We start from the raw sequence: 115,343 nt of genomic DNA, 5'->3' as shown, positions 1-115,343 counted from the left end.
GCGCCACCAACGAGTCCTTCAGCTCCTTTTTCGAATACCTTTGAACCATCAAACTCACCAGTTATTACTTGATTAGCCATATCTCAATAGTGGAGCATATATAGGTTTTATCAGCTGAAGCGCCTAAAGCGACGTTAGCTACTATCACCAGGTTAAATAGTAATTAACAAACCATTATCTATATAATTAATCTATAAAATCAATAAATTATACACATTAAAAAGCCCCGTTCAATTAAGAACGGGGCTTTTTAAATAATGGTACCTGAGGTCGGACTCGAACCGACACGCCGCGAAGCAGGGGATTTTGAATCCCCCATGTATACCAATTTCATCACTCAGGCAAAGACTGTTAAGCTACATTTAGCTTTGCAAAGTTATCTGACTAATCCAAATCTCTTTGCAAAACTAATAACGCTATGACTCAATTTATATTGTCACAATTGAGTGTTGGCGATTATACCTTTGCATTTAATAATCGCAAGCCCTTTACCTATTCTTTTCTATAAAAAGCATTTAATTGCTCAAAAGTCATTCATAGTCGCTCATTGAGATGAATAGAGGATTTTTTGTGAGCTAATTAGCAATTTTACACAAAGATAACATTATGACGGCTGAAGATTGATCAAGATCAGTATTGTGGCGTAACTTTGACTTTATGATGATCATGATTTCATATTCCAGAGGATAAATATCATGGCATTTTGGTTGGATTTAATGTTTGGTAACGCGATAGGATTACTTTCTATGATGGTAATTTTTTGTACCTTTGGAATAATGTCTTATCTAATGTGGATGTTTATTGTGAAATCTGCGCCTACTAAGTAAGTCTTTTATTAGGTTAAGTTATTTTACTGCTTATTATTCATTATCAATATGGATACTTCCTTGCGAATAATACATTGGCGATAAAACACATGGAGTGTTTTTGTGCCAGACTGGGGGCTCTGTGGCCCCCATCTTTTTTTACTCACGCAGACCAACTTCAGCTAACAGTTCCTTATTACGCGGCATGTTTTCGCGATTGAACTAATCCATTAATAAAGTGTGGCCGCGTTTTTATCAAATAAGTCATCTCTTCTGCACTTGGCTCGCCTGCAGGTAAACGTAATACATCACGATTTAAATAATTACGAGCTTGCATCGAAATTTTATATTCAGCCGTTGGCCCCTGAATCGCATAGTGACGTTCATTTCCTAACATCTCTAGTATGCTAGTGTTAAGCAAGTTTTTCACCGCTAACTCGTTTTGTGGCAAGGTTAAAATAGTTTGTCCTTGTAAAAAGAATTCGCGTAGCAAAGCTCTTTCAGCCGGATCAAGTAGTTTTACTTTTGCATCAATGGTTTCTACAGTACGTTTTTGACGTAAAAATACGATGGACTCATCGACAATAAAGGCAAATATTTGACTTAAAAAATAAGCCACACCCATAATTAACCCTAAGCCAATAAACTGACTATATTGATTAACAAGATGGTCTAGCGATAAAAACGCCAATAAATCTTTAGGCGCAAACAGTAAACTAGTGCATGTTACGACAACCCATGACATAGCACTTACGAACAAACGCTTGCTATTAAACAACTTTATTGAACTTACTTTCATTTTCATCATAGCTTACTCGCAGTGTCAGATTTTCGATCCTACTAAGACTAAGCAAAATATATGCCAGTAAACATGCGGCTATGTGCATATTTATTTATGTTTATCTACAGTATATTAGGCCTTTCAAGCTATGCTTAAATAAAATACATAACATTACAATTAATACTATCGGAATACACTGTAAGTGCCTTATATTGCAGGTAAATCATTGCCCTTAATTAAATCACATTGAAGAAATTATGCTGATATCCATACGACAGTTGTTGCAAAGTCCGATAGCTCGAAAATTGACGCTTTCTATTGTGGTATTTAGCTCTTTAATTACAATTGTAACCACCGCTTATCAGCTAGTCAGCGATTACCAAAATGATGTAAGTAGAATTGATCGGGTTTTTTCTAGTATAGAAGCAGTCAATTTAGATGTGCTAGCAGCTAGCATATGGGTAATAGATGAACATTTAATCAACACCCAGCTCCATGGTTTAAGTCAGTTACCTGACATAAACTATATTTCTATCCGTGACGACAGTAATCAAGAGTGGCACTTTGGCGAATATAAAAAAAAGGCCGTTATCGAAAAGCAATTTCCGTTAATTTACACTAATAATGAAAGCATTCCTGTAGGCACGCTTATCGTACAAGCCGATCTAAATGTGATTTATGATCGTTTATACAATAAAGCAATCCTCATTTTATTGTCCAACGCGATCAAAACATTCTTCGTTGCAGGGTTTATCTTGTTTCTGGTGTGGTTCAATGTTACTAAGCATCTTCGCCAATTAAGCCAGTATTGCGATGGTATTAGCTTAGATAAAACCTATACGCCCTTAGACTTTAATCGTAAACCACAACGAGATGAATTCAGTTTAGTCGCAGAAGCCGTGAATACAATGCAACAACAAATTAGGGGATCTTATCAAGCATTACGCCAATCAAAAGTCGATCTATTACACGCTGTTGAAGATCGAGATCGCCTACTGCTATTAGAACGTAGCTATAAAGATGAGCTTGCTCGCCAAGTTAAAGAACAAACCAGAGAACTTGAGCAATCATTGCAGATGTTAAAGAGAACACAACAAGTTCTTATAGAAAAAGAAAAAATGGCGGCGTTAGGTGGATTAGTGTCTGGTGTTGCTCATGAAATTAATACCCCTATTGGTATTTGTTTAACGGCTGCCAGTTCACAGTTGTCTCATGTAGAAGATTTGATCAAACTTATCCATAGCGATCATGCCACATTAGAACAAATTAACGGGATTTTAGAACAATACCAACAAAGCAGTCAGCTAATTGTCAGCAACATTACTCGTGCCAGTTATTTGATCCAACAATTTAAGTCTATTGCGGCAGAGCAAAGCCAAGAGAAAAACACCCAGTTTAATCTACTTCATCAATTACGCGATATTACAGACTCAACAATAATGATATTTTCACCACAAAATGTCGAAATAAGCATAAGTATTGATGAGACATTAGAGATTTATAGTAATGCCAGTTTACTCACCCAAGTCATCAATAACGTGATATCAAATGCATTTTTACATGCTTTTAAAGATGTCCTACAAGCGAAGATCCACATTAATGTAGTGGTTGAACCAAATAGTATTTATATCGAAATTCAAAATAATGGTGCCGTTATTCCCAGTGACATAGCCGAACATATTTTTGAGCCATTCTTTACCACCGCTCGCCACAAAGGGGGCGTAGGCTTAGGTCTCGCCGCGGCATTTAACGCAGCAACTCAGCTCAAGGGAGCGATTCGTTATGTTGCTACTTCACCACTTGGCGGACCAATGTTCGTCATTAGCTTGCCGCAATAATGGACTATAGTAAGGCTTCACGATGTTAAGCCGACTTAGCGGCTAATTTAGTCAACACACGGCTCACTGCAACAAAGCCAAATGTTCCCGTTACCATAGTGATGGCACCAAAGCCTGAGGCGCAATCCATTCGCATACTGCCTTCTGCATTTGCCTTGGTATTACACACGGTACCGTCTGCTTGGGGATAAACTAAATGCTGGGTAGAAAACACCGCATCAACAGCAAAGCGACGTTGAAGGTTTTTACTGAAATTGTATTCTCGGCGCAATATATTGCGCACTTTAGCTAATAACGGATCTTGCACCGTTTTAGCTAAGTCGGCGACTTGAATTAATGTCGGATCTGTTTGCCCACCAGCACCGCCTATGGTCACCAATGGAATTTTATTACGTTTACACCAAGCGATTAATCCAGCCTTTTGTTTTACCGCATCAATACAGTCAATCACGTAGTCAATCGTTCCACCTTGTGAGGCTGGAACAAAGTATTGGTCTAAATTATCTAACGTTACAAAGTCTTCTACTTCGTTAATCACACACTCAGGATTTATCTCACTAATCCGCTTTGCCATTACTTCAACTTTTGACTGGCCAATAGTTGAAGTTAAAGCATGTATTTGGCGATTAGTATTAGTCACACAAATATCATCTAAATCAATAAGGCTAATTTGCCCTATACCACTTCTTGCTAATGCTTCTGCAACCCAAGTACCAACACCACCGATACCCACCACCACCACATGAGCTTTTGAAAAAGTCGTCAGAGCAGCTTGGCCATATAAACGGCCGATGCCCGCAAAACGATGAGTATAAGATTCTGACAACATTGATTACGTCCTAATTAACGACTATTTTTCGCGGCTAATTTTAAACGATTTATAGCCAAAGCTAAACGTTTGTCACGATTAGCTCGATATGAATCTTATTAAGGTTACTTTTTGGCTTAATAATCGACACCCGATGTTCACATTTTATAGTTATGATTAGTCTCAATTAACGATAACAGTTGGAAAAAACTGCTATAAATCAGCCTTTATTCTAGTTACTAATGCCTAACGCCTAATTACTCGTAATGTTAAAAACACCGCGGATTTTGAATCCATAGCCTACCTATTACTCGTTAATACTCATGCATAGTTGACCAACGCAGAATAATGACTCAGCGCTGGTTACCATAATCTGAGGTTAGCTAAACAGATGTGCATCAATAGCCGATAAAGCACTTATCACAAAAATGCTTTAAAAATGCTTAATTTATAACCTTCTTAGACTAAAGATATAAAATTTATCATCGAATATTCGTAATGATTAAATTAACATGGGCTAACATACATTTCTGCAACTTTTGTTGTTTAGCAGCTTCCTATTTATACTCAAATAGAAATACCCAAAAAGAGATATATCTAAGTGGCGTTGTGATTTAATTATACAAATGGTCGCAGTTATCACAGAATTATGCACAAAATTTCAAGTAGGGCCTGTTTATTTGATCTAGCCCACACTAAGTAGGTACTAAATCTGTAAAAATCTGCACCAGATTGTTACAGAATTGAATCTGCAGCAAACTTCACTAACTAAAACCATGAAAAATGGAATATAGAACATAACGTTCTAGGGAGCATGAAAGATGAAAAAAACCTTAATCTCTGCATCGGTAGCATCTGTACTTACATTAGTTTCTTTCGCTACACTTGCTGAAGGCCCTAGTTTCTATGGTCGTTTAGATTTAGCTGTGACTAATTCTGATAAAGGCGCAACAACTCAAAACCATAAAGAAGGCACAGTATTAGAAAATAACTTTTCTAATTTAGGCGTTAAAGGTAGCGAGAAATTTGCTAACGGTATTGAACTGTTATACCAAATGGAATTCCAAGTAGAAAATACAACTCAAACTGAAGGCAAGAATGGCAGTGACGAAGTAGTATTTAAAGCGCGTAACACATTCTTAGGTTTAAAAAGTGATGCTGGTACTGTGTTAGTCGGCCGTAACGATACCGTGTTTAAACAGTCTGAAGGTGGCATCGATTTATTCGGTAACTTCAACGCTGATATTGACCGTATGATTGGTGGTCAATTACGTAAAGCTGATGGTATTTGGTACTACTCTCCAATGATTGGTGGTTTAGTCACATTAAATGCAACGTATTTAATGGAAGACAACTACACTGATGATGCAGGCAAAGAGTCTTATGATGATCAATATGCATTAAGTGCAACTATTGGTGACAAAGGTCTTAAAGCACACCCTTACTACGTAGCTGCAGCTTATAACACTATTGGTGGTATTGATGCTTACCGTGGTGTGGCACAAGTTAAATTAGCTGATTTTAAAGTCGGTGGTTTATACCAAAACACTGAAAGCCAAACATCTGATCAAGAAGGTGACTCTTTCTTCGTAAACGTATCTTATGATCTAAACGGCGTAAACTTAAAAGCTGAATACGGTCAAGATGAAGCAGGCTTTGGTAGCTATTACAAAAATATTAAAGAAGCGACTGGTACTGACGTAAACATCACTCAAATTACGGTAGGTGCTGACTACCGTATATCTAAGTCAACGTTAGTTTATGGCCACTATGCTATGTATGAAGGCGATCATAAAGTGGGTACAGCCACTGTTGATTTAGAAGATGACAACATCTTCACTGTTGGTGCTCGTTACGACTTTTAATCATTCTTCTACAAGCTTCGGCTTACTACATTAATGATGTGAAAATGCCAGTCTCTATAGACTGGCATTTTTGTGTGCAACATTTAATATTTAAGCCATCTGATTTAAATTACCTTATTTAAATTACCTGATTTAAATTATCAGACTTAAATTTATGGCATCAGAACTTATAGTGTAGAAACTTATACTGCAGGAACTCGCCATTTTTAACATAACGTATTTGAAATAATGTGCTTGAAATTGCCGTATTTAATATATAGAAGCCATTAGGCGATGACTTGATTAAATACTTCAACATGATGTGACTCAACCAGTTCTGGCATCACATGATGAAAATAATGTTGAATAGCATCTTTAGCACAATGTTGATCAAAAGCCGCCCTATCAACAAACTTTTCTACAAAGGCAACTTTATTATCATCTTCAATACTGACATTTAATTCATAACGAATGCAACCAGACTCGCGTCGAGTATCGGGTACTAAACTCGCCAAAGCTGCCACTAAGGCATCACGCTTGCCCGCCTTTGCCACAAATTGGGCCACACAAACAATTTGCTGGGTATTAATTGTGTAATCTGACATTATTTTTCCTTAAATGGTCAACCTCAATACATATCAATAAGTAATCGACTCAGAGTATTAGATCTCCGCCGAATTAGGTCTTACCGATGTACATTAGTTATTATAAATTAATAACATATCAAGATGTTTAATGCTGTCTTCAAGGTACACATCTGAGTTGACAACAAAACCATGTTGTTGATAAAACTGACGTAAATAATCTTGAGCGCCGATTTGAATATTGTCATTAGGCCAATGTTGTTTTGCAATGGCAATAGCACTTTGCATCAATTGATTGGCAACACCCTTACCTCGTGCAGGTTTAGCCACGGCAACACGGCCGATACTTGCTTGAGGGTAACTAATACTCGGAGCTAACACGCGGCTGTAAGCCACGATATTGCCGAGGTCATCTTGCCCAAGTAAGTGTCTTGTTTGTGGGTGCTTATCTTTACCGTCTAACTCAGGGTATGGACAATTCTGTTCGACTACGAACACATCAACTCGTAATTGTAGTAATCCGTATAATTGATCAAGCGTCAACTCAGAAAAACCAACATCTAACCATCGTAATATCATCAAAAACCTTATCTATTTCTGCTCTACTCTCGTCATACTAGCACGCCATATTAGCACGACTAATGCACCTCACTAGGCTCATCTGACGGGCTTTTTTCTGGTGGTTTTCGAATAAACAATACTGCAATAACAGCGATAAAAAGAAAACATGCCATAATAAGAAATACGTCATTATAAGCTTTAATATACGCTTGTTGTGACATACTTTTAGCAAGTAAAGCATACGCTTGTGAATTAGCGCTCACAGCATCAGACCCAGCAGTTTGCAGTATCGAACTAGTGTGCGCTATATAGTTATAGCCTTGCGCGCTAACGGCGGGTAGCGTTTCTTTAATGTGCGCTAAATGAACCCGAGCTAGGTTATCGGTTAAGGTCGCTACCAATGCAATACCAAAAGCCCCACCTAAATTACGCATAACATTAAGTACCGTTGATGCTGAGGCATTTTCATGTGCTTGTAAATGCATCGTCGCCAAAATACCAATAGGTACTAAAATAAATGGTTGCCCCAAGGCGCGGACTATTTGCGCGGTAATCATCTGATCGCCTGCGTAATCCATGGTCATATGGCTATTCATATAATAACTGGTGGCAAATAACGCAAACCCAAGCGCGGCTAAATAACGCGGATCAAACTTCTGCATTAATTTAGGCACTAATGGCAGTACCAACAACTGTGGAAAGCCCATCCACATAATGACCTCACCTATTTCTAGCGGGGTATAATCATGGATCTGCGATAAATACAGGGGGATCATGTAAATAGCCCCAAATAATGCCATACCGAGTAAGAAGTACGCCACTGTAGATAAAGCAAAGTCTCGCTGCGCAAGCAGACGAATATTGACTAATGGTTGCGCTTTACGTAACTGGATCCAAATAAATAAACTAATATTAACCGCGGCAATAATGGCGAGGTTACGAATAAGGTCTGAGCCAAACCAGTCTTTACGATTACCCTCTTCTAACACGACTTCTAGGCAGCCCATGCCCAATGCCATCGTGACAATGCCCGAGTAATCCGCATTTTTGAGTTTTTCCCAAATAATCGGTTTACGCTCTAATCCATAAGCCAACATCGCCATCACTAATAATCCTGGCGGCACGTTGATATAGAATAAATAATGCCAACTAAATTGTTCTGTTAACCAACCGCCCAATGTCGGACCAATAGAGGGTGCAAATGTTGCTGTTACCCCAAATAAGGCCATACCCATAGCACGCTTATTATCAGGTAAAAACTCAAGAATAAGTCGAAATGCTAACGGAATTAATGCCCCACCAAAGAATCCCTGCAATGCCCTAAAAGCGATCATAGACTCGAGGTTCCAAGACAAAGAGCACAGTATCGACGCGACAATAAAGGCTGCTGTAGTCCACAGTAAATAACGACGGGTAGATAATCCGGTGCTCAACCAACCCGACAGTGGAATAGCGATCATCTCCGCTACTAAATAAGCAGTAGCAATCCAGCTGCCTTCTTCTAAAGTGGCCCCTAAACTACCTTGGATCTCTTTCATTGACGCATTAGTGATTTGAATATCCAAAATCGCCATAAATGCGCCAATGAGTCCACCAGCAACGGCCATCCATGATCGAAAGCTACCTCGCTGATAACCTGTCGGTTTGCTATCCACGTTATTAACAGGGCTGACTTCAGAAGTATTTACCTCAAAAGCTGATTGGCTCATATTAATGCCCTGCAGATACTGATATTACGCCGCCAGTAGACGATTTAGCCAGCGCGTGTGATTGGGCTGCAGATTTGGTGTCAACTTCAACTACGGCACTCAACCCAGGCAAAATACGCCCAATAGTGGATGAGGATTGGTCTGATTCAAGACGAATACGCACCGAAATACGCTGGACGATTTTAGTAAAATTACCCGTCGCATTTTCTGCCGGTAACAAGCTAAATTTTGAGCCCGATGCGGGTGCCAAACTGTCAATAAATCCTGTGAATACATCATCAGGATAGGCATCTAAACTCACCTTAACGGTTTGCCCTGCTTGCATATGTGCAATTTGAGTTTCTTTAAAATTAGCCGTTATCCACACTTGAGTATCTGGCACTAAGCTAAACAATGCTTGCCCTGGCTGAACATACTGGCCCACCATTGCACCACGCTTACCAATAACCCCTGAAAACGGCGCTGTAATACGTGTGTCTACCAATTGAATATTGGCTAGCTCTACACTAGCCATTGACTGTTCAACATCTGCCTGCATTTGCAATAACTGAGCATTAAATACCGATAATTCACGTTGCTTCGCCACTAATGCCGCTTGTGCTTCATCGACATGAGCCGACGCAGAGTCGAAACCAGCTTGTAACTGGTCAACATCATTTTGCGAGCTGTAATTACTAACTTTTAACTTCTGTGAACGTTTTAATTGTTGTTGAGCAATTAATTGATCTGACTGTGTGGCCACCACAGCAGCCCTAGCTTGATTAATGAGTGCTTGTTGCAAATCAACTTTCGCAGCTAAGGTTTGTAAGTTAGCTTGCGAGCTAGATAGCATCGCCTTACTTTGTGCTAGCTTAGCAACAAATTGGCTATCCTCAAGTTGGGCCAGTAGCTCACCTTTGCCGACATGCTGATTATCGACCACAGAAGACTGGACAATATAACCTGGTACTTTGACACTGATATTAGAAATATCAGCCTCAACATAGGCATTATCGGTTGACTCGATAAATCGAACTTGTAACCACCAATAAATGCCAGCGACAACTAAAACAAGGATAATACTTGGCACTAACACTAAGCGCTTATTGATAGACATGTTTGACTCCTAATTTATTCTGCTCTAGTTTACTACTGTTTCCTTTAGTTTATTAGATAGTAAAAATTCAACCCACTGTTCCACAGGTGTAACAATATGGATTTAAATCGTGTACTAATTTTTTCGCAGGTGGTTGAACAAGGCAGTTTTACCGGAGCAGCCAAAGCACTCGGGATCACTAAAGCGACTGTAAGCCGTAAGGTCGCAGAACTAGAAGTCGATGCCGGCGTACAGCTTCTATTTCGCACCACAAGATCATTGAAGCTCACCGAAGCAGGTTCCAGCTACTACCATCGCATTAGTAAAATTCTGCAAGACTTACAAAATGCCGAAGATCTTCTTAGCGCTAGCCAACAAGAAATTAAAGGTAATTTAAAAGTCATTTGCCCTATCGAGCTAGGACAATTATTTTTAGGTCGTATCCTTGCGCGGTTTCTAGCCACTTATCCCAGTATCACTATCGATGCCGAACTCACTAATCGTAAAGTGGATGTGATAGAGGAAGGTGTTGATTTCTTATTTCAAATTACCGAACAACACGATCCTAAACTGCAAAGTTACTCACTCGTAACTGCCAGTAGACTACTAATGGCAAGCCCGAATTACCTCAAGCGCCACGGCACCCCAAAAATACCGCAAGATTTAATGAATCACACGGCCATTAAATTACAGTCTGCCCATATTGATGGTGGCTGGCGTATTTTTGATGGTAAGCAATGGTTAGATCTCGATCCGCCAGCACAGCTAAAAGTCAATAATGTCACTTTTGCTCGAGAAGCTGCTATTGAAGGCTTAGGGATTACCGCAGTACCCGTTTTTATTGCCCAAGAAGCGATTGATAATCTGCAATTATTACCTATATTAGAAGATTTTCCGATGATGCAAACCAAGGTAACACTCAGTTTTCCAAAACGAATTTATCTGCCGCGCAAATATCGAGTGTTTATCGAATTTTTATATGATGCTTTGTTTGAACATTGGGGCGAGGGCGTACTGGAAATACCCGATTTTGTCCTGCAAAACGATCATAATTAAAGATGAGTTTTTAAGCACAAAATAATCTATAGAATAAATAGATATTTTTGACTAACTAGGTGCTAGTATCAACTTAATCAGGTGATTAATTACGATCATAGAGGTAGGTTTTTTCACACCGTTATTCGCAATATCAATGATAAGTTTGCTTCAGTAAATTGTTCAAAGGCTAAGTTAGGAACAGGAGACTAATTAACAGGTAACTGATTAATTGCCACACTGGATACTGACAACAGAAATTACCATTTAATTAGTCACGCATTAAGCGGACTAGGAGTCATAAAAATGAGCAAAGAACGTAATAATTCAAAAGAATCAAAGAAACAACCTGTTTTGTCATTAAAAGAGAAACGTGCTGTTAAGCAATCTAAAAATTCACCTGATAATTTTGCAAGTAAAATCAAATAACCTATTACTGGCTTTATCTGTAAATAGTTTGATTTAGACATTATAAGCAACATAAAAATACCGAGCTAAATGCTCGGTATTTTTGTTAGTAGCCTATGTCACCAATATTTGAACCGATACCTTATAACCGATTAATAAACACTTTTGGGTTACGCCAGTGGTGCAGTTACATCCCTTACCATCAATCATTCCAATTGACTAAGGCATTGACCTGCGAATAAAAAACCAGTGAAATTTATCACTGGCGGTGTATTTCCTGGCTCATGTACTTTTCAGTAAACTAGTTTTATTAACCTGGTTTTAGTCGAGCTGGTTTGATCAACTAATTTTAGCTAACTAACAGGGGCAAAATGACTATGAACAACAGCTTTTCTCTTTGTTACCTTTAGGGATCATATCCCATAATACTTTGGCCATTAACACCGCCAGTATAATTCCCGAAACAGCAACGACACCTTCAGGTAATAAAGCATGTTCTTCGCCAATTTGTGGCATCACTTCAAAACCAAAAGTATCGACCAGATAATTGACCAGCACACCAAATACCAACGCGACCCCAATTACGCCACCTAAATAACCAAATAAAGCGCGTTTACCTAGCTCCTTAGTCACCACACCCAAAGTAGCAATGTTGGTCGCTGGTCCTGCCATCATAAATACCAGTACCGCACCAGGTGACACGCCAGCTAATAGTAAACCGGCAGCAATAGGCGTTGAGGCCGTGGCGCAGATATACATAGGGATCGACACTAACACCATCACTAACATCGCTAAAACACCATCACCCCACTTAACTAAAAAGTCAGCGGGCACATAGGTCTGTACTAAGGCTGCAAAAAATAGCCCTACGAGTAACCATACAGTGGTGTCTTTGATCAAGTCAGTAGCCGCATAATGCAACCCCGTTAACACTCGGCTGAATACACTGTTGTGCTTCAACTCTGTTGCCATATCTTGAGTCGATGCGCAGCAACTGGCTTCATCACGACTGGCTACAGATTGTTGGCTTGTCGTTGCTGGAGCTGATTTTGATGCGCAACAACTGCTTGTTGCCACCGCTTCCACTTGCGGCTTAGCTTTGCTACTACAACAGCTGGATTTAACCGTTTCAACTTTATCTTCAGCGTTGATTTTAGTGCTATAACATCCCTCACCCTTAGGCTCAGCTTTAGCCTCAACAGCTTGAATGCCTACTGCTGCTTTACTACTACAACAACTGCTTTGCTTTGGCGCAGCATCGACAGCTAAAGGTCGTAAAGAAGCTATTGGGCTTAACACCGACTCAGGCTTAATCGCAGTCATTTTCACGCTCGCATTTTGCATGGTGCTAGCGCTTGGTGTGGATGTAACTGTAGCTTCAAAAGTAGATGTCACTTTAGCCGTCGATTTAGACCCACAACATGAAGCAACCACTTTGGTCTCTGCTGCTAAATCATTTGCCGTTTGTGCTTTAGTCGTTGCTGACGCAGGAATGCCGTCATCGTCATCACGCCCCACCAATAAACCCGCTACAATCGCACTGGTAATCGCCGCTATTGGGCGCACAATTGCCATAAAAGGCCCAAGTAATACATACGATACCGTAATAGAATCAACACCGGTTTCGGGTGTAGACACTAAAAATGATGTTGTTGCCGCCTTTGACGCGCCAGCTCGACGTAAACCAACTGCTGCGGGGATAACACCACACGAGCATAAAGGTAAAGGCGCGCCTAATAACGCTGCTTTCACTACGGTTTTCATGCCATGACCGCCCAGTTGTTTTTGCATCCATGCCATCGGCACAAAGACTTTTAACAACCCAGCCAATACTAAACCCAATAATAACCATGGGGCAGATTCTAAAAATAAGTGCATAAAATTGGTCAATAACATAGTTAGTCCTTGTGACCCGAATGAGCAAAATGATGATGTTCTTTTTTAGCAATAATATGTTTATCAGACGACTCTAACGCTTCAAGTATCGAACAATGCTCTGCGCTATCGGGTCCGCCACAACACGTGTTAGATAAACTTTTTAACGAGGTAACAAAATGTTGTAACTCAGCTAATTTGGCCTCTACTTGCTCAAGCTTGGTATCCACTAAGCCTTTAACTTCAGCACATGCCCGGTTTGACTTATCAACTTCAATAGACAATAAATCGGCAATGTCGTTAAGTGAAAACCCCACAGCCTTAGCACGTAAAATAAATTTAAGTCGTTCAGAATCGCTGTGGTTATACAAACGATATCCAGCATCAGAACGGCTTGATGGCGACAGCAAGCCGTGTTTTTCGTAAAACCGCAGTGTGTCTGCCTTAATGTCGTACAAGGCAGAAAGTTCGCCTATTCGATACATATCGTCACCTCAGCTGAGGGTAATTTATGACCCCAACATGATCTTAATTTAAACTGAGTATAAACCTTAGAGTTAAATCTAAGGTCAAGGGTTTTTGATGATTATTTTATATATCTTTGTTCTTATTTCAATATTGTGAAATCACGCAGAAAAAACACCTTACAGAAGCGGTTTACGATAAAATACGTCCGCCGGAACACAACACAGTCATTCAAGAAGGCGTTTCAACATTTAAAGACACCTGAGGGACTTTGGTAAAGCAGACTTAAACTGACTCTGTTTTACGAAAGATCCTTAAAATCAAACTAGTGGACCCTGTACCTACATGAATAATGTCAGACCAATTCGTCGCGCGCTATTAAGCGTATCAGATAAAACTGGAATACTTGAGTTTGCACAAGCACTGCATGCACAAGGTGTTGAACTCTTATCTACGGGCGGTACTGCAAAGCTACTTGCAGACAATAATATCCCGGTAATGGAAGTTTCTGACTACACAGGTCACCCTGAAATTATGGATGGTCGCGTTAAAACGCTGCATCCAAAAATTCACGGCGGCATTTTAGCTCGTCGCGGTATTGACGAAATCGTCATGGAACAAAATGCCATTAAGCCTATCGACTTAGTTGCAGTTAACTTGTACCCATTTGCAGAAACCGTTGCTAAACCAGGTTGCACCTTAGCGGACGCTGTCGAGAACATCGACATTGGCGGCCCGACCATGGTTCGCTCCACCGCTAAAAACCACAAAGACACAACAATAGTCGTTAACGCTAAAGACTACGGTCGCGTAATAGCAGAAATGCAAGCCAACAACGGCAGCACTACTTTAGAAACGCGTTTTGACTTAGCCATTGCAGCGTTTGAACATACTGCAGCGTATGACGGCATGATAGCTAACTATTTTGGTACCATGGTTCCGGCGCACAGCACCGACGAATGCCATGACGATTCAGCATTTCCACGTACGTTCAACAGTCAGTTTGTCAAAAAACAAGACTTACGTTACGGTGAAAACAGCCATCAAAAAGCGGCATTTTATGTTGATCCCCAAATTGATGAAGCTTCTGTTGCCAGCGCGATTCAGTTACAAGGTAAAGCTCTGTCTTACAATAATATCGCCGACACAGACTCAGCCCTGGAATGCGTAAAAGAGTTTGAAGGCCCAGCCTGCGTTATCGTTAAGCATGCTAACCCTTGTGGTGTGGCATTAGGCGCTAACTTATTAGAAGCTTACGACCGTGCATTTAAAACCGACCCGACCTCAGCGTTTGGTGGCATCATTGCGTTTAACCAGGAGTTAGATGCACAAACGGCCCAGGCCATTGTTGACCGTCAGTTTGTTGAAGTGATTATTGCGCCTAAAGTGAGCCAAGCAGCACGCGATATTATTGCCGCTAAAGCTAACGTGCGTTTACTCGAATGTGGCGAGTGGAATACTAAAACCACCAACCTAGATTACAAACGCGTAAATGGCGGTTTATTAGTACAAGATCGCGATCAAGGCATGGTCGATTTAGCCGACGTTAAAGTGGTCTCTAAGCGTCAACCAACCCCTGAACAATTAAAAGACTTAATGTTCTGCTGGAAAGTGGCTAAGTTTGTTAAATCTAACGCCATTGTTTACGCCAAAGACGGCATGACCATTGGTGTCGGTGCAGGCCAAATGAGCCGCGTATATTCAGCTAAAATAGCGGGTATTAAAGCAGCCGACGAAGGCCTAGTGGTTGAAAACTCAGTAATGGCATCAGATGCCTTCTTCCCATTCCGTGATGGTATTGACGCCGCTGCAGCTGCAGGTATTAGTTGTATCATCCAACCCGGTGGCTCAATTCGCGATGAAGAAATCATCGCCGCAGCAGACGAGCACGGTATGGCCATGGTGTTTACTGGCATGCGTCACTTCCGCCACTAATAAACCTAATATCAAATATGAGTATCGCTTATCAATCAGGCTTTTAGCTAAATATTTTACCAAGAGCTTTTGCTAAATACTTTTGCAAAAATAGATAACAAGCGATACTTTTTAAATTTTGTTTAAACGAATTAGAGCATAGCTATTTTTTCTAGTTCAATGAAAGCACGCGGAGCTTATAAGTATAAGTGAGCATGCTTGAAGCAGAAATAGACAACATAGCGCAGCTATAAAAGGAATAAAGATGCAGGTACTTATCATTGGTGGTGGCGGTCGTGAACATGCTCTAGCTTGGAAAGCGGCTCAGTCTGCTCAAGTTAGCAAAGTGTTTGTCGCCCCCGGTAATGCTGGCACAGCCTTAGAACCCAAATTAGAAAACGTGGCCATAGATGTTGAGCAAATTGACGCTTTAGTCGCGTTTGCTAAAGACAATGCCATTGCGATTACGATTGTCGGCCCAGAAGTGCCATTATCACTAGGCGTAGTTGATGCCTTTAATGCAGCTGGTTTAGCCATTTTTGGTCCTACAAAAGGCGCAGCGCAGCTTGAGTCTTCAAAAGCTTTTACTAAAGATTTTTTAGCCCGTCACAATATTCCAACGGCTGATTACTCAAACTTCACTGAAATTGCACCGGCTAAAGCTTATGCGGCAACATTAACCGCTAAAACAGGTTTTCCAGTGGTGATTAAAGCCGACGGCTTAGCGGCGGGTAAAGGCGTGATTATTGCCGCAGACCAAGCAGAAGCGGATGCCGCGATTGACGATATGCTCGCTGGCAATAAGTTTGGTGATGCGGGTTCTCGCGTGGTGATTGAAGAATTTTTAAAAGGCGAAGAAGCCAGCTTTATCGTGATGGTAGACGGCAAAAATATCTTAGCAATGGCCACCAGCCAAGACCATAAAGCACGTGACAACGGCGATTACGGCCCTAACACTGGTGGAATGGGGGCATATTCACCTGCGCCAGTAGTGACTCAAGCAGTACATGACTGGACTATCGCTCATGTTATTCGCCCAACCGTTGATGGTATGGCCGCTGAAGGCAACGTCTACACAGGCTTTTTATACGCAGGCCTAATGATTTCACCTGATGGCAGCGCCAAAGTTCTTGAGTATAACTGCCGCTTTGGCGACCCAGAAACGCAGCCAATCATGATGCGCTTACAGTCTGATATTGTTGAGCTTTGCTTAGCTGCCACTCGTGGTGAGTTAGATAAAGTCACTGCAGAGTTTGATCCTCGTGCAGCGGTTGGCGTGGTAATGGCAGCCAGTGGTTATCCTGATGCGTATAACAAAGGCGATGTGATTGACGGCCTAACCCTTGGCGACACCAACGGTAAAGTGTTCCATGCTGGTACTCGTATAAAAGATGGCCATGCTGTCACTAACGGTGGCCGCGTATTATGTGCCACTGCTTTAGGCAACACAGTCACCCAAGCGCAGCAAGCAGCTTACGCATTAGTTAATACTATCCACTGGGATGATGTGTATTTTCGTACCGATATAGCTTATCGCGCCATTGCCCGTGAGCAAACTAAAGGATAATAGTGTTAATTCACTTTTAGTTCGTCAAAAATCCTTGTGATGTTGCCATCACAAGGATTTTTTAATTATTAGAATGTTGCTTCAAAGATTAATTACCGTTTAGATTATTAATAATCTGCCATTTATTGACTCAGATCACAAAAATAACTCATATCAAGGCGCAACCTAATAGATGGAAAGGAATTGGGTTATATTTTTAGTCTGTCGAATTCCTAATACTTTACCCTAATACTTTATATAACCTAATCGTAATGATTATTGGAGGATTAAATGAAATTTAATAGCAGCGACCTGATTTATCAGGGTGAAAAATCGGGAGTGCACAATTGGGATACTTTTTCAGGAACCTCTTTCTATTGGCATCCTGATTGGTTACATATTGCAGAAGATATGACAGGCCATAAAGCCCTAGATAAAATTAATATTGCTGAAGGTACAGCCACTAAAGCAGATGCAGAAAAGGCCATTATTGACCATTTAAATAAATAATCTGTATAACTGACTAACCAATGGCGATGTATTGTGCCCATCGGCCGACCAAACCTACACGTTTCTATGAGGATATTCCTGGTCACACCAGATATCCTCAGCGGCTATTTATTCATATCAATTGACATATCTAACATATATAACCACCCAAAGTAATTAACCAAGCATACTGCTCAAAAGCTATAGCGACATCCCTATCAAAAAATAATCCCCCAAGCCTAACAATGTTCGACTTAACAGGCATTTTTATGTCAGGATAAGCTTCTGTTACAGATAAGTTAACAACCTATTATGATAACACTTAGCCAACTCACACGAATGAGATATTGGTCAAAAATAATAACAACAAAGGAAGCAGTATGTCTCAATCGGCGCCAACAAATCAGTTTTCACCCGAGCACAAAAAACCCACTTTACTCGATGCACTTATCCCTGTTTTTGCGCTTATTATTATGCTCGCGGCAGCCGTTTATCTGTTTTCGTCAGACAGCTCATCTGGTGCCAACCAAATCGCATTAGTATTAGCGGCGTGTATAGCAATGATCATCGGTTATAAGAATGGTTATAGCTGGAATCAAATGGAGCGCGGCATTGTAAAAAGTATTGGCGTTGCCACTGGCGCATTGCTGATCTTATTCAGTGTAGGTTCACTCATCGGCACCTGGATTTTAGCCGGTACGGTTCCGACAATGATTTACTATGGTATGCAAATCCTTAATCCAGACTACTTCTATACTGCTTGTTGCTTATTATGTGCGGTTGTTGCGCTCAGTATCGGTAGCTCTTGGACTGTGGCTGGAACACTTGGTATTGCCTTAGTGGGTATTTCGTCTGCTATGGGATTAGATGTCAACATTACTGCCGGCGCTATTATTAGCGGCGCTTATTTTGGTGACAAAATGTCGCCAATGTCGGACACCACCAACCTTGCACCAGCTGTTGCCGGTACTGATATTTTTAGCCATATCCGCCACATGACCTGGACCACAGTCCCCAGCATTATTATCGCCCTTATCGGCTTTACCTTTTTAGGCCTTACCGCTGATGCTGTACCAATTGAAAACCAACTAACAGACACGCTAGCGTTACTGGATTCTACCTATAACCCAGGAATGCATTTATTAATTCCTTTATTGGTGGTGTTATATTTAGCGAATCGCAGAATGCCCGCATTTCCCACAGTAATATTAGGCACTTTGGCAGGTGCAATTTGCGCGGCATTATTTCAGTTTGATAACGTAATAGCCTTTGTGCACGACGACACCTTGTTACCCATTGTCGCCCTCGTCAAAGGTATCTGGATAGCCATGTTTGACGGCTATGTCGCCAACACAGGTGATGCCGTATTAGATAACCTATTAAGTCGTGGCGGCATGAGCAGTATGGTGACCACTGTGTGGCTTATTCTTTGCGCCATGGCGTTTGGCGGCGTAATGGAAGTGACAGGATTATTAAGCCGTATTTTAGAAAGTATTTTAACTGTAGTAACCGGTACTGCTAGTTTGATTATTACCACCCTAGGGGTATGTATTGGCGCGAACATCATTACCGCAGACCAATACATTGCCATTGTATTACCCGGCAGAATGTTAAAAGTAGAATACACACGTCGTAAGTTGGCTGCGGTTAATTTAAGTCGTGCCTTAGAAGATTCGGCTACGGTAACTAGCCCGTTAGTACCTTGGAACACCTGTGGTGCCTTTATGGCCAGCACATTAGGCGTAGCCACTATTGCATACCTGCCCTACGCATTCTTTAACTTAGTCTGTCCATTTATTAGTGCATCTTATGCTTATTTTAATTTTAAAATTGAGCCGTTAGACGAAACTAAAATAAGCACAGGCGAAGTTGTCGGTTAACTAATACATCGCCTTTTAATCTAGCAATAGGCGATTAACCAAAACGGTCTTTTAACCAGCCATAATGATAATAACCCCATTGCCCAAGGCGTCTTGCTTGGGTAAAGGGGAATTTAGGTAGTGGTTGTTGATATATAGGCAAGTTAGGTAAAATTTCACCCGCAATGCTTTGTGCTAATCGATATGCCGCCTGGCTACTAAACGACACACCCGCACCGCAATATCCTAAACTGTAACCCACGCCACCTTTGCTATACACATGGGGCATATCGTCCATCGCTGCGGCAATCCATCCGGTCCAATTATATGCAATCTCTTTACGGGTTAAGCTTGGAAAGCACTTATTTAACGCCATTTTTAAACGCTCGCCATAAACGGGATTAGCAGCATCTTTGCCCCACACCGCCCCGCGACCACCAAACAATAAACGGTTGTCGGGCAATAATCGGTAGTAGTATTTTAAAATACGAGTATCCATGGTCACTTGGTGGGTATGCAAACCCGCCTCAGCAAGCTCTTGTGCGGTAAGCTGCTCGGTGACAATTACATTGCTTAATATCGGCAAAAACTTATCGTCTATGCGCTGATTAAACCGTTTAGGCGTATAAGCGTTACCCGCCATAATGACCTTATTAGCAATCAACTCGCCCTGGTCGGTGATTAAACGATGCTTGCCATCCTCTTCAATCCAATCTAGCACACACGACTGTTCAGAAATGGTCACACCTTGAGCCTGCACCATCGACTTATAACCAAGCAGTAGCTTAAGCGGGTTTAAACCAAAACCGTCTTTTAAACGCAGCGCGCCATAAGCTTGATGATGATCTAAATAGTGCGCCCGAAAGTCTTGGCTTGAAATAAACTCAGCGTCTGAATCTTGGCTACCGGCCAAGTGTTGCTGAATATAATTAGCAGCGTTTTGCAATGACACTAGCGCCTTGGGATTATGAGCGACTTTTAAATACCCTGCTTCTTGCGGCTCACAGGCAATATTATGCTGTTTGATTAAGCCATCAACTCTGGCTACCGCTTGGGTAAATTCATCATAAATACCTTTGGTGGTGGCTAAATCCCAGCGCTGAGTCATGGCGGCATAGCCTAACCGGCCCGAACCTTTTAATACAAAACCGGCATTGCGAGCGCTAGCACCAAAACCGACCTGATTAGCCTCTAATACCTGGCAATCGATATTAAACTCGGTGGCTAAATAGTATGCGGTTAACAAGCCAGTGTAGCCGCCACCAATAATAGCCACATCGGTTTGTTGTCGACCCGATAGCGGCTTATTCGGCGCAGGTAATGCTTGGGTGCTGGCCCAGTAACTGGGAGCAAAGGTTTGCTTGTTAGGATAAGAGTTAACCAATGGATCGTACATATTGCGCTTCTTATTATATTAAAATGAGTAAATCCGACTAAAAAACCAATAGCATTTCACAGGCATCACAATGGCAATCTTCCCCGCATAACACGCAAATGTAATCTTCGCCCATATAGCGTTGGTGCCAGCGTTGCGGATGTTGCTTAATTAATTGACCGCCCGCTTTAGTAAAGTAACGCACAGCCGCATTATTAGGGCTTTGTTGCCATAAATGGCTCACCCCAGCTTTAGCGCCTTGAGCAATAACCGCTGCCTTAGATGCCGCTAATAATTCCCCGCCAAGCCCTTGGCCACGAGCTGATTCAGCAATGGTGTTTGATTTGAAATAACACACATCCTCAAATGCTACGCCCCACTGATCAACGGTGCACCACTGATCTTGCGGCCATTGCCCTGCGGCATACGTTAACCGAAAGCCAATAAGTTGTTCATTTTCTATGGCAACAAAATTGGCATTTATGCCATTTTTAATGCCTTTGTGATAAATCGCCGTCAGTTCAGCCAAATCCATATAGCCACTGCCGTGAACAATTTCACCTAAGTTGATCACTGCGTCAAAGTCAGCGTGAGTCAGTTGTCTAATCATAATCAATGTTTATTATTGTTGGTTTTAGCACACCATATCACACGTTATTATCGCTAAGTTAACGATGTTAAACTTTTGTGATAATTTGGCGATAACTAGGTGAGATCCCGTTGTCATAATGATTGCAATTAAACAAAAGGAGCTCGGTTATGAAACGTACATTAGTGACTGCAAGTCTTATGGCTGCTGGATTATTCAGCTTACCAACATTCGCGGCTAATATTGAAGTCAGCGTGACAAATTTAACTCACGGAAATCACTTTACCCCTATTTTGATCGCAGCGCACGATGCTGACAGTCATCTTTTTCAAGTGGGTACCGAAGCATCAGCAGCATTACAAAAAATGGCTGAGGGCGGTGACATCGCTGACTTAAACACAGCAGTAACGGGCAATGCAGGTGTAACATCGGCTAACCCAGCCATGGGCTTACTAGCTGCTGGCGCAAGTGTTAGCGATGTGATGTTAGATACGGGCGATAACACTCATTTGTCTGTTGTTGCGATGGTATTACCGACTAACGATGCCTTTATGGGATTAGACGGTTGGAAAATTCCTACTGAAGCAGGCACCTACACCCTATATGTGAATGCTTACGATGCCGGTACCGAAGCCAATGATGAAATCATTAATGGCGGCGGCATGTCTGGTGTACCGGGTATTCCTGCTGCACCCGGTGGCGACGGCGGCATGAATGCTGCTGGTGTGATGGATAACAGCGAAAACAGCAACATACATACTCACCCTGGTGTATTAGGTGATATGGACCCTGCTGGTGGAATGAGTGATTTAGACAGCCGCGTACATCGTTGGTTGAATCCTGTTGCCAAAGTTGTGGTAACAGTAAAATAAGGAGGTAGCCCATGAAACGCACTGACTTACGTTTTAAGCCCAGTTTACTTGCCATGTTGGCTGCTGCAACACTATTAACAGCTTGTAGTGATGACGATAACGACACTGTTGAAGTAACACCGCCAGCGCCAGTGATGCAAACCTTTACGGTTACCGTCACCAACCTGACAGCCAATCAACCTATGTCGCCAGTTATTTTGGCCTCTCATGCTAGCGATGCCATGTTATGGAATGCCGGTGAAATGGCCAGTGTCGCCATTGAAAAAATGGCCGAAGGCGGTGATACCGCAGATATTGCTGCATTAAGTGTTATTAACAGCAGTGTTAACGGAGCTGGTATGTTAATGCCCGGCGCAAGTGAAACCCTCACGTTAACCTTAGCTGAAGCCGACGTTGCAAGCATTAGCTTAGCGACCATGTTGGTTAACACTAACGATGCCTTTACCGGTATTAATAGTTACGCCATTGCAGATATGCAGGTTGATGCATCAAAAGCGATGAAATTTATGGCTTATGATGCTGGCACTGAAGCCAACAGCGAAGCAAAAGGCACTATGCCAGGACCTGCTGATGGCGGCGAAGGCTTTAATGCTAGCCGTGATGATGTCGACTTTGTTCATATTCATCCAGGGGTGATTTCAATGTACGACGGTCTAGATGACTCAGTACTGGGTGCATCACACCGCTTTGATAACCCTGTGTTAGCAGTAACAATTATGCGTACTCAATAATCACAATGTCATCATGTCGACTGAATCAATTTTAAACATATTGAAATTTATTCTCCTTAAAGCAGGTCTAAGTATTAATGCAACTACTGGATTTGCTTTAAGGAAGTCACCATGAATGGAACTACTAAACATAACGGCCATGTCAGCCCGCAACATATTTTGCTGGTAGAAGACGAACAAGACTTAGCTAAATTGATCATCCTTAACCTCAAAGCCCTCAACTATAGCGTCGATCACGCCACAACCTTGAAGCAAGCCATGCACATAATCGAACATAAAAAACTCGACCTCATTTTAATGGACCGAATGCTACCCGACGGCGACGGTATTATGCTGTGCGAGCAATTACGCCAAGCGGGTAAAGAAGTGCCGCTAATGCTATTAACCGCCAAAGATTCAGAAGCAGATGTGGTGTTAGGCTTAGAAGCAGGTGCCGACGATTACCTAGTAAAACCCTTTAGCGTATTAGAACTGCGTGCCCGAGTAAAAGCATTATTAAGACGCGGCAAAGCTCAAAATGAACAAATCCAACAAATTGAATTTAACGGCGTAACGATTAACTCCAGCACTCGGGAGGTCACTGCCTTTAATCAAGCATTAACCCTTACCGCCCGCGAGTTTGATTTACTGCTATTTTTAGCCAAACATCCGCTACAAGTCTTTAGCCGCATGCAACTGCTAGAAGCGGTATGGGGTTACAACTACGACGGTTACGAACACACAGTTAATAGCCACATTAATCGTTTACGCAACAAGCTATCATTGTGTTCACCAGAACATGACTTAGTTAAAACAGTCTGGGGCGTGGGCTATAAATTTTCACCACCAGAGGTGCAAACCCACTAATGAATCGCTTATTTAATCGGTTGTTTTTAGCATCCACAATCATCGTGTTATTACTGTTTGTGGCGCTATGGCAATGGCTACAACTTAACCATGAATTTAGCCGTAACCAAATTCAGCAATCACTGCACTTACAACTTGCTGAACACATGGCGCACATCAACCCTTTATTATCGCAAGGGATCACGTCAGACGCGGCGCTTAAAGAAGCCTTTCATGACTTTATGCTGCTAGGTCCAAGCTTTGAAATTTACACCTTAGATCCCGATGGCAAAGTCATCGCCTATGATGCCAAAGAAGAAAAAATTAAAACTCATCGTGTTGATACCGCTATTATTGGGCAGTTTTTAGCAGGCGAAAACCTGCCAGTACTTGGCACCGACCCACGCAGCGAAGATACCCACAAGATTTTTTCCGCCAGTAAACTTGTCACCAAAGATGGGCTTCACAGCGGCTATTTGTACGTGATTATTGGTGGCGAAGATTACGACAGCTGGCAAGCACTGATTAACGCTGAAAACCAGCCTAAAATATGGGGTGCCACTATCGGCTTTTGGATACTGTTTGCGCTCGTGTTGTTTGTCATATTACTGCGCTACTTTACCCGCCCAATTCAAAAGTTAGCGCAAGATTTAACTGACTTAAAAAATACCCCAATGTCAGACACCTTGATGCTACCGCAACGTTATCGTGGCAGTTTAGAAATAAGCCAACTCAGCCATCATATCAATCATTTGCTACAAGAAATCCAACTGCAGCAACAGCAAGTTAAACGTCAGCAACAAGCAAAACATGACTTTTTACTGCATTTGTCCCATGACTTAAAAACCCCACTTACGGCACTGTTAGGTTATATCGATACCTGGCTTATTTTGCCCGAAAATGAGCGCGACGAAGCACTGATCCAATATGCTGCAAACTCCGGCCAAACCTTACAACAGTTATTGGCACAGTTATTAGAATTAGCCGCCCTCGAAAATGGCCAAATAGACGCCCAACTTCAGCAAGTTAACTTAAGTGAATTGCTAAGCGATATTGAACAAACTTTTACCCCACGCGCCAAAAAACTCGGGGTTCAATTAGATTTTGACATCAATCATACAAGCCAAATTTATACCGACCCCACGTTAATGCGCCGCATACTCAATAACTTAGTCGACAACGCCCTGCGCTACACCCCTGCTGGCGGCAAGATACAAATCGTCAATGTACTCCACAATAACCAACAATGGTTAACCGTGCGCGACACAGGCGCAGGCATGCACAAGCATGAAGTTGACGCCTTGAAACAATTGTCGATGACCACTCTGTCATTTGAAGCGAATCAAAGTCTGCCACAACTCGGCGTCGGACTCGCCATCGTCAGGCAATTATTAGGTTTATTAAAATGCCGAATTGAAATTGACAGCCAACCAGGTGTAGGGAGTGAGTTTAAGATAGAGCTGGTGAGTAAAAGTTAATCTCATTTTTGAAGCGCAAATGTTCAGCGATTTGATTCGTGGCCTCAATGGTACTTATTCAGTTTTGTTTATCATTAAACTTCATGATAAACAAAATCAATTATATCTAAACAGAAGAATTAGAACTAAGTTCTTACAAAAATTTGAGCTACTGTAAGTTAACAATATGGCCTGCTGCCACTAACGTCGCAAGGTTCCACCCTGCACGGGCCAAAAGGGGATCAACAGCAATCCCCTCTTGGATCACCCCTGCCGTTCCGGCAACATTTTCGCTATTTAACCAAACAGCAGCAAAAAAATTGCGACGGAAATAGATCCAGCTTTTAACTTCGCTTTGGTGTTCTTCGGTCCATCTTATTAATAAAAAGTGAAAATGCTAACGCTTCCGATCGGTACATCCTGTACCTCGAAAGCTAAGCTCACATCTGATAGGCAGGATGCCTGAATGCCTTGGAGTATATGGATATACGTGAAAGGCCATGTGTGCTTCACGCTATTTTCTTCAACGGCCTCAAGTTCAGAGTTGAATTTATCCATTTTAACGTCAATATACCAACACGTTTTTGCCGCTTTCAATGTTAGGGCCGATTACCCACTCAGTTCAGTAGAACTTCATTTGGCTTACTTTTCCCCATATCATTAATGTGTTTCAATATCTGGTGTTGGGGGAAGAATAAACTGAAGAGGGCTCTATAATGCATCCAGAGTATGATGAACTGTCTTTATGGGATGATGCAATACGTCTGGTGAGTGAAAATAAATACGACCAAGCTATTTATCTATATAAAAGTATGGCTAAAAATGGAATTGATGAGGCGTTGGTTGAAATAGGGCGGCTGTATGAAATGCCATCAACAGCGACTATTGAACAAGACTTTTCAAAAGCGGCTACATTTTATAAAAAAGCGATTGATTTAAGTGATGACATGTATGCTTATACAGCTCTTGGAAGGCTTTACTTTTTCGGGGTAGGTGTGGATCAAGACTACATAAAATCAAAACAGTTGTATTTGAAAGCTGCGAATATGGACGGACTAGTAGCCACATTGATGTTAGCTCGTATTTATCGTTACGGGCATGGTGTTCAACCTAATTTAACTAAAGCAAAAGAGCTCTATCAGAAATCAATTAGGCTTGGAAGCTATGTAGCCCTAAAGGAGAGTGGTGGGTTGGATATTTCTTGTGGTGAGGTTGTAAAAGGAATAGCAAAAGTAATAAAGGGGAATTGGAATATTTTCTTAAGAGTGCGAAAAGACATATCTAATTATGGAGTTATTGTTAGTGAATGTGTAAAAAACCAATAGAGAAAACTTATCAGGACAGGTATGACCAATCGAATTTAGGTCGCGTTTAATGTTGTTAACTTATTCACTCCTAAATTAGGCCCAATCATTGGGGCTTTTTGTTGCGCTGAAGAAGGCAATTTAACCAGCAGAGTCTGCCGTGCTCACCAGTAGAAGGTATCAGTTGTGAACAATAGCCTGTGCAATTGTGAAGTGGAGCTGTGAATTTTACCACTTACTCAGAAGTTTTCAGTACAAAACCTTATCTGAAAAAATATAAATTGATTAATCGTTCTAACAAGGTTTTGTCCATAAATGAGTTAGATGCCTTGATTAAAAATGCCTAAATTCAACTCTGAACTTGAGGCCGTTGAAGAAAATAGCGTGAAGCACACATGGATGTGAGCTTAGCTTTCGCGGTACAGGATGTACCATCGAAAGCGTTAGCATTTTCGAATAAGGCCGAAGACGGTTAAAGATGAAGTCAAAAGCTGGATCAATCCCCATGGCGACTTTTCGCAGCTATTGTTTTGTAAATAGCGAAAATGTTGCGGGGCGGCTGGGAGTTCCAAGAGGGAGCAGCCGTTGGTTTCCTCTTGGTCTGGTGTGGGTGAAGCGCCACGACGTTAGTGGCCGCAGGTCATAAAACCTAAATCAAAATCATAAAAAACAGCTGGATTCCGGCTCACAAGCATTACCGGAAAGACGTAAAATAGAAAAATAGAACACTAACTGCTCACATTAAAAGTTAAAAAACAAAAAACGATCAACAAAAAAGCGAACCCGAAGGCTCGCTTTTGTTAGCCAATACCACTGAATTACTTGTGGTATTTACCTGACAACTCATGCACAGAATTGATAAATGCACCAGCATGCTCAGGATCAACATGTTGATGAATTCCATGACCTAAGTTAAATACATGGCCAGTACCTTCACCGTAACTCGCTAGAATTTGATCCACTTCTTGATGAATACGCTCTGGCGTAGCATACAACATTGATGGGTCCATGTTGCCTTGTAAGGCCACTTTATGGCCTACGCGACGACGAGCATCACCAATATCAACAGTCCAGTCTAAACCTAATGCATCACAACCCGTTTCAGCCATAGACTCTAGCCATAAACCACCACCTTTAGTGAACAAGGTAACCGGCACTTTACGGCCGTCGGCAAAACGAGTTAAGCCATCAACAATTTTTTGCATGTAACGTAATGAGAATTCACGATAAGCGTGATGGGATAACGCACCGCCCCACGAGTCGAATATCATTAACGATTGCGCGCCGTTAGCCACTTGAGCGTTTAGGTATAACACCACTGAGTCGGCTAACTTATCTAATAACATATGCAATGCAGCAGGTTCTGCATACGCCATACGCTTGATTTTTTCGAATGTTTTGCTTGAACCGCCTTCAACCATGTAAGTCGCTAACGTCCAAGGTGAACCAGAGAAACCGATTAATGGCACTGAACCATTTAACTCACGACGAATGGTGCTCACAGCACGCATTACATAGCCAAGTTCATCTTCTGGATCAGGAATACATAATTTTTTAATGGCATCGATAGTGTCTGTCGGACGTTGAAAACGTGGACCTTCGCCCTCTTCAAAATACAAACCTAGGCCCATTGCATCTGGCACCGTAAGGATATCTGAGAATAAAATCGCAGCATCTAAATCATAACGACGTAATGGCTGTAAAGTGACTTCACAAGCAAGTTCAGCATTACGGCATAAAGACATAAAGTCACCTGCTTGAGCACGAACTTCTTTATACTCAGGTAAATAACGTCCCGCTTGACGCATCATCCATACTGGAGTGACATCAACTGGTTGCTTTAATAACGCACGTAAATAACGATCATTCTTTAATTCTGCCATGTGGACTTTGTTCCTAGACTGTTATGATTTCTGCTGGGCGTTAGTTTAGCACTTACGCGATTAATGTAACCACTGATGCAGGATTTATGTGAGCTATTCCTAAATCTTATGCCAATTTTATTAACACAATTGCTCTGCTGCTCACAAAACACACAGCACTGATATTTAAATCGCAATTTAACGGATTAAAAGTTGCGTCAAGTTATGGGGTTTGGTATAAAAAGTGTGCGCTAGCAAGAACAATCAAGAAGCCCGACACATCGAGCCTTTGAAAACTTCGTTACCCCGTGATGGTCTCCATCACGGGGTTTTTTATGGTTTCAATTCAATAATAATCTACAGGTCGCTATGGCCTTAACGAATACTGATTATGCTTAAGTCAATCCACAACTCAGCATCTGGTTGGCATTTCAATTGAGTAGTCACTTATTCTATTGATTCACATAAAACTAAATAAAACAGTTGATCGTAATACACTTTGTCCAATACATTAGTTATCACAGAAAGGCTGCCAATTAGAGAAAACACATGCTAACAAAACTAGAAAAAGCAGAAAAGCGCTGGGGCGGTTCTCATAATTTAATCGATCAGTGGGTTAATCATCGTCGCAAGTTATTGATCCAATATTTTATCGTTGCAGGCTTAGCCCCTTATTCTCGCGGTGAAAAGTCACTTCCAAGCATGGCTCAAGTGAAACAATTTTGTGCTCAATTAGTTGATTATGTTTCTGAAGGTCACTTTGAGGTATACAACAGCGTTGTTAAAGCCTGTGAGAAGTTTGGTGAAGCGAGTATAGAAACCGCTAATGCTTTACTCCCCATGATCAGTGAAAGTACAGACACGGCATTAGATTTTAATGATAAATATACCGATGCTGTAGACGAGCAAGTACTGTATCAACTCGACAACGATTTATCGCATTTAGTACAAGCGATGGAATCTCGTTTCGAATTAGAAGATGAGCTTCTAGAACTCCTATACCAACGTCTTCCTTAGTTAAAACGGTCAATAAAAGTGCGTTTATTTACGCACTTTTAAATGCAGATTACTTTAATATATCTAACGTTATTGCCGTTTGCGCCAGTTTTCAGGCAGCTCAACTTGCGACCATAAATGTTGACATAAATCTTGCGGCTGATGCCAATCGCCCATTTTTAACCACTCCACCAATGCATCGCCGACTTGCGGATACGCTATAGGTTTAGGTGATGGGCTTTTTAACCAACGCTTAAGCACTCCAAAATCTAACGTTTGCATACTTTCTGCTGCGGCAAGTAGTTGTAACGCAGCAACATTAGCCGATTGTTCAAACTGCCCCAATAAGGGTTTCACTAATAGTTTTTTACCTAATGTCATCGCTTCACTGGCTAACTCAAAACCTGCATTACCAATAACCCCACCACAATGCGCCATATGCTGTTTAAAACCTTCACGATCAAAGCCATGCCAATGAATATGCCCTGCGAATCCTTGTAAGGGTTGAGTGCTATGGTAAACAAAAAAATGGTATTGATCGAACGGTGCTAAAAATGCTGCAATACTGTCGGCATCCTCAAACGGTAAATAAACTAAAATTTGATGACTATGATCCCCACCATTGGGCGACACCTCAACAAAAGGCGGTAAAATAGGAAAACCAAAGTGATGCCAATGACAACCTAAAGCAATATCAACCGGGGCAAAATGTTTGAGTAAAAACTCGTTAAACCAACTATGACCCTGTTTAGGCACAGGATATTGTAATGCAGCCTGATGACTAATAGCGATTGATGGTACACGCTGTTGTTTAGCTGCCCATGCACTAACGGGCTCAAAATCGTTCAAAACCAGGTCATAACCGCTTAAATCTAACTGCTTTATCTCAGATAATATTGGCGTTTGTAAATTATACCTGGCCGTTTTTACCGTATTAACGCGACCATTTTTGGTGACGAATGTCATGCCTGCACGGGTCTGATAATCGCCAAAACATTGCATATCAAAATAATATTGAGGTGTCCGACCTGAAAATAAAAAATCAACATCGATATTGTGCTGTTTAAGCGCTTTAGACATTAAGCGTGCACGGCTAATATGACCATTCCCTGTGCCTTGAACTCCGTACAAAATTTTCATATCGACTTACCTTCCTCCATGGCTGAATTATCAAGATTGAAACACGCAACACTTATCACTGTATGAGCGGTTACAATATGAGTTGTTCGACAAGTAATACCGATCCCATCCCCAGTAGAGTTCCAGCTATAATGTCTAAAGGATAGTGCACACCAAGGGCAATACGTGATGTGCCAACAAAACAAGCCCAAGCAAAGACAATTGGAGCCAAAACAGGAAATACCACATTGATCACGCTCGCAAACACAAATGCACCAGCAGTGTGTCCTGAAGGTAAGCTAAATTTATCCAACGGTTCAAAGCCTGAGTCAAACTCAGCTAAAGCATGACAAGGACGGTGACGGCGAATGCTATTTTTGAGCAACAAATACAACGGAAATTCAACCATAAAACTGCCGAGCACTAAATTAAAAAAATGCTGTCCATTTGGATGAAAAAACAATAATGCGACCGATAAATAAACATAATAATGCCCATCAGCGGTTGCAGATATTTGCTTTGCAGCCTTACTCAAGCAGTTATCTCGGCTAAATTGCACAATCCAATAAAACCAATATTTATCTAGCTGACTGATACTTGTCTTCATGCTTGACTCCATGCCAAACGTCGGCAATATTATTTTTGTAATATTCATCCGACTAAAGTTACGTATTTGTTAACAGTTTAGATAATAGACAGGGGTAATGAACACGAGGTGACAGTTAGCCTAAGGTTTTATGACAACAGAAATGAAGTAGTACTTATACTTAATTTTTGAACCATAAAAAGCAAGCAACCCCATTGAAATGATTGACAGATGAATAGAACCGTTATAAAAAAAATCCCCTCATACAAGTATGAAGGGACATTTAAATTCTGATTATCGTCAGGTAATTAAACTCACTTTAACAAACGTTATGCTGTTTGCGGCTGTTCGCTTTTATTACGATAAATCTTCACTAAGTGATAAATATTAATACAGGCGACAAAGGCATTCATGCCTGCCACTGGCCACGCTTCGATTGAATACCCGTAAGCAACAAAGAAAGAACAACCGAGAAAATTTAAACATCTTAATAAAACGATGTCTTTCATCATCAAAGAAATAGCGACCATAACTGATGCGGCATACCCTAAGACTTCAATAATATTGATATTTTCCATAAGAACCTCTGTTTCAGGCTCTCTGCCTTCCGTAAGCGTAACGAGGATTCCTTGCCCCTAAAGCTAGCATTATTTTGTAAACTAACATTAATTAATCTGCCAATATGCTAACAAAATGTTGAACAAAAATGTAATTAAAAAACGTATTAGGATGACCTAAATCAACATATATCGACTAATTGGTTCAATTTGAAAGAAAATTACTTCCAAATTTGATCCCTGTTCTCTATTTAGGCTAATCCGTTATTTAGGCATATGTAACACCATAAGTTGATTTATAACAATCGAGTGATTGATAAGGCTTTTATTTTCATAAAAAGCTCATATAATTCATTTAACTTTGCTTTACCCAGCAATTTACCTTTGCTGTCCAACAGGAGTGAAATATGGAATACAACACCTCAGAACTGTGCGACATGTATATAGATGTCGTCGATGTCGTCGAACCAATGTTCAGTAACTACGGTGGTTGCAGCTCCTTCGGTGGCTCAATCAGTACAATTAAGTGTTTTGAAGACAATGGTCTGATTGCTGAAGCCTTAGAAGAAGATGGTGAAGGTAAAGTATTGCTTGTTGATGGCGGTGGCTCATTAAGACGGGCTCTGCTTGATGCCAGAATTGCTGAACTTGCTGTTGCCAATAACTGGGAAGGCATTCTCATTTACGGTTCAGTGCGTGACGTTGATGCCCTTGAAGAACTTGATATTGGTATTCAAGCGCTGGCTTCGATCCCTGTTGGCGCTGAAAGTAACGGAATAGGCGAAATTGAAATTCCAGTAAATTTTGGTGGCGTGACCTTCTTACCGGGTGACCATATCTATGCCGATAACACTGGCGTAATTTTGTCTCCAGAACCACTAGATATTGAATAGTAACTCTATGGTAGGGTTAGCTTTTTAACAAACTGGCAAACTATTACTTTACAAACTAATTTAAAAACCAGCTATGCTGGTTTTTTTATAGCTTGGGTATAGCTATCTCAATAGGCTTAGTTCAGCGAGAATGGCTTAATTGTCAGGCAAGATGATCATTTGCATGCTTTAGTTATTCTACGCCTAAAATGGTTACCGGTGGTTGGCGTCTAAAAACCGCTTTTGAGAGTCCATCATCGGCCCATCTCGTCGTCTAAAATGTAAGCAATAACTAGCATTTTGGGGCGAGAACAAGACTAGAATTAGAACGCAAACCGATAATGACACTCTGCACCTTAGATTTTCAGGTTTTTTGCCTATGTGATTTGGAGAACCATCATGTTTAGCGCATTTACCCAGCAACACTGCGATACACTATTAACCGTCCGCCTTAATGAAACCAAAATAGGCCAACAGGTTTATCTGGCATCTGCTGAACTGTCATTAGCGCAAAATGCCCAACAGGCCAAATCTAGTGGCGCCCAGTTTGCCATTATTGCCATTGCAGAAGATGTGGGGCCACGGGCTAACCTCGGACGAGGCGGGGCTGATGATGCTTTTATCGCTAGCATGAAACAGTTGATCAATTTACAGTCCAATCGATTTCTTAATGGTAACGAATGTGCCATTTTAGGCCAAATTAGTCTCGATACATCGTTACCAACAACCGCTACCGTAGAACAATTGCGTCTCGCAACCGCGCAACTAGATGACATCGTCATTACTGCTATCAGTGAAATAATGCAAGCAGGGTTAGAACCTATCGTAATAGGCGGCGGCCACAACAATGCTTATGGCTTATTAATGGCGACGAAAGCCGTTACAGGCTTGCCAGTTGCTGCAGTTAACCTTGACCCACACAGTGATTTTAGGCTTCGAGAAGGTCGCCACAGTGGTAATGGCTTTAGTTATGCCGCTGCCAATGGCGCCCTCGACCATTATCATATTTTGGGATTGCATGAGCTAAAAAACAGTGAAGCTACCCTAGAACAATTGAGCCTATTTGGCGCTACATGGCACAGCTTGCAACAAATCTGGGTTCGTCGTGAACTACCACTTGAGGCTGCATTAAAACAAATTGCAACATCATTAAATCAAGCTCAACTGCCAGTAGCATTAGAACTTGATGTCGACTCGATTGCTAATATGCCCAGCAGCGCGGCTACATTTGCAGGTATTCCGCTACTTGATGCTTGTCATTATGTGCATTACATCGCTAAGCATTGTTCATGCCGTTACGTCCACTTTGCAGAAACAGCCCCAGCATGTCATCACGCAGGAGTAGAAGCGGGTTATCGCGATGCTGGCCAAGGTCTCAGTGAGTTAATTTATGCTTATCTTCAGGGACGATTAACCCGTCTGAATTAGAATCAGTAGCAGCTATTCATTAAACACTAATTTTATGCTCTAATGCAGGGCAAATTTTTAGCCTTAATCGCTGATATTTAGTAGGGCTAATTGACGCGAAGTTCATTGCTGTGTTCAAGTTGATGTGGAATGCAGATTAGGTGCAAGGTAAGACAACTAATTGATTGTTGTCACACTCTCGCATCGCAGCATTTCAGCAATCATTCGCAATGGCATACACTTGCTATTAATAATCGCACATTATAGGAATATACCAATGTCTGAAGGCGAACCAAAAAACACTCATTTTGGATATAAAACTGTCGAAGCCGATAAAAAAGCAGACTTAGTCGCTGACGTGTTTCATTCTGTGGCAGCAAAATACGACATTATGAATGATGTGATGTCTTTTGGCGTTCACCGTTTTTGGAAGCGCCACACTATTGAAGTAGCGGCTGCAAGACCTGGTATGAAAGTACTTGATTTAGCTGGCGGAACGGGTGATCTTACAGCTAAGTTTTCACACTTAGTCGGCGATCGTGGTCAAGTGGTACTTGCTGATATTAATGATTCGATGCTCAAAGTAGGTCGCACCAAATTACGAGATAAAGGCATCGTCAATAATGTCAGTTATGTACAAGCAAATGCTGAAGCACTGCCGTTTCCAGATAACCATTTTGATATCATCACTATCGCTTTTGGATTGCGTAATGTAACTGACAAAGATGCCGCATTGCGCTCAATGCTGCGGGTATTAAAACCAGGCGGAAAACTATTAGTACTTGAGTTCTCAACACCTAAACATGAATTAATGCGTAAAGTGTACGATATGTACAGCTTTAAAGTATTGCCAAAAATGGGTGCGCTCATTACCAAAGATGCTGACAGCTATGAATACCTAGCCGAATCAATTCGTATGCACCCAGATCAAGAAACACTTAAGCAGATGATGGTTGATGCTGGATTTGAGCAAGTTGACTACACCAATATGACTGATGGCGTTGTCGCATTGCATAGAGGTTATAAGTTCTAATGTTACCCAATCACTTTGCTTTGTTAACTTGTGCCGCAATTGAAACTGCTTTTAACAAGCTGCCAGCACAGGCTAAAAATGACTATGCACGGCAGAAATCATTGCACGGCAAAGTATTTTGTATTCAGCTGAGTCAATTAAACTGGCCTATTTATTTAGTGTTTGCTAAGCAACTTCAAGTGCTCAGCCATTATGAAGGTGACATTGCGGTAACCGTGCGGGCTGATGTGTCGACCTTATATCAGTTAACAGAAGGTGCCAATTTAACTGAGCTCATCAAACAAGATAAGCTCAGTTTACAAGGCGATATTCAATTATTACAATCGTTAAGCCACTATTTACAGCACATTCATGTTGATTTTGCCGAGCCATTATCACGTTACATAGGTGATGCTCCAACACATAAAATAGTCACTAGTGCCAAACAATTCAGCCTCGATATTAAGCAGGTTTTCCAGAAAACACGCGCGCACATCAGCCAGTTAACTACTGAAGAATATCGCCTAGCACCACATAAAGTTGAATGGCTGCATTTTCGTGATAATCTGGATGAACTGGTTAGCCAAACTGATCGTATCGAAGCCAAGATAGCCCAATTAAGAGATAAAATACCTCAATGACAACTGCAAGTATCAGGCGTGGTTACCATGTCATTAAAACCATTTTACATTTTGGTCTAGATGACTTAATTCCTCGACACAAAAAGCCTTGGTATTTCTCAATCCTGCGTAATAGTTTATTTTGGATCCGCAATAAACATAAAAATAAATCCGCTGCCGAACGCCTAAAACTGGCAATGCAAGATTTAGGACCGGTATACATCAAACTAGGGCAAATGTTGTCGACTCGTCGTGACTTACTTGACGACGAATGGGCTTACCAATTAGCGATGTTACAAGACCGAGTGCCACCGTTTGACTCCGCTTTAGCGCGTGAAGCCATTGAAGCTGAGCTTGGCGCTCCTATCACTACCTATTTTGATGATTTTAACGATATCCCATTAGCATCGGCTTCTATTTCACAAGTTCATACCGCCATTTTAAAATCTAACGGCAAAGAAGTTGTGCTTAAAGTATTGCGGCCTAATGTCGAACAGCAAATTTTAGCTGACTTACAGTTAATGACCCAAACAGCTAATATACTCGAAGCAATACTCGGTGAAGGTAATCGCTTACGTCCTGCAGAAGTGATTGAAGATTATCAAACGACTATTTTAGGCGAGCTAAATCTCAAACTTGAAGCGCTTAATGCCATAAAGCTGCGCAATAATTTTATCGACTCTAACTCACTGTATGTGCCTTTTGTTTACGAAGAACACAGTTACCAACGATTAATGGTTATGGAGCGGATTTACGGTATCCCCGTCTCTGATACTGAAGCGCTACGCGCCCAAGGCACCAACTTTAAACTGCTTGCTGAGCGCGGCGTAGAACTGTTTTTTACGCAAGTATTTCGTGATAATTTTTTCCATGCCGACATGCATCCTGGTAACATCTTTATCAGTCGTGAACATCCAGACGACCCATTCTATATAGGTCTAGACTGCGGCATTATGGGCACCTTAACCGAGGTGGATAAACGCTACCTTGCAGAAAACTTTTTAGCCTTTTTTAATCGTGATTATCACCGGATTGCTCAGCTGTATATTGAGTCTGGCTGGGTCTCGGAACACACCGATATTATTGCTTTTGAGCAAGCCGTAAAAGTGGTATGTGAACCCATGTTTAATAAACCACTGGATGAAATTTCATTTGGCCATGTACTGCTAGAACTGTTTAGAACCGCGCGTCACTTTGACATAGTGGTCCAACCCCAGTTGGTTCTACTGGAAAAAACCTTATTGTACATTGAAGGCCTAGGCCGCCAGTTATACCCACAATTAGATTTGTGGCAAACGGCAAAACCGTTCTTAGAAAACTGGATGTCTGAACAAGTTGGTCCTAAAGCTATGTTCAACAAGGTAAAATCAAATGCACCGTTTTGGGCAGATAAACTACCCGAGTTTCCTGAGCTGATTTATGACAACTTAAAATTAGGTCGTAAATTACTTGGCACTCAACAGCAAATGCTAGATAAGTATCTGAGATATCAACAGAAATCTCATAAGAGCAATTATCTACTGATCACTTCTGCAGTATTATTGATCTGTGGCACAATTTTATTTACTCAAATAGTTACACTATGGCCAGCGTATACCTGTATTGGTGTTGGCATAGTGATTTGGGCGGTAGGATGGCGATCTAGGCCAAAGAATCGTAAATTTTAGCTAGCACTAATTTATGAGACGTTCATAATACTTAAAGAATTGGGTGGTATTGTGGATTTTGAAATAACTTTTTTACAAAAACCATTTTTTATTTAAAGAGGATAATCTTCATGGGCGGCATCAGTATTTGGCAGCTTCTAATCGTAGCGTTAATTGTCATTCTATTATTTGGAACTAAAAAATTACGTTCTTTGGGCGGTGATTTAGGTGGAGCTGTAAAAGGCTTTAAAAACGCCATGACGCCAGAAGATGAAAGTAAAACATTAGAAGACAAAGATAAAGACCAGACAGCAGCGACTTCGCAACAGGCTGAAGAAAAGCAACCTGAATCTAAAGATAAACAGGCGTAATTTATTATGTTTGACGGTATCGGCTTTATGGAGCTGCTGCTGATCGGTATTTTGGGGCTAGTAGTTCTAGGCCCCGAAAGACTTCCGGTTGCAGTACGTTCAATAACAGGTTGGATCCGTGCGCTTAAGCGCATGGCTAACTCTGTCAAAGATGAACTTGAACAAGAGCTTAAGATTGATCAGCTACATGCTGATTTAAAAAAAGCTGAAAGCAAAGGTTTAGCTAACTTATCGCCAGAGCTACAAGAATCAATTGATCAATTGAAGAAAGCTGCTGAGTCTGTAAATCGACCTTATAAGGTTGAAGACACACCATCTGTCGCTCCAACAAAATCATCTGATACACCGGCCCCTGTCGCAGAAGTTAAGTCAACTGAAGTGACCAGCGAAAGCAGTTCAACCCCTAAATCAAACGGATAATCCATGTCGCAACAGCAACCGCTTATTAGCCATTTGCTTGAATTACGTAATAAATTGCTTAAAGCTATTGGCAGCGTGTTACTCGTATTCATTACTATTGTGTATTGGGCTAACGATATTTATCACTACATCGCCTTACCGTTAATGCGATCGCTGCCTGCAACAGGCAGCATGATTGCAACCGACGTTGCTGCGCCCTTTTTTGCACCGTTCAAATTAACACTGGTATTAGCCTTCTTCATTGCTATTCCCTACGTACTTTATCAAGTATGGTCGTTTGTTGCCCCAGGGTTATACAAACATGAAAAGCGCTTAGTAGTACCTTTATTAGCCAGCAGTACCCTGCTGTTTTACCTCGGAATTGCTTTTGCCTACTATATTGTTTTCCCAGTCGTATTTGGATTTTTTACCAGCGTAGTCCCTGAAGGTGTCCAAGTAGCTACCGATATCAGCAGTTATTTAAGTTTTATTTTAAAACTATTTTTTGCTTTTGGTTTAGCATTTGAAATTCCTGTGGCAGTGGTTTTGCTCTGCTGGGCTGGTGTAACCACACCTGATGAGTTACGCCAAAAACGTCCTTATATTGTTGTCGGTGCTTTTGTTGTTGGCATGGTGCTCACACCACCTGATATCATCTCGCAGACTATGCTAGCAATACCAATGCTGTTATTGTTTGAAGGTGGATTAATCGCCGCACGCTTTTATAGCAAAAAAGAAGATGAGCCAGAGAATGAACAAGCTGAAAATTAAGCGATAAAAGAAGTCTCTGCAGGTTAAAAATAAAATAATAAGGAAGAGCCAATGCGCTTAAGTTTAATTGCTGCTGGGATCATATTGATGTCAGCTAATGCATATGCCAATACTAATCTTGGCCAGCAACTGTCTATATGTGCCGCTAAAACGGACAAAACTGTGCGATTAACTTGTTATGACGCCTTAGCTGCTAATGCTAAACCTAGTGCGCATATTATGACAACTGCGAGCCCGACAAAGATTACTCCATCTGTAGCACCAAGACCTACTACGCCAGCAGCGCCATCGGCTGTGGTAGCAAGTCCTCAAGCACTAAGCGTTGAGGATTTTGGCTTACAGAGGAAAGTAATAGAGGATGAAGTTGATAAAATTTACTCTGAAGTTGTTAGCATAAAGAAAGATGCTCTTGGCGCATTTATTATCACACTCAATAATGGCCAAGTGTGGAAACAAAGCAGTTCAAAGTACTATAAAATTAAGAAGGGTCAGCGCATATTTATTAAAACGGGTGCACTAAACTCATTTTTATTAGGTAGCGATGAGCGTAATGCAACGACTCGAGTTAAACGATTAAAGTAGCCTCATTACTTTAATTACCATTATATGACTCAGTACATAGACATTGCAGTCAATCTGCTTAGTGAAAGGCTTAAGCACGACATTGACGCTATTATCAATGATGCGGCGAAACACCATGTTTCGCCGTTAATTGTTATTGGTAGCGATCTTGATGAAAGTGCCGAAGTTGTATCCACCAGCCAACAATACCCACAACAACTCTACTGCACCACCGGTGTTCACCCACATCATGCATCATCTTGGGATCAACACAGCAAAATTCGTTTAACACAACTTGCTCGGCAATCCTCTGTGGTTGCTATTGGTGAATGTGGGCTTGATTACAATCGCGATTTTTCACCACGCCCAGTGCAAAGAAAAGCATTTGCAGCACAATTGGAGCTGGCTTGTGAGCTCAATATGCCAGTGCTTATGCATTGTCGTGAAGCACATGATGACTTTATTGCGATTGTTAATGAATATCGACCTCAGCTTACCAATGCCTTACTCCACTGCTTTACAGGCAGTAAAGATGAGTTAATTGAATGTTTAGACGCTGATTTATATATAGGTATTACCGGCTGGATTTGTGATGAACGCCGAGGTCAAGCATTAGCACAGCTAGTCCCATTAATCCCCAATAACCGTATAATGGCTGAAACAGATAGCCCTTACTTATTACCACGCAGTATGCGACCTAAACCTAAATCGAGTAAAAACTTGCCTCAATATTTACCTTATATTGTTGAGTATATGGCAAATTTACGTCAGCAATCTCCAGAACTTTTAGCGCAACAATGTTATCAAAATAGTTGCGATTTTTTCCAATTACCAGCGCACCTCAATATGAGTAATGGCTCATGATGAATCGTTATTTACAACAGCTAAGCCAGTCTCATTTTAGCGTTATTATTGGACTTTTTTTATTGTTAATCAGTCAAAGTAGTTGGGCAGAGACACTCTCTCCAACACCGCTTAGACTCACATCAGACTCCATAACCAAAATTGAATTACAAGACTGGGTATATGCTAATCAAAATAACGATATTGAAACCCTAAGTGGATTGTTACAACAACCAGAAAACACCTGGAAAAAACTCAGTACAGATCAACCCTATCAAATAGGGATTAAAAACTATTGGGTGAGTTTTAGTATATTTACCCCCAAAGACTATCTATCCCGGATTATTGCCTTAGATAATCCTTTGCTCGACAGTGTAAAAATATACCACCTGATTAATGGGGAATTGGTCAGTACTGAAATAATGGGCGACACGTTACCGTTCAAGCAACGGCCATTACAAAGCAATATTTTTTTATACCCTGTCAATTTCGAGCCCGGTGACACACATACTTTTTATATCAAAATAGACAACAAAGGTAGTATCAGTTTACCGCTGGTACTGTGGTCATCTAACGACCTCACTCAACTCACCGAAACTAAGAACTTATTTAGTGGCATGCAAATAGGCTTGCTACTCGCTATTTGCTTATTCAGTTTATTTATTGCACTTGCTTCTGCATCTTATAGCTACAGTTATTACTGCGGCTATGTACTAGGACTAACCATACTCACAGCAACAATACATGGGGTATCATTTCGCTATTTGTGGCCTCAATGGCCCATTGTACAGCAATATATTTTCATTATTATTATCCCATTAACTCTGGGGTTTTCATTAATGTTTACAGAAAAAGTATTACAACTCAAATATCATAACCTGAAAATGTTGCGTATTTGTCGGATTATGGCTGTAATTAGTTTTGGGTTAACGATCATTATGCCATTTATGAACTACAGTTCTGCACTGTATATCCTAGCATTCGTGGTATTAACTATCAGTACAATCTTAATGGCTTTCTCATTAATCCAGGCTTTTAGCGGCCAACGTAATGCACCTTTATATGCCATTGGTCGTATGGGATTAATGATTGGCTGTATCATTACAGGACTCATTTATCTCGGTCTCATTACGGTCGATTTATCGCCACTGATACCAATAATGATAGGGCTCACATTTGAGGTTATCACCATGGCTGCAGTGCTCGCATTGCGTTATAACGATGAACGCAAAGCTAAGTTTGAGTTCCAAAAACAGACATTAGAACAAGCCCAAAAGCTACGCGAAACCCGCGAAGAAGCCCTACGTAATGAAGCAGAAAACAGTGAAAAGTTGGAACAGATGGTACAAGAGCGTACCCTTGAGTTAGAGATTACCTTACGCGAACTCAATGACGTTAATCAAAAACTCACAGAACAAAATACTATCGACAGTCTTACTGGCGTAAAGAACCGTAGCGCTTTTGATCGCCGCCTCATTGCCGAGGGGCGTATTAGTCGTCGCCAGCAAACACCGATGTCATTGTTAATGCTTGATATCGATAAATTTAAAAATATTAATGATCAGTATGGACATCTTAGTGGCGACCACACTATAAAAACGATTGCAAATACCCTATCGGAATATGTAAAGCGTCCAACGGATCTGGTATCACGTTTTGGTGGTGAAGAATTTGCTATTATTTTACCTTGCACAGATATAGAGGGAGCTCTGCTAGTTGCAGAGCAAATTCGCCAAGCTATTAGCGAACTCGTCATAGTTCATAATGAACACACGATCCCTGTCACAGTCAGTATCGGTATTAGTGAAACGATTATCGACAGTGATGAACATCCAATGTTATTACTAGAACAAGCAGATAAAGCCCTGTATCAAGCTAAACGCGGCGGCCGAAATAAAGTCTGCTATTACTCGCTCGAAACAGAACAGATCTAAACCAGGAGTCGAAATTGAATATTATTACCAGTGCCTTTCCACAGCGCAGAATGCGCCGCATGCGTAAACATGAATTTAGCCGTCGTTTAATGTCTGAAAATACCTTAACAGTCAACGACCTCATCTATCCGATGTTTGTATTAGAAGGTTTTCAACGCTCAGAAAAAATTGCTTCAATGCCAGGGATTGAGCGTTTCTCGGTTGACCTATTATTAAAAGAAGCCGCTGAACTTGTTGAACTTGGCATTCCGCTTATTGCATTATTTCCTGTTACTCCAGCAGATAAAAAAAGTTTACTTGCAGAAGAGTCTTACAATCCTGATGGATTAGTACAACGTGCAGTCCGTGAATTAAAGCAGGCATTTCCACAACTTGGTATCATGACTGATGTTGCATTAGATCCTTACACCACTCATGGCCAAGACGGTATTATCGATGATACTGGCTATATCATGAATGACATCACCACAGAGATTTTAGTTAAACAAGCGCTATCACATGCTGCAGCAGGGGCTGATATTGTCGCACCATCAGACATGATGGACGGTCGTATAGGCGCAATCCGCCAAGCCCTTGAAGAAAATGGCTTTGTAAATACTCAAATCATGGCTTACTCCGCTAAATATTCATCAAGTTATTACGGTCCTTTTCGCGATGCAGTCGGATCGGCTAGTAATTTAAAAGGCGGCAACAAACACAGCTACCAAATGGATCCCGCTAACAGCGACGAAGCACTACATGAATTGGCGTTAGATATCCAGGAAGGTGCCGACATGGTGATGGTTAAGCCCGGTATGCCTTATTTAGATATAGTGCACCGCGTTAAAACAGAACTAGCAGTACCAACATTTGCTTATCAAGTCAGTGGTGAGTACGCCATGCATATGGCTGCCATTCAAAATGGTTGGTTAGCAGAAAAGGCTATTGTAATGGAGTCACTACTTTGCTTTAAACGGGCTGGCGCAGACGGTATTCTAACGTACTTTGCTAAACGTGCTGCTCAGTGGTTAAAAGAGCAAAATAAGTAAGCATTGTAGGATAATAATTTATTCAGCCAATCCATTGTGGGTTGGCTTTTTTAATTTAACACTGCCTACTTTGCGTCGGTTTTAATTCGATTACCTCGTGGGACAAGTCACATACACCTCATTATCGTGATCAGCTCTACATCATAGCTCATAGTCTCTTAACAGCACTGTTTAAGCATGCTTGAATACACTCAAGTACAGTATTCTCTTCTTAAGCGAGACATTATCATGCACAATAACGTTAGAACATTATTGGCCACTACCGCGCTCTTTTTCAGTACCCAAATGCTACCGATGACCGTATCTGCAAACGCAGGCTGCGCATTTGAAAAAGATCAACAAGGCTTTATTGCTACATGCAGCGAGGAGAAACAAGAAGTGATTTTAACTGGTGTGATCCAATCACAAACATTGGCAACTGAATTACCAGGCTATGCTGAGGGATTTACTAACTATCAAGTAGATGCGCAAGCTATCGCTGTGTTAAAAGCCATTAAAGAGCCGACTAAAATAGTGGTAATTATTGGTACTTGGTGTCCAGATTGCCATCGCGAAACTCCGCATTTTATGCGGATTATCGAAGCGACAGCTAATCCTAATATTGAGGTAGAATACATTGGCGTCGACCGCAGTAAGCAAGATCCTGAAGGTTTGGCAGCAAAATATGCATTTAGCCGAATTCCCACCTTTATCGTTATGCAGCAAGGCAATGAACTAGGTCGTATTGTTGAACGTCCTCAGGCAACACTGGAAGCCGATTTAGTTAACATTGTAAAGTAGGCATATAATATTTGCTGAACAATAAAATAGGTCGCCATGGCGACCTATTTTTATTGATATTATGTCTACTATTACATTGATGTTTTTTGTGCGGCGACAGCTATTCTATCAGCTAGCAATTGCAATACGCCTTCGCGTAATGCGCCACCAGCAAGATGTAAACTGCTAATCGATAAACTCTCAAATAACGCAATTAATATCGCTACACCGGCAGCAAAAGTAGGTGCTTGTTCAGCATTTAAGCCTTTAATACCACTAAGTCTAGCATCGGCTTGCGATAATATTTCAAATCTAAAGGCATGCAAAATATTAACAGTAATCACTTCTGAACATTGTCGGTGTTGTAACACTGACACTACTGATTGAACAGCACCAGAAGCCCCCACTGCACTTTGCCAGCCTAAGTCCAACAATTGTGGACGATATTGCGCCAAAATAGTATTAACGTAGTCTATTGCTTGTTCAAAATCGATGCTTTGTAGCGGTGTTTGACTAAAAAATCGTTGATTAAATAGTATACAGCCCATTGGCAGACTGGTTTTAAACAGCACGTTACTGCCATCACCAATAATAAACTCAGTACTCGCGCCGCCAATATCAATGACCAAGCGGCGTCCCTCACCTTTAGTCGTGGCAACCATGCCTTGATAAATAAGCTCAGCTTCACGTAAGCCCGAAATCACCTCAATTTGATGCTGTAAAATAGGCATCGCGCGTTGATGAAATTCATCGGCATTACCAATAACACGCAAGGTTGCTGTAGCAAACACAGCAACATTCTCGCTAGCAATATGATGTTGCATTAGCATGTCAGCAAACATGGCTAAACATTCTAAACCACGCAGCATGACATTTTCAGACAACATACCATCATCACCTATACCTTCGGCAAGGCGAACTTTACGTTTATATTTAGCGATAACAATCGGTTTATTACCCACCGAATTAGCCACTAACATATTAAAACTGTTAGAACCTAACGTTATCGCTGCATAGGGTTGAGATACAGTTAGCAATGACATTTACTATGGTCTACGGGTCCTATGACGTGGCGGACGCGAAGTATTACCACCACTACGATGCGCACCTTTAGCTCCACCATCACGAGTACGAGATGTTGGAGGCTTACGATGGATACGTGCCGGAGGCGGAATATCATCTAATAGTGCATCACGGTCATAGTTAGAAACAGGAATTGAATGATTAATATAAGTTTCAATTTCAGGTAAATTCAGTGCATATTCTTCGCAAGCAAAGCTGACTGAAACACCTTTTTGTCCCACGCGACCAGTACGGCCAATACGATGAACATAATCTTCACAATCATCTGGTAAATCATAGTTATATACGTGTGATACATCAGAAATATGTAATCCACGCGCAGCCACATCTGTTGCCACTAAAATATCTATGTCACCTGAGGTAAATTGCTCAAGAATACGAATACGCTTCTTTTGTGGTACATCGCCGGTTAACAACCCCACTCGATGTCCGTCACCCTCTAAATAAGACCACAACTTTTCACAGCTGTGTTTGGTGTTCGAAAACACAATCGCTTTTTCTGGCCAATCTTCTTCGATTAAGCTCAGTAATAAACGCATCTTATCTTCCATCGACGGATAAAAAATTTCCTCTTTAATATTTTTAGAGGTTTTTTCTAACGGTTCGATTTCAACTTTTTCAGGGTCGTTCATATGATCATAAGCTAATTCCTGCACTTTCATTGAAAGCGTAGCAGAAAACAGCATGTTCAAGCGTGACTTGGCATCAGGCATTCTGCGGAATAAAAAGCGAATGTCTTTAATAAAACCAAGATCAAACATACGATCAGCTTCATCAAGCACTACGGCTTGAATATGGCTTAAACTAATGACACCTTGGCGGACGTAATCAATAATACGTCCGGTGGTACCAATTAAGATATCAACGCCTTGATCTAATACAGCACGTTGAGTTTCATAGCTTTCGCCGCCGTAAACAATACCGACTTTTAACCCTGTGTGTGCTGCTAATAATTTAGCATCTTTAGCAATTTGGATTGCTAACTCACGTGTTGGCGCCATAATAATAGCGCGAGGTTCAGTTGCTTTGCGACCCTCTGGTGCAGCAACGGTTAATAAGTGGTTAAACGTGGCCACTAAAAAGGCCATGGTTTTACCTGTACCGGTTTGGGCTTGTCCGGCAATATCTTTTGCATTAATTAAAATGGGTAATGATAACGCCTGTATTGGCGTGCAAAACTCAAAGCCGTTCTCGTTTAATGCCGCTAATACTTCGGGCTTTAACGGGAAGTCGGCGAATTTCTGGGTCGATAAATGTGTTTGGCTCATAGCACAAGCATACCTGTAGGGGTTGCAAAAAAAGATTCGATCGTTTGAAATAGCTACATTACTAAAACGGTCTCTTGAAAAGCTATTTAACTGACCCAATATACATGGTAAGCCATTAATAAACTAGCAATGGAACCAAATCTGGAGAACTACATGAGCGATAAAATTGTATACCTTAGCGATGACAGCTTTGAAAACGACGTATTAAAGTCTGAAACACCAGTATTAGTCGACTTTTGGGCTGAGTGGTGTGGGCCTTGTAAAATGATTGCCCCAATCCTAAACGATGTTGCTGAAGAGTATGCAGGCAAACTTACCGTAGCAAAACTAAACGTTGACCAAAATAACGTTTCACCTGCTAAATACGGCGTGCGTGGCATACCAACATTGTTAATGTTCAAAGGTGGCGAATTAGTGGCAACCAAAGTGGGCGCTCTTTCAAAGACGCAACTTAAAGAATTTATTGATGCTAAAATCTAAGCTGAAATAGCCTAGAAATGTTAATCGGCACAAGTTTTGAACAATTTGTGCCGTTTTTAGATTTTATTTACGCTAAATTTCTGGACGCCCACCGTATATAGTGCTAATTTATTCATCAGATTTTTTCAATTAACCTCTTCTCGCTTATTCAATCATAAAATATCTTTTCAACCTTACTGATTGATTGCGGTAAGCTTCGTCGCGCAAAACAAGACTCCCATACATGAATTTAACAGAATTAAAAGACACGCCAATTTCAGATCTAGTTTCTCTTGCTGAAAGCATGAATCTGGAAAATATGGCTCGTACCCGTAAACAAGATATCATCTTCTCTATTTTGAAAGCTCACGCAAAAAGCGGAGAAGACATCTTCGGTGGCGGTGTATTAGAAATCCTCCAAGATGGATTTGGATTTTTAAGAAGTTCAGATGGCTCATACCTTGCGGGTCCTGACGATATTTATGTTTCACCAAGCCAAATTCGTCGTTTTAACATGCGTACTGGTGACAGTATTTTTGGTAAAATCAGACCGCCAAAAGAAGGCGAAAGATACTTTGCTCTGTTGAAAGTCAGTGAAGTTAACTTTGATAAACCAGAAAGCTCTCGTAACAAAATCTTATTTGAAAACTTAACTCCACTTCATGCTGAAGAACGTCTTCGCATGGAACGTGGTAATGGTTCAACAGAAGATATTACCTCGCGTATTCTTGATCTTTGCTCTCCTATTGGTAAAGGTCAACGTGGTTTGATTGTTGCACCGCCAAAAGCCGGTAAAACATTATTACTTCAAAGCATTGCTCAAAGTATTACTTACAACAACCCAGATGTGGTGTTAATGGTATTACTGATTGACGAACGCCCAGAGGAAGTGACCGAAATGCAGCGCATGGTTAAAGGTGAAGTGATAGCTTCTACTTTTGATGAGCCAGCAAGCCGTCACGTTCAAGTTGCTGAAATGGTAATTGAAAAAGCCAAACGTTTAGTTGAACACAAAAAAGACGTAGTGATTTTATTAGATTCTATTACTCGTCTAGCCCGTGCATACAACACCGTTATTCCATCATCGGGTAAAGTTCTTACCGGTGGTGTTGATGCTAACGCACTACACCGTCCAAAGCGTTTCTTCGGTGCAGCACGTAACATCGAACACGGTGGCAGCTTAACCATTATCGCTACTGCACTTGTTGATACCGGTTCGAAAATGGATGAAGTGATTTACGAAGAGTTCAAAGGTACTGGTAACCAAGAGTTACACCTTTCTCGTAAAGCGGCAGAAAAACGTGTGTTCCCAGCGATTGACTTCAACCGTTCTGGTACACGTCGTGAAGAAAAGTTGACCACAGCTGAAGAACTTCAGAAAATGTGGATTTTGCGCAAAATCCTCCATCCAATGGATGAAGTTTCTGCAATGGAATTCTTAATCGATAAGTTGGCTATGACCAAAACTAACGAAGAATTCTTTACCGCAATGAAACGCGCTAAGTAGTTATTTACTTAATCGTAATCGTTGTAAAAATGCCGCTAATTTAGCGGCATTTTTTATATTAACATCACTCTTTTTGAAGTAGTAAACCAAGGCTTTAGCAAGGGGCTCACCAAGGAGATAAGCGAGCGACCTTCTCTGCTAGTACGTTACACTAATATAAAAACACCTATGTATCGAAATCTTTCGTTTTTACCATTAGCACAGCGGTCTATTTAACCTCTTGCTATCGCTTGTTATCACCCGCTTCTACAATGAAGCTATTTTCCAACATAAATAAGCAATCTTTTGTATCTGCAGTTAATCTTTTGAGCGAGTCTCTCGATAGTCTCATTTTAATCAAGTCATCTCATCACCACAGCGCCAATAACAACTTAATATATTTGTTTAGTCACATAAAGTTAAGGATAAAGTGGCCATCTTCTTCGAGCTAAAAACCAATAAACTGTCACCGACACGAGCATCTTAAAATAACTTGGGTATAATAAGCGCCAATTTGATATTACTTTTACCACAGTTAGGAAAACTCCATGGCTTGGATCCAATTACGAATTAACACTCATCGCGATAATGCCGAAATGCTTGGCGACTTATTAATGGATCAAGGCTCTCTTTGTATCACTTACGAAGATGGTAAAGACGAACCTATTTTTGAACCAAAGCTAGGAGAAACTCCGCTGTGGCAAGATACTGTAATGATTGCATTATTTGATGCAGGTACCGATTTAACGCCAACAATCGAATTTTTAGAATCTATGCCTTTTTTAGGTAAAGATTTTGAGCATAAAATTGAACAAGTAGAAGATAAAGACTGGATACGCGAATGGATGGACAGCTTCCACCCTATCCAATTTGGTGATCGCTTATGGATATGTCCTAGCTGGCGTAAAATCCCAGATCCTGAAGCCGTTAACGTCATTCTCGATCCTGGTTTAGCGTTTGGTACCGGCACCCACCCTACTACAGCGTTATGTCTAGAATGGTTAGACAGCCTTGATTTATCAAACCAAGAAGTTATCGACTTTGGTTGTGGTTCAGGTATTTTAGCCATTGCAGCCATTAAACTCGGAGCTAAGAAAGTCACTGGTGTTGATATTGATTATCAAGCGATTGACGCCTCAAAAGCCAACGCAGAACGTAATGACGTCGTCGACCAACTGGCGCTATATTTACCAGAAGATCAACCTGCCAACCTACAAGCAGATGTGTTAGTTGCCAATATACTTGCAGGCCCATTAAAAGAGCTGGCACCACTGATTGCTGAAAAAGTGCGTGTCGGTGGCAAACTAGCCTTATCGGGTTTATTACAAGAGCAAGCACAGGAAGTGTCAGACTTCTACAGCCAATGGTTCATTATGGATCCCGTATGTAATAAAGAAGACTGGAGCCGCTTAACAGGCATACGTAAGTAATCAATTCACACCCAAAAAACGCACTCAATTAGTTGATAATTAAGTGCGTCAATGCTTGTTTACAGGTCATTAACATCATTTATTGACACTTGCATACAGGAAAAAGTCTCTCTGCAACTCGCACCAGTGCTCAAAAACAACCAAAAAATGCCATTTATTAGTCAAAGATGTGACGGCTAATAAAAGTCAAGCAAAAAAGTTGCATTTAGGTCATTTATTGACCTTTTCACAGCCGTCAAAAAGGGCTACTATAGCGCCCCTTTGGAGAGCAAGGTGAAGTCCGTAATGCAAATTGGCCCGTATCAACTGTCTAATCAGCTGATTGTGGCACCAATGGCAGGTGTCACCGATCAGGCCTTCCGAAATCTCTGTTTACGCTATGGCGCAGCTTTAGCCGTATCAGAAATGCTTTCATCCAATCCCGATGTTTGGGACAGTGATAAAAGCCGCCAGCGCATGATGCATTCTGGTGAAGAAGGTATACGCTCCGTACAAATAGCAGGTGCAGATCCTGAGTTAATGGCTAATGCCGCTAAGTTCAACGTTGAACAAGGTGCGCACATCATTGATATCAATATGGGTTGTCCTGCAAAGAAAGTGAATAAAAAGTTTGCTGGCTCAGCGTTAATGCAAAGTCCCAGTTTAGTAAAAGAGATTTTACAAGCTGTGGTTGCTGCAGTAGATGTGCCGGTAACGTTAAAGATCCGTACAGGTTGGGAGCCTGAACATCGTAATGGTGTTGAAATAGCCCAAATTGCTGAAGATTGTGGTATTGCCTCGCTCGCCGTTCACGGCCGAACCAGACAATGTATGTACAAAGGCTTTGCCGAGTACGACACCATCAAAGCAATTAAACAAACTGTCTCAATTCCTGTTGTCGCCAACGGGGACATCGACACACCAGAGAAAGCCAAGTTTGTACTTGACTACACTGGCGTCGACGCCCTGATGATAGGAAGAGGTGCACAAGGAAGGCCCTGGATTTTTAAAGAAATCCTATATTACCTGGAAACAGGTAAAAAGTTAGCGCCAATTAAGGCAGAAGAGCAACGCACTGTGATGCTTGAACACCTTAATAAACTTTATGACTTATATGGCGAATATAAAGGTGTCCGATTTGCTAGAAAGCATGTCGGGTGGTACCTAAACCATGAGGAACAGCGCCAATTTCGTGCTGACTTCAATCGGCTTGAAACCGCTGCCCAGCAACATTCCCTCGTAGAATGTTATTTTGATGAATTAGTTTAGAATTTAATAAAGAGCAGAATAGAATGTTTGATCAGACAACTAACACAGAAGTTCACCAGCTTACCGTAGGCAAAATCGAAACAGCAAACGGCACTATCAAGCCGCAGTTATTACGTGACGCAGTTAAACGTGCCGTAACTAACTTCTTCTCTCAGTTAGACGGTCAGGAAGCTTCTGAAGTATATGAAATGGTATTGTGCGAAGTTGAAGCACCTTTACTAGACATCATCATGCAACACACTCGTGGCAACCAAACACGCGCGGCTAATATGTTAGGTATCAACCGTGGTACTTTACGTAAAAAGTTAAAGAAATACGGCATGAACTAAGACTTAACGTCTAAGTGATTGTAATGAAACGGGCTTATCAGCAATGATAAGCCCGTTTTGTTTTATCAGTTACACTCGTAACACCACTTATCAGCAAGTGTTAAATACAAGTAGGAAACGGTCATTCATGTCTATTGACTACGGCACCTGTTGTGGAGAGATTTTGGCTTTATCAATGGTATTGCTACAGCTAAGTACATTGTTACCCCGATAATTTTTGCAGCCCCAAAAAGCCCCTCTAGCACTTTCTCTTAGGCTCATATCACCGCCACAGACGTTACATATCGGCGCCATATGGCCACAACTGTCATTGAGGCAGACCTTGAAACCGATAAAACGTTTGCGTGTCATCGGACTGCCGCATTCGTCACAGCCTGCTTCTTTGTGATCGCATAATGGAAAGTGTGAGCAAGAAAAGAATGATGTGAACTTGCCCACTCGTGGTTTTAATATCCCAGTGGTACATTGGACACAGTTAATTTGTTCGAACAAGGATTGCACTAAAGACGTACTAAATTCTCGTTGTTCAACGGCATAATCTTGTTGGATCAGTTCCACAATAAATGGGCTCACATTGGTCATATCGGCGATAACGTAAACTCGGTGCCTTGCACGGGTTAGCGCGACATAGAATAAACGCCGTTCCTCTGCAAACTCAAAATTTTCAGCTTTAGGTAAAAACGCATCCAGTAAAGGTGGCGTTATTTTTTTCGACGGAAATCCATGTATACCTTGGGTCATCCCCATAATCACCACATAGTCGGCCTCTTTACCTTTTGAAGCATGAAACGATAAACACTCAATCACGAACATCGGGTATTTAGCCGTTAACTGACGCAACATGTCTTTATCTGGCAACTGAAACCAGAAACGTGCCAGTAAGAATACTGTCGGTTTAGCTTTAAGCTTATCAACAGCTTGAGTAACGCGGACGGACAGAGCATTTAAGGCTTGCTCTAATGCGTTGTTACTCGGCTCATCTTTAGTTGCGCCCTCATTGGTGCCACGACGAAGTATTGATACTGCAGGCTTGGCAACTTGTACCAATGAATGAATATCTTTGTTGAGTTGATGCGGATTTTTACTCACAAAAGCGCTAGCCACTTCACCGATACGGTTATTAAATCTAAAAGTAAGATCCAAATGCGTTTCGCTGGCATGACCAAAATAGCGTTTAAATTGAGTTGTTAAACGGACATCCGCACCACTAAAGCGATAAATAGCCTGCCAATCGTCGCCGACACAAAATAATGAAGTATCGCTGTTACCTTTTTTCTTGCGCGAATCTCGCAAGGCTCGCACTAAACGTGCTCTGGGTTCTGAAATATCTTGAAACTCATCGACCATGATATATCGCCATGGGCTGACATATTGACCATTTTGCAGGTATGCGAGCGCTTTGGCTATCATGTCCTCAAAGTCGATATCACCGTGAGCAGATAAATACTGTTGGTACTGCTGTAAAATGGGTTGGAGTAATTCAAATGCTTTACGCGTTTGGGCCGCATCAGCAGCATTGGAAAATACCCTTTCCAGCCTGGCCTCGTCAATACAAGCTGCTTTGTATAAGCCAATGAGCTGACTAAACAGTCTTGCCAGCTCAGTCACTCGCCCAAGCTCATAAAGAGTGGCCAATATCGCGTCATCGGGTAAAGGTGAGTAGTTAACTTTAAATACCGTTAAAGCTTGCTCAAGCTTATTAATTAACTGATTTTTCTTGTGCTGATAATAAAATAATTCGATGCAGTTGGTTTGGCGCTGATGATGTAACTGCCGTTTCCATTCCATTGATGCTAAATAGGCAACTTGATCGATATAAGGAGCCGTATTATTGGCTTCATCAATGCCATAATATTCAATATAAACCTCATATTCAGGTAGATAAAAATCAGCTTGGTACTGGCGAAAATCAACCGTGCTGACATCAAATTCATACTTAGCTTCATATTGATACTCTATGCCATTGGTAAACAGCCAATTGGCGATGTGCAACTCACCAAAACTTTTGACCCTTTCACCTTTCAATGAGCGAATGTCGTTATCATTTAAATATTCAAAATACTCACCTTGTGTTGAAAATTCGAATGGGCTTTTTTCAACGTAATAATAACGGCTAAAATAGTCGAAAAGTTGTTTACGATAAGCCTCATTTTCAATCAAAGCTTCTAATCTATCGTGCACCCATTTGTCTTTGGCGGGTTCATCATTTACCCACGCTGATAAGCTTGGTTTTACACCTTCAACATCGGCAATAATTTTCAGGCCTAAACTGTGAAAAGTACTGGCCTTAATATCATCACTGCCCAGTTTGTGTTTAATTCGCAGATCCATTTCTTTAGCGGCTTTTTTGCCATAAGCCAGTAATAGAATGTCATTAGCTTGAGCTTGGCCACTATTTAGTAAATAGCCTGCACGACCTACCATTACACTGGTTTTCCCCGTGCCAGCCCCCGCGAGCAGTAAATTATTATCATCATCGATAATACATGCTCGGCGCTGCTTATCGGTTAATGGCTGTGACTCCACATGGTCAAAAAAATCTGCAAATGCGAGTAACTGCGATTGAATATAACCTTCACGTAGGCGATCTATATCCACTTTATTCCAGTGGTAAAAACCGTATAGTTGAATTAATGCGGTACGTATATTGGCGGGTAACTCGACCCCTTCACTCCAAGGGAACCAGCGAAAGTACTCACGTTCAATTCTAGCGCGCATTTTGTCTACTAATGACTGGCGTAAATACCGGCTTGATATGGCTTTTTCAACTCGTAATATCAAATCGCACAGCGATTTTTGATGAGATAAAGCCCAGAGTATTTCGATCTGTTGCTTAAAATGAGATTTAGCCAAATAACTTAAAAATGGAATTTGATAATGAGCACCAGCAGCCCTAAAACTCAGTAAGTTACCGAGTAAACTGGCACTAAATAGTGGCGGATGATCTAATTTCAGCCATGATAATTGCCCAATAATAAGCTGTTTATTGGTATGCCGAAATCTTGCTAAAAATCGGCCTTGGCTAGGCATAAAAGTCATACCCTCTTGCGTCAATTTGATCGCATTTACGTCACGCTGATACAAATGCCCAAACCAACTATGAGGGATAAAGCTAACTGAATTTTCTGATGACAAAGTAAAACCTACGACTCAATGGTTTCAGGGGTAACCGGCTTATATTTAAGATAATTATATCGTAATTAAGCATTCATTACGGACAATGCTGGGTGTGCGAATGACTCAATGGGCTTTCGCGCTGACACCAATGATAATTGATTTACATTAACCATAAAAGTAAACATGTACACAGCATTTAACATACTGAGCATGACATTTGTCCGCGGCTCAATCGCTAGTTCTGCCGACGAACCCCAGCGGGCGACAAAACCACTATTTATTTTTAAGCAACAACGCTAAACGATGGTTATATTTCAGTAGAGATGTCTATCTAAACATCATTTAGTCTTTTTACATCAATAAAGATAAAAATAAAATAACAATATTAAACAATTACTTATTAATTTTACATTCACCTCGTAAGACAATAATGCCCATTAAGAAAAAATAAATGGAATAGAATCGACGGCCACCTCGTTATCACTGTGTCAATCACGACATTACGAGGGAATTAAAAATGAAAACATTACTTAAACCAACCATTATTGCTCTGGCTTGTTTCTCAACCATGGCAATAAGTGCCGAAATGTCAGCATCGACAACCGTATCAGCCCAAGCTGATGTTCAATTAAGCCAAACCCAACAGAATAGCCCAAATGCTAATGCTGAAACACAAAGCAATAATGAGCCAACAATTACCTCAAGCGAGCCGGCCAACACCGCCTCAGATCAAACGGCTTCAAATGAAGCTGAGTCAAGCGGCTTGAGTGACTCAACGCAAACTTCATCAACTGAAATGGCAGCCACAACTGACAACCAAGTTGCGATGACCATACCCACAACAGAAATACTCACTACGGTAACGTCAGCACTTGATACATCAATCACCAACGCTGACTCAGCGACAACAATTGCTAACAACCAATTAGGCAACACCACAACTGTTGGTGCTGACACAGCTAATAGCCTGATGAATAACGCCTCGACGGCTGCGAAATTGGTGTCCACTCAAGTAATAGCATCTGGTTCTGCCGGATTATCTGCAGTAACAGAGTCATCAGTCAATAAAGCCACTACATCACTTAACACCACCGCATCGACAGTAAATGCAGCACAACTTAGCGCAAACATCGCCGCTGATGAAATTCAATCTCGTGTGGACGCCAATACACTTATTGCTACCAGTTCAGCAATATCTGACTCAGTCAGTGCAGCCGTTACAGGGGCAACATCATCGGTTATTAATGCTGCAGCAACCAGCGCAGTGCAACAACAATTACAGACCAGTGCAACAGAGCTTATACAGCAAAAAACTCGCGAGCAAGTCACACAAGCCGTTAGCCAAACGGTAAGTGCAGAAGTGACTAACACCATTCAAAACACCATTCGCTTATCGAGCGGTTTATAGCCGAAATACTCCATATGCCGGCAATATTGCCGGCCTGTTTTATTTGTTTGGTTAGGAGTTCTTATGATGGCTTTACATTGTCGTGTTACCTGTACGTTATTACTATTGAGTTATGCTCACATGGGAATAGCGGCAGATACACTATCCGTTAACGGTAAGCTAAAAGCAGGCATGGAATATCAGTCTAACGTCAATATCAGTGAGCTTGAACAAGCCAGTGGTGAGTCGGATACGGCGACAGCTTTAGAGGGAGAAATCAACGCAGCTTGGCAAGTTAACGACCATTTCCGCCTAGACAGCAGCTATAGCATTAATGACAAGCGCTACAACAAAGCCAGCGCTTATGACAGCCGCTTACAGCTGGCTTTTATCGATGCGAGCTATGGCTTTAATAATCTGACATTAGGTAGCAGTGTTTATCTGGCTCAAGCTGATTTAGACGGCAGTGATTTTTTAACTCTCAACCAATTTAGCGTGTATGCCATGTATAATCTTAGCGACAGCTGGTTCATTCGTCCCAGCGTAGTTTATGCCGACAAAGATTTTGCTCAGTTTACGTTGCGTGATGCTAGCAATAAAAGCGCAAATCTTGATTCATTTTGGTTTTTTCAGCAAGGTCAGAAATTTATTTCATTAGGTGCAATCTATGAAGATGAAGATGCACTTGATAAAACCTTTAGCTATCGTGCTGCAGGCATCAACATCCGCGTTTCTAATCAATTTGATTTATGGCATATAGCACAAAAAGTTCAGCTAGGAATGAAGTTAACTCAACGAGATTATGCCTTGGCTATAGACAATAATGAACGCAATGATATCCATCAACACATTGATGCTAAGTGGGAGTTAAATATTAATGCCACTTTTGCGCTGCTGACATCCGTTGAATATGGTGACTATCAATCCATTTTAGCCAGTGCGGATTATGATGAAACACGTGCAGGGTTAATGTTGCAAGCCAGTTTTTAAGGACGTGATACCAGCCCATAACCAAATTGTGGGTCTTTACCCTGAGCGCCTAAATCAATCACCTGTTGCTGTAATTGGAGCAACACTTGATCCAATAGTAGCTCAGGTGTCGCTGCCAGCATACAGGCCACCTTGGCCGACACGACTGGTGTAGCCATTGAGGTGCCACTTTCAATACCCACACTGCCATCTGCTCGGGTAGTCAGCACCTTGACTCCTTGCGCCGCAAAATCAATGTAATCCCCCTGATTAGCCCAGCGATATAATCCCAGCTGTTTATCTACCGCAGTGACGGCAATAACGTCAGAATATGCCGCTGGATATAATGGCTTAGCAGCTGGTCCGCCGTTACCTGCTGCAGCCACTAAAATAGTCTGGGTCTTGCTTAAGCGAGATACCACTTCTTGCAGTATTGGATTATCGGGTCCAGTTAAACTCATGTTGATCACCCGTACCTGTTGACCCACGAGCCAATTTAACGCCTGCAAGATACTGTCGAGTGTCGCCCCTTGTTGGTAAGTATTTTGGGCATAAAAAGCCCCGGCACTGTATAACGTTAATGACGGTAATAACGGCTTAAGTTGATCATTGTTACCTGCTAATACGCCTGCCACTGCGGTTCCGTGACTGTATGATGATGGAATATCACTGGCTAGGAAATTTCGTTGGATCAGCGCTAAGCGCTTTTTGGCAATAGGCAGCGCCTTATGATCGGCAACAATCGCGGTATCTATCATGCCTAGTCTTATGGGGTTATCGCACATAGCTGCGGCCGTTTCACTTTTAACCACTTGCTGCACTGCCGTTATCTGATCCGTTGTCGCTCTGCCTGCTTGGGTAGCAGTTTCAGTACTCGCCTGCACATCCGTAACTGTGCTTGCTTGATTTGCCGCTTGCGGCTGGTATATATAATTTCGGCTTAAATAAGGTGCCAGTAGTGTAGATAAGGTCTTGCGCAATGCATCAACGCTATCAAGCTCGACTGGTACTTGTATTTTAACCAACTGTAAGCCTAACATTGCCAGTTCAGTGCGGCTTTGCACATATATTTCCAGCTCTGGAGTCGTCGTTAACAGCTGTTGCCATTGCGCTATAGATAGTAGCAATAACCATTCACGTTCAACTGCGCGTAAACCGTTTTCAACTTCAATATCGTTCCACACCAGCAGCCCCGCGCTATTTAGCACTGGCACTACGGCTGGTAACTGTAATAAAGGATCTAACAACGTCGCCTTTAGCGTCAATGTTTGCTGTAATTGTTGATTCAGTAAACGTTGTTGTTTAAGTGCTTGGAGACGTTCAGCGTTGCGGCTCACGCTTTGGTCAAGTTTATCTATCACGGCAGAAGGCAATGTAGGCACAGGCAGTAATTGTCCGAAAGACATCAACGGTACGAGGGTTAAACTCAGTAATGCAAGTGAATATGCTGTCACGGTTCTCATTGATTTATCTACCTGTGCAAATAGTGTGTAAGATAAAAACGTCTGACAACAACAAAAATTCCCTCCATGTTGGAATAACTTTGCCCATTGAACCGTTATCAGGGTAAAGAGGAGTATACCCTAAATATGAAACCAGAATTAACCCTGCTGTTACCAGCATTAAGACGCTTTGCCTACTCATTAACGGGCTCAATGCATGATGCCGATGACTTGGTGCAAAATACTTTATTGCGCATACTTAAATCGCCACCACCGGAAGATGTTCTGTTAGCTAAATGGGCCTTTAAAATATGTCGAAATCAATGGATTGATGACTATCGCTCACAAAAAGTACGTACCTTAGCCACCAGTAAACCAGAACTTCAGGCAGAGAATTATACCGACGGTGAAGCCGATATCATTAACGATATTACTTTAGGCGAGGTGAATATCGCGATGAATAGTTTATCTGATGATCAGCGTGAAGTATTATCGTTAATTGCTGTGCAAGGCATGAGCTACAGTGAAGCAGCTGAGATACTCGCTATTCCAACAGGAACGATAATGAGTCGTCTAGCCAGAGCTCGATCCAATATGGTCAGCTTTTTTAAACAACCTAATGGGAGCATGGCATGAACCTTAGCGATAAAACCTTATCAGCCTTTTTAGATGCCGAACTGTCAAAGCAAGAAATGGAGCTAGTTAGGCAAGCCATTATCGATAACGAAGCGATTGCCGAACGCTTAGCCGAGCTAGCAATGGTCGACACTATGGTACAAAACCATTATCAAGCGATTGATCAACAACCTATACCTGACACTACCACCGCACTACTTGAACAATCTCATTTAACTGACTCCAATGTGATGGCTTTTCCCTGGTGGAGAAAAGCACAACAACAAGTGCAACAATATGCAGCAGCAATAGCTGTTATTGCGCTAATAGCGGGTTATGGCGTATATAAAACAGACGCGCCAACGCAAAATAATACTACTATAGCAGGCCTAGATCCTAGTATTATTGAGCAACTAATGCACTTACCTAGTGGCGTATTGGCGACGCTTAATGATGATAGCCTGATGTCAATTCAACTCAGTTTTTACAATCAACAAGGGGATTTTTGTCGCCAATATGGTTTACAAGACCCAAGCTACTACAGCGACAATATTGCCTGTCAGCAGCAGGGGCAGTGGCAAAAAATTGCTAATATTGAATATACTATCAGCCAAGATAGCCAAGCTGAATACCAGACTGCTAGCGGCGGCTCGGCGCTTGATAGTGTGCTCGACAATTTAATGGCTGACGCGCCATTAACTCTGGCACAAGAGCAAAAAGTGCTGAATAACTTAGCTATAAGGCCATAAAGATGGGTAATGTTACAGTCAGTGTGATGATGCTACTTGTCATTATACTTTGTGGTTGCAACAGCACCAAAGCACAATATACTCAAGCAGATGGCTATCGCTACATTGATCGAAAAATCACTGACAATTATTTTATGCTGAGTATTTTCAGTAAAGATAAAGCCCATATAAATGCCTATGCATTAGCTCGCGCGGCAAGCCTAACCAACAAACAGGGCTACGATTGGTATATTATTGTTGAGCAAAAAAAACAACTAACGACCAAGCCGTCTTTTGAGAAAACCATAGAAATACGTATGGGAAAAGGCGTAAAACCTTAAATATATCCAAGCTAATATTGATATCACATGACGGTAACACAGGATTAATCCATGCTTCGTTTAATTAAAATTTTTTCTCAAGGTCTTTATCCTCCGGTACCAGTTACACCGTCGGCTCGAAAAATAGCCAATATGGTTGGAGCGCTTATCGTTGCATTTGCAGGTATAACTACTGTAACAGTACCCGCTTGTGCGGCCCCAACGGCAACAACTCACATAGCCTCGTTACCCCAAGCCGTGAGCAATAATGCAATAGCATTAGTGCAAAGCGGCCAGCAAGCCTATTTATTAAGTTTCATGGGCCTAGGTAAAGACAAAGATTATCAAGCTGTACATAACAATGCTTGGGCGCTGGCGTTAAACACCCCTAATAGCCAATGGCAAACCATTAAAGCGGTGCCGCATGTTGCGCCGTTAGCGGGACGATTAGCCTCAATAGCTGTGGGCATTAAAGACAGTGCTTATGTGTTTGGCGGCTACACTGTCGCTGAGAATCATGATGAAATTAGCACAGTTGATAATTATCGATACTCGATTAACACCAATCAATATAAACGAATTGCCGACATGCCTGTGGCAGTTGATGACACTGCCGCAGCGACTTATTTACAACGTTATATCTATTTATTTGGTGGCTGGCACAACGACGGTAATATTAATTTAGTTCAGGTTTATGACACTCAAACCGACACATGGGCCCAAGCAAGCCCAATGCCAGCACCTGCAGTATTTGGCCAAGCGGTTGGCATGGTCGATAATAAACTGGTGTTGTGCGACGGTGTAAAAGTACAAGCCAATATCAACGTTCGCCGCAGTTATCAAGCTTCTCCAGTGTGTTTGTTCGGTGAAGTGAATCCCAACAATCATTTGCGTATTGATTGGCAATTATTAGCGCATTATTCAGTCGCTAACCAAAGTGACACCAAACAACACCTAGCCACGGCACATTACCGTATGGCCGCGACTGGCATCCAAACGCCAAACGGGGGTCAAATTGTGTTTTTAGGCGGCAGCGATAATCCCTACAACTATTCTGGCATGGGTTATAACGGTAAACCAAGCGAGCCTAGCTTATACAAATATGGTTTTGATTTGGCAACTAAACAATGGTTACAACCGCTTGAGCTATCACAACCGAGTATGGACCACCGTGGTGTGGTGTGTTGGCAACATAATTTACTCCGAGTAGGCGGCATGCTTGAACAGCAGTTAGTAAGCCAACAAGTACTTGTAACCCCACTCGATGAGGGACAATCGTGTACCCCATAAGAGATAAATTAACCGATAATATGTGAGCTAGCTAACAGAACTTCTGCGAGCGAATTGAGCACAAACAGAGGTGCACATAATATACATGTAAATTATGTGCATCTTTGGAGTAACTATGTCAACAGCGCAAACAACTGAACAGCTATCACTATTATCACTGGTTGATTTAATCAATTACATTGAAACAAACCACCATGCGTATATTCGTAAAACTGCACCGCTATTAATTGAGTACACTGAAAAAATGGTTCGTGCTCACGGCGATGATCATGATGAAATCAAACCATTGGCACTGTGTGTTCGTGAGTTAATTGACGAGCTAATGCCCCACTTAATGAAGGAAGAACAAATTCTTTTTCCAGCAATTAAGTCACTCAGTCTAGGTCAACCTGCCAATGGTTGTTTTGGCCACATAGGCAATCCAATTAACATGATGTTGCACGAGCATGATAATGCCGACCAAATGCTACAAAGTATTAGGCGCCTAACCAATAACTACACCATCCCAGCCAGTGTTTGTCACACATGGCAAGCTTGTTACCGCACCTTGGCTGAATTTGATGTCGATTTACAAAATCATATTAACCTTGAAAATACCTTATTGTTCCCTAAAGCATTAGTACTGTAAGCAATACCACCCACTTACCGGTATATTTTTAGCCGTAAATCCGTTATCTGCCTTTACGTATTTACTTCCTTTTTTTAGCGAAACTTCATACAGTAACGATCTCTGTTTTACCTATTTAACCTCATATCGGCATATAAAGATGGGATAAATTAACCATAAATCAAAATATTTATCCTATTTCACATTACACTGGTGATGTGTTTTACTCACAAAGTGCAACATCTTATTACCTGCGAGGATAATAGCCCGTTAAGGTAATGCAGACAGCACTTCAAAGGACGGTTTGATAACTGCTGATCCCCAAACTGAGGTTATTGATTAAATACGACGATATGGAGCCTAAATGTCACCTCATCATTATCCAACATTTGCCCTAGACGACATTGCTAACTTGCATGAATCTGCTCAAGTTGAATTTAAATTAGCGGGTGGACGAGATGGCAACGGTACGTTGCCCGAAGGCATGTGGGAAAGCTACAGTGCTTTTGCCAATACTTTAGGCGGTGAAATTATTTTGGGCGTAAAAGAACAGCAAGGTGATTTTACCATTGAGGGGATTGTTAATCCGATGCCGATGCTCAGTGAAATTTGGGAAATTTTGCATAATCCTAAAAAAATCAGTCACAATATTTTAGCCCCAACCGACGTACAAATTATCGAAATAATGGCGAAAAAGCTTATTCGCATCCATGTGCCCTGTGTCGATGTAAAACTAAGACCAATCTATGTCGGTACCGATCCTTATAGCGGCACCTACTTTCGTGTAGGTGATGCCGATATGCATGCTAGCCGCGAGCAAGTACAAAAAATGAGCCTTAAAGCAGGCATAGATCTAAAAACGCTAACCTCGCGCTAAAGTAACTCAAGCAGAAGATCTAAATGATTTATTTCAACATGCGGCAATACCAGTTGAGCTGTTTTATGCCGTTGCTGCATACAGGGATTGAGCCAAACACTTTGGCAACCTGCCATTTTTGCTCCAGCAATATCCGATAGCGGATGATCGCCCACGTGCAATAATTCCGCGGGCTTAATATCCAGTTGGCGACAAGCGAGATTAAACATATCGGCGGCAGGTTTCATTTTTACCCCATGACCCGGATGCAACACAAATTGCATCACTTTATCTAGCCCAATACGCTGGGTGTCGACATTGCCATTGGTAATGCCGACAAGTCGATAGTGCTGGCTTAAACGCTCTAGTAGTCGCATTACATTATCATCAACTGTAAAGTTACTGCGGTAATGGGTAAAACACGCCATGCCATCTTGAGCCCCTTTACTGGCTTCCACTTCGCTATAACCAAAGTGTAAAAGACCTTGATGCAACATGGCATAACGGGCTGCGGTGGTATCATGCGCTAACTCTGGGTGTAGCGTAAACAGCATATGCTTTAGTTGCTGCCATTGAGCAAAGTCCCATGCTGTAGTCGCGGGATAGGCTTGATGAATTAACGAAAATAGCTGATCGCTGGCATGTATTACATAAGGAAGATTATTGTAGAGTGTGTCGTCTAAATCAAAACTAATCGCGCTAAAAGGTTGTAGACGTTGATACTGGATTATTGAAGGTTTCGGTAATTGTGATGTCATTATTTCCCCCTGTCTTTTTTCGCTCTTGGATGCGCGTTATCGTACACTTTGGCAAGGTGTTGAAAGTCTAAACTGGTGTAAATTTGTGTAGTCGATAAGTTAGCATGGCCGAGTAATTCTTGTACGGCACGTAAATCTTGGCTTGATTCAAGCATATGGGTTGCAAACGAATGACGCAACTTATGCGGATGAACTTTTACCGCCATGGCTTGTTCTTGCCCCCACTTAGCCATACGCGCTTGAATACTACGATGGGACAACCGTTTACCTTGGCTGCTAACAAATAATGCGTCACCCGCCTGAGTACAGGGTAACTGATTGCGACAACTCAGCCATGTGGCTAGTGCCTTTAAGGCCAGCTTTCCAATTGGCACAACACGCTGTTTACTGCCCTTACCCATCACTTTAACTTCACTTTGATCAAACTTAATGTCAACGCAATCTAAACTGGCTAATTCAGCTAAACGCAAACCACTGGAATAAAATAACTCCATAATGGCTTTATCTCGTAAGCTCAACGGATCATCAGCGTCTATAGACAACAAATGACTGACGGCATCGACATCCATGTTTTTAGGTAACGGTTTATTTTGCTTTGGGGCGCTTAAGCTATGTGCGGGGTTAACGGTTACGGCACCTTCACTCAATAAAAAATCAAAAAACTGTTTTAAGGCAGACAAACACAAAGATAACGAGCGTGGACTCAGGCCTTTACGGTGTAAGGTTGCCAATACAGCTTGTAGCTCGTCGCGCGTAACATCAATAAGCTGAGTTGATTCGATTAGTATGGTTTCAACCCGGCGTAGCTCAAACATGTAGTTACGTACGGTATAGCCTGAAAGCTGTCTTTCTGAGGTTAAATGTTGGCTAAATATCATTTGCCAGTCTGTTGGCTGCATCAAGATGCTCCCACTACAAAAACAATTGGAGTAGCCGTATGTCCTAAACAATACACTCGGTTGTAACAATTACAGTTACAGTTACGATTACGTTTATAGCTGCGGCAACATATGGTCTAACAAACGACGTAATTGGCTAAATAGTAATGAGTCCATATCGGGATGAAAATGGGTTGGGTCTTTGCTGGCAATGGCAAATATCACCTGACCATTGTCATCAGACAATTTAGTCAGTGCCACCGAGCCAACTTCGCTACCAAACAAACGTTTAGATTCTGACTGGGTTAACCGACCAAAATAATAACCACTTTGAACGCGGTGACGCCAAATTTTGGCTAATTCGCTATCGATATCGTGCACCGTAATCAACCTAACATGACTAAAGCCAAACTCGTTTTTTAAGCCCTCTGACAATACTTGGCGCAGTTCACCTAGGTCATTGCTTTCTAATAATGTAAACGATAACTCAGTATTAAATTTAAATATTCTCTCATTATGAGTCGCTATGTTCATCAGCGAAGTTATTTCTTCTTCGAGTTGGCTTACTCGTTGGCGCAATAACTCTTGCCGACGTTCAACTAATGATACCGCACCGCGTTCAGCATGTGGCACACGCATGGCCACGAGTAACTCAGGATAACGATTAAAAAAATCAGGATTATCCAATAAGTATTCGCGGATCAACATTTCATCAAAAGGGGCTTGCTGTAAATTAGCCATCATGTCGACAACAAGATCTTGGCCAATTGAGTTAATATCCTTAGCTTGTGCACTACTCACCGTGTTGTCTGCCGCTGTATTGATCAAGCTGACTTCTGGGGTCATATCACTCATAGTTGTATTTGTCCGTCATATACGTGTTCGGCAGGGCCTGTCATCCATAAAGATTTACCCTCACCTTCCCAATTGATCATTAAGCTGCCACCAGGTAAGTCAACTCTCACCTGCTTATCAAGCTTACCTTGTAACTGGCCAACCGCTGCAGCAGCGCAAGCTCCCGTGCCGCATGCTAAGGTTTCTGCTGCGCCGCGCTCATATACCCGCAACTTAATATGTCCAGGAGTAATGACCTGCATAAATCCGACATTCACGCCTTTAGGGAAGCGTTCGTGACGAGTTAACATACTGCCAATAACATCCACCTCAACAGTTTGTACATCTTCAACCTCAATGACGCAGTGTGGATTACCCATAGAGATAGCACCACATAGGTAAGTTTGCGTTGAGGTTTGCAATAAGTAAGTTTTTTCGCTTTTTTTGGCTTTAAACGGAATTTGGCTTGGCTCAATAACGGGGACCCCCATATTGACGGTCACGTCACCATCCCGCTCAACTCGTAAGGTTATTTTGCCTGAATTAGTACTCACACGAATTTTATTTTTTTGGGTTAAGCCTTTATTACGAACAAAACGAGCAAAACAGCGAGCACCATTGCCACACTGCTCAACTTCACTACCATCGGCATTAAAAATACGATAATGGAAATCTAAATCTGGATCATAGGGCGGCTCGACCAATAATAATTGATCAAACCCAATCCCAAAATTGCGATCGGCAAGACGGCGGATTTGCTCTGGCGAAAAAAACACATTCTGTGTTACGCCATCAACGACCATAAAGTCATTACCCAGTCCGTGCATCTTAGTGAAATGGATCACAAAATTTTCCTTATAAAACGTTATGCCGATTGCTTACTGCCTATGGCAATAAATGTTCGCCTTGCCAAAGTTGTTCTAGCGTTTCACGCTGACGAACAACAAAATCATCACTACCATCTACCATAATTTCAGCCACTCTTGGACGTGAATTATAATTTGATGCCATCGCAAAACCATAAGCGCCACTTGAACGAACGGCTAATAAGTCACCCGCAGTTACCGCTAACTGTCTGTCTTTACCAAGAAAGTCACCCGTTTCGCATACTGGGCCTACAATATCATAAGCAAAGGTTGGTGCATCATTTTGTTGTACTGGAATGATATTTTGCCACGCGCTGTAAAGCGCTGGGCGAATAAGGTCATTCATTGCACCATCGACAATCGCAAAACGCTTATCGCTGTTTTCTTTTAGGTAAAGCACTTGAGTAACAAAAATACCCGCATTTGCTGCTATAGCACGGCCAGGTTCAAAAATTAACTTCAATTTACGACCATTTAAGCGATCGAGTAATGCTGCGGCATATGCGTCTGGATGCGGTGGAGTTTCACTGTTATATGTTACCCCTAAGCCTCCACCCACATCAAAGTGTTCAATCTTAATACCTTGTTCGCCTAAACGGTCGATTAACCCAAGCATACGGTCCATCGCATCTAAAAAGGGTTTCATTTCGGTAAGCTGAGAACCAATATGGCAATCGACCCCTTTTACATATAAATGAGTTAATTCAGCTGCACGAGTAAAAACCGCATCAGCCTCTTCCATGGCGATACCAAATTTATTTTCTTTAAGACCAGTAGAAATATATGGATGAGTACCAGCATCAACATCGGGATTAATTCGCAGTGAAACCGGTGCCACTTTACCCAAGCGCCCAGCAACATCATTAAGCTGCTCAAGTTCAGCACTGGACTCAACATTAAAACAGTAAATACCAATATTTAGGGCTTGTTCCATTTCGGCAACGGTTTTACCCACTCCGGAAAAAACGACTTTGTTAGGATCGCCGCCAGCTTGCAGTACACGCGAAAGCTCACCACCAGAAACAATATCAAAGCCACTGCCTAAACGGGCCAATACATTTAATACCGCAAGGTTTGAATTTGCCTTCACCGCGTAGCAGATAAGATGAGGATGCTCAGCAACGGCATTATTAAAGGCATGCCAATGGCGCTCTAATGTGGCACGAGAATAAATATACAACGGAGTGCCGTGAGTTTTAGCCAGTTTTGCTACATCGCAGTCTTCTGCGAATAGTGAATCATTTTGATAAGAAAAGTAATCCAAAATGCGGTCCCTTATAAATGCTATTCTTGTTGTGAGATTGAAGGTTGAGAGTCGAGCTCCTCAGTTTGCTTTAGCACATCAGTGCTGGCAGGTTTTGGGGCAACTTTATTGGCCACAGGCTCGGGTGTTTTGTATAAAACCCCTTTTTGACCACATGCGGTTACCAATAGGCTAGCAAGCATAATAAATAAAAGCAGTCTCATTTTTCTCAACATCTGTGCATCTAGTGAATAATGGTCTTATAATCGCATTCATAACGCAGAAAGCAAAGGATAGAAATACATGGCTATTACAGATACTGAGTTTCATCGATTAGCTGATGAAATGTTTGGCGAAATAGAAAACGCGGTAGAAAAAGCAATTGACGAGCAAGATGCCGATGTAGATATCAATGCCAGCGGCAATGTTTTGCAGCTGGCTTTTGAAGATAATTCGCAAATCGTCATTAATAAACAAGAGCCACTTCAGGAGATTTGGCTGGCGACAAAATCGGGTGGCTATCACTTTAATTATAATGATGGCAAATGGTTAGATACTCGTAATGGCTTGGAATTTATGTCTTTTGTGATTGATGCAATCAATAAACAAAGTGGCGTCATTCTCAAAATAAACGCATAAACTAAGCTATAACTTAGTCACTACTTAGTTTTTGATCGTGATAGAGATAGGGCTTATGCTTAAAATGCTGAGCCCATCTCATCTTGCGTCAAACCAAAGGGCATTACGGTTAATCCCCCTTCCATGCGTACAAGTTGGAAAAACTGCGGCATATTAAAAACAGGCTGGCGTTGTTTTTGCTCATCAAATACGTATAAATGACTTTCTTGGGCGACAAAGTCGTTAATGCTAGTGTGTTGGTATTGTAAATGTTCAAGCTGATTAAGCTCATCGGCAATAAATACATCGAGGATTTGATTACGTTCACGTAAAAAATATTGCTTAGCACCTAACACTATAAATTTGTGAATTACTGATGGCGTACTCAAATTAGGATCATCGGCAATATCAGGCAGTGGTAATCCATGAGTTTTATCATTTTTTTTATGAGTCGCTAAATCACTTATACGGTACATCATCCCTAATGCATTAAAATACATAGTGTATTGTTGATCACCTATTGTGATTGGGTGCATCAATGTATTAGTCTGATTGACCTTCTTCATTAAACCATAACAACGTAACAGCAACGTTTTAAGCTGATTAAAAATCTGTTGTTTTAACTTAGCTGAGCAACTAATAATTGATAAATCAACTTGTTCATTTGACCGCTTTAACCCCAGAATAATAAATGAAATGGCCTCAAGCAATGCAGTATGACCATTAAAACGATGGCTTTGCCATTCGCCCCAGCTGTTTAGACATACTATTGCCACTGATGACAGCATATTCAATTTAGTTTGGCCTAGCGATAAAACGCTGGCGTGGGCATAATCAAGCATCGATTCTGGGCCATGCCATTGTGTAGTTGGATCACCGTCCATATTCGCAATCAACACAATTTTTTGGTAACACCATGGCTCACATAAATCACGTTTAGACACAGTCGGAACATGATGCATGATAGGAATTAATTTACGTGCTAGGTAGCCTAACTTATCAGATCGCTTATTACAGTCTCCCACTTGAGACCAATGAGTCTCTGCCGTAGCCAGTCCATTCATCACCGACCACGCAACTAAACTGCATACATTATCTGCATCGTGTATGGCATGATTATCAAAAGCGTTTTGTTGATGGCGCGTATCCGTTTTAAACTGATCCAACTCATCATAAGCTTGGCGGTATAAATAAAATCGTGAGGTCTGCTCACTATGGCGGATAGTTAACGACTTCTCTGCTGTCGATAAACTCCATAAGCGGTTCAAAGGCTGTAATAAATGGTCATCATTACTAAAGTAAGTGTGTAATTTACGCGCCAACAAACCCAGTTCTTCAACCCGCATACGTTCACTTAGTGTTTGTTTCGATGCAAATTTTAATAGATTCTTATAACTGACCAACAATAATTCGCTGAGCTGTTGATTGAACCATTTAAGCTGACCTGCATGCCAATAAGGACTATTATCCAATGTGGCTACCAACTCACGGCTCCATGCCCATTGCTTAACCAAGTTTTGAATTTTATCTACCCGCCAGTCTGTCGCACTATTAGGTGATAAACACGATAGCGTGACACCTGACTTTAAGTAAAAACACCGCCTAACTATCTCTAAACGATTATGATCACCCTGAGCAATCAAGTAGGCTTCAATGCGTTGATAAAGTAATAAATAAGCATCGTTATCAACACTAAAATCTTGATGTTCACAATATTGCCAAATTTGTTGAGTAATCAATGTTGTACTAGGATATTCCGAGGCGTAAGTTTCCAGCAACAACACTTTTAATAATGCTTTATGGGGTTTATTGAGCCCCTTATACAGCTGCCATAATGAGGCTCCGAAATACTCTGCTGCTGGCAAAGAATTGATATCGCCAAGATAAAGTAAACTGGCATCAAACTCGGTATTTTGACTATTGGCATCAGGCCACCATGCAACAACTTTACCTGCAAGCCGAATGTGAGAACGATAAAATTCTTCTAATAACAACCAGTGCTGGCTACTACCACTGTGCTCTAATCCTACTGGCTGACAATTATCAAATGCGCTGCATTCTCTAAATTGCATTGGATGCACCAGATAAAAGTTCACTTCAAAATCAAAACCGGCAAACCAATCACTGATGAGTTTATTCTTATATTCGATTAATTTAAGTTGCTTTTGGGTTAATTTGCTATTGTAAACTAACCAGATATCGACATCACTTTGTGGATTTTGTCCAAAACTAGCCGTGCTTCCCATGGCATACACACCCTCGAAAGCATCCGCTGTTGAATGAACCGTATCGGGCATAGATAAAGATAAGGCTTCACACGCTGAGTGCATCGCTTTTGATAAGGAAAACCCGTAAATACCACTCGGAGTACGAGGGTCAATTATCCCAGGCACATCTATTTGATTGTAATGAATTAAAAAAGGAATGATATGAAACAAATGTTGCTGTAAATCAGGTAGAACATTAAGCACTCTAGTCAATCTGGTGCTATTCAGTTTTTCAGCTAAATCCTTTTGATAATATGCCGTTTTATCGGTCAAGACCCACTTCCTTTGTTCTTTCGCTAAACAAATTACCTAATCGTAAATTAATATAGAAGACTAACCCTTAATGACTACTTTTACCAACTGAGATCACACTTTTGATAAAACAGTGATTAGCGTAGCATTTATTATTTATTTCACCAGTAGCTAACAAGCAATATAAATCAAAAATAAGCCCTACAGACTTCAAACAATTACCATCGATTTGTTACATCATCGCTTTAGCAATGATAGCATTACCTTAATAAGGCTCTCTAATGGATCGATTACCATGTCTGAAAATATAATTCGTATCGCAACACGTAAAAGTCCACTGGCAATGTGGCAAGCTGAATTTGTTAAAGCTGAACTTGAGCGTATTCACCCAGGACTGATCGTTGAGCTATTACCAATGAGTACTAAAGGTGATGTGATTTTAGATACTCCGTTGGCTAAAATCGGTGGCAAAGGACTATTTGTTAAAGAGTTAGAAGTCGCCATGCTTGAAAACAGGGCCGACATTGCCGTGCATTCAATGAAAGATTTGCCAATAGACTTTCCTGAAGGCTTGGGTTTACAGATTATTTGTGAGCGTGAAGATCCTCGCGACGCTTTTGTATCAAATAATTATAAATCTATCAGCGAATTGCCTCAGGGTGCAGTGGTTGGCACATCAAGTTTACGTCGTCAGTGCCAAATTAGAGCCGCTCGCCCAGATTTAGTCATTAAAGATTTACGCGGCAATGTTGGCACTCGTTTAGCCAAGCTAGACAGCGGTGATTATGATGCCATTATCTTAGCGGCTGCTGGATTAATTCGTTTAAAGCTTAAAGAACGTATTGCTAGCTTTATTTCTGCTGAAGAATCATTACCAGCCAATGGCCAAGGTGCTGTCGGCATTGAATGTCGTATCAATGATGAACGTGTTAAAGCATTATTAGCACCACTTGAGCATGTAGAAACCCGTTATCGAGTGCTTGCTGAACGAGCAATGAATACTCGTTTAGAAGGCGGATGCCAAGTTCCTATTGGTGCTTTTGCTGAAATTAACGGTGATAACTTAACCCTACGTGGTTTAGTGGGTAATCCAGACGGCAGTGAAATAATCAGTGGTATGGTATCGGGCTCGAAAGTTGATGCTATAGCACTTGGAGAGTCTCTTGCAGAGGATTTACTCAGTCGCGGTGCAAAAACGATTTTAGACGCTGTCTATGCCAGCTAATCTTCTGTCGTCAAGATAACAGACTATGAAAGTCTTGCTAACGCGCCCGCTAGGGCGCAATCAAGCAATGGAGGAGCAACTCTCACATCGAGATGTTGCTTATCTTGTTACTCCTCTTTTAGCGGTAATTGAAACAAGCGAATCAATGACACCGGCTGTTTTAGCCCAAACTGATAACTTACTCTTTATTAGTACTAATGCAGTCGATTTTGCCGCCAAAAAATTGCATGACACATTTCCCACCCACTGTCGTTATTTTGCTGTTGGCCAAGCAACTGCCGACAGCCTAGCTCAGTATAATATTCAAGCAACTAGTTCCCCAGAAGGCAGTCAAGATAGCGAAGGTTTATTGTCGCTAGACCAATTACAAGATGTCGATAAACAGTCATTTATTATTGTTCGAGGTTTGGGAGGACGAGAAACACTTGCAGAGCAATTACAGCTACGAGGTGCCAATGTGAACTATTGGCAAGTCTACCAACGAGCAATCCCAAACCTTAACGCTAAAGCGATAACTCAACAGTGGAAATCGTTTGGAATTGACACCATTGTCGTTACCAGCGGCGAAATATTATCCAACTTAGTTGACCTTGTGCCAAAAGAATTATTTGCATGGCTACGCTCATGTCATATCATAGTCCCTAGTTATCGCGTCGAATTACAAGCAAAAGCAATGGAATTAAACCATATTACCAATGCAAATGGAGCAAATACTCAAGCTATACTAACGAGTCTTGCGTTATAATTTGTTATTATATTGTTATATTGCATCGACGCGTATTTATTAATATTGCTTTTATTGGTTGTATTTTTGCTTTCAAGGACTGTTCATGGAAAACAATAAAAAAGATCCAAACCCGTCAGCACAAAAGGGTGAGAACGTTATTTCTCCTGCGCCAAGTCCAAAAGAAAAGCCGCCACTGGCCAAAAAAGGTAATGCTACCAGCCAACAATCTGCTGATAGCAAAACCAATAACCAATCAAATGCTTCTGTGAATAATGGTCGCCGTAAAGCTAAACCTAGCTCTTGGTGGATCCGTATTGGGTTATTGTTGAGCTTACTCGTGGCAATGATAGCTGTCGCGGCGAGTTATTGGCTCTACTTACAGCTTGATCAGCAAGCTAATAACCAAACTCAGTTAGGACAAAATATCACTGAGCAAGTAACACAAAATAAAGCGTTCAAATATGAATTACAACAAACGGCAATGGCAGCCAATAAGCGTATTGCTACGCTAGAACAACAACAGTCAAATAATATTAAAGCCTATTCAACGTTAGCCGAATTGCAGCAATCAAATAAACAATTACAAGAACGCGTCGCCGTTATTGCACAGCGAAGCCCAAACCATTGGATGGCATCAGAAGCTGAATACCTAGTGCGCATGGCCGGCAGAAAACTGTGGTTAGAAAACGATCCACAAACCGCAATCGGTTTATTGCAGTCTGCAGATGAACGTATTAGTGCGATGAAAGACCCTTCATTAACAATTCTTCGTAGAGCCTTAGCTGATGATATCTCCAAAGTTAACGCATTAAAGACCACAGACATAACCAATACCATCTTTGACTTAGATACCCTGATCAATGACATTACCCAATTACCATTAAATCGTGTTGATGAAAATTTTGCTAATCACAAAAATACTCAACCAGTAACCGACTCCATTGATGACTGGCAACAAAATCTTACTCGTACTTGGCATGAGTTAACCGATGGTTTTATCACGATCCGTAAACGGACTACTGATTTAGAGCCGCTATTGTCACCCGAACAGCAATGGTATTTGGTTGAAAATATTCGCAACAAATTATTGCAAGCACAACTAGCTCTTTACCGATTTGATCAAGTAAATTATCAACAGTCGATTTCGTTAGCAGACAAGTGGTTACAACAGTACTTTGACTTAAGAGATTTAAAGACCAAAGCAATGATTGAATCTTTAGATAAACTCGCCAAGATTAAAGTTGAAAAAATCACACTCAATAAATTTCAAGCATCGCCACTACTGCAGCAACTGGTTATCTATGGTGAAATTATGCCTACTGAGGAGCCTGCACAATGATTAAGACACTGGTTTATGTTGCTCTGATTTTAATTGGACTGTGTCTCAGCCCACTTATTATTGGACAAAGCGGTTACATTTACATCGCAATCGGTGACTATCAGATAGAAACCAGTTTAGTAACCGGTGTTGTTGGGTTAATTGTATTTTACTTTGCGCTGCAATTACTCGAATGGTTAATTCTCTTATTATTAAATATTGTATTAAGTAGCCGATATCTGCCAGAACAATGGCGCAGAAAAGCGGCTAAAAAGCATACGTTAATTGGCGCTTTAGCGCTGGCGGAAGAAGATTGGTCTGCGGCAGAAAAAGCCATGGCAAAAGGGGCTGAAAAAGGTGAAATTCCAGTATTAAACTTATTTGCAGCAGCAAGAGCTGCACACTATCAAGGTGATATTACTGCTCGAGATCATTATTTAGCTCAAGCTGAGAAAAATCCTATCGCAAAGACCGCGGTTTACACATCGCGTACCCGCTACTTAATGAAACAAGGTGAATTGGTTAAAGCTCGAGTGATACTTGATAAACTTAACCCAACCAGTAAAAGCAGTGCTCCAGTGCTAAAACTGGCACAAGAATTATATCAACAGCAACATGATTGGCAGGCATTGAAGTTGTTATTACCTATTTTGAAAAAACGCCAATTATTAACTGAAACTGATCTCAACCAATTAAGCACTAAAACCAACAGTACTTTAATGCTAAATGCAGCTAAAAACTCTGAAGTAGAGTTGAATAAATGTTGGCACTGGTTAAATAAATCAGAACGTAAACAAGATGAGTTAGTCTTAGCTTATGCTCACGGACTGGTTCAATATGGCCATAAAGATCAAGCGATAAAATTAATTAGTAAACAACTAAGTGCTTCGCCATCGACGGCTTTATTTGCTGCCATTCCTGATTTAATTAGTGCACAAGATCAAGATATACGTAAATTACTTAGCCGTTTAGAAACCACACATGAAAATGATGCAGACTATCAAATATGTCTAGCAAAACTTTCGGTTCAAAGTCGTGATGCTAAACAAGCCAAAATTCATTGGCAAAATGTATGTCGTATAGCACCGACACACCAATCATGGCTCGCTTTAGCACAAGCCCAAGAACAGTTAGGTGAAAATTCAACTGCAGCTCATAGTTATCGTAACGCAGCTAATGTTATGTAAATAATAAGTATTATTTTTGTACACCCTCAAAGCCTGCTATCTTGCAGGCTTTTTAGTTATTTTCTGTTCATTTTTTATTATCGTTGCCGATATAAAGGCAGTAAACTAAATCCACAATCAATCGATAACTATAAATTTTTTATGACATTAATACATATTAAATTTTTGGTTTTGTCGTTGTATTCAACTATTCTTTATATTTAAATTCAATAATTTATTCAATGTTAACTCTACGTCAAAAAATTGACTACTTTAGCAGGAAATGATATTATTGCGAAAATGTGTCTAAATTTATTTTAATGTTAATACTAATATTTAACTAGGTAGATAGTATGCTTATAAATCTATTAGTATTTAAATGTATCAAAGCTGTTGGGAGCTTCAAATGGGATCGATGACTACATCAAAAAATGGAATACTTTCTGCTTCAGAAGGTTCGGTAACAATTACGATTAATAATGAAACTACTGAATTACAGCTTGGTCAGGCAGTGCCGATTGGTGCAATAGTTGCCAGCAGTAATGATCTTGGTTTTGTTATCACATTCGATGACGGTACTATTTTTAATAGTGCTGACATGCCCAATGATGAATCGATTATTACATTAGCCGATACCATTGATGATGCCATTGTTGAACAAGTAGCAGATCAAGAAGCCTTAGATGAAATCGAAGCTTTACAGGCATTAATCGCATCTGGCGAAGACCCAACTGCAGACTTACCTGAAACCGCCGCTGGCACCCCAACAGCCAACCAAGGTGATTTTGGTTATGTTGCAGTATCAAGAGACGGTGATGAAACACTTGCGGATTCAGGCTATGACACAACAGGACAAGCTGCTGCCCCAACAGCAGTGACTCAAGAAGAAACTATTGGTGAAAATGATTCCCCATCAATATTAGTAAATGACATAATTACAAGTGATGAAGATCAGGTCGCTTCCGGCAATGTTCTATTAAACGATTCTGATGCAGACTCAGACTTGAGCGTAGTCAGTTTTGAAGTTGACGGCGAAACCTATAATGCGGGTACCGAAGTACAGCTTGAAGGTGGCGTACTTATTATTAATGCTGACGGCTCTTTCACTTTCTCGCCTAATGAAAACTGGAATGGCCAAGTTCCAATTATCACTTACACCACCAATACTGGTGTTACAGCAACGCTAACAATAAACATAACTCCCGTTGATGACGAGTCTGTATTGGTCAATGACAGTAATATTATTGTAGAAGATACTGTTGCCACAGGTAATGTATTAGATAACGACAGCGATGTTGATTCTGATTTAAGCGTAGCCAGCTTCGAAGTTGACGGGCAGACTTATCCTGCTGGTACCGCAGTGACTCTTGATGACGGTATTTTAATTCTTAATACTGATGGTTCATATACTTTTACACCTAATGAAAACTGGAATGGCCAAGTTCCGGTTATCACCTACACCACCAACACTGGCATTACTGCGACGCTAACGATTGAAGTGACACCTCTGGATGATGCTTCGGTACTCATCAATGACAGTAATATTATTGTAGAAGATACTGCTGCCACAGGTAATGTATTAGATAACGACAGTGATATTGATTCAGATTTAAGCGTTGTCAGCTTCGAAGTTGACGGCCAAAACTATGATGCGGGTTCTGAAGTAACTTTAGAAAATGGTGTGTTAATTCTTAACACAGATGGTTCATATACCTTCACGCCTAATGAAAACTGGAACGGCCAAGTTCCGGTTATTACCTACACCACCAACACTGGCATTACTGCGACGCTAACGATTGAAGTCACACCTCTGGATGATGCTTCGGTGCTCATCAATGACAATAATATTATTGTAGAAGATACTGTTGCCACAGGTAATGTATTAGATAACGACAGTGATATTGATTCAGATTTAAGTGTTGTCAGCTTCGAAGTTGACGGACAAAACTATGATGCTGGTTCTGAAGTAACTTTAGAAAATGGTGTGTTAATTCTTAACACAGATGGTTCATACACCTTCGCGCCTAATGAAAACTGGAACGGCCAAGTTCCGGTTATCACCTACACCACCAACACTGGCATTACTGCGACGCTAACGATTGAAGTCACGCCATTAGCTGATGGTGCTCCAACAGTCATTATCAATACAGATCTCAATAATGATGGACTTATTAGTAATGAAGAACTGGACGGTGCAACTGAAGTCAATGTCACCATTGGTTTAGGCGATACTGGTGCACAAGCTGGTGATACACTTATTGTGAATGGCATTGAAATAATCCTAACACAAGAAGATATTGATACTGGTAGTGTAAACCTTGACTTACCGGCTCCTGATGAAGGTGAAGAAATTGAGGTTATAGCCGTAGTTGTAGATTCAAATGGAAATACTTCTCCAGAGGGAAGTGATTCAGCCGTTTTGGATACTACTCCACCGGTTATTACTGTTGATGCACCCGCACTTACAAATGATACAACCCCAACAATTATAGGTACTACTGATGCGCCCGTTGGTAGCACTGTCACATTAATAGTAACTGACAGCGAAGGTAATCAACAAACGATAACAACTACGGTTCAGCCCGATGGAAGTTACGAAGTTGACGTTATTAACCCGTTATCTGAAGGCGGCTATACAGTCGTTGCTGAAGTCACAGATCCTGCAGGTAATTCTGCCACTGATACTGATGATGGAATTGTAGATGTTACTTCTCCAGTCCCTACTGTTGAGTTCAGCGGCATGGGCACTGATGGCGTGTTTAACAGTGATGAAATTGGTTCTGACGGCACCGTCACCGCAACCGTCACGTTAGCGACCGGCACGCAAGTGGGCGACACCTTAATTGTCACCGACGGTAACGGCGCAGAATTGTTTAACGGCCCTGTCACCCAGGCCATGCTGGATAACGGCTTTGATGTTGAAGTCCCTGTTACGGCTGGCGCAACCGATGTGGATGTCACTGCGCAAGTGATTGATATTGCCGGTAACCCATCAGCAACGGCCACCGATAACCAACCTGTTGATGCCACCATGGCGCCAGCGCCTAGCGTTGAGTTCAGCGGTATGGGCAGCGACGGTATCTTTAACAGCGATGAAATTGGTTCTGACGGCACCGTCACCGCAACCGTCACGTTAGCGACCGGCACGCAAGTGGGCGACACCTTAATTGTCACCGACGGTAACGGCGCAGAATTGTTTAACGGCCCTGTCACTCAGGCCATGCTGGATAACGGATTTGATGTTGAAGTCCCTGTTACGGCGGGCGCAACCGATGTGGATGTCACCGCGCAAGTGATTGATATTGCCGGTAACCCATCAGCAACGGCGACTGATAACCAACCTGTTGATAATGTTGCAGCACCAGCGCCTAGCGTTGAGTTTAGCGGCATGGGCAGCGACGGTATCTTTAACAGTGATGAAATCGGCAGCGATGGCACCGTCACCGCAACCGTCACGTTAGCGACCGGCACGCAAGTGGGCGACACCTTAATTGTCACCGACGGTAACGGCGCAGAATTATTTAACGGCCCTGTCACTCAAGCCATGCTGGATAACGGCTTTGATGTTGAAGTCCCGGTTACGGCGGGCGCAACCGATGTGGATGTCACCGCGCAAGTGATTGATATTGCGGGTAACCCATCAGCAACGGCCACCGATAACCAACCTGTTGATGCCACCATGGCACCAGCGCCGCTTGTAGAGTTCAGCGGCATGGGCAGCGACGGCGTGTTTAACAGCGATGAAATTGGTTCTGACGGCACCGTCACCGCAACCGTCACGTTAGCGACCGGTACGCAAGTGGGCGACACCTTAATTGTCACCGACGGTAACGGCGCAGAATTATTTAACGGCCCTGTCACTCAGGCCATGCTGGATAACGGCTTTGATGTTGAAGTCCCAGTTACGGCGGGCGCAACCGATGTGGATGTCACCGCGCAAGTGATTGATATTGCCGGTAACCCATCAGCAACGGCCACCGATAACCAACCTGTTGATGCCACCATGGCACCAGCGCCGCTTGTAGAGTTCAGCGGCATGGGCAGCGACGGCGTGTTTAACAGCGATGAAATTGGTTCTGACGGCACCGTCACCGCAACCGTCACGTTAGCGACCGGTACGCAAGTGGGCGACACCTTAATTGTCACCGACGGTAACGGCGCAGAATTATTTAACGGCCCTGTCACTCAGGCCATGCTGGATAACGGCTTTGATGTTGAAGTCCCAGTTACGGCGGGCGCAACCGATGTGGATGTCACCGCGCAAGTGATTGATATTGCCGGTAACCCATCAGCAACGGCCACCGATAACCAACCTGTTGATGCCACCATGGCACCTGCACCGCTTGTAGAGTTCAGCGGCATGGGCAGCGACGGCGTGTTTAACAGCGATGAAATTGGTTCTGACGGCACCGTCACCGCAACCGTCACGTTAGCGACCGGCACGCAAGTGGGCGACACCTTAATTGTCACCGACGGTAACGGCGCAGAATTATTTAACGGCCCTGTCACCCAGGCCATGCTGGATAACGGCTTTGATGTTGAAGTCCCTGTTACGGCTGGCGCAACCGATGTGGATGTCACTGCGCAAGTCATTGATATTGCGGGTAACCCATCAGCAACGGCCACCGATAACCAACCTGTTGATGCCACCATGGCACCAGCGCCGCTTGTTGAGTTCAGCGGCATGGGCAGCGACGGCGTGTTTAACAGCGATGAAATTGGTTCTGACGGCACCGTCACCGCAACCGTCACGTTAGCGACCGGTACGCAAGTGGGCGACACCTTAATTGTCACCGACGGTAACGGCGCAGAATTATTTAACGGCCCTGTCACTCAGGCCATGCTGGATAACGGCTTTGATGTTGAAGTCCCAGTTACGGCGGGCGCAACCGATGTGGATGTCACTGCGCAAGTGATTGATATTGCGGGTAACCCATCAGCAACGGCCACCGATAACCAACCTGTTGATGCCACCATGGCACCAGCGCCGCTTGTTGAGTTCAGCGGCATGGGCAGCGACGGCGTGTTTAACAGCGATGAAATTGGTTCTGACGGCACCGTCACCGCAACCGTCACGTTAGCGACCGGCACGCAAGTGGGCGACACCTTAATTGTCACCGACGGTAACGGCGCAGAATTATTTAACGGCCCTGTCACTCAGGCCATGCTGGATAACGGCTTTGATGTTGAAGTCCCAGTTACGGCGGGCGCAACCGATGTGGATGTCACCGCGCAAGTGATTGATATTGCGGGTAACCCATCAGCAACGGCCACCGATAACCAACCTGTTGATGCCACCATGGCACCAGCGCCGCTTGTAGAGTTCAGCGGCATGGGCAGCGACGGCGTGTTTAACAGCGATGAAATTGGTTCTGACGGCACCGTCACCGCAACCGTCACGTTAGCGACCGGTACGCAAGTGGGCGACACCTTAATTGTCACCGACGGTAACGGCGCAGAATTATTTAACGGCCCTGTCACTCAGGCCATGCTGGATAACGGCTTTGATGTTGAAGTCCCAGTTACGGCGGGCGCAACCGATGTGGATGTCACCGCGCAAGTGATTGATATTGCCGGTAACCCATCAGCAACGGCCACCGATAACCAACCTGTTGATGCCACCATGGCACCAGCGCCGCTTGTTGAGTTCAGCGGCATGGGCAGCGACGGCGTGTTTAACAGCGATGAAATTGGTTCTGACGGCACCGTCACCGCAACCGTCACGTTAGCGACCGGTACGCAAGTGGGCGACACCTTAATTGTCACCGACGGTAACGGCGCAGAATTATTTAACGGCCCTGTCACTCAGGCCATGCTGGATAACGGCTTTGATGTTGAAGTCCCTGTTACGGCTGGCGCAACCGATGTGGATGTCACTGCGCAAGTCATTGATATTGCGGGTAACCCATCAGCAACGGCCACCGATAACCAACCTGTTGATGCCACCATGGCACCAGCGCCGCTTGTTGAGTTCAGCGGCATGGGCAGCGACGGCGTGTTTAACAGCGATGAAATTGGTTCTGACGGCACCGTCACCGCAACCGTCACGTTAGCGACCGGCACGCAAGTGGGCGACACCTTAATTGTCACCGACGGTAACGGCGCAGAATTATTTAACGGCCCTGTCACTCAAGCCATGCTGGATAACGGCTTTGATGTTGAAGTCCCGGTTACGGCGGGCGCAACCGATGTGGATGTCACCGCGCAAGTGATTGATATTGCGGGTAACCCATCAGCAACGGCCACCGATAACCAACCTGTTGATGCCACCATGGCACCAGCGCCGCTTGTAGAGTTCAGCGGCATGGGCAGCGACGGCGTGTTTAACAGCGATGAAATTGGTTCTGACGGCACCGTCACCGCAACCGTCACGTTAGCGACCGGTACGCAAGTGGGCGACACCTTAATTGTCACCGACGGTAACGGCGCAGAATTATTTAACGGCCCTGTCACTCAGGCCATGCTGGATAACGGCTTTGATGTTGAAGTCCCTGTTACGGCTGGCGCAACCGATGTGGATGTCACCGCGCAAGTGATTGATATTGCCGGTAACCCATCAGCAACGGCCACCGATAACCAACCTGTTGATGCCACCATGGCACCAGCGCCGCTTGTTGAGTTCAGCGGCATGGGCAGCGACGGCGTGTTTAACAGCGATGAAATTGGTTCTGACGGCACCGTCACCGCAACCGTCACGTTAGCGACCGGCACGCAAGTGGGCGACACCTTAATTGTCACCGACGGTAACGGCGCAGAATTATTTAACGGCCCTGTCACTCAGGCCATGCTGGATAACGGCTTTGATGTTGAAGTCCCAGTTACGGCGGGCGCAACGGATGTGGATGTCACTGCGCAAGTGATTGATATTGCGGGTAACCCATCAGCAACGGCCACCGATAACCAACCTGTTGATGCCACCATGGCACCAGCGCCGCTTGTTGAGTTCAGCGGCATGGGCAGCGACGGCGTGTTTAACAGCGATGAAATTGGTTCTGACGGCACCGTCACCGCAACCGTCACGTTAGCGACCGGTACGCAAGTGGGCGACACCTTAATTGTCACCGACGGTAACGGCGCAGAATTATTTAACGGCCCTGTCACCCAGGCCATGCTGGATAACGGATTTGATGTTGAAGTCCCTGTTACGGCTGGCGCAACCGATGTGGATGTCACTGCGCAAGTCATTGATATTGCGGGTAACCCATCAGCAACGGCCACCGATAACCAACCTGTTGATGCCACCATGGCACCAGCGCCGCTTGTAGAGTTCAGCGGCATGGGCAGCGACGGCGTGTTTAACAGCGATGAAATTGGTTCTGACGGCACCGTCACCGCAACCGTCACGTTAGCGACCGGCACGCAAGTGGGCGACACCTTAATTGTCACCGACGGTAACGGCGCAGAATTATTTAACGGCCCTGTCACTCAGGCCATGCTGGATAACGGCTTTGATGTTGAAGTCCCTGTTACGGCGGGCGCAACCGATGTGGATGTCACTGCGCAAGTGATTGATATTGCGGGTAACCCATCAGCAACGGCCACCGATAACCAACCTGTTGATGCCACCATGGCACCAGCGCCGCTTGTTGAGTTCAGCGGCATGGGCAGCGACGGCGTGTTTAACAGCGATGAAATTGGTTCTGACGGCACCGTCACCGCAACCGTCACGTTAGCGACCGGTACGCAAGTGGGCGACACCTTAATTGTCACCGACGGTAACGGCGCAGAATTATTTAACGGCCCTGTCACTCAGGCCATGCTGGATAACGGCTTTGATGTTGAAGTCCCAGTTACGGCGGGCGCAACCGATGTGGATGTCACCGCGCAAGTGATTGATATTGCGGGTAACCCATCAGCAACGGCCACCGATAACCAACCTGTTGATGCCACCATGGCACCAGCGCCGCTTGTTGAGTTCAGCGGCATGGGCAGCGACGGCGTGTTTAACAGCGATGAAATTGGTTCTGACGGCACCGTCACCGCAACCGTCACGTTAGCGACCGGTACGCAAGTGGGCGACACCTTAATTGTCACCGACGGTAACGGCGCAGAATTATTTAACGGCCCTGTCACTCAGGCCATGCTGGATAACGGCTTTGATGTTGAAGTCCCAGTTACGGCGGGCGCAACCGATGTGGATGTCACCGCGCAAGTGATTGATATTGCGGGTAACCCATCAGCAACGGCCACCGATAACCAACCTGTTGATGCCACCATGGCACCAGCGCCGCTTGTAGAGTTCAGCGGCATGGGCAGCGACGGCGTGTTTAACAGCGATGAAATTGGTTCTGACGGCACCGTCACCGCAACCGTCACGTTAGCGACCGGTACGCAAGTGGGCGACACCTTAATTGTCACCGACGGTAACGGCGCAGAATTATTTAACGGCCCTGTCACCCAGGCCATGCTGGATAACGGATTTGATGTTGAAGTCCCTGTTACGGCTGGCGCAACCGATGTGGATGTCACTGCGCAAGTGATTGATATTGCGGGTAACCCATCAGCAACGGCCACCGATAACCAACCTGTTGATGCCACCATGGCACCAGCGCCGCTTGTAGAGTTCAGCGGCATGGGCAGCGACGGCGTGTTTAACAGCGATGAAATTGGTTCTGACGGCACCGTCACCGCAACCGTCACGTTAGCGACCGGCACGCAAGTGGGCGACACCTTAATTGTCACCGACGGTAACGGCGCAGAATTATTTAACGGCCCTGTCACTCAGGCCATGCTGGATAACGGCTTTGATGTTGAAGTCCCAGTTACGGCGGGCGCAACCGATGTGGATGTCACTGCGCAAGTCATTGATATTGCGGGTAACCCATCAGCAACGGCCACCGATAACCAACCTGTTGATGCCACCATGGCACCAGCGCCGCTTGTTGAGTTCAGCGGCATGGGCAGCGACGGCGTGTTTAACAGCGATGAAATTGGTTCTGACGGCACCGTCACCGCAACCGTCACGTTAGCGACCGGCACGCAAGTGGGCGACACCTTAATTGTCACCGACGGTAACGGCGCAGAATTATTTAACGGCCCTGTCACTCAGGCCATGCTGGATAACGGCTTTGATGTTGAAGTCCCTGTTACGGCGGGCGCAACCGATGTGGATGTCACCGCGCAAGTGATTGATATTGCGGGTAACCCATCAGCAACGGCCACCGATAACCAACCTGTTGATGCCACCATGGCACCAGCGCCGCTTGTAGAGTTCAGCGGCATGGGCAGCGACGGCGTGTTTAACAGCGATGAAATTGGTTCTGACGGCACCGTCACCGCAACCGTCACGTTAGCGACCGGTACGCAAGTGGGCGACACCTTAATTGTCACCGACGGTAACGGCGCAGAATTATTTAACGGCCCTGTCACTCAGGCCATGCTGGATAACGGCTTTGATGTTGAAGTCCCTGTTACGGCTGGCGCAACCGATGTGGATGTCACCGCGCAAGTGATTGATATTGCCGGTAACCCATCAGCAACGGCCACCGATAACCAACCTGTTGATGCCACCATGGCACCAGCGCCGCTTGTTGAGTTCAGCGGCATGGGCAGCGACGGCGTGTTTAACAGCGATGAAATTGGTTCTGACGGCACCGTCACCGCAACCGTCACGTTAGCGACCGGCACGCAAGTGGGCGACACCTTAATTGTCACCGACGGTAACGGCGCAGAATTATTTAACGGCCCTGTCACTCAGGCCATGCTGGATAACGGCTTTGATGTTGAAGTCCCAGTTACGGCGGGCGCAACGGATGTGGATGTCACTGCGCAAGTGATTGATATTGCGGGTAACCCATCAGCAACGGCCACCGATAACCAACCTGTTGATGCCACCATGGCACCAGCGCCGCTTGTTGAGTTCAGCGGCATGGGCAGCGACGGCGTGTTTAACAGCGATGAAATTGGTTCTGACGGCACCGTCACCGCAACCGTCACGTTAGCGACCGGTACGCAAGTGGGCGACACCTTAATTGTCACCGACGGTAACGGCGCAGAATTATTTAACGGCCCTGTCACCCAGGCCATGCTGGATAACGGATTTGATGTTGAAGTCCCTGTTACGGCTGGCGCAACCGATGTGGATGTCACTGCGCAAGTCATTGATATTGCGGGTAACCCATCAGCAACGGCCACCGATAACCAACCTGTTGATGCCACCATGGCACCAGCGCCGCTTGTAGAGTTCAGCGGCATGGGCAGCGACGGCGTGTTTAACAGCGATGAAATTGGTTCTGACGGCACCGTCACCGCAACCGTCACGTTAGCGACCGGCACGCAAGTGGGCGACACCTTAATTGTCACCGACGGTAACGGCGCAGAATTATTTAACGGCCCTGTCACTCAAGCCATGCTGGATAACGGCTTTGATGTTGAAGTCCCGGTTACGGCGGGCGCAACCGATGTGGATGTCACCGCGCAAGTGATTGATATTGCGGGTAACCCATCAGCAACGGCCACCGATAACCAACCTGTTGATGCCACCATGGCACCAGCGCCGCTTGTAGAGTTCAGCGGCATGGGCAGCGACGGCGTGTTTAACAGCGATGAAATTGGTTCTGACGGCACCGTCACCGCAACCGTCACGTTAGCGACCGGTACGCAAGTGGGCGACACCTTAATTGTCACCGACGGTAACGGCGCAGAATTATTTAACGGCCCTGTCACTCAGGCCATGCTGGATAACGGCTTTGATGTTGAAGTCCCAGTTACGGCGGGCGCAACCGATGTGGATGTCACCGCGCAAGTGATTGATATTGCGGGTAACCCATCAGCAACGGCCACCGATAACCAACCTGTTGATGCCACCATGGCACCAGCGCCGCTTGTAGAGTTCAGCGGCATGGGCAGCGACGGCGTGTTTAACAGCGATGAAATTGGTTCTGACGGCACCGTCACCGCAACCGTCACGTTAGCGACCGGTACGCAAGTGGGCGACACCTTAATTGTCACCGACGGTAACGGCGCAGAATTATTTAACGGCCCTGTCACTCAGGCCATGCTGGATAACGGCTTTGATGTTGAAGTCCCTGTTACGGCTGGCGCAACCGATGTGGATGTCACCGCGCAAGTGATTGATATTGCGGGTAACCCATCAGCAACGGCCACCGATAACCAACCTGTTGATGCCACCATGGCACCAGCGCCGCTTGTTGAGTTCAGCGGCATGGGCAGCGACGGCGTGTTTAACAGCGATGAAATTGGTTCTGACGGCACCGTCACCGCAACCGTCACGTTAGCGACCGGTACGCAAGTGGGCGACACCTTAATTGTCACCGACGGTAACGGCGCAGAATTATTTAACGGCCCTGTCACTCAGGCCATGCTGGATAACGGCTTTGATGTTGAAGTCCCAGTTACGGCGGGCGCAACCGATGTGGATGTCACCGCGCAAGTGATTGATATTGCGGGTAACCCATCAGCAACGGCCACCGATAACCAACCTGTTGATGCCACCATGGCACCAGCGCCGCTTGTAGAGTTCAGCGGCATGGGCAGCGACGGCGTGTTTAACAGCGATGAAATTGGTTCTGACGGCACCGTCACCGCAACCGTCACGTTAGCGACCGGTACGCAAGTGGGCGACACCTTAATTGTCACCGACGGTAACGGCGCAGAATTATTTAACGGCCCTGTCACCCAGGCCATGCTGGATAACGGATTTGATGTTGAAGTCCCTGTTACGGCTGGCGCAACCGATGTGGATGTCACTGCGCAAGTGATTGATATTGCGGGTAACCCATCAGCAACGGCCACCGATAACCAACCTGTTGATGCCACCATGGCACCTGCACCGCTTGTAGAGTTCAGCGGCATGGGCAGCGACGGCGTGTTTAACAGCGATGAAATTGGTTCTGACGGCACCGTCACCGCAACCGTCACGTTAGCGACCGGCACGCAAGTGGGCGACACCTTAATTGTCACCGACGGTAACGGCGCAGAATTATTTAACGGCCCTGTCACTCAGGCCATGCTGGATAACGGCTTTGATGTTGAAGTCCCAGTTACGGCGGGCGCAACCGATGTGGATGTCACCGCGCAAGTGATTGATATTGCGGGTAACCCATCAGCAACGGCCACCGATAACCAACCTGTTGATGCCACCATGGCACCAGCGCCGCTTGTTGAGTTCAGCGGCATGGGCAGCGACGGCGTGTTTAACAGCGATGAAATTGGTTCTGACGGCACCGTCACCGCAACCGTCACGTTAGCGACCGGTACGCAAGTGGGCGACACCTTAATTGTCACCGACGGTAACGGCGCAGAATTATTTAACGGCCCTGTCACTCAGGCCATGCTGGATAACGGCTTTGATGTTGAAGTCCCAGTTACGGCGGGCGCAACCGATGTGGATGTCACCGCGCAAGTGATTGATATTGCGGGTAACCCATCAGCAACGGCCACCGATAACCAACCTGTTGATGCCACCATGGCACCAGCGCCGCTTGTAGAGTTCAGCGGCATGGGCAGCGACGGCGTGTTTAACAGCGATGAAATTGGTTCTGACGGCACCGTCACCGCAACCGTCACGTTAGCGACCGGTACGCAAGTGGGCGACACCTTAATTGTCACCGACGGTAACGGCGCAGAATTATTTAACGGCCCTGTCACTCAAGCCATGCTGGATAACGGCTTTGATGTTGAAGTCCCAGTTACGGCTGGCGCAACCGATGTGGATGTCACCGCGCAAGTGATTGATATTGCGGGTAACCCATCAGCAACGGCCACCGATAACCAACCTGTTGATGCCACCATGGCACCAGCGCCGCTTGTAGAGTTCAGCGGCATGGGCAGCGACGGCGTGTTTAACAGCGATGAAATTGGTTCTGACGGCACCGTCACCGCAACTGTCACGTTAGCGACCGGCACCCAGATCGGCGACACTCTCGTCGTGACCGATGGCAGTGGAAACGTATTAGCGACGGTTACCGTGACGCAAGCGATGCTAACCAATGGCTACGCAGTTGAAGTGCCTGTTACTGCAGGCGCGACAGAAGTGAACGTCACGGCTCAAGTCACTGACGCTGCAGGTAACACATCGATTATTGCGACAGATAACGAAGGGGTAGATAGAGCGGCCCCATCTGCACTATCAATTATTATTGTAGATGATGGCGTCCCTGGAGATGGTTGGTTAAATTATAGTGAAATAGCGGCCAATGGTAGTGGGATACAAATTAAAGCTGAAGTCGATAATGCAGATCTTGTTGCCGGTGGTTTTGTTTCAGTATCAATAACAGTCAATGGTAATGATGTTTCATTTGACCTGAAACTCGAAAATGGTCAATTAGTTAATTTAGATGGTTCAGCACCTAGTGTTGCTTTCAATTACAATAATGGTGAAATCACATGGACAGCTGATGTTCCAAACGCTGGTGAACAAATTATCGTTGAAATTGCTCAAACTGATGCTGCCGGTAATGAATCAACAACTGTTACCGACACTGCAACGATTAACAATGTTGATGCAAATGATGACCGACCAGGAACATCATTCTCAGTTAGTACAGATGCAACTGCTGCTTGGGCAATCCCACAGTCTAACGGCCAAAGTCTAATGAGAATTTCAGCACGTACAGCTGATGGCTCAATGGGCACTGTAAATATTGAATCAGGATCTAACAAGCTTGGTGTTGCTGGTTCACCGCGGACTTCAGGTCAAATTGCTGGACAAATCGAATATGATTCAGCTACAGGGACATCTGAATCAATTGTGATTGACTTTAATGGCTTAGTTAATCAAGCGACATTCAGTGTTTCAAACATGTTCACCAATGAAAATAATGGCGAACAAGGTATTTGGAAGGCTTATTACAATGGTCAATTAGTTGCAAGTGAAACGTTCAAGACAACTTCAGGTGACGATGGTACTTTCAGCATTAATACTGGAAATATTGTCTTCGACCAACTGGTCTTTGAAGCAACTAAAACCATTAGTGAAGCAAATGGTGGCGCAGCATTAGCTGACTCATCTGATTATTTCCTTACCAGTGTTGCAGCATCTGGCCCTGAAATTATGGGGACTTATATTGTCTCAGAAGATGGTGTGTTATCCATCGCAGATACCAGTAAAGGTTTATTAAATAATGACTCTGACGCACAAGGAAATTCATTTGCCCTGACAGGTGTGAATGGCGCTATAGTTGCCGATGGTGAAGTCATTATATTACCAAGCGGCGCACTGCTAACTATTCACAGTGATGGTACTTATTCTTACGACACAAACAATTCATTTGAAGCACTTACTGCTGGGCAACTTGCGACAGATACTTTTACTTATACTGTAACGGATCAGTATGGCGCGACAGATACTGCGACAGTGACGATTAACATCGTCGGAGAATCAGATCCTAGCTCAACTTATGAGAAGTATACTGGTAATCCAGGCAATGACATCATTAAAGGGACACCAAATAACGATATTATTGTGAGCGATCAACAGGGCTTACAGATTGTTGCAGGTGAAAACTATAACATTGCATTTATATTAGATACTTCAGGTAGTATGTCGAATCTTATTGCGTCAGCAAAAACGCAGTTAGAATCTGTATTCAATTCATTAGCAGATAGTGCGACCGGATCTCATAGTGGTGTTGTTAATGTACTGCTAACTAACTTTGCCACAGGCTCAAATATTTCAGTATCCGTAAACATGGACGCTCCAAATGCAGTTCAAACATTAGTGAATCAATTAAAGTCACTATCAGCTAATGGATGGACTAATTATGAAGCTGGCTTTGACACTGCAATAAATTGGTTTAGTAGCAGTACTGTTCAACAAAATGTCGGACATAATTTATCGTTCTTCATCACAGACGGTACTGTCAATCGCAGTACAATTGAAACAGATACTACCAAAATATTAATAGGTTATGACGTAAACTCTTCTCAATATGTATCATTAAGTAATTTGATGGGTAGTAATTATAGTAAAGGTGTAATACTCAAACTTGATGGTAAATTAGTAGTTGATGCTAGTGGTAATGTCTACTCTATTTATACAGGTAAAACACTAGGAAAAATGACTTTCACTAGTAACGGTAAGTTCGTTTCATACAGCGATACAGATTCAACAAGCACGGCTAACACTCAAAATGAAGCATTACATGCATTCAATCTTTTAGCTGCAGTATCTGCAGTAGAAGCTATTAGTTTGAAAGCTGCTGACGGTTCGACTCCTGTAGGCGAAGCTAACCTGAAGCTATACGATACAGACGGCAATGTACGCGCGTCGATTGATGTATCTGATCTATCAAGTGTAATAACTGGTTCAGAGATTCTTCAATCACAAGGTGATGACAATACCTATGGTAACGAAGGTGATGACATTATCTTTGGTGATTTAGTCAGGTTTAGTGGCTCATCAGAACAAGGCTATGTTGCTTTACAGACTTATGTAGCCGACAAAACTGGCCAGAATGTTGCTGATATCGATGTTAAAGCGGTACATGATTATATTCGTGACCATGTAAATGAATTTAATCTCAATAACGTAAATGATGGCAATGACATTTTAGATGGCGGAATGGGTGACGACATTCTGTTTGGTCAAGGTGGAAACGATACTATATATGGCGGTGAAGGTAATGACGTGCTTATCGGTGGCTTAGGTAATGACACCCTTATTGGCGGACTGGGTAATGACACCTTTGTATGGTCAAAAGGCGATACTGGTACCGATACCATTAAAGACTTCGAAGTTAACCATGACTCACTTCATATCAGCGACTTATTGCAGAATGAACAAAATGGTGACTTGGATGACTATCTAGACTTCTCGTTCAACAATGGCAATACCACTATCTCTATTGACGTTGATAAAGATGGAACCATTGACCAAGTGATTGTACTTGATGGTGTAGATCTATCGCAGGAATACGGTGACACAACAGATGGAGTTATCATTAACGGTTTACTCAATGATGGCGCACTTATAGTTGATACAGCGGTACCAGCTCCGTCACCAGGAACCAACCATCCAGATCTATTTGATCAAAATAATGGAAATATTATTCCTTAATAACAACATATTGACTGCGTCACATAGTATTATGTGACGCATATTTGATTATTTAAACAATAACATTAAGGATAATGATTAGGTGCCTAAAACTGCGTCTAGCATAAGTGAGCAATGGACGATTTCGGCTTCCCAACGGGTAACTGTCGATCCCTTACTTGACTGTTTAGTTTTATTAACTGAACATTTCGGAAGCCCATGCTCAATAGATTCTCTTGCGGCGGGTCTTCCGCTGTCTGGTGCAGTCATCACGCCCGATCTAATTCCTCAAGCGGCAGGTAGAGCAGGACTGTCGGCAAAATTGTCACGTAAAGATTTAAATCAGATTTCCGAAATATTATTACCTTGTATCTTATTATTGAAAGATAAAAAGGCGTGTATTCTCAGAGAGATTGATCTAGAGCAAGACAGAGCTATTATTCAACTACCCGAAACGGGCGGCGAAGATACCCTAACAATTGAAGCTTTAGAAACCTTATACGTCGGCTATTTATTTCTCGTTAAACAAGATTATCGAGGCGATAAGAGTTTTGATGTTCATCTGCATGACAGCAGTACACATTGGTTAATGCAAAGTATCAAAGATTCAGCGCCTATTTACCGAGATGCCCTTATTGCCTCTGTATTGGTCAACCTTTTTGCATTAGTTTCGCCACTATTCATTATGAATGTTTATGACAAAGTGGTCCCTAACCTTGCATTTGAATCACTTTGGGTTTTAGCTATCGGGGCAAGTATCGCCTATATCTTTGACTTTATTATGCGTCAATTACGTAGCTATCTAATCGATATTGCAGGCAAAAAAGTCGACATTATTGTTTCTTCAAAATTATTTGCCAAAGCGATTGGAATTCCGTTATCAAAACGAGCTCCTAGTGTAGGAGGCATGGCCAGACAACTTGGTGAGTTTGACAGTATTCGTGAGTTTTTAACCTCTGCAACCATCACTGCGTTAGTTGACCTGCCATTTGCATTACTATTCGTTGTCATCATTTATATTTTTGCCGGCGATTTAGCCCTTATTCCGGTAGTTGGCAGTCTAATTATTATTGCAGTGACCTTATATATACAACCTAGACTCAAAAAAGCAATTGAAGAAAGCAACCGCTTTTCGAGTTTGAAGCATGGTCATTTGATAGAAAGTTTAACCGCATTAGAATCGATTAAAGCCAATGGTGCTGAAGGGTTGGTACAAAAAAGCTGGCAACAAATGATCGGCCATACTGCTAACTGGCAACTTAAAACCAAAAAACTGTCTAATTATGTCAGCCATATAGCTAACTTTATGGTGCAATTAACTGTTGTATTAGTCGTTATCTTAGGTGTGTATCGATTAGCTGATAACGAAATATCCATGGGCGGTATTATTGCCGCCGTTATGTTGTCTAGCAGAGCCATTGCCCCTATGGCTCAGTTAGCCGGTTTAATAACTCGTGGTAACCATACAATTAGTTCACTGCGCCAACTAGACGCAATAATGGAACAAGAAGATGAGTTTGAAGACAAAGGAAATCTAGCAAGCAAAGAACGATTTATGGGCAAAATTGAAGCCGATAATATTAGTTTTAGTTTTCCTGGCTCTGAAAAACCAAGCCTACATCCTTTTTCTATTAATATTAATCCTGGCGAACGTATCGCCATTATTGGTCGTAATGGCTCAGGCAAAAGCACTTTAGCCAAATTACTCCTTGGATTGTACAAACCAACCCAAGGTAGCCTTCGCTATGATGGCCTTGATGCAGGACAAATTCACCCAAGTGATCTAAGACGTAACTTCGGCTACTTGCCTCAAGATGTCACTTTATTTCACGGTACGATCCGCGACAACATTCTCTTTGGATCTCGTCAAGTAACAGAACATCAATTAATAAGAGCTATCCAGCTTTCTGGTGTGAGTATGTTTACTAACTTAGAATCTGAAGGATTAGATCAACAAGTTGGTGAAGGGGGATTATCGCTGAGTCGTGGTCAACGACAAACCGTAGCCCTAGCCAGAGCGACCTTAAACGATCCGGCTATACTATTAATGGATGAGCCGACTGCCAGCCTTGATGCTCGAGCAGAAAAACAGTTTATTCGCTCAATGCAACTGGTTAGTCGCGAAAGAACCTTATTGCTTATTACTCATAAAATGCATTTATTAAATCTAGTAGATCGTATTATTGTGCTTGAACGTGGACATGTAGTAGCTGATGGCCCTAAAGATGAAGTCCTTGCTAAGCTTAATGCAGGTTCAATTGCTGGCGGTCAAACTTCATGAGTAAACATCTAACAACGAAAGATCTAGAAATGGTTGATGACGTTTACGGTGCCATGATGACCGATGCTCCGTCAGGACATCGTCTTATTATATGGTCACTAGCGGCGATGATGGTGTGCTTTTTTATTTGGGCATACTTCTCAGAATTAGATCAAGTAACAACGGGAACCGGTAAAGTCATTCCATCGTCACAAATTCAAATTATTCAGAGTTTAGATGGCGGTATTTTACAAGAAATTTATGTACAAGAAGGACTAATGGTTACCAAAGGGCAACCTTTAGCGCGCATTGACGACACACGATTTCGCTCTGATTTCGACCAACAAGAACAAGAGGTCTTCGGGTTACAAACCAACATCATTCGTATGCGTACTGAATTAGACAGTATTATCATTTCAGATATGTCTTCAGACTGGCGCCAACAAGTTAAAATAACTAAACAGAACTTGGTATTTCCACAAACTATTATTGACGAAGAGCCTGAGCTGGTTAAGCGTCAACAAGAAGAATATTCAATTCGGCTTGATAGTTTAAGTAATCAATTAGAAATTCTAGTGCGTCAAATCCAACAACGTCAACAAGAAATTGAAGAGTTAGCCTCTAGAATTGGTACTCTTACAACGAGTTTTCAATTAGTATCACGCGAGCTTGAATTAACTAGGCCGCTGGCACGTAAAGGAATTGTGCCTGAAGTTGAACTACTTAAACTTGAGCGCATAGTGAATGATATTCAAGGTGAGTTACAATCAGTGAGACTCTTGCGCCCAAAAGTAAAAGCGTCTATGGATGAAGCCATCTTAAAGCGCCGGGAGGCAGTGTTTGTTTACGCCACTGATTTACGTGCACAGCTCAATGAAATGCAAACCAAATTATCTCGTATGAATCAGGCACAAAAAGGCGCGTTTGATAAAGTCAGTAAAGCCGTCATTGCCTCTCCTGTTATCGGTACAATTAAAAAAATTAACTTTAATACCTTGGGCGGCGTTGTGCAGCCTGGCGAAGAAATTATGGAAATTGTTCCATCAGAAGATAAGCTACTGATAGAAACTAAAATTACCCCTAAAGATATTGCTTTTCTACATCCTGGACTACCCGCTATTGTGAAAGTCACCGCTTATGACTTCACTCGTTATGGTGGACTGAAAGGAACCGTTGAGCATATTAGTGCTGATACATCGCAGGATGAAGAAGGTAACAGTTTTTATATTGTAAAAGTGCGAACAGAAGAGTCTAGTTTATTGAAAGACGATGGCACAGAGATGCCAATAATCCCAGGAATGCTCACATCAGTAGATGTCATAACTGGGAAAAAATCCATACTTGAGTATATTTTAAATCCAATACTAAGAGCGAAAGATACCGCTCTTAGAGAGCGCTAAGAAGAACCGGGAGGGTTTTTTAATGATAACTATTATAAATCAACAAAAAAAGTTAAGTGTAATAGCACTAGCTATATCAATGTTGATAGCGCCAACAGCCTCAAGCCAAACACTTGAGCAAGCTGTTGCGCATACGCTAGACACAAATCCAGATTTACGCATCGCTTTTAATCGTTTTAAAGCGCGCGAAGAGCAAGTTAATCAGGCTGTAGCAGGTTATATGCCTACTGTTGACATTTCTGCTGGCTATGGCTGGGAGCAAACAGATAGCCCTTCTACTCGTCGTAAAGTGGGTCAAGGTGATGTTGATAGCGACGGTATGATTGATTTAGAACGTGGCGAAGCCGGTTTTAGTATCAAACAAATGTTATTTGACGGCTTTTATACCAGCAGCGAAGTCGATCGCTATTCGTATGAAGCCAGTGCTGATCAGTGGGCATTATTTGCTGCTGCTGAAGATATGGCATTAGACGTTGCAAAGGTTTACTTAAACTATATTCGTAGTGAACAAGTATTAGTATTATCTGAGAAAAATCTCGCGAGCCATAAAGAGATTTATGATCAAATAAAACAGCGAACTGATTCTGGATTAGGATCAATAGCAGATTTATCGCAAATCACTGGTCGTCTTGCTCGCGCAAACGCCAATGTCATTTCGGCTAAAAACAATTTAGAAGATGCACGTGCAGCCTATATAAGAATTGTTGAAGCAAAGCCTGATGACTTAATTTTGCCCGTGCCTGATGCCGATATGCTACCCGAAAGTTTAGATAAAGGGCTTGTGGCAGCAAAATCGAAACACCCAGTGTTGAAATCAGCAGAAAGCGACATCAATGCTGCTAAAAAAGAGCGTAGCTCAGCCAAAGCCAGTTATTTCCCACAATTAAGCTTAGAACTTAATGGTAATTGGAATAACGATACTGACGGTGAAGATGGTTACAGCGCAATTAACAGCCAAAATGTTAACGGCTATAACAATGATTTAGTTGCTATGGTTCGGGTTAAATATAACCTTTTCTCTGGTGGTAAAGATGTCTCTAGAGATAGAGAAACAGCTTATAAAGTCAACGAAGCTAAAGAAATTCAACAGCGCGCATATCGTCAAGTGGTTGAAGGTGTCTCTTTGGCTTGGAATGCCTATGAAATGCTAGCACCACAAAAGCAGTTCATCCGTGAACACGTTGTGGCAGCAAAACAGACTCAAGTGGCTTATGTGCAACAATTTAACTTAGGTCAACGTACCCTTCTCGATTTACTCGATACCGAGAATGAGCTATTTGAAGCACGTAAAGATTACTTACAAACTGAGTATGACGAAATTGCTGCACGCTATAGAGTACTGAATGCGACTGGCGATCTACTCGACTCACTTAGAGTTACACGTCCAGGAGAATGGCGTGGTGAGCATGATTATGAGGGAGGTGTTAAATAATGAAATATTTAGTGATTTTACTCGCATTGATTACAACAGCGGGCTGTTCAGTCAACGATATTGTCGAGTCAACGGCGTCTACGCCACAAAAATTTGATCTTGCTGATAGCGATCGCGATGGGGTAATTATGGCTCGTGAACGTTGTACCGGTACTGTGATTGGTGCCGCCGTAGACAACTATGGTTGTGGACGCATAACGGACATAAATGAACGCCAAGATTTAAAAATTCTATTTAGTAATAATTCTGTTGTTATTGATACTCAATATTATAACCAAATTGAACGAGTCGCTAAAATAATGACCACCTACCCGACCACTAAGGTGACGATTGAAGGTCATACAAGCAAACGCGGGAGCTATGAGCTTAATTTAGCCTTATCTCAGAAACGCGCTAAGGCGGTTATCGACGTATTAGAAAATACATTTAATATCGATCCAAGTCGCTTAGCTTCAATTGGTTATAGTTTTGATCGACCTATTGATAACAGCGGCACAGCTGAAGCGGAAGAGCGTAATCGTCGTGTAGTCGCAGAAGTCACCGCCGATGATACCATTCCAGAAATGAGATGGAATATCTATACTGTTGATGAGCAAATTGACTAACAGATACACAAGGCATTGATTCTTTGAGTCGCGAAGGCAGCAAAGTAACTAAATCACTGTATAAAAGGGTCTGTCATGTTTGTATTATGACATCGGCCCTTTTAGTTTCATGCTTATTCGCAGCCCCGACTCAAGAATTAAACCAACAAAAAACAGTTTCAGCACTTTCGAAACGCTATGGAGACCGAGCAGGATTACGCGCAAATGCTTGGTTTAAAATCATTAGTGATTCGCAACAACTTGCTGAAATCGATAAATTAGAGAAAGTTAATCAGTTCTTTAACTTATTTAGATTCATTGATGATCAAACTCTATGGGGCGATTCCAACTATTGGGCATCTCCGATGGAGTTTATAGGGGCTAATGGCGGCGATTGTGAAGATTTTTCCATCGCAAAATACTTCACGCTTCTACAACTTGGTGTTCCTGAAGATAAACTCAGGATCACCATGGTAAAAGCGACATCGTTGAATCAATATCATATGGTGCTAGCGTACTACGAAAAGCCGAATTCGATTCCGTTAGTACTCGACAATTTAGATAAAACCATAAAACTGGCAACAAAACGAAAAGATCTCCTGCCTGTTTACAGCTTCAATGGTAAACAATTATGGTTAAACAAAGAAAAAGGCCGAGGTGTTTTAGCAGGCTCATCATCACGCCTTGAAAAATGGACTGACCTTAAACTTAGATTAGGTGTAGACCGTTTACGCCAACCCAAACTCAACATGGAGTAGTGACAACATGACCCTGTTCAGGCAGATCTATGCGTTACTTTTCGGGCTGTTCTTGTTAACTATTGCAAGTGTAGCCTATGTACAATTTTCGGAAACCCAAGGTTTCTTATCCAAACAAATGGAATCTGATCTCAATAATGCCAGTAACTCATTAGGATTAATGTTAACGCCGGTTTTAGAAGCCGCTGATGATGCTGGAGCAGAAACATTAGTTAATGTTATTTTTGAGGGCGGCTACTATCAGCAAATCAAGTTAACTTGGTTAGTGGGTGGCAAACAACAAGTTTGGAATAATTCTGTTCGAGTAGACAATGTCCCTCAATGGTTTATAGATCTTAACTTGTTCAAAACCATAAAAAAACAAACCACGATTACCTCTGGTTGGTTACAACTTGCCACACTTGAAATTACCGCTCACCCTGGATTTGGCTATCAAGAGTTATGGCGGATTATTACTGACATTATTATTCTGTTTTCTATCTTATTCCTCATTGCGATTATATGTGCAAGAGTAGGGTTGAGTTGGATTTTAAAACCATTAAATACTCTTTCTGTACACGCAAAGAAAATTGCTGAACGCCAATTTGGTCCAGACATGCCAACGCCAAAAACTAAAGAACTGAAAGAGCTAGTTAATGCTTTTAACAGTATGTCTGCTCAATTAAAACAAGTATTTAACTCTCTTGATGAAGAAGTATCCGCATTAAGAAAGAAAAATCTCGTCGATCAAGTTTCAGGGCTACCCAATAGGCAATATATGGTCAGTCGAGTGAATGGTTGGTTAAGTGAGCCTAGTACTGGAGCGCTTTACTTAGTCAAAATGGATTGGTTAGAAGAAGTTCATAGTAAATACGGTTTCCAAGTTCGTGATGAAACTATTCGTGTTTTGGCCGAAAAACTACAGCATCATCAAGATGAAATATCCTCATCTGTTATCGCCCGCATTGCAGCCTATGAATTCGCCTTCCTTGTTGAAGATTGTGAACATGAGCAACTAACTAAATATTTACAAAGCTTAATACGTACCGTAAATAAAGAAATATCTAAGTCTGGCTGCAAACCAAACGAACAGTTTTATATTGGTGTTGCAGAGCGTTTAGGACAAATGACAGTATCAGATATGTTGGCTCAAGCAGATAATGCACTGCAACAGTCTATTAAAGACGGCAAGGTGTTCCATTGGTTTGAGAACACTCAAAAGCAATTATTTACCCGAGAGGAATGGCGTAGTAATTTAAATCACGCTATAAAGAACAAAAAATTCCAATTCCGTTGGCAGCCAATTCAACTCTGTGCCAGAGATGAAATTTGTCAACGCGAACTATATTGCCAACTTCAAATAGGCGAAACAACCCTGCACGCAGGTCAGTTTATGCCGTACGTGGAATTGCTATCATTAGGTACAATGCTTGACCGGTGTTTAATTGAAACCGTTAACGAGCATCGCTTATTTGAACGTAATTATGAACGTGTGGCCATAAACCTCACTTATCAAAGTATCGGCGATACTGATTTCCACATGTGGTTGAAGCAGTTTCTACGAGCCAACAAATTTGCCGATCGTATTTGTTTTGAAATCCCAGAAGCGAGTGTGTATAGCGACTTGGAGTCTTGTGAAAACCTCTGTAAAGTTATTCGCGACTCTGGTGCACATTTTGGTATTGACCATTTTGGTCGTCAATTTGGCTCTATGGCATACTTACAGAGCTTGCGTCCAAACTATGTCAAACTTGACCAATCTCTGGCTTATATTGAAGATAACCAACACAACAGTGAATTATGCCGTGCTTTAGTCAATGTGGCTAAGGGATTAGATATTCAAGTGATTGTGACTGGGATACAAGAAGCGACACAATTGACCAGATTTACGGATCTCAGAGTCGATGCTTATCAAGGCTTCATTGTACCGCCAGTTAATGTGAAACTATAAATAATATTGATTCACTAGCGAACACCAACCACTCCCTGGAGTGGTTTTTTTATACCACATATTCATAGGCCCTTAAGTCACTCATTAAATCTATTCGCCAAGATTGCAGTGAGCTAATCACGCCAACTGTATGGATGTAACAGAAGCGCTACGACATTACTTCAACAGATATTAAAGAGTCAATACAAACACCGCTGATGTGTGTATAGCTCATCTGATTAGTATTAAAGGCAGTAAGCGTCACTATCAAATACAGTTGTAATCATTGACCCAAATTACAAAAACAAAAAAGCCACTCATTAGAGTGGCTTTTTTGTTAAATTGGTCGGTGATAGAGGATTCGAACCTCTGACCCTCTCGTCCCAAACGAGATGCGCTACCGGGCTGCGCTAATCACCGAAATTTATTTCTAACTCTTGCTATAACTCATCGACACTAATGCTAATCAGCTACAAAAATGTGGTCGGTGATAGAGGATTCGAACCTCTGACCCTCTCGTCCCAAACGAGATGCGCTACCGGGCTGCGCTAATCACCGAAATTGTACATAACACTATAAATTGAATGGGGTGACTGATGGGGCTCGAACCCACGACAACCGGAATCACAATCCGGGACTCTACCAACTGAGCTACAATCACCACTGACTTTCAATTCTACTAACCAATACGACGGAAACTGTACTTACCGAATGGTGCGCCCAGAAGGATTCGAACCTTCGGCCTTACCCTCCGGAGGGGTACGCTCTATCCAGCTGAGCTATGGGCGCTCGCCTTGGTTAGCGAGGCATATAATAAGGATAAACCTCCCCCGCGTCTAGCCCTGATTTACTTTTTTTAACTGACTGCTCAACTTTTGACTCATTTATGATAACTATTTACTCACCCTCGCTCATTTGCGATAGTTATTAACTATATACTTACATTTATTTCGCTTGGATCACATTTGTATTTATGGTAATTATAATGGCTGTTCAACAATATTTGTTCACATAATTAATAGGATAACAATTAACAAGGGTATGGATACTAACATTAGTCACTCAACAACGTCTCCTAGAGTCGAGCATCTACAAAAAAGGATCGCCCGCTTAAAACGTTTGGCTAAAAAATATAAGCGTTCTGAAATTATTCAAAACGCATTACTGGGTATTTCCAATATTGCGACTCAGGTGACTTCACTTGATGATTTTTATCAACGAGTACATTTACACCTGCAACAGCTTATTCCTGCAGAAAACTTTTTTATTGCATCTCAAGATCCTAAAACAGGATTGACAAGTTTACCTTTTTTTGCAGACCAACAAGATTCGCACCCAACAGAACTCTATCCAGATCAAGAAATATCGGCACTCCTTAATAGTGGCCTAACCGGTTATGTGCTTCGTAACGGTGAACCTTTATTATGCGACGATAATAAGTTTAATGAATTAATAGCCAGTGGCGATATTAAAAGTCTTGGCTCACCAAGTCATCAATGGCTCGGTGTACCCATCAAGACCCAAGATATTGTCAGCGGTGTATTGGTCGTACAAAGCTATAACGAAGCCAATACCTATGGTGAACTAGAACTAGAATTAATGGGTTTCATCTGCCATCATATTTCAGGGGTAATGGAACGACTCGAGCATCATCAACAACTTGAACAAGCTATTATTGAACGCACTAAAGAACTCAGCCAAGCTTATGAGAAAGTCAAAAAAGAAATAACAGAGCGTGTTAAAGCTGAAGAACTGCAAAAAGTTTTATTCGAAATAGCCGATCTATCTGCATCCAATGTGCTCCAGCAAGACTTTTATTTACGCCTTCACAATATTATTAGTCAGCTTATTCCTGCGCATAACTGTTTTATTTCTTTAATTGACGATAACAATATGTTGTCATTTCCTTTTTATGTTTCGCAAATGACCGCTGAATATCCTGCCTCTCGTCCCATGCAGGATGGATTAACCGAATACATATTACAACATAAGTTACCGCGATTATTATCGGCTAAAGACATCACTCGCATGGTCTCCATGGGGGAGATTTATGCACAGTCACCGCAATTAAATAAAACCGATAGAATGCATCAATGGATAGGTATTCCATTGATCATCAATGGTGATGTGGCTGGGGCATTAACCATTTACAGCTTAGATGACGCCCATATTTATCAATTGAAAGATCTAGAACTACTCACGTTTGTCTCCCAACATATGGCGAATGCTATTGAGCGCAAATTAGCTGCTGAGTCACTCAAAAACAGCCATGAACTATTAGAAGATAAAGTGGTAAAACGCACTAGAGCACTCGCTGAACTAAACAATAATCTTCAACAAGAAATTAACCAACGCCGTAAAATGGAAGATCAACTACTGCACGATGCTCAGCATGATGGACTAACGGGTTTACCTAATCGTAGCTATTTAATGGAGCGTTTGTCACAAGCATTAAAACACTTACGCAGGCATGGATTAGATCAATTTTCATTACTATTTATTGATCTTGATAGATTCAAAGTGATCAATGATTCTTTTGGTCACTTAGAAGGCGATCGTTTTTTGATTGAGACGTCGCAACGTATAAAATCATGTATTCGCGACAATGATACTCTGGCCCGTATGGGCGGCGATGAATTTGTTATATTACTTGACCGAATCAATGCTACTGAAGATGCAGTAGAAGTCTGTGAGCGTATTTTACAGACGTTATCTATGCCGTATCAGCTAGCCAAACAAGAGTTTATTTCTGGTGCCAGTATTGGTGTTGCTTTTAGTGGCCGCAATAAATTAGTCACTAGCGAATCGCTTCTTAGAGACGCTGACGCAGCTATGTATCAGGCCAAAGCTAATGGCAAAGGCTGTTACGTGATTTTTGATGACAAGCTCAGTGCCCAATCTAAATTACAGCATGAGTTAGAGATTGATTTTAAGAAGGCGCTTGAGCAACAAGAGTTTAAAATACTCTACGTTGAGGTAGTTGACTTTACCACAGGTGAAATTATTGCTATCGAACCGCAAGTTGAGTGGCATCATCCAAAACAGGGCCTCATTGAACACACAAAAATGAAACGTTTAGCGGTGCAATATCAACTAACGCTTAATTTAGATGCTTATATATTTACCCATTTAAATGAACATTTTCAATCGCTCAAGCAGTATTATGGTGCCAATATTCATTTTCATTTATCGATTAGCAGTCAACACATTAAAAACAAGTTTGTTTTACGTAATCTCAAAAATACCATCAAAGGCAGCAGTATCGAGTTAAGTAAGCTAATGTTGTTTTTTAACGAAAAAGCCTTAGTGCAAGACACTGAAAATCATATCAATGGTTTTGAGTTAATCTCACAACTTGGGGCACAAATCGGTATCGATGGCTATGGTACGGGTTACAGTTCATTAAGCTGCCTCAGTTTTTTACCGATTAAAGCGTTAAAACTGGATGAAGACATTAGTAAACACTTACTCAATGACAAACAATTACAGTTAGTAAAGGCTTACCAGTTAACAGCAGCCACCCTCCAGTTTGATATGTATGCCACTACCGTAGACACACAGCAACAGGTAAGACAATTTTTAGACCTCGGTTATGTACGTGGCCAAGGTCGTGCATTAAGTAAGTTATTTTGTGAAAAAAAAAAGCCCCATAAAGCCTGTGCCTAATTAATAAACCCATAATAGTTAAGGGTTACTTTTTAAACATATCGCGTATATTGGCAATATGACTTTTACTGGTTTCGACACGTTGCTCTTCCGTTTGCACCGGCTTACGATTTTCCCAAATTAAATCATCTTGTGGTAACTCAAGTAAAAAACGACTGGGTTCACAACGCATCGTTTCACCAAATTGGCGGCGCTCACGGCATATCACAAACCACAATTCACGTTGTGCACGGGTAATACCCACGTACGCCAGACGTCGTTCTTCATCAACATTGTCTTCGTCAATACTCGACTGATGTGGCAAGATCCTTTCTTCAACGCCCACCATGAACACAAAAGGAAATTCCAGTCCTTTAGAGGCATGTAAGGTCATTAACTGAACCTGGTCGCCGCCTTCATCCTCACTGTTACGTTCCATCATGTCACGCAGGGTTAATCGGGTGACCACTTCGGGTAGCGTCATCGGTTCATCTAACTCATCACCTTCAAGCATTTCAGTAACCCAACGGTACAACTCTGAAATGTTTTTCATGCGCATTTCAGCCGCTTTAGCGCTAGTGCTAGTTTCGTATAAGTAATCTTCGTAATTGATTTTGCGAATAAGCTGTTTAATTGCTTCTACCGGTTCACCACGGGTTGCGAGCTCGCCAGTATCAACAATAAATTTACCAAACTGATACAGTGAGTTGACCGCAGCTGGTGCTAAATGATGATTCAGTTCAACATCAAAAATCGCTTCAAATAACGAGATATGCTTTTGATTAGCAAAATTACCTAAACGCTCCAGTGATGCAGGGCCTATGCCGCGTTTAGGTAAATTAACCACTCGTAAAAAGGCGTTGTCATCGTCCGGGTTCACCACTAAACGTAAATAACCCATGATATCTTTAATTTCTGCACGAGAGAAAAAAGAAGTACCACCACTTAATTTATAAGGAATACGGTTAGTCATTAACGCCCGTTCAAGTAAACGAGACTGATGATTACCACGGTATAAAATAGCGTAATCACCAAACTTAGTACGACCAACAAACTTATGCCGAATAATTTCAGCCACTACTCGCTCCGCTTCCTGTTCTTCGTTAGCGGCAATTAACACTCTTAGCGGCTCACCATAAGCTAATTCACTAAATAATGCCTTGTCGTACACGTGAGGATTGTTGGCAATCAAAATATTGGCCGCACGAAGAATGCGTTGGCTGGAGCGATAGTTCTGCTCTAACTTAATCAATTTAAGTTTTGGGAAGTCGGTTCCTAGTAATACCAAGTTTTGTGGTTTGGCCCCGCGCCAAGAATATATAGACTGATCGTCATCGCCAACCACAGTAAAGCGTGAACGCTGGCCTACCAACAATTTAACTAATTCGTATTGGCTGGTATTGGTATCTTGATACTCATCCACCAGCAAGTACTGAATTTTAGTTTGCCAACGGGTACGCACTTCTTCATTTGTGCGCAGTAATAAGGTAGGAATTAAGATTAGGTCATCAAAATCGAGCGCATTGTAGGACTTCATATGCTGAGCATAGCGAGCATACAACATGGCAAATAATTGGCTTTGTTCATCTTTTGCCATACTTTTTGCTTGCTGAGGAATGACTAACCCGCCCTTCCAGTTCGATATTGCAGAGGCGAGGGATTTGATCAGATCTTTATCGTCATCTAATTCATCTTCGGTTAGCTCTTTTAATAATGCAAAGGTGTCTTGATCATCGAACAAAGAAAAACCGGCTTTAAGCCCAAGCACTTTATGCTCGCGCTTAATAATTTCGAGCCCTAAGGTGTGAAAAGTCGAAATCCATAATCCACGGGCTTCTTTGCGTCCCATAGACTGGGCCACACGTTCTTTCATTTCTCGTGCGGCTTTGTTAGTAAAAGTGACGGCTGCAATATTACGGGCTTTATAACCACACTTTTCAACTAGGTAAGCAATTTTATTAATGATCACTCGTGTTTTACCACTCCCCGCGCCAGCAAGCACTAAGCATGGACCCGACACATAATGGACGGCTTCATTTTGCCCTGGATTGAGTTTCATTAATTATTACACCTTACTTAACCTTAAACGAAGGCGGATCATAGCAGAATCGACTGGTGACGGTTAACGAAAAATCACAGTTAAGGTTTGGAAAAACGCTGACCTCGGTTACAATTAGTTCAATATACCAGTAGGGGTTCATGATGATTAATCCAAAGAAAATTGAAGAGCTCGCAAAACAACTTAGCGACAACTTACCTAGCGGTGTTAAGCAATTTGCAGGGGAGTTTGAAGAGCGAAGCAAACAGCTATTACAAAACCAACTGATGAAGCTGGATGTAGTATCGCGTGAAGAGTTTGAAGTGCAGCAGCATGTATTACTTAAAACCCGTGAAAAGCTTGAAGCATTACAAGCGCAAGTGAATGAGTTAGAGAGAAAATTAGCTAACTAGCTTGCGATGAAACGCTAATAAGCATAAAAAATGACGCTCTAGAGCGTCATTTTTATAATAATAAAAATGGCTTGTTTACGCTAACGACTCTTCTAATGCATGTAAGCAAAGGGCGACGTTTTCACGACGAGCACTAAAGCCCATCAAGCCGATACGCCATGCTTTACCTGCCAAAGCACCCAGTCCTGCACCAATTTCTAAATTATATTCTTCCAATAAATGCTTACGCACTGCAGCGTCATCAACACCTGCTGGAATATACACAGTATTAAGTTGTGGTAAACGCGACGACTCTTCAACTACAAATTTAAACCCTAGTTTGGTTAATCCATCACGCAATAATAGATGCATTTTACGGTGTCTTGCCCAGGCATTTTCGAGCCCTTCATTGGCCAACAAACGTAAAGACTCATGTAAGGCATATAATGCATTCACTGGTGCGGTATGGTGATAACTGCGCTTAGCACCAGCTGCATTGCCCCAATATCCCATCACTAAGGTTTGATCTAAAAACCAACTTTGCACCTGGGTGGTACGAGCTTTTAGTTTAGCGACGGCTTTAGGTGAAAATGACACCGGAGATAAACCGGGCACACAAGATAAGCACTTTTGGCTGCCTGAATAAATGGCATCAATGCCCCACTCATCCACCAGCAATTCAACGCCACCCAATGAGGTCACCGCATCAACAATACTGATACAGTCATGTAATTGCGCCAAGGTACACAAGGTTTTAGCATCCGACAGCGCACCCGTTGAGGTTTCAGCATGTACAAAAGCTAAAAATTTGGCATCAGGATGAGCCACCAGTGCAGCTTCAACTTTATCTGGGCATACTGGTTCTCCCCATTCATTGTCAACCACAACCGCGACACCGCCAACGCGCTCAACGTTTTGGCGCATGCGCTCCCCAAACACGCCATTACGACACACGATTACCTTTTCACCTGGTTCAACTAAATTGACAAAACAGGTTTCCATACCGGCACTGCCAGGTGCAGATACCGCTAAAGTCATTTCATTTTTAGTTTGAAAAGCATATTGAATTAAGCTTTTTAGCTCATCCATCATGCCAACAAATAATGGGTCAAGGTGACCAATAGTCGGTCTTGATTGTGCCGCAAGCACTTCTGGATACACATCAGATGGGCCAGGGCCCATTAGGATACGGCGCGGTGGCATAAAAGCTGGAATTGTTGGTACGGGTAACATCAATGTCTCCTTAAAATGAGGTCGTAAATTCATAGCTCAGTATGAATCTGGGAAAATTTACCCTACATATAAAGCAAACCATACCAACCAGTTACTGCAAAATATATCAACATCAATTTATTAGAGTCGTTGGTAATAGCTTCTACAAACCCACGAATATATTTTCGCTTTAGGCACAATGACAATACCACATTGAGGCGTTTAATCACCTCAGTATGATATTAAAATATCAATTATAGCTTCACTTTTTAGTGCTATTTAAAAAGAGCTTATATGCCGGACTGTGGGTTTCTTCTTGATAAACGAAACCCAGCTCCGTTAAAAACTGTGCAAATGCTACATCGTCTTTAGCGGGGACTTCAAAGCCGGTTAATACCCTACCAAAAGCGGCACCATGATTGCGATAATGAAATAAACTGATATTCCATTTACTCTGTAACGTAGTTAAAAACTTCAGCAATGCCCCAGGATGTTCAGGAAACTCAAAGCTAAATAAACGTTCTTCTAATGGTTCAAGAGGATGACCGCCGACCATATAGCGCACATGTAATTTAGCCGTTTCATCTTGGGATAAATCTTGAACTTCAAAGCCTTCCGACTCAAGTTTAGTAATAATCTCGCTTAGCTCTGCTTGGCCACAGGTAAGACGAATGCCAGCAAATACCACTGCAATATCACGGCTACTAAAGCGATAGTTAAATTCGGTCATCACCCGTTTATCGAGTAACTCGCAAAAACGTAAAAAGCTGCCAGGCTTTTCAGGGATTTTTACCGCTAGTACCGCTTCTTTTTGCTCCGCTAATTCGCAGCGTTCAGACACGTAACGTAAGCTATGAAAATTAACGTTGGCACCACTCAAAATTGCCGCGACTTTTTTAGGTGCATCACGCTCATGACCATGTTGCGCCATGTATTTTTTAAGCCCTGCAATCGACAAGGCGCCTGCAGGTTCTGCAATCGCTCGAGTATCTTCAAAGATATCTTTAACCGCTGCGCAAATTTCATCAGACGTGACAGTAACCACTTCATCAACATATTCTCGTGCTAAGCGAAATGGCTCGGTACCAATGCGCTTAACCGCTACGCCGTCAGCAAACAAACCGACTTGGGCAAGTGTTACCGGCTCATCGGCTTCTAATGCCGCCTTTAAGCAAGCGGCATCTTCGGGTTCAACCCCAATGATCTTCACTTGTGGCATTACTGCCTTGTAATATGCTGCAATACCGGCAATTAAGCCACCACCGCCAACGGGCACAAACACGATTTCGATATCGCGTTGCTGCTGAACCATTTCTTGCGCAATAGTGCCTTGCCCCGCAATCACCGCTTCATCATCAAAAGGGGCAATATACACCCGTCCTTCAGTTGCCGAGAGGTTTTTGGCATAGTCATTGGCTTGATCAAACGCCTGCCCGTGAAGTACCACATTGCCACCTAAGCGTTTCACTGCATCAATCTTAATATCTGGCGTAGTGCTAGGCATGACAATGACGGCATCAATACCGCGACTGGCAGCAGACATTGCTACACCTTGAGCGTGGTTACCTGCCGATGCACACACCACCCCTCTGTCACATTCATCTTGAGTTAATGCTGCAATACGGTTGTAGGCACCGCGTATTTTAAACGAATGCACTGGTTGCATATCTTCACGCTTTAAATACACCTGACAACCAAAGCGAGCAGACAATTTATTCATGCTCGACAGTGGCGTCACCTTAGCCACATCATAAACAGACGACAGCAAGATTTTCTGTAAATAATAATGGGCCAAATCTAATTGAGTTTGAGACGCCAAAGCCAACATATTATCCCTCCAGCTTAGATCGATCGCGTACAGCGCCTTTATCAGCACTTGTTGCTAATAATGCATAGGCTTTAAGCGCTAATGACACATAACGCTCACGAGCAACCGGCTTCCAACCTAAAGGGCCTTTTGCATCCATGGCTGTGCGACGCTGAGTAAGCTCTGCTTCACTGACATTAAGTTGAATGCTACGCTTGGGAATATCAATCGCAATTTGATCGCCATTTTCAATCAGTGCAATTGTGCCACCTGACGCCGCTTCTGGTGATACATGACCAATAGACAAACCAGAAGTGCCACCTGAAAAACGACCATCGGTAATTAACGCACACTTAGCACCTAAACCTCGAGATTTTAAATAGGTTGTTGGATACAGCATTTCTTGCATACCAGGGCCACCTTTAGGGCCTTCGTAGCGAATAACCACCACATCGCCTTCAACAACTTCGCCGCCTAAAATACCAGCAACTGCATCATCTTGGCTTTCATACACCCGGGCACTACCGATAAAGGTCAAGTTAGATTCATCGACGCCAGCCGTTTTGACAATACAGCCATCAACGGCAACGTTACCTGACAATACGGCTAAGCCACCTTCTTGACTAAAGGCAAACTCACGTGAGCGAATACAACCATTTTCACGGTCGTCATCAACACTGTCCCAGCGACAATTTTGGCTAAATGCTTTAGTGGTTGGAATACCAGCAGGGCCGGCACTAAAAAAGCGGATTACATCTGGATCGTTCGTTTGTTTAATGTCGTATTTAGCTAAAACTGATTTTAAATCGCCACCATTGTCTGCGGCCACATGCGGTACATCGTTATGGATTAAACCTGCTCTATCTAACTCGCCTAAAATACCCATCACCCCACCAGCACGGTGAACATCTTCCATATGATATTTAGGCGTTGATGGTGCAACCTTACATAGATGAGGCACTAAGCGTGAGATGCGATCAATATCCGCCATAGTAAAGTCAATTTCCGCCTCTTGCGCGGCAGCCACTAAATGCAACACTGTATTTGATGAACCGCCCATGGCAACATCGAGTACCATGGCATTTTCAAATGATTTAAATGACGCAATATTGCGTGGCAAGGCAGTTTCATCATCATGCTTGTAATAACGTTCAGCCAACATCATCACCCGGCGACCCGCTTCTAAAAATAATTCACGACGGTCTTCATGAGTCGCTAACATTGAACCGTTACCTGGTAATGACAAGCCTAAGGCTTCGGTTAAACAGTTCATTGAATTAGCAGTAAACATACCCGAGCACGACCCACAAGTAGGGCAAGCACTGCGTTCGATTTGCTTACTGTCTTCATCACTGACATTAGAGTCTGCCCCGGCGATCATGGCATCAACTAAATCAAGCTTAATAATTTGATCGGATAACTTGGTTTTACCCGCTTCCATTGGCCCACCGGATACAAATACCACCGGAATATTTAACCGTAGCGCCGCCATTAACATGCCAGGAGTAATCTTGTCGCAGTTAGAAATACACACTAATGCATCGGCACAATGAGCATTCACCATATACTCAACACTGTCTGCAATTAACTCGCGCGACGGTAAGCTGTACAGCATGCCGCCATGCCCCATGGCAATTCCGTCATCGACGGCAATAGTATTAAATTCTTTGGCAATGCCGCCTGCTGCTTCAATGGCACCAGCAACCAATGATCCCATATTCTTTAAATGCACATGTCCAGGGACAAACTGAGTGAACGAGTTGGCAATGGCAATGATGGGCTTACCAAAATCATTTTCTTTTACGCCAGTGGCACGCCATAGTGCGCGGGCGCCTGCCATGTTGCGGCCTTCGGTACTGGTTGCTGAGCGTAATTTTGGCATTGCAAATATCCTTGTCTAATGTGGTGCGCGTTACCCGTGTCATCACTGATAACGTTCTAATAAATGAGTAATACAATAAGCTTAACTGTTTACTGCTTGGTCCAGTGATACTGCAGATAGAACCTTACAATGCGTCACATCGATTAATTTATCTAATTGGGTACTTAGCAGTTCAATAGCACGTTCGGCTTCAACCCATAAGTCGACCGCCATACTAGCATCGTCGTTTATACGCACCTGCATTTGAGTAATTTTAAATCCACGATGTCGAGTGACACGCAATACACGCTCTAGCACTTCTGGACGTTGTTGGACGGTTATTTCTAATGCATGCATCATGTTTGCTTCTCCATTTGGTCCATCATCTCACTATTACTCGCACCCGGTGGCACTAAAGGCCATACGTTAAAAGCATCATTAATCGACACATGCAGCATATAGGGACCCGTACTGTTTAACATATCATCTAACCCTTGCTCGACTTGATCGGCGCGCGTGATAGTTCGACCAGGGATATCAAATGCTGATGCCATAAGGACAAAATTAGGGTTATCAGATAAGTCTGTTTCACTATAACGCTCTTCAAAAAACAACTGTTGCCACTGTTTAACCATACCCAGTTTTTGATTATCAATCAGTAAGATTTTTACCGGTAATTTACGGCGTTTAATGGTGGTTAATTCTTGCACATTCATCATAAACGAACCGTCACCAGAAACCGTGACCACAGTTGCATCAGGGCGAGCCACTTGGGCACCAATGGCAGCAGGTAAGCCAAACCCCATAGTGCCTAAGCCAGCACTAGAAAGATGGTCTTCAGGACGACGGAACCACATGTGTTGCGCAACCCACATTTGATGCTGGCCCACATCACAGGCTACCACACTGTCTTCTGGTAATTTATTGGCTAAACGACGTAACATTGCTGGGGCGTAAATTAAATCACCTGGATGATGGTAATCCCATTGGTGCTGACGAGATAATTCCTCGACATCGCTTTGCCACGAACCAATATCAAGCTGCCCTGCTACTGCAGCAGTTAATGCGGGCAACACTACACTCAGCTCAGCAGCTATCGCCACGTCAGCTTGACGTAATTTGCCGATTTCGGCGGCATCGATGTCTAAATGCAACACTTTGGCATTACTGGCAAAACTCGCAAGCCGACCGGTAACGCGGTCATCAAAACGTGCACCGACAACCATCAATAAATCGCATTCTTGCACAGCCAGGTTTGCCCCTTTACCACCATGCATACCTAACATGCCTAAATAACCTTTAGTGCCATGGGCAATACTGCCTAAGCCTTTTAAGGTTGCGACTGATGGAATGCCTGTGGTGTCGATAAACTGACGTAAATGCGCAACGGCGCCAGCCATACCTACGCCACCACCAACATATAACATCGGTTTTTTAGCCTGCTTAATTAATGTTGCAGCGGCATCTAAATCACTCAATTGAGGTAGTAACTCATCAGCAACACTTTGAAGCGGGGTTTTGTATTCTAATGCGGCTAGTTGGATGTCTTTGGGAATATCAACTAACACTGGACCAGGACGTCCTTCGGCGGCAATTTCAAAGGCACGATATAAAGTGGGGATAAGCTCATTGATGTCGGTGACCATAAAGCTGTGCTTGGTACATGACAACGACATGCCTAGTACGTCAATTTCTTGAAACGCGTCAGTACCAATAACGCTAGTAGACACTTGACCCGTTATGGCTACAAGCGGAACAGAATCAAGTAAAGCATCAGCTAATGAGGTAATTAAGTTAGTCGCTCCCGGTCCTGAGGTTGCAAAACAGACTCCGGTTTTACCACTGGCACGGGCATACCCAACAGCAGCAAACGCGGCACCTTGTTCATGGCGGCTAAGCAAGTGTTCTACAGGACCGCCGTAAAGGGCATCATAGATTGGCATAATCGCCCCACCAGGATAACCAAATACGGTTGTCACACCATGTGCTGCTAGTACTTTGATTACTGCATCCGCGCCGCGCATTTTCTGTCCTGCTTCCATATGTTGCTCTCTACTTTATCAATGTATCAGCTGCTCTACTGTGTAATACTGGGTCTATGGTTTTACTTAAGCCTAAAACTAAAAAACCCCCGGTCCTTTCGGAGCGGGGGTTTTTGCAATCTGTTTGACTCTTAGGTCAGTCTAGTTGCCAAAACGCCACCCCCGCTGTGACTTAATAATCACTACGGTAATAATGTCGAGAATGAGAATGGCTGTGTGGTTTAACATGTTTTAGACAGTATCCTAAGTTTCTAAATAATTCGTTTGGTTATGTTCAAATAACGTTACGGTATAACTAACAAGTACCATAAAAGATTTACCGAACACAACTAAAAAATTGCCTTTATAAAAAAAATTCAGCTTCCCTGCCGAGACAATGCAAACAACAACAAAAACTTAACTCATGAGTTCTACTAATAATTAATTAGAACTCAATCTAATATTTGTTTTTTCAGCGTCCCAATTAATAAGATTAGGACGTTTCGATTGATGCCTGTCCGACAACGGCAACATTAATATGTTGCAAAAAACACTGAACAGGTACTTCACCAGCCACTTTATACGTTAGCTTGCTTCAACAATACTTTTCATATCAGTCATGTAACCACGTAACTCAGCGCCGATAAACTCAACTTCTGTATTACGAATCTGATCATTTACATCTATTAAGCGTAGATTATCAACACCTGTTGCTTGGTCTTTAAGTCCAGCACCTAAGTACTCAGATGACATAGCGTTAACATAATCACGTAACATCGGTACTGCTGCATGGTTGAATAAATAACAACCGTATTCAGCCGTATCTGAAATAACCACGTTCATTTCATATAAACGCTTACGCGCAATAGTATTGGCAATTAACGGGGTTTCATGTAGCGATTCATAATAAGCCGACTCTTCAACAATGCCTGCTGCAACCATGGTATCAAACGCCAGCTCAACACCTGCTTTAATCATTGCTACTAAGAAAATACCTTTGTCGAAATAGGTTTGTTCATCGATATGTTCAGATGATACTGGCGCATTTTCAAATGCGGTTTCGTTAGTTTCAGCTCTCCAACGTAACAAGTTGGTGTCATCATTAGCCCAGTCTGCCATCATAGTGCGAGAGAATTCACCGCTAATAATGTCGTCCATGTGCTTTTCAAACAACGGTTTAAGGATAACCTTTAACTCTTCAGCCATATCAAATGCTTTGATTTTTGCTGGGTTTGATAAGCGGTCCATCATGTTGGTAATGCCGCCGTGCTTAAGCGCTTCGGTAACAGTCTCCCAGCCTTGCTGAATTAACTTGCCGGCATAACCAGGTTCAACACCATCAGCGACCATTTTCTCATAACCTAAAATAGCGCCCGTTTGTAACATTCCACACAAAATGGTTTGTTCGCCCATCAAATCTGACTTAACTTCAGCCACAAATGATGACATTAATACTCCGGCACGGTCGCCACCTGTAGCACTGGCGTAAGCTTTAGCAATCGCTAAGCCATCACCATTTGGGTCATTCTCTGGGTGTACTGCAATCAATGTTGGCACACCAAAACCACGCTTGTATTCTTCACGAACTTCTGTCGCAGGGCATTTTGGCGCAACCATAACCACAGTAATGTCTGGACGAACTTGCATGCCTTCTTCAACAATATTGAAACCGTGTGAGTAAGATAACGTCGCACCTTGCTTCATTAATGGCATAACCGCATTAACAACATTTGTATGTTGCTTGTCTGGTGTAAGGTTTAACACTAAATCAGCGGCAGGAATAAGCTCTTCAAAAGTACCGACTTTAAAGCCATTATCGGTGGCTTTTTGCCATGAAGCACGCTTTTCTGCAATGGCTTGCGAACGTAAGGCAAAAGAAATGTTCAGGCCTGAGTCACGCATGTTTAAACCTTGGTTAAGGCCTTGTGCGCCACAACCTAAAATCACGATATTCCAATCTTTAATATATTGGCAACCATCACTAAATTCAGTACGATCCATAAAGCGGCATTGTGCTAGTTGAGCTAATTGTTGACGTAAATTCAGAGAGTTAAAATAGTTAGCCATCTGATACCACCTTTAAAATTCAGAAATTTGGGACTCAACATCTTATAAGTCAGCGACCTTAAGCGTTGTGATTGAAGTCACTATAGCGCATGCATATGATTGCTTAAAATGATATATTCGGGACATGACGTTGCAATTAATGCAACATGGAATGCTTAACCGAATATTTAACTTACACTCAACTTAATGCGGACTTGAAGGGTTTTTGATGGATATCCGTTCACTTAAAATGTATTTACACTTGTGCGATAGTCTGCATTTTGCCAAAACAGCAGAGCAATCTCACGTCAGCCCATCGACCTTAAGCCGTGCGTTGCAGCGTTTAGAAGATGAAGTGGGCAGTAAATTATTTGACCGTGACAATCGAAGTGTCACCATTACCCATGCAGGCGTTGAATTTAAACGTTTTGCAGAACAGACATTATCGGAATGGGCGCAACTGCGCAGTCGCATCGATCCCAGTCAGCAGATTTTACGCGGCAATCTTAATTTATATTGTTCGGTTACCGCCGCTTATAGTCATTTACCGACGCTGTTAGACCGCTTTAGACGTGAACATCCCCATGTCGATATCAATCTCAACACGGGCGATCCGGCTAATGCGGTCAATCAAATTCAAAAGAATCGCGCCGACATCGCTATTATTGCGTTGCCTGAAGTGTTGCCTAATACATTACACTTTACCCCTATCGATAAAGTGCCCATTTCGGTCATTGCGCCCACCATGCATTGCCAAGTACAACAATGGGTTAATCAACCGAAAATTGATTGGGCAAAGCTGCCTTATATTGTGCCGGATCACGGCCCTGGCAGAAAACGGATTGATCAGTGGTTTAAGCAAATGGGAATTAAACCCAATATTTATGCTCAAGTCTCTGGTCAGGAAGCTATTGTCTCCATGGTCGCGCTCGGCTGTGGTGTTGGTATAAGCCCAGAAGCGGTGATCCACAATAGTCCGGTACGCGATCGCATCCAAACCCTAGCCTCGCCAATACCGATCCCACCATTTGAATTAGGCTGTTGCTGCAAAGAAAAACGCACTAATGATCCGATCATTAGTGCGTTCTTAAACATCATTTAA

At 42.7% G+C, this 115,343-nt stretch carries 89 protein-coding genes and 5 tRNA genes (1 of these 94 cut by a window edge); 56 read left to right on the top strand and 38 right to left on the bottom strand.

The features are described from left to right. Both EGC82_RS04050 and EGC82_RS04045 read right to left on the bottom strand, forming a co-directional pair. Positions 1–80, bottom strand: partial view of a hypothetical protein gene (locus tag EGC82_RS04050; protein ID WP_124729616.1) — the 5' end (the start) only. Its footprint begins 238 nt before the window's first position; only the first 80 of its 318 coding nucleotides appear in the window; it begins with the start codon at positions 78–80; the stop codon falls past the left edge of the window. A gap of 178 nt (positions 81–258) precedes the next feature. Beyond that, positions 259–343, bottom strand: a tRNA-Leu gene (locus tag EGC82_RS04045). A gap of 352 nt (positions 344–695) precedes the next feature. Between EGC82_RS04045 and EGC82_RS04040 the strand changes: the two genes are divergently transcribed. Further along, positions 696–827, top strand: coding sequence for a DUF3149 domain-containing protein (locus EGC82_RS04040; RefSeq protein WP_101086224.1), 132 nt, complete (start codon positions 696–698; stop codon positions 825–827). 175 nt (positions 828–1,002) lie between these two features. On the opposite strand, the gene EGC82_RS04035 is transcribed toward EGC82_RS04040, so the two are convergent. Continuing rightward, entirely contained in the window at positions 1,003–1,614 is a 612-nt protein-coding gene (locus tag EGC82_RS04035) for a superinfection exclusion B family protein (RefSeq protein WP_124729615.1), read from the bottom strand. A gap of 230 nt (positions 1,615–1,844) precedes the next feature. Between EGC82_RS04035 and EGC82_RS04030 the strand changes: the two genes are divergently transcribed. After that, positions 1,845–3,425, top strand: a complete 1,581-nt coding sequence (locus EGC82_RS04030; protein ID WP_124729614.1) for a sensor histidine kinase — start codon at positions 1,845–1,847, stop codon at positions 3,423–3,425. 25 nt (positions 3,426–3,450) lie between these two features. Here the strand turns inward: EGC82_RS04030 and tcdA are convergent, their stop codons facing one another. Then, on the bottom strand, positions 3,451–4,254 hold the full coding sequence (gene tcdA, locus EGC82_RS04025) for a tRNA cyclic N6-threonylcarbamoyladenosine(37) synthase TcdA (RefSeq protein WP_415837619.1): 804 nt from the start codon (positions 4,252–4,254) through the stop codon (positions 3,451–3,453). An 800-nt stretch (positions 4,255–5,054) separates the two neighbouring features. Here tcdA and EGC82_RS04020 point away from each other — a divergent pair. Beyond that, positions 5,055–6,098, top strand: coding sequence for a porin (locus tag EGC82_RS04020; protein ID WP_124729613.1), 1,044 nt, complete (start codon positions 5,055–5,057; stop codon positions 6,096–6,098). A gap of 266 nt (positions 6,099–6,364) precedes the next feature. Here the strand turns inward: EGC82_RS04020 and EGC82_RS04015 are convergent, their stop codons facing one another. The 4 genes from EGC82_RS04015 to EGC82_RS04000 form a co-directional block, all read right to left on the bottom strand. Further along, a complete protein-coding gene (locus EGC82_RS04015; RefSeq protein WP_124729612.1) occupies positions 6,365–6,682 on the bottom strand; it encodes a putative quinol monooxygenase in 318 nt (105 codons plus the stop codon). A gap of 93 nt (positions 6,683–6,775) precedes the next feature. After that, positions 6,776–7,240 (bottom strand): GNAT family N-acetyltransferase, encoded by a 465-nt coding sequence (locus tag EGC82_RS04010; RefSeq protein ID WP_124729611.1) that lies wholly within the window; start codon positions 7,238–7,240, stop codon positions 6,776–6,778. A gap of 59 nt (positions 7,241–7,299) precedes the next feature. Next, complete coding sequence (locus tag EGC82_RS04005; protein ID WP_164839085.1) at positions 7,300–8,931, bottom strand: DHA2 family efflux MFS transporter permease subunit; 1,632 nt, start codon at positions 8,929–8,931, stop codon at positions 7,300–7,302. 1 nt (position 8,932) lies between these two features. Continuing rightward, on the bottom strand, positions 8,933–10,027 hold the full coding sequence (locus EGC82_RS04000) for an HlyD family secretion protein (protein WP_124729610.1): 1,095 nt from the start codon (positions 10,025–10,027) through the stop codon (positions 8,933–8,935). A gap of 96 nt (positions 10,028–10,123) precedes the next feature. On the opposite strand from EGC82_RS04000, the gene EGC82_RS03995 reads away from it, so the two are divergent. Next, positions 10,124–11,062 (top strand): LysR family transcriptional regulator, encoded by a 939-nt coding sequence (locus EGC82_RS03995; protein ID WP_124729609.1) that lies wholly within the window; start codon positions 10,124–10,126, stop codon positions 11,060–11,062. 285 nt (positions 11,063–11,347) lie between these two features. Next, on the top strand, positions 11,348–11,470 hold the full coding sequence (locus EGC82_RS21705) for a hypothetical protein (RefSeq protein WP_279630024.1): 123 nt from the start codon (positions 11,348–11,350) through the stop codon (positions 11,468–11,470). A gap of 354 nt (positions 11,471–11,824) precedes the next feature. On the opposite strand, the gene EGC82_RS03990 is transcribed toward EGC82_RS21705, so the two are convergent. Together EGC82_RS03990 and zntR are read right to left on the bottom strand one after the other, a co-directional pair. Next, the gene (locus EGC82_RS03990; protein ID WP_124729608.1) at positions 11,825–13,345 is read right to left on the bottom strand and encodes an SO_0444 family Cu/Zn efflux transporter; all 1,521 of its coding nucleotides are present in this window, start codon (positions 13,343–13,345) and stop codon (positions 11,825–11,827) included. A gap of 2 nt (positions 13,346–13,347) precedes the next feature. Further along, complete coding sequence (gene zntR, locus EGC82_RS03985; RefSeq protein WP_124729607.1) at positions 13,348–13,809, bottom strand: Zn(2+)-responsive transcriptional regulator; 462 nt, start codon at positions 13,807–13,809, stop codon at positions 13,348–13,350. Positions 13,810–14,134: 325 nt separating this feature from the next. On the opposite strand from zntR, the gene purH reads away from it, so the two are divergent. From purH to nhaC, 4 genes are all read left to right on the top strand, one after another. Next, a complete protein-coding gene (gene purH / locus EGC82_RS03980; protein WP_124729606.1) occupies positions 14,135–15,724 on the top strand; it encodes a bifunctional phosphoribosylaminoimidazolecarboxamide formyltransferase/IMP cyclohydrolase in 1,590 nt (529 codons plus the stop codon). Positions 15,725–15,968: 244 nt separating this feature from the next. Further along, positions 15,969–17,270, top strand: a complete 1,302-nt coding sequence (gene purD, locus EGC82_RS03975; RefSeq protein WP_124729605.1) for a phosphoribosylamine--glycine ligase — start codon at positions 15,969–15,971, stop codon at positions 17,268–17,270. Positions 17,271–17,540: 270 nt separating this feature from the next. Further along, positions 17,541–17,759, top strand: coding sequence for a hypothetical protein (locus EGC82_RS03970; RefSeq protein WP_124729604.1), 219 nt, complete (start codon positions 17,541–17,543; stop codon positions 17,757–17,759). A 359-nt stretch (positions 17,760–18,118) separates the two neighbouring features. Next, positions 18,119–19,618 carry a Na+/H+ antiporter NhaC gene (gene nhaC, locus EGC82_RS03965; RefSeq protein WP_124729603.1) on the top strand — a complete coding sequence of 500 codons (1,500 nt, stop codon included), beginning with the start codon at positions 18,119–18,121 and terminating at the stop codon, positions 19,616–19,618. 34 nt (positions 19,619–19,652) lie between these two features. On the opposite strand, the gene EGC82_RS03960 is transcribed toward nhaC, so the two are convergent. After that, on the bottom strand, positions 19,653–20,993 hold the full coding sequence (locus EGC82_RS03960; protein ID WP_124729602.1) for an NAD(P)/FAD-dependent oxidoreductase: 1,341 nt from the start codon (positions 20,991–20,993) through the stop codon (positions 19,653–19,655). Between the two features lie 37 nt (positions 20,994–21,030). Next, positions 21,031–21,582 (bottom strand): GNAT family N-acetyltransferase, encoded by a 552-nt coding sequence (locus EGC82_RS03955; protein WP_164839084.1) that lies wholly within the window; start codon positions 21,580–21,582, stop codon positions 21,031–21,033. Positions 21,583–21,731: 149 nt separating this feature from the next. On the opposite strand from EGC82_RS03955, the gene EGC82_RS03950 reads away from it, so the two are divergent. From EGC82_RS03950 to EGC82_RS03930, 5 genes are all read left to right on the top strand, one after another. After that, on the top strand, positions 21,732–22,433 hold the full coding sequence (locus EGC82_RS03950; RefSeq protein WP_124729600.1) for a spondin domain-containing protein: 702 nt from the start codon (positions 21,732–21,734) through the stop codon (positions 22,431–22,433). Positions 22,434–22,444: 11 nt separating this feature from the next. Then, positions 22,445–23,164, top strand: coding sequence for a spondin domain-containing protein (locus tag EGC82_RS03945; RefSeq protein WP_124729599.1), 720 nt, complete (start codon positions 22,445–22,447; stop codon positions 23,162–23,164). A 111-nt stretch (positions 23,165–23,275) separates the two neighbouring features. Then, positions 23,276–24,010, top strand: coding sequence for a response regulator transcription factor (locus tag EGC82_RS03940; protein WP_124729598.1), 735 nt, complete (start codon positions 23,276–23,278; stop codon positions 24,008–24,010). Beyond that, positions 24,010–25,467 (top strand): sensor histidine kinase, encoded by a 1,458-nt coding sequence (locus EGC82_RS03935; protein WP_124729597.1) that lies wholly within the window; start codon positions 24,010–24,012, stop codon positions 25,465–25,467. Before EGC82_RS03940 ends, EGC82_RS03935 begins: the two co-directional genes overlap by 1 nt. Before the next feature lie 695 nt (positions 25,468–26,162). Continuing rightward, positions 26,163–26,771 (top strand): tetratricopeptide repeat protein, encoded by a 609-nt coding sequence (locus EGC82_RS03930; protein ID WP_124729596.1) that lies wholly within the window; start codon positions 26,163–26,165, stop codon positions 26,769–26,771. A 797-nt stretch (positions 26,772–27,568) separates the two neighbouring features. Here the strand turns inward: EGC82_RS03930 and hemE are convergent. Beyond that, positions 27,569–28,633, bottom strand: a complete 1,065-nt coding sequence (hemE, locus tag EGC82_RS03925; protein ID WP_124729595.1) for a uroporphyrinogen decarboxylase — start codon at positions 28,631–28,633, stop codon at positions 27,569–27,571. A gap of 528 nt (positions 28,634–29,161) precedes the next feature. On the opposite strand from hemE, the gene rsd reads away from it, so the two are divergent. Continuing rightward, entirely contained in the window at positions 29,162–29,629 is a 468-nt protein-coding gene (rsd, locus tag EGC82_RS03920; RefSeq protein WP_124729594.1) for a sigma D regulator, read from the top strand. A gap of 69 nt (positions 29,630–29,698) precedes the next feature. On the opposite strand, the gene EGC82_RS03915 is transcribed toward rsd, so the two are convergent. The 3 genes from EGC82_RS03915 to EGC82_RS03905 form a co-directional block, all read right to left on the bottom strand. Beyond that, a complete protein-coding gene (locus EGC82_RS03915) occupies positions 29,699–30,748 on the bottom strand; it encodes an MJ1255/VC2487 family glycosyltransferase (protein ID WP_124729593.1) in 1,050 nt (349 codons plus the stop codon). A 70-nt stretch (positions 30,749–30,818) separates the two neighbouring features. Further along, the gene (locus EGC82_RS03910; RefSeq protein WP_124729592.1) at positions 30,819–31,334 is read right to left on the bottom strand and encodes a phosphatase PAP2 family protein; all 516 of its coding nucleotides are present in this window, start codon (positions 31,332–31,334) and stop codon (positions 30,819–30,821) included. A gap of 308 nt (positions 31,335–31,642) precedes the next feature. Continuing rightward, entirely contained in the window at positions 31,643–31,891 is a 249-nt protein-coding gene (locus EGC82_RS03905; RefSeq protein WP_124729591.1) for a YgjV family protein, read from the bottom strand. Between the two features lie 386 nt (positions 31,892–32,277). On the opposite strand from EGC82_RS03905, the gene rraA reads away from it, so the two are divergent. The 13 genes from rraA to EGC82_RS03840 all read left to right on the top strand — a co-directional run bounded on the left by rraA (position 32,278) and on the right by EGC82_RS03840 (position 44,114). After that, positions 32,278–32,763 (top strand): ribonuclease E activity regulator RraA, encoded by a 486-nt coding sequence (gene rraA, locus EGC82_RS03900; protein WP_124729590.1) that lies wholly within the window; start codon positions 32,278–32,280, stop codon positions 32,761–32,763. Positions 32,764–33,141: 378 nt separating this feature from the next. Then, positions 33,142–34,170, top strand: coding sequence for a formimidoylglutamase (locus EGC82_RS03895; protein WP_124729589.1), 1,029 nt, complete (start codon positions 33,142–33,144; stop codon positions 34,168–34,170). Between the two features lie 256 nt (positions 34,171–34,426). Then, positions 34,427–35,182, top strand: coding sequence for a bifunctional demethylmenaquinone methyltransferase/2-methoxy-6-polyprenyl-1,4-benzoquinol methylase UbiE (gene ubiE / locus EGC82_RS03890; protein ID WP_124729588.1), 756 nt, complete (start codon positions 34,427–34,429; stop codon positions 35,180–35,182). Further along, positions 35,182–35,802 (top strand): ubiquinone biosynthesis accessory factor UbiJ, encoded by a 621-nt coding sequence (locus tag EGC82_RS03885; protein WP_124729587.1) that lies wholly within the window; start codon positions 35,182–35,184, stop codon positions 35,800–35,802. Before ubiE ends, EGC82_RS03885 begins: the two co-directional genes overlap by 1 nt. After that, positions 35,799–37,448 (top strand): ubiquinone biosynthesis regulatory protein kinase UbiB, encoded by a 1,650-nt coding sequence (gene ubiB / locus EGC82_RS03880; protein WP_124729586.1) that lies wholly within the window; start codon positions 35,799–35,801, stop codon positions 37,446–37,448. Before EGC82_RS03885 ends, ubiB begins: the two co-directional genes overlap by 4 nt. 110 nt (positions 37,449–37,558) lie before the next feature. Next, a complete protein-coding gene (gene tatA, locus EGC82_RS03875; protein WP_124729585.1) occupies positions 37,559–37,798 on the top strand; it encodes a Sec-independent protein translocase subunit TatA in 240 nt (79 codons plus the stop codon). A 6-nt stretch (positions 37,799–37,804) separates the two neighbouring features. Next, complete coding sequence (tatB, locus tag EGC82_RS03870) at positions 37,805–38,218, top strand: Sec-independent protein translocase protein TatB (protein WP_124729584.1); 414 nt, start codon at positions 37,805–37,807, stop codon at positions 38,216–38,218. A gap of 3 nt (positions 38,219–38,221) precedes the next feature. Next, positions 38,222–38,968 carry a twin-arginine translocase subunit TatC gene (gene tatC / locus EGC82_RS03865; protein WP_124729583.1) on the top strand — a complete coding sequence of 249 codons (747 nt, stop codon included), beginning with the start codon at positions 38,222–38,224 and terminating at the stop codon, positions 38,966–38,968. Positions 38,969–39,019: 51 nt separating this feature from the next. Continuing rightward, positions 39,020–39,550: a hypothetical protein gene (locus EGC82_RS03860; protein WP_124729582.1), complete on the top strand. Its 531-nt coding sequence runs from the start codon at positions 39,020–39,022 to the stop codon at positions 39,548–39,550. 24 nt (positions 39,551–39,574) lie between these two features. Then, the gene (locus EGC82_RS03855; protein WP_124729581.1) at positions 39,575–40,393 is read left to right on the top strand and encodes a TatD family hydrolase; all 819 of its coding nucleotides are present in this window, start codon (positions 39,575–39,577) and stop codon (positions 40,391–40,393) included. Continuing rightward, positions 40,390–42,306: a sensor domain-containing diguanylate cyclase gene (locus EGC82_RS03850; protein ID WP_244212531.1), complete on the top strand. Its 1,917-nt coding sequence runs from the start codon at positions 40,390–40,392 to the stop codon at positions 42,304–42,306. The genes EGC82_RS03855 and EGC82_RS03850 overlap by 4 nt, the downstream gene beginning before the upstream one ends. A 14-nt stretch (positions 42,307–42,320) precedes the next feature. Continuing rightward, a complete protein-coding gene (hemB, locus tag EGC82_RS03845) occupies positions 42,321–43,334 on the top strand; it encodes a porphobilinogen synthase (protein ID WP_124729580.1) in 1,014 nt (337 codons plus the stop codon). Positions 43,335–43,562: 228 nt separating this feature from the next. After that, positions 43,563–44,114: a thioredoxin family protein gene (locus EGC82_RS03840; protein WP_124729579.1), complete on the top strand. Its 552-nt coding sequence runs from the start codon at positions 43,563–43,565 to the stop codon at positions 44,112–44,114. 71 nt (positions 44,115–44,185) lie between these two features. Here EGC82_RS03840 and EGC82_RS03835 read toward each other — a convergent pair whose 3' ends face one another. Together EGC82_RS03835 and rhlB are read right to left on the bottom strand one after the other, a co-directional pair. Then, positions 44,186–45,136, bottom strand: a complete 951-nt coding sequence (locus tag EGC82_RS03835) for a Ppx/GppA phosphatase family protein (protein ID WP_124729578.1) — start codon at positions 45,134–45,136, stop codon at positions 44,186–44,188. A gap of 3 nt (positions 45,137–45,139) precedes the next feature. Beyond that, positions 45,140–46,444, bottom strand: a complete 1,305-nt coding sequence (gene rhlB / locus EGC82_RS03830; protein WP_124729577.1) for an ATP-dependent RNA helicase RhlB — start codon at positions 46,442–46,444, stop codon at positions 45,140–45,142. Positions 46,445–46,597: 153 nt separating this feature from the next. Between rhlB and trxA the strand changes: the two genes are divergently transcribed. From trxA to fis, 5 genes are all read left to right on the top strand, one after another. Continuing rightward, positions 46,598–46,924, top strand: coding sequence for a thioredoxin TrxA (trxA, locus tag EGC82_RS03825; RefSeq protein WP_011635949.1), 327 nt, complete (start codon positions 46,598–46,600; stop codon positions 46,922–46,924). Positions 46,925–47,147: 223 nt separating this feature from the next. Further along, on the top strand, positions 47,148–48,410 hold the full coding sequence (gene rho, locus EGC82_RS03820) for a transcription termination factor Rho (RefSeq protein ID WP_124729576.1): 1,263 nt from the start codon (positions 47,148–47,150) through the stop codon (positions 48,408–48,410). A gap of 527 nt (positions 48,411–48,937) precedes the next feature. Then, a complete protein-coding gene (gene prmA, locus EGC82_RS03815; RefSeq protein WP_124729575.1) occupies positions 48,938–49,819 on the top strand; it encodes a 50S ribosomal protein L11 methyltransferase in 882 nt (293 codons plus the stop codon). A gap of 285 nt (positions 49,820–50,104) precedes the next feature. Further along, a complete protein-coding gene (gene dusB / locus EGC82_RS03810) occupies positions 50,105–51,067 on the top strand; it encodes a tRNA dihydrouridine synthase DusB (RefSeq protein WP_124729574.1) in 963 nt (320 codons plus the stop codon). A 23-nt stretch (positions 51,068–51,090) separates the two neighbouring features. Then, positions 51,091–51,396 (top strand): DNA-binding transcriptional regulator Fis, encoded by a 306-nt coding sequence (gene fis / locus EGC82_RS03805; RefSeq protein ID WP_011635942.1) that lies wholly within the window; start codon positions 51,091–51,093, stop codon positions 51,394–51,396. 138 nt (positions 51,397–51,534) lie between these two features. On the opposite strand, the gene EGC82_RS03800 is transcribed toward fis, so the two are convergent. Beyond that, positions 51,535–54,531 carry a UvrD-helicase domain-containing protein gene (locus EGC82_RS03800; RefSeq protein WP_124729573.1) on the bottom strand — a complete coding sequence of 999 codons (2,997 nt, stop codon included), beginning with the start codon at positions 54,529–54,531 and terminating at the stop codon, positions 51,535–51,537. Between the two features lie 499 nt (positions 54,532–55,030). Here EGC82_RS03800 and EGC82_RS03795 point away from each other — a divergent pair, with 499 nt between their 5' ends. Together EGC82_RS03795 and EGC82_RS03790 are read left to right on the top strand one after the other, a co-directional pair. Beyond that, positions 55,031–55,921 carry a hypothetical protein gene (locus EGC82_RS03795; protein ID WP_124729572.1) on the top strand — a complete coding sequence of 297 codons (891 nt, stop codon included), beginning with the start codon at positions 55,031–55,033 and terminating at the stop codon, positions 55,919–55,921. A 63-nt stretch (positions 55,922–55,984) separates the two neighbouring features. Next, positions 55,985–56,890, top strand: coding sequence for a surface lipoprotein assembly modifier (locus tag EGC82_RS03790; protein ID WP_124729571.1), 906 nt, complete (start codon positions 55,985–55,987; stop codon positions 56,888–56,890). Here the strand turns inward: EGC82_RS03790 and EGC82_RS03785 are convergent. Continuing rightward, positions 56,887–58,323, bottom strand: coding sequence for a S8 family serine peptidase (locus EGC82_RS03785; protein WP_244212530.1), 1,437 nt, complete (start codon positions 58,321–58,323; stop codon positions 56,887–56,889). The two genes, EGC82_RS03790 and EGC82_RS03785, sit on opposite strands and share 4 nt — an antisense overlap. 135 nt (positions 58,324–58,458) lie before the next feature. Here EGC82_RS03785 and EGC82_RS03780 point away from each other — a divergent pair, with 135 nt between their 5' ends. The 6 genes from EGC82_RS03780 to EGC82_RS03755 all read left to right on the top strand — a co-directional run bounded on the left by EGC82_RS03780 (position 58,459) and on the right by EGC82_RS03755 (position 62,748). Beyond that, positions 58,459–58,947 carry an RNA polymerase sigma factor gene (locus tag EGC82_RS03780; RefSeq protein WP_124729569.1) on the top strand — a complete coding sequence of 163 codons (489 nt, stop codon included), beginning with the start codon at positions 58,459–58,461 and terminating at the stop codon, positions 58,945–58,947. Continuing rightward, positions 58,944–59,675, top strand: a complete 732-nt coding sequence (locus EGC82_RS03775; RefSeq protein WP_124729568.1) for an anti-sigma factor family protein — start codon at positions 58,944–58,946, stop codon at positions 59,673–59,675. The genes EGC82_RS03780 and EGC82_RS03775 overlap by 4 nt, the downstream gene beginning before the upstream one ends. Positions 59,676–59,677: 2 nt before the next feature. Next, positions 59,678–59,995 (top strand): CC0125/CC1285 family lipoprotein, encoded by a 318-nt coding sequence (locus EGC82_RS03770; protein ID WP_124729567.1) that lies wholly within the window; start codon positions 59,678–59,680, stop codon positions 59,993–59,995. Positions 59,996–60,046: 51 nt separating this feature from the next. After that, positions 60,047–61,264 (top strand): Kelch repeat-containing protein, encoded by a 1,218-nt coding sequence (locus EGC82_RS03765; protein ID WP_244212529.1) that lies wholly within the window; start codon positions 60,047–60,049, stop codon positions 61,262–61,264. Between the two features lie 115 nt (positions 61,265–61,379). Further along, positions 61,380–61,892: a hemerythrin domain-containing protein gene (locus tag EGC82_RS03760; RefSeq protein ID WP_244212528.1), complete on the top strand. Its 513-nt coding sequence runs from the start codon at positions 61,380–61,382 to the stop codon at positions 61,890–61,892. Positions 61,893–62,235: 343 nt separating this feature from the next. Further along, complete coding sequence (locus EGC82_RS03755; RefSeq protein ID WP_124729565.1) at positions 62,236–62,748, top strand: AlbA family DNA-binding domain-containing protein; 513 nt, start codon at positions 62,236–62,238, stop codon at positions 62,746–62,748. On the opposite strand, the gene EGC82_RS03750 is transcribed toward EGC82_RS03755, so the two are convergent. The 6 genes from EGC82_RS03750 to lptM form a co-directional block, all read right to left on the bottom strand. Continuing rightward, complete coding sequence (locus EGC82_RS03750; protein ID WP_124729564.1) at positions 62,745–63,485, bottom strand: HAD-IA family hydrolase; 741 nt, start codon at positions 63,483–63,485, stop codon at positions 62,745–62,747. The genes EGC82_RS03755 and EGC82_RS03750 overlap by 4 nt on opposite strands. Continuing rightward, positions 63,485–64,384: a tyrosine recombinase XerC gene (gene xerC, locus EGC82_RS03745; RefSeq protein ID WP_124729563.1), complete on the bottom strand. Its 900-nt coding sequence runs from the start codon at positions 64,382–64,384 to the stop codon at positions 63,485–63,487. The genes EGC82_RS03750 and xerC overlap by 1 nt, the downstream gene beginning before the upstream one ends. A gap of 93 nt (positions 64,385–64,477) precedes the next feature. Further along, the gene (locus EGC82_RS03740) at positions 64,478–65,104 is read right to left on the bottom strand and encodes a DUF484 family protein (protein WP_208646948.1); all 627 of its coding nucleotides are present in this window, start codon (positions 65,102–65,104) and stop codon (positions 64,478–64,480) included. A 110-nt stretch (positions 65,105–65,214) separates the two neighbouring features. Next, on the bottom strand, positions 65,215–66,042 hold the full coding sequence (gene dapF / locus EGC82_RS03735; RefSeq protein ID WP_124729562.1) for a diaminopimelate epimerase: 828 nt from the start codon (positions 66,040–66,042) through the stop codon (positions 65,215–65,217). Between the two features lie 40 nt (positions 66,043–66,082). After that, positions 66,083–67,327: a diaminopimelate decarboxylase gene (lysA, locus tag EGC82_RS03730; protein WP_124729561.1), complete on the bottom strand. Its 1,245-nt coding sequence runs from the start codon at positions 67,325–67,327 to the stop codon at positions 66,083–66,085. 20 nt (positions 67,328–67,347) lie between these two features. Beyond that, on the bottom strand, positions 67,348–67,530 hold the full coding sequence (lptM, locus tag EGC82_RS03725; RefSeq protein ID WP_164839066.1) for an LPS translocon maturation chaperone LptM: 183 nt from the start codon (positions 67,528–67,530) through the stop codon (positions 67,348–67,350). 79 nt (positions 67,531–67,609) lie between these two features. On the opposite strand from lptM, the gene cyaY reads away from it, so the two are divergent. Continuing rightward, complete coding sequence (gene cyaY / locus EGC82_RS03720) at positions 67,610–67,945, top strand: iron donor protein CyaY (RefSeq protein ID WP_124729559.1); 336 nt, start codon at positions 67,610–67,612, stop codon at positions 67,943–67,945. 59 nt (positions 67,946–68,004) lie between these two features. On the opposite strand, the gene EGC82_RS03715 is transcribed toward cyaY, so the two are convergent. Beyond that, positions 68,005–70,464, bottom strand: a complete 2,460-nt coding sequence (locus EGC82_RS03715) for a class I adenylate cyclase (protein WP_124729558.1) — start codon at positions 70,462–70,464, stop codon at positions 68,005–68,007. A gap of 274 nt (positions 70,465–70,738) precedes the next feature. On the opposite strand from EGC82_RS03715, the gene hemC reads away from it, so the two are divergent. From hemC to EGC82_RS03660, 11 genes are all read left to right on the top strand, one after another. Beyond that, entirely contained in the window at positions 70,739–71,668 is a 930-nt protein-coding gene (gene hemC / locus EGC82_RS03710; RefSeq protein WP_124729557.1) for a hydroxymethylbilane synthase, read from the top strand. A 25-nt stretch (positions 71,669–71,693) separates the two neighbouring features. Continuing rightward, on the top strand, positions 71,694–72,413 hold the full coding sequence (locus EGC82_RS03705) for a uroporphyrinogen-III synthase (RefSeq protein WP_124729556.1): 720 nt from the start codon (positions 71,694–71,696) through the stop codon (positions 72,411–72,413). Positions 72,414–72,498: 85 nt separating this feature from the next. Beyond that, positions 72,499–73,734, top strand: a complete 1,236-nt coding sequence (locus EGC82_RS03700) for a uroporphyrinogen-III C-methyltransferase (RefSeq protein ID WP_124729555.1) — start codon at positions 72,499–72,501, stop codon at positions 73,732–73,734. Beyond that, positions 73,731–74,900 carry a heme biosynthesis HemY N-terminal domain-containing protein gene (locus tag EGC82_RS03695; RefSeq protein WP_124729554.1) on the top strand — a complete coding sequence of 390 codons (1,170 nt, stop codon included), beginning with the start codon at positions 73,731–73,733 and terminating at the stop codon, positions 74,898–74,900. The genes EGC82_RS03700 and EGC82_RS03695 overlap by 4 nt, the downstream gene beginning before the upstream one ends. 385 nt (positions 74,901–75,285) lie before the next feature. Next, on the top strand, positions 75,286–90,897 hold the full coding sequence (locus EGC82_RS03690; RefSeq protein WP_124729553.1) for an Ig-like domain-containing protein: 15,612 nt from the start codon (positions 75,286–75,288) through the stop codon (positions 90,895–90,897). Between the two features lie 82 nt (positions 90,898–90,979). Continuing rightward, positions 90,980–93,157, top strand: coding sequence for a type I secretion system permease/ATPase (locus EGC82_RS03685; RefSeq protein WP_124729552.1), 2,178 nt, complete (start codon positions 90,980–90,982; stop codon positions 93,155–93,157). Further along, complete coding sequence (locus EGC82_RS03680; RefSeq protein ID WP_124729551.1) at positions 93,154–94,536, top strand: HlyD family type I secretion periplasmic adaptor subunit; 1,383 nt, start codon at positions 93,154–93,156, stop codon at positions 94,534–94,536. The genes EGC82_RS03685 and EGC82_RS03680 overlap by 4 nt, the downstream gene beginning before the upstream one ends. A 22-nt stretch (positions 94,537–94,558) precedes the next feature. Beyond that, positions 94,559–95,968 carry a TolC family outer membrane protein gene (locus tag EGC82_RS03675; protein ID WP_124729550.1) on the top strand — a complete coding sequence of 470 codons (1,410 nt, stop codon included), beginning with the start codon at positions 94,559–94,561 and terminating at the stop codon, positions 95,966–95,968. Continuing rightward, on the top strand, positions 95,968–96,573 hold the full coding sequence (locus EGC82_RS03670; protein WP_124729549.1) for an OmpA family protein: 606 nt from the start codon (positions 95,968–95,970) through the stop codon (positions 96,571–96,573). The genes EGC82_RS03675 and EGC82_RS03670 overlap by 1 nt, the downstream gene beginning before the upstream one ends. A gap of 86 nt (positions 96,574–96,659) precedes the next feature. Further along, positions 96,660–97,310 carry a transglutaminase-like cysteine peptidase gene (locus tag EGC82_RS03665; RefSeq protein ID WP_124729548.1) on the top strand — a complete coding sequence of 217 codons (651 nt, stop codon included), beginning with the start codon at positions 96,660–96,662 and terminating at the stop codon, positions 97,308–97,310. 7 nt (positions 97,311–97,317) lie between these two features. Then, positions 97,318–99,240 carry a bifunctional diguanylate cyclase/phosphodiesterase gene (locus EGC82_RS03660; protein WP_124729547.1) on the top strand — a complete coding sequence of 641 codons (1,923 nt, stop codon included), beginning with the start codon at positions 97,318–97,320 and terminating at the stop codon, positions 99,238–99,240. Positions 99,241–99,562: 322 nt separating this feature from the next. Here the strand turns inward: EGC82_RS03660 and EGC82_RS03655 are convergent. The 4 genes from EGC82_RS03655 to EGC82_RS03640 form a co-directional block, all read right to left on the bottom strand. Continuing rightward, a tRNA-Pro gene (locus EGC82_RS03655) sits at positions 99,563–99,639 on the bottom strand. Between the two features lie 61 nt (positions 99,640–99,700). Further along, positions 99,701–99,777 (bottom strand) — tRNA-Pro (locus EGC82_RS03650). Between the two features lie 27 nt (positions 99,778–99,804). Next, positions 99,805–99,880, bottom strand: a tRNA-His gene (locus EGC82_RS03645). A 51-nt stretch (positions 99,881–99,931) separates the two neighbouring features. After that, positions 99,932–100,008, bottom strand: a tRNA-Arg gene (locus tag EGC82_RS03640). 252 nt (positions 100,009–100,260) lie between these two features. On the opposite strand from EGC82_RS03640, the gene EGC82_RS03635 reads away from it, so the two are divergent. After that, on the top strand, positions 100,261–102,885 hold the full coding sequence (locus tag EGC82_RS03635; protein WP_124729546.1) for a diguanylate cyclase domain-containing protein: 2,625 nt from the start codon (positions 100,261–100,263) through the stop codon (positions 102,883–102,885). Between the two features lie 25 nt (positions 102,886–102,910). Here the strand turns inward: EGC82_RS03635 and rep are convergent, their stop codons facing one another. Further along, complete coding sequence (gene rep, locus EGC82_RS03630; RefSeq protein ID WP_124729545.1) at positions 102,911–104,923, bottom strand: DNA helicase Rep; 2,013 nt, start codon at positions 104,921–104,923, stop codon at positions 102,911–102,913. A 143-nt stretch (positions 104,924–105,066) separates the two neighbouring features. Here rep and ubiK point away from each other — a divergent pair, with 143 nt between their 5' ends. Further along, a complete protein-coding gene (gene ubiK, locus EGC82_RS03625) occupies positions 105,067–105,315 on the top strand; it encodes a ubiquinone biosynthesis accessory factor UbiK (protein ID WP_124732550.1) in 249 nt (82 codons plus the stop codon). A 75-nt stretch (positions 105,316–105,390) separates the two neighbouring features. Here ubiK and EGC82_RS03620 read toward each other — a convergent pair whose 3' ends face one another. From EGC82_RS03620 to ilvC, 6 genes are all read right to left on the bottom strand, one after another. Continuing rightward, positions 105,391–106,527 carry a pyridoxal-phosphate-dependent aminotransferase family protein gene (locus tag EGC82_RS03620; protein WP_124729544.1) on the bottom strand — a complete coding sequence of 379 codons (1,137 nt, stop codon included), beginning with the start codon at positions 106,525–106,527 and terminating at the stop codon, positions 105,391–105,393. Between the two features lie 241 nt (positions 106,528–106,768). Further along, positions 106,769–108,334, bottom strand: a complete 1,566-nt coding sequence (gene ilvA / locus EGC82_RS03615) for a threonine ammonia-lyase, biosynthetic (protein WP_124729543.1) — start codon at positions 108,332–108,334, stop codon at positions 106,769–106,771. 1 nt (position 108,335) lies between these two features. Beyond that, a complete protein-coding gene (ilvD, locus tag EGC82_RS03610) occupies positions 108,336–110,195 on the bottom strand; it encodes a dihydroxy-acid dehydratase (RefSeq protein WP_124729542.1) in 1,860 nt (619 codons plus the stop codon). An 81-nt stretch (positions 110,196–110,276) separates the two neighbouring features. Further along, positions 110,277–110,534: an acetolactate synthase 2 small subunit gene (gene ilvM / locus EGC82_RS03605; RefSeq protein ID WP_124729541.1), complete on the bottom strand. Its 258-nt coding sequence runs from the start codon at positions 110,532–110,534 to the stop codon at positions 110,277–110,279. Then, positions 110,531–112,216, bottom strand: coding sequence for an acetolactate synthase 2 catalytic subunit (gene ilvG, locus EGC82_RS03600; protein WP_059746316.1), 1,686 nt, complete (start codon positions 112,214–112,216; stop codon positions 110,531–110,533). The genes ilvM and ilvG overlap by 4 nt, the downstream gene beginning before the upstream one ends. Positions 112,217–112,780: 564 nt before the next feature. Further along, complete coding sequence (ilvC, locus tag EGC82_RS03590) at positions 112,781–114,262, bottom strand: ketol-acid reductoisomerase (protein ID WP_059746317.1); 1,482 nt, start codon at positions 114,260–114,262, stop codon at positions 112,781–112,783. 208 nt (positions 114,263–114,470) lie between these two features. Between ilvC and ilvY the strand changes: the two genes are divergently transcribed. Continuing rightward, entirely contained in the window at positions 114,471–115,343 is an 873-nt protein-coding gene (ilvY, locus tag EGC82_RS03585; protein ID WP_124729540.1) for an HTH-type transcriptional activator IlvY, read from the top strand.

Source organism: Shewanella livingstonensis (genome assembly GCF_003855395.1).
Classification (GTDB): domain Bacteria; phylum Pseudomonadota; class Gammaproteobacteria; order Enterobacterales; family Shewanellaceae; genus Shewanella; species Shewanella livingstonensis.
The sequence above is the reverse complement of the archived record's forward strand: the minus strand, read 5'-3'. Positions and strand labels throughout refer to the sequence as shown.

Coding starts and splice junctions, on each gene's coding strand:
- EGC82_RS04040 (WP_101086224.1), top strand. CDS start 696: ATGGCATTTTGGTTGGATTTAATGTTTGGTAACGCGATAGGATTACTT.
- EGC82_RS04035 (WP_124729615.1), bottom strand. CDS start 1,614: ATGATGAAAATGAAAGTAAGTTCAATAAAGTTGTTTAATAGCAAGCGT.
- EGC82_RS04030 (WP_124729614.1), top strand. CDS start 1,845: ATGCTGATATCCATACGACAGTTGTTGCAAAGTCCGATAGCTCGAAAA.
- tcdA (WP_415837619.1), bottom strand. CDS start 4,254: ATGTTGTCAGAATCTTATACTCATCGTTTTGCGGGCATCGGCCGTTTA.
- EGC82_RS04020 (WP_124729613.1), top strand. CDS start 5,055: ATGAAAAAAACCTTAATCTCTGCATCGGTAGCATCTGTACTTACATTA.
- EGC82_RS04015 (WP_124729612.1), bottom strand. CDS start 6,682: ATGTCAGATTACACAATTAATACCCAGCAAATTGTTTGTGTGGCCCAA.
- EGC82_RS04010 (WP_124729611.1), bottom strand. CDS start 7,240: ATGATATTACGATGGTTAGATGTTGGTTTTTCTGAGTTGACGCTTGAT.
- EGC82_RS04005 (WP_164839085.1), bottom strand. CDS start 8,931: ATGAGCCAATCAGCTTTTGAGGTAAATACTTCTGAAGTCAGCCCTGTT.
- EGC82_RS04000 (WP_124729610.1), bottom strand. CDS start 10,027: ATGTCTATCAATAAGCGCTTAGTGTTAGTGCCAAGTATTATCCTTGTT.
- EGC82_RS03995 (WP_124729609.1), top strand. CDS start 10,124: ATGGATTTAAATCGTGTACTAATTTTTTCGCAGGTGGTTGAACAAGGC.
- EGC82_RS21705 (WP_279630024.1), top strand. CDS start 11,348: ATGAGCAAAGAACGTAATAATTCAAAAGAATCAAAGAAACAACCTGTT.
- EGC82_RS03990 (WP_124729608.1), bottom strand. CDS start 13,345: ATGTTATTGACCAATTTTATGCACTTATTTTTAGAATCTGCCCCATGG.
- zntR (WP_124729607.1), bottom strand. CDS start 13,809: ATGTATCGAATAGGCGAACTTTCTGCCTTGTACGACATTAAGGCAGAC.
- purH (WP_124729606.1), top strand. CDS start 14,135: ATGAATAATGTCAGACCAATTCGTCGCGCGCTATTAAGCGTATCAGAT.
- purD (WP_124729605.1), top strand. CDS start 15,969: ATGCAGGTACTTATCATTGGTGGTGGCGGTCGTGAACATGCTCTAGCT.
- EGC82_RS03970 (WP_124729604.1), top strand. CDS start 17,541: ATGAAATTTAATAGCAGCGACCTGATTTATCAGGGTGAAAAATCGGGA.
- nhaC (WP_124729603.1), top strand. CDS start 18,119: ATGTCTCAATCGGCGCCAACAAATCAGTTTTCACCCGAGCACAAAAAA.
- EGC82_RS03960 (WP_124729602.1), bottom strand. CDS start 20,993: ATGTACGATCCATTGGTTAACTCTTATCCTAACAAGCAAACCTTTGCT.
- EGC82_RS03955 (WP_164839084.1), bottom strand. CDS start 21,582: ATGATTAGACAACTGACTCACGCTGACTTTGACGCAGTGATCAACTTA.
- EGC82_RS03950 (WP_124729600.1), top strand. CDS start 21,732: ATGAAACGTACATTAGTGACTGCAAGTCTTATGGCTGCTGGATTATTC.
- EGC82_RS03945 (WP_124729599.1), top strand. CDS start 22,445: ATGAAACGCACTGACTTACGTTTTAAGCCCAGTTTACTTGCCATGTTG.
- EGC82_RS03940 (WP_124729598.1), top strand. CDS start 23,276: ATGAATGGAACTACTAAACATAACGGCCATGTCAGCCCGCAACATATT.
- EGC82_RS03935 (WP_124729597.1), top strand. CDS start 24,010: ATGAATCGCTTATTTAATCGGTTGTTTTTAGCATCCACAATCATCGTG.
- EGC82_RS03930 (WP_124729596.1), top strand. CDS start 26,163: ATGCATCCAGAGTATGATGAACTGTCTTTATGGGATGATGCAATACGT.
- hemE (WP_124729595.1), bottom strand. CDS start 28,633: ATGGCAGAATTAAAGAATGATCGTTATTTACGTGCGTTATTAAAGCAA.
- rsd (WP_124729594.1), top strand. CDS start 29,162: ATGCTAACAAAACTAGAAAAAGCAGAAAAGCGCTGGGGCGGTTCTCAT.
- EGC82_RS03915 (WP_124729593.1), bottom strand. CDS start 30,748: ATGAAAATTTTGTACGGAGTTCAAGGCACAGGGAATGGTCATATTAGC.
- EGC82_RS03910 (WP_124729592.1), bottom strand. CDS start 31,334: ATGAAGACAAGTATCAGTCAGCTAGATAAATATTGGTTTTATTGGATT.
- EGC82_RS03905 (WP_124729591.1), bottom strand. CDS start 31,891: ATGGAAAATATCAATATTATTGAAGTCTTAGGGTATGCCGCATCAGTT.
- rraA (WP_124729590.1), top strand. CDS start 32,278: ATGGAATACAACACCTCAGAACTGTGCGACATGTATATAGATGTCGTC.
- EGC82_RS03895 (WP_124729589.1), top strand. CDS start 33,142: ATGTTTAGCGCATTTACCCAGCAACACTGCGATACACTATTAACCGTC.
- ubiE (WP_124729588.1), top strand. CDS start 34,427: ATGTCTGAAGGCGAACCAAAAAACACTCATTTTGGATATAAAACTGTC.
- EGC82_RS03885 (WP_124729587.1), top strand. CDS start 35,182: ATGTTACCCAATCACTTTGCTTTGTTAACTTGTGCCGCAATTGAAACT.
- ubiB (WP_124729586.1), top strand. CDS start 35,799: ATGACAACTGCAAGTATCAGGCGTGGTTACCATGTCATTAAAACCATT.
- tatA (WP_124729585.1), top strand. CDS start 37,559: ATGGGCGGCATCAGTATTTGGCAGCTTCTAATCGTAGCGTTAATTGTC.
- tatB (WP_124729584.1), top strand. CDS start 37,805: ATGTTTGACGGTATCGGCTTTATGGAGCTGCTGCTGATCGGTATTTTG.
- tatC (WP_124729583.1), top strand. CDS start 38,222: ATGTCGCAACAGCAACCGCTTATTAGCCATTTGCTTGAATTACGTAAT.
- EGC82_RS03860 (WP_124729582.1), top strand. CDS start 39,020: ATGCGCTTAAGTTTAATTGCTGCTGGGATCATATTGATGTCAGCTAAT.
- EGC82_RS03855 (WP_124729581.1), top strand. CDS start 39,575: ATGACTCAGTACATAGACATTGCAGTCAATCTGCTTAGTGAAAGGCTT.
- EGC82_RS03850 (WP_244212531.1), top strand. CDS start 40,390: ATGATGAATCGTTATTTACAACAGCTAAGCCAGTCTCATTTTAGCGTT.
- EGC82_RS03840 (WP_124729579.1), top strand. CDS start 43,563: ATGCACAATAACGTTAGAACATTATTGGCCACTACCGCGCTCTTTTTC.
- EGC82_RS03835 (WP_124729578.1), bottom strand. CDS start 45,136: ATGTCATTGCTAACTGTATCTCAACCCTATGCAGCGATAACGTTAGGT.
- rhlB (WP_124729577.1), bottom strand. CDS start 46,444: ATGAGCCAAACACATTTATCGACCCAGAAATTCGCCGACTTCCCGTTA.
- trxA (WP_011635949.1), top strand. CDS start 46,598: ATGAGCGATAAAATTGTATACCTTAGCGATGACAGCTTTGAAAACGAC.
- rho (WP_124729576.1), top strand. CDS start 47,148: ATGAATTTAACAGAATTAAAAGACACGCCAATTTCAGATCTAGTTTCT.
- prmA (WP_124729575.1), top strand. CDS start 48,938: ATGGCTTGGATCCAATTACGAATTAACACTCATCGCGATAATGCCGAA.
- dusB (WP_124729574.1), top strand. CDS start 50,105: ATGCAAATTGGCCCGTATCAACTGTCTAATCAGCTGATTGTGGCACCA.
- fis (WP_011635942.1), top strand. CDS start 51,091: ATGTTTGATCAGACAACTAACACAGAAGTTCACCAGCTTACCGTAGGC.
- EGC82_RS03795 (WP_124729572.1), top strand. CDS start 55,031: ATGAAAACATTACTTAAACCAACCATTATTGCTCTGGCTTGTTTCTCA.
- EGC82_RS03790 (WP_124729571.1), top strand. CDS start 55,985: ATGATGGCTTTACATTGTCGTGTTACCTGTACGTTATTACTATTGAGT.
- EGC82_RS03780 (WP_124729569.1), top strand. CDS start 58,459: ATGAAACCAGAATTAACCCTGCTGTTACCAGCATTAAGACGCTTTGCC.
- EGC82_RS03775 (WP_124729568.1), top strand. CDS start 58,944: ATGAACCTTAGCGATAAAACCTTATCAGCCTTTTTAGATGCCGAACTG.
- EGC82_RS03770 (WP_124729567.1), top strand. CDS start 59,678: ATGGGTAATGTTACAGTCAGTGTGATGATGCTACTTGTCATTATACTT.
- EGC82_RS03765 (WP_244212529.1), top strand. CDS start 60,047: ATGCTTCGTTTAATTAAAATTTTTTCTCAAGGTCTTTATCCTCCGGTA.
- EGC82_RS03760 (WP_244212528.1), top strand. CDS start 61,380: ATGTCAACAGCGCAAACAACTGAACAGCTATCACTATTATCACTGGTT.
- EGC82_RS03755 (WP_124729565.1), top strand. CDS start 62,236: ATGTCACCTCATCATTATCCAACATTTGCCCTAGACGACATTGCTAAC.
- EGC82_RS03750 (WP_124729564.1), bottom strand. CDS start 63,485: ATGACATCACAATTACCGAAACCTTCAATAATCCAGTATCAACGTCTA.
- xerC (WP_124729563.1), bottom strand. CDS start 64,384: ATGCAGCCAACAGACTGGCAAATGATATTTAGCCAACATTTAACCTCA.
- EGC82_RS03740 (WP_208646948.1), bottom strand. CDS start 65,104: ATGGCTAATTTACAGCAAGCCCCTTTTGATGAAATGTTGATCCGCGAA.
- lptM (WP_164839066.1), bottom strand. CDS start 67,530: ATGAGACTGCTTTTATTTATTATGCTTGCTAGCCTATTGGTAACCGCA.
- cyaY (WP_124729559.1), top strand. CDS start 67,610: ATGGCTATTACAGATACTGAGTTTCATCGATTAGCTGATGAAATGTTT.
- hemC (WP_124729557.1), top strand. CDS start 70,739: ATGTCTGAAAATATAATTCGTATCGCAACACGTAAAAGTCCACTGGCA.
- EGC82_RS03705 (WP_124729556.1), top strand. CDS start 71,694: ATGAAAGTCTTGCTAACGCGCCCGCTAGGGCGCAATCAAGCAATGGAG.
- EGC82_RS03700 (WP_124729555.1), top strand. CDS start 72,499: ATGGAAAACAATAAAAAAGATCCAAACCCGTCAGCACAAAAGGGTGAG.
- EGC82_RS03695 (WP_124729554.1), top strand. CDS start 73,731: ATGATTAAGACACTGGTTTATGTTGCTCTGATTTTAATTGGACTGTGT.
- EGC82_RS03690 (WP_124729553.1), top strand. CDS start 75,286: ATGGGATCGATGACTACATCAAAAAATGGAATACTTTCTGCTTCAGAA.
- EGC82_RS03680 (WP_124729551.1), top strand. CDS start 93,154: ATGAGTAAACATCTAACAACGAAAGATCTAGAAATGGTTGATGACGTT.
- EGC82_RS03675 (WP_124729550.1), top strand. CDS start 94,559: ATGATAACTATTATAAATCAACAAAAAAAGTTAAGTGTAATAGCACTA.
- EGC82_RS03670 (WP_124729549.1), top strand. CDS start 95,968: ATGAAATATTTAGTGATTTTACTCGCATTGATTACAACAGCGGGCTGT.
- EGC82_RS03665 (WP_124729548.1), top strand. CDS start 96,660: ATGACATCGGCCCTTTTAGTTTCATGCTTATTCGCAGCCCCGACTCAA.
- EGC82_RS03660 (WP_124729547.1), top strand. CDS start 97,318: ATGACCCTGTTCAGGCAGATCTATGCGTTACTTTTCGGGCTGTTCTTG.
- EGC82_RS03635 (WP_124729546.1), top strand. CDS start 100,261: ATGGATACTAACATTAGTCACTCAACAACGTCTCCTAGAGTCGAGCAT.
- rep (WP_124729545.1), bottom strand. CDS start 104,923: ATGAAACTCAATCCAGGGCAAAATGAAGCCGTCCATTATGTGTCGGGT.
- ubiK (WP_124732550.1), top strand. CDS start 105,067: ATGATTAATCCAAAGAAAATTGAAGAGCTCGCAAAACAACTTAGCGAC.
- EGC82_RS03620 (WP_124729544.1), bottom strand. CDS start 106,527: ATGTTACCCGTACCAACAATTCCAGCTTTTATGCCACCGCGCCGTATC.
- ilvA (WP_124729543.1), bottom strand. CDS start 108,334: ATGTTGGCTTTGGCGTCTCAAACTCAATTAGATTTGGCCCATTATTAT.
- ilvD (WP_124729542.1), bottom strand. CDS start 110,195: ATGCCAAAATTACGCTCAGCAACCAGTACCGAAGGCCGCAACATGGCA.
- ilvM (WP_124729541.1), bottom strand. CDS start 110,534: ATGATGCATGCATTAGAAATAACCGTCCAACAACGTCCAGAAGTGCTA.
- ilvG (WP_059746316.1), bottom strand. CDS start 112,216: ATGGAAGCAGGACAGAAAATGCGCGGCGCGGATGCAGTAATCAAAGTA.
- ilvC (WP_059746317.1), bottom strand. CDS start 114,262: ATGGCTAACTATTTTAACTCTCTGAATTTACGTCAACAATTAGCTCAA.
- ilvY (WP_124729540.1), top strand. CDS start 114,471: ATGGATATCCGTTCACTTAAAATGTATTTACACTTGTGCGATAGTCTG.